This is a genomic window from Mycolicibacterium fluoranthenivorans, assembly GCF_011758805.1.
Lineage (GTDB): Bacteria > Actinomycetota > Actinomycetes > Mycobacteriales > Mycobacteriaceae > Mycobacterium > Mycobacterium fluoranthenivorans.
In genome coordinates this window covers 230,104-343,185 of sequence record NZ_JAANOW010000004.1, presented here as the reverse complement: position 1 = coordinate 343,185, position 113,082 = coordinate 230,104, and the positions used below count along the sequence as shown (strand labels likewise).

112 protein-coding genes, 2 pseudogenes and 1 riboswitch (2 of these 115 cut by a window edge) are annotated in these 113,082 nt (G+C 67.5%); of the genes and pseudogenes, 65 read left to right on the top strand and 49 right to left on the bottom strand.

All coding sequences use genetic code 11. The features are described 5' to 3' along the window. A protein-coding gene (locus tag FHU31_RS28170; RefSeq protein WP_167164227.1) for a DUF2189 domain-containing protein crosses the window boundary here: on the top strand, positions 1-319 show its final stretch. Its footprint begins 689 nt before the window's first position; the window shows 319 of its 1,008 coding nt (coding positions 690-1,008); the start codon falls outside the window, past its left edge; its stop codon occupies positions 317-319. A gap of 79 nt (positions 320-398) precedes the next feature. Next, positions 399-1,571, top strand: a complete 1,173-nt coding sequence (locus FHU31_RS28165) for a cystathionine gamma-synthase (protein ID WP_167164225.1) — start codon at positions 399-401, stop codon at positions 1,569-1,571. Here FHU31_RS28165 and FHU31_RS28160 read toward each other — a convergent pair. The 3 genes from FHU31_RS28160 to FHU31_RS28150 all read right to left on the bottom strand — a co-directional run bounded on the left by FHU31_RS28160 (position 1,568) and on the right by FHU31_RS28150 (position 3,393). Continuing rightward, a complete protein-coding gene (locus FHU31_RS28160) occupies positions 1,568-2,212 on the bottom strand; it encodes a GPP34 family phosphoprotein (protein WP_167164223.1) in 645 nt (214 codons plus the stop codon). The genes FHU31_RS28165 and FHU31_RS28160 overlap by 4 nt on opposite strands. 37 nt (positions 2,213-2,249) lie before the next feature. Continuing rightward, on the bottom strand, positions 2,250-2,744 hold the full coding sequence (gene greA, locus FHU31_RS28155) for a transcription elongation factor GreA (protein ID WP_090362636.1): 495 nt from the start codon (positions 2,742-2,744) through the stop codon (positions 2,250-2,252). Between the two features lie 223 nt (positions 2,745-2,967). Next, on the bottom strand, positions 2,968-3,393 hold the full coding sequence (locus FHU31_RS28150; RefSeq protein ID WP_090362639.1) for a DUF4307 domain-containing protein: 426 nt from the start codon (positions 3,391-3,393) through the stop codon (positions 2,968-2,970). A gap of 112 nt (positions 3,394-3,505) precedes the next feature. Between FHU31_RS28150 and mca the strand changes: the two genes are divergently transcribed. From mca to FHU31_RS28130, 4 genes are read left to right on the top strand one after another with little or no spacing between them, the layout of a single operon-like run. Then, on the top strand, positions 3,506-4,372 hold the full coding sequence (gene mca / locus FHU31_RS28145; protein WP_167164219.1) for a mycothiol conjugate amidase Mca: 867 nt from the start codon (positions 3,506-3,508) through the stop codon (positions 4,370-4,372). Beyond that, positions 4,369-4,626 (top strand): hypothetical protein, encoded by a 258-nt coding sequence (locus FHU31_RS28140; protein ID WP_090362646.1) that lies wholly within the window; start codon positions 4,369-4,371, stop codon positions 4,624-4,626. The genes mca and FHU31_RS28140 overlap by 4 nt, the downstream gene beginning before the upstream one ends. Further along, a complete protein-coding gene (locus FHU31_RS28135) occupies positions 4,610-6,604 on the top strand; it encodes a thioredoxin domain-containing protein (protein WP_167164217.1) in 1,995 nt (664 codons plus the stop codon). Before FHU31_RS28140 ends, FHU31_RS28135 begins: the two co-directional genes overlap by 17 nt. 10 nt (positions 6,605-6,614) lie before the next feature. Continuing rightward, positions 6,615-6,989: a nuclear transport factor 2 family protein gene (locus FHU31_RS28130; protein WP_090362782.1), complete on the top strand. Its 375-nt coding sequence runs from the start codon at positions 6,615-6,617 to the stop codon at positions 6,987-6,989. Here the strand turns inward: FHU31_RS28130 and trhA are convergent. Continuing rightward, positions 6,986-7,738 (bottom strand): PAQR family membrane homeostasis protein TrhA, encoded by a 753-nt coding sequence (gene trhA / locus FHU31_RS28125; RefSeq protein ID WP_167164215.1) that lies wholly within the window; start codon positions 7,736-7,738, stop codon positions 6,986-6,988. The two genes, FHU31_RS28130 and trhA, sit on opposite strands and share 4 nt — an antisense overlap. A 74-nt stretch (positions 7,739-7,812) precedes the next feature. Between trhA and FHU31_RS28120 the strand changes: the two genes are divergently transcribed. From FHU31_RS28120 to FHU31_RS28110, 3 genes are all read left to right on the top strand, one after another. Further along, positions 7,813-8,616: a (2Z,6E)-farnesyl diphosphate synthase gene (locus FHU31_RS28120; RefSeq protein ID WP_167164213.1), complete on the top strand. Its 804-nt coding sequence runs from the start codon at positions 7,813-7,815 to the stop codon at positions 8,614-8,616. Positions 8,617-8,621: 5 nt separating this feature from the next. Continuing rightward, entirely contained in the window at positions 8,622-9,995 is a 1,374-nt protein-coding gene (locus tag FHU31_RS28115) for a hypothetical protein (RefSeq protein ID WP_167164211.1), read from the top strand. A 193-nt stretch (positions 9,996-10,188) separates the two neighbouring features. After that, positions 10,189-10,590 (top strand): hypothetical protein, encoded by a 402-nt coding sequence (locus FHU31_RS28110; protein WP_167164209.1) that lies wholly within the window; start codon positions 10,189-10,191, stop codon positions 10,588-10,590. Between the two features lie 12 nt (positions 10,591-10,602). Here the strand turns inward: FHU31_RS28110 and coaA are convergent, their stop codons facing one another. Then, positions 10,603-11,535, bottom strand: a complete 933-nt coding sequence (gene coaA / locus FHU31_RS28105) for a type I pantothenate kinase (RefSeq protein ID WP_167164207.1) — start codon at positions 11,533-11,535, stop codon at positions 10,603-10,605. Between the two features lie 30 nt (positions 11,536-11,565). Here coaA and FHU31_RS28100 point away from each other — a divergent pair, with 30 nt between their 5' ends. The 7 genes from FHU31_RS28100 to FHU31_RS28070 all read left to right on the top strand — a co-directional run bounded on the left by FHU31_RS28100 (position 11,566) and on the right by FHU31_RS28070 (position 19,555). Continuing rightward, positions 11,566-12,807: a DUF885 domain-containing protein gene (locus FHU31_RS28100; protein ID WP_167164205.1), complete on the top strand. Its 1,242-nt coding sequence runs from the start codon at positions 11,566-11,568 to the stop codon at positions 12,805-12,807. A 54-nt stretch (positions 12,808-12,861) separates the two neighbouring features. After that, a complete protein-coding gene (locus FHU31_RS28095; RefSeq protein WP_167164203.1) occupies positions 12,862-14,316 on the top strand; it encodes a glycine hydroxymethyltransferase in 1,455 nt (484 codons plus the stop codon). Positions 14,317-14,381: 65 nt separating this feature from the next. After that, positions 14,382-15,215 (top strand): acyl-ACP desaturase, encoded by an 834-nt coding sequence (locus FHU31_RS28090; RefSeq protein WP_167164201.1) that lies wholly within the window; start codon positions 14,382-14,384, stop codon positions 15,213-15,215. A gap of 199 nt (positions 15,216-15,414) precedes the next feature. Next, entirely contained in the window at positions 15,415-16,728 is a 1,314-nt protein-coding gene (locus FHU31_RS28085) for an RNA 5'-3' helicase PhoH2 (protein WP_167164199.1), read from the top strand. A 77-nt stretch (positions 16,729-16,805) separates the two neighbouring features. After that, positions 16,806-17,669 (top strand): polysaccharide deacetylase family protein, encoded by an 864-nt coding sequence (locus tag FHU31_RS28080; RefSeq protein ID WP_167164197.1) that lies wholly within the window; start codon positions 16,806-16,808, stop codon positions 17,667-17,669. An 88-nt stretch (positions 17,670-17,757) separates the two neighbouring features. Then, on the top strand, positions 17,758-18,210 hold the full coding sequence (locus FHU31_RS28075; protein WP_167164195.1) for a PRC-barrel domain containing protein: 453 nt from the start codon (positions 17,758-17,760) through the stop codon (positions 18,208-18,210). A 130-nt stretch (positions 18,211-18,340) separates the two neighbouring features. Continuing rightward, complete coding sequence (locus FHU31_RS28070) at positions 18,341-19,555, top strand: cation:proton antiporter domain-containing protein (RefSeq protein ID WP_167164193.1); 1,215 nt, start codon at positions 18,341-18,343, stop codon at positions 19,553-19,555. Between the two features lie 42 nt (positions 19,556-19,597). Here FHU31_RS28070 and FHU31_RS28065 read toward each other — a convergent pair whose 3' ends face one another. Both FHU31_RS28065 and glpX read right to left on the bottom strand, forming a co-directional pair. Then, positions 19,598-21,031, bottom strand: a complete 1,434-nt coding sequence (locus FHU31_RS28065) for a class II fumarate hydratase (RefSeq protein ID WP_167164190.1) — start codon at positions 21,029-21,031, stop codon at positions 19,598-19,600. 39 nt (positions 21,032-21,070) lie between these two features. Beyond that, a complete protein-coding gene (gene glpX / locus FHU31_RS28060; protein WP_167164188.1) occupies positions 21,071-22,132 on the bottom strand; it encodes a class II fructose-bisphosphatase in 1,062 nt (353 codons plus the stop codon). A gap of 55 nt (positions 22,133-22,187) precedes the next feature. Between glpX and FHU31_RS28055 the strand changes: the two genes are divergently transcribed. Then, a complete protein-coding gene (locus FHU31_RS28055) occupies positions 22,188-22,862 on the top strand; it encodes a DUF4245 domain-containing protein (protein WP_167164186.1) in 675 nt (224 codons plus the stop codon). Here the strand turns inward: FHU31_RS28055 and FHU31_RS28050 are convergent. The 3 genes from FHU31_RS28050 to FHU31_RS28040 are packed head-to-tail and all read right to left on the bottom strand — an operon-like array spanning position 22,859 to position 25,915. Beyond that, positions 22,859-24,061, bottom strand: a complete 1,203-nt coding sequence (locus FHU31_RS28050; RefSeq protein ID WP_167164185.1) for an AI-2E family transporter — start codon at positions 24,059-24,061, stop codon at positions 22,859-22,861. The two genes, FHU31_RS28055 and FHU31_RS28050, sit on opposite strands and share 4 nt — an antisense overlap. A 22-nt stretch (positions 24,062-24,083) precedes the next feature. Next, positions 24,084-24,848 carry an SDR family NAD(P)-dependent oxidoreductase gene (locus FHU31_RS28045; protein WP_167164182.1) on the bottom strand — a complete coding sequence of 255 codons (765 nt, stop codon included), beginning with the start codon at positions 24,846-24,848 and terminating at the stop codon, positions 24,084-24,086. Then, complete coding sequence (locus FHU31_RS28040) at positions 24,845-25,915, bottom strand: NAD-dependent epimerase/dehydratase family protein (RefSeq protein ID WP_167164180.1); 1,071 nt, start codon at positions 25,913-25,915, stop codon at positions 24,845-24,847. The genes FHU31_RS28045 and FHU31_RS28040 overlap by 4 nt, the downstream gene beginning before the upstream one ends. Positions 25,916-26,045: 130 nt before the next feature. Here FHU31_RS28040 and FHU31_RS28035 point away from each other — a divergent pair, with 130 nt between their 5' ends. Further along, positions 26,046-26,198, top strand: coding sequence for a hypothetical protein (locus FHU31_RS28035; RefSeq protein WP_208411494.1), 153 nt, complete (start codon positions 26,046-26,048; stop codon positions 26,196-26,198). A 15-nt stretch (positions 26,199-26,213) separates the two neighbouring features. Here the strand turns inward: FHU31_RS28035 and FHU31_RS28030 are convergent, their stop codons facing one another. The 3 genes from FHU31_RS28030 to FHU31_RS28020 are packed head-to-tail and all read right to left on the bottom strand — an operon-like array spanning position 26,214 to position 29,504. After that, positions 26,214-27,092: a formylglycine-generating enzyme family protein gene (locus FHU31_RS28030; RefSeq protein WP_167164178.1), complete on the bottom strand. Its 879-nt coding sequence runs from the start codon at positions 27,090-27,092 to the stop codon at positions 26,214-26,216. Beyond that, the gene (locus FHU31_RS28025; RefSeq protein ID WP_167164176.1) at positions 27,085-27,963 is read right to left on the bottom strand and encodes an HAD family hydrolase; all 879 of its coding nucleotides are present in this window, start codon (positions 27,961-27,963) and stop codon (positions 27,085-27,087) included. The genes FHU31_RS28030 and FHU31_RS28025 overlap by 8 nt, the downstream gene beginning before the upstream one ends. Beyond that, on the bottom strand, positions 27,960-29,504 hold the full coding sequence (locus FHU31_RS28020) for an arylsulfatase (RefSeq protein ID WP_167164174.1): 1,545 nt from the start codon (positions 29,502-29,504) through the stop codon (positions 27,960-27,962). Before FHU31_RS28020 ends, FHU31_RS28025 begins: the two co-directional genes overlap by 4 nt. 248 nt (positions 29,505-29,752) lie before the next feature. Between FHU31_RS28020 and FHU31_RS28015 the strand changes: the two genes are divergently transcribed. After that, positions 29,753-30,196: a DUF5994 family protein gene (locus FHU31_RS28015; RefSeq protein ID WP_167164172.1), complete on the top strand. Its 444-nt coding sequence runs from the start codon at positions 29,753-29,755 to the stop codon at positions 30,194-30,196. Positions 30,197-30,327: 131 nt separating this feature from the next. On the opposite strand, the gene FHU31_RS28010 is transcribed toward FHU31_RS28015, so the two are convergent. From FHU31_RS28010 to FHU31_RS27995, 4 genes are all read right to left on the bottom strand, one after another. Further along, the gene (locus FHU31_RS28010) at positions 30,328-31,416 is read right to left on the bottom strand and encodes a 3-beta-hydroxysteroid dehydrogenase (protein ID WP_167164170.1); all 1,089 of its coding nucleotides are present in this window, start codon (positions 31,414-31,416) and stop codon (positions 30,328-30,330) included. Between the two features lie 72 nt (positions 31,417-31,488). Then, the gene (locus FHU31_RS28005; RefSeq protein WP_167164168.1) at positions 31,489-31,701 is read right to left on the bottom strand and encodes an exodeoxyribonuclease VII small subunit; all 213 of its coding nucleotides are present in this window, start codon (positions 31,699-31,701) and stop codon (positions 31,489-31,491) included. Next, a complete protein-coding gene (gene xseA / locus FHU31_RS28000; RefSeq protein WP_167164166.1) occupies positions 31,688-32,920 on the bottom strand; it encodes an exodeoxyribonuclease VII large subunit in 1,233 nt (410 codons plus the stop codon). The genes FHU31_RS28005 and xseA overlap by 14 nt, the downstream gene beginning before the upstream one ends. Beyond that, positions 32,917-33,513: a lipid droplet-associated protein gene (locus FHU31_RS27995; RefSeq protein WP_167164164.1), complete on the bottom strand. Its 597-nt coding sequence runs from the start codon at positions 33,511-33,513 to the stop codon at positions 32,917-32,919. Before FHU31_RS27995 ends, xseA begins: the two co-directional genes overlap by 4 nt. 53 nt (positions 33,514-33,566) lie before the next feature. On the opposite strand from FHU31_RS27995, the gene FHU31_RS27990 reads away from it, so the two are divergent. Further along, positions 33,567-34,568 (top strand): 4-hydroxy-3-methylbut-2-enyl diphosphate reductase, encoded by a 1,002-nt coding sequence (locus FHU31_RS27990; protein WP_167164162.1) that lies wholly within the window; start codon positions 33,567-33,569, stop codon positions 34,566-34,568. Here FHU31_RS27990 and FHU31_RS27985 read toward each other — a convergent pair. Continuing rightward, on the bottom strand, positions 34,565-35,647 hold the full coding sequence (locus FHU31_RS27985; RefSeq protein WP_167164159.1) for a DUF6542 domain-containing protein: 1,083 nt from the start codon (positions 35,645-35,647) through the stop codon (positions 34,565-34,567). The two genes, FHU31_RS27990 and FHU31_RS27985, sit on opposite strands and share 4 nt — an antisense overlap. An 83-nt stretch (positions 35,648-35,730) precedes the next feature. Here FHU31_RS27985 and ychF point away from each other — a divergent pair, with 83 nt between their 5' ends. The 8 genes from ychF (at position 35,731) to FHU31_RS27945 (ending at position 44,660) form a co-directional block, all read left to right on the top strand. Then, entirely contained in the window at positions 35,731-36,804 is a 1,074-nt protein-coding gene (gene ychF, locus FHU31_RS27980) for a redox-regulated ATPase YchF (RefSeq protein WP_167164158.1), read from the top strand. After that, positions 36,797-37,165, top strand: coding sequence for a zinc ribbon domain-containing protein YjdM (locus FHU31_RS27975; protein ID WP_167164157.1), 369 nt, complete (start codon positions 36,797-36,799; stop codon positions 37,163-37,165). Before ychF ends, FHU31_RS27975 begins: the two co-directional genes overlap by 8 nt. 294 nt (positions 37,166-37,459) lie before the next feature. Further along, a complete protein-coding gene (locus tag FHU31_RS27970; protein WP_234901727.1) occupies positions 37,460-38,722 on the top strand; it encodes a sigma-54-dependent transcriptional regulator family protein in 1,263 nt (420 codons plus the stop codon). 101 nt (positions 38,723-38,823) lie between these two features. Beyond that, the gene (gene adh / locus FHU31_RS27965; protein WP_167164415.1) at positions 38,824-40,347 is read left to right on the top strand and encodes an aldehyde dehydrogenase; all 1,524 of its coding nucleotides are present in this window, start codon (positions 38,824-38,826) and stop codon (positions 40,345-40,347) included. Positions 40,348-40,611: 264 nt separating this feature from the next. Next, positions 40,612-42,033, top strand: a complete 1,422-nt coding sequence (gene eat, locus FHU31_RS27960; protein ID WP_167164156.1) for an ethanolamine permease — start codon at positions 40,612-40,614, stop codon at positions 42,031-42,033. Continuing rightward, positions 42,030-43,445, top strand: coding sequence for an ethanolamine ammonia-lyase subunit EutB (locus FHU31_RS27955; protein ID WP_167164155.1), 1,416 nt, complete (start codon positions 42,030-42,032; stop codon positions 43,443-43,445). Before eat ends, FHU31_RS27955 begins: the two co-directional genes overlap by 4 nt. Beyond that, complete coding sequence (eutC, locus tag FHU31_RS27950; protein ID WP_167164154.1) at positions 43,442-44,215, top strand: ethanolamine ammonia-lyase subunit EutC; 774 nt, start codon at positions 43,442-43,444, stop codon at positions 44,213-44,215. The genes FHU31_RS27955 and eutC overlap by 4 nt, the downstream gene beginning before the upstream one ends. 34 nt (positions 44,216-44,249) lie before the next feature. Next, the gene (locus FHU31_RS27945; RefSeq protein WP_167164153.1) at positions 44,250-44,660 is read left to right on the top strand and encodes a VOC family protein; all 411 of its coding nucleotides are present in this window, start codon (positions 44,250-44,252) and stop codon (positions 44,658-44,660) included. On the opposite strand, the gene FHU31_RS27940 is transcribed toward FHU31_RS27945, so the two are convergent. The 5 genes from FHU31_RS27940 to FHU31_RS27920 all read right to left on the bottom strand — a co-directional run bounded on the left by FHU31_RS27940 (position 44,644) and on the right by FHU31_RS27920 (position 48,018). After that, entirely contained in the window at positions 44,644-45,219 is a 576-nt protein-coding gene (locus tag FHU31_RS27940; protein ID WP_167164152.1) for a DUF4232 domain-containing protein, read from the bottom strand. The two genes, FHU31_RS27945 and FHU31_RS27940, sit on opposite strands and share 17 nt — an antisense overlap. Positions 45,220-45,286: 67 nt before the next feature. After that, positions 45,287-45,565 carry a hypothetical protein gene (locus FHU31_RS27935; RefSeq protein ID WP_167164150.1) on the bottom strand — a complete coding sequence of 93 codons (279 nt, stop codon included), beginning with the start codon at positions 45,563-45,565 and terminating at the stop codon, positions 45,287-45,289. A gap of 205 nt (positions 45,566-45,770) precedes the next feature. Further along, positions 45,771-46,184, bottom strand: a complete 414-nt coding sequence (locus FHU31_RS27930; RefSeq protein WP_167164148.1) for a hypothetical protein — start codon at positions 46,182-46,184, stop codon at positions 45,771-45,773. A gap of 87 nt (positions 46,185-46,271) precedes the next feature. Next, positions 46,272-47,198: a Vgb family protein gene (locus FHU31_RS27925; protein ID WP_167164146.1), complete on the bottom strand. Its 927-nt coding sequence runs from the start codon at positions 47,196-47,198 to the stop codon at positions 46,272-46,274. A gap of 115 nt (positions 47,199-47,313) precedes the next feature. Continuing rightward, positions 47,314-48,018, bottom strand: coding sequence for a guanylate cyclase (locus FHU31_RS27920; protein WP_167164144.1), 705 nt, complete (start codon positions 48,016-48,018; stop codon positions 47,314-47,316). 26 nt (positions 48,019-48,044) lie between these two features. On the opposite strand from FHU31_RS27920, the gene FHU31_RS27915 reads away from it, so the two are divergent. Further along, complete coding sequence (locus FHU31_RS27915) at positions 48,045-48,200, top strand: hypothetical protein (protein ID WP_090363617.1); 156 nt, start codon at positions 48,045-48,047, stop codon at positions 48,198-48,200. Positions 48,201-48,203: 3 nt separating this feature from the next. Here the strand turns inward: FHU31_RS27915 and FHU31_RS27910 are convergent, their stop codons facing one another. Further along, positions 48,204-51,155, bottom strand: coding sequence for an aminotransferase (locus FHU31_RS27910; protein ID WP_167164142.1), 2,952 nt, complete (start codon positions 51,153-51,155; stop codon positions 48,204-48,206). Then, positions 51,106-51,963 carry an alpha/beta fold hydrolase gene (locus tag FHU31_RS27905; protein WP_208411579.1) on the bottom strand — a complete coding sequence of 286 codons (858 nt, stop codon included), beginning with the start codon at positions 51,961-51,963 and terminating at the stop codon, positions 51,106-51,108. The genes FHU31_RS27910 and FHU31_RS27905 overlap by 50 nt, the downstream gene beginning before the upstream one ends. Before the next feature lie 97 nt (positions 51,964-52,060). On the opposite strand from FHU31_RS27905, the gene FHU31_RS27900 reads away from it, so the two are divergent. The 12 genes from FHU31_RS27900 (at position 52,061) to FHU31_RS27845 (ending at position 64,896) form a co-directional block, all read left to right on the top strand. After that, on the top strand, positions 52,061-52,660 hold the full coding sequence (locus FHU31_RS27900; RefSeq protein WP_263988046.1) for a TetR/AcrR family transcriptional regulator: 600 nt from the start codon (positions 52,061-52,063) through the stop codon (positions 52,658-52,660). 274 nt (positions 52,661-52,934) lie between these two features. Continuing rightward, positions 52,935-53,645, top strand: a complete 711-nt coding sequence (locus FHU31_RS27895) for an MlaE family ABC transporter permease (protein ID WP_090363622.1) — start codon at positions 52,935-52,937, stop codon at positions 53,643-53,645. A 10-nt stretch (positions 53,646-53,655) separates the two neighbouring features. Further along, positions 53,656-54,498, top strand: coding sequence for an ABC transporter permease (locus tag FHU31_RS27890; RefSeq protein WP_167164140.1), 843 nt, complete (start codon positions 53,656-53,658; stop codon positions 54,496-54,498). 5 nt (positions 54,499-54,503) lie between these two features. Beyond that, complete coding sequence (locus tag FHU31_RS27885) at positions 54,504-55,970, top strand: MCE family protein (RefSeq protein WP_167164138.1); 1,467 nt, start codon at positions 54,504-54,506, stop codon at positions 55,968-55,970. A gap of 54 nt (positions 55,971-56,024) precedes the next feature. Then, on the top strand, positions 56,025-57,056 hold the full coding sequence (locus tag FHU31_RS27880) for an MCE family protein (protein WP_167164136.1): 1,032 nt from the start codon (positions 56,025-56,027) through the stop codon (positions 57,054-57,056). Beyond that, a complete protein-coding gene (locus FHU31_RS27875) occupies positions 57,053-58,438 on the top strand; it encodes an MCE family protein (RefSeq protein ID WP_167164134.1) in 1,386 nt (461 codons plus the stop codon). Before FHU31_RS27880 ends, FHU31_RS27875 begins: the two co-directional genes overlap by 4 nt. Beyond that, positions 58,435-59,760, top strand: coding sequence for an MCE family protein (locus FHU31_RS27870; RefSeq protein WP_167164132.1), 1,326 nt, complete (start codon positions 58,435-58,437; stop codon positions 59,758-59,760). Before FHU31_RS27875 ends, FHU31_RS27870 begins: the two co-directional genes overlap by 4 nt. Continuing rightward, positions 59,757-60,869 (top strand): MCE family protein, encoded by a 1,113-nt coding sequence (locus FHU31_RS27865; protein WP_167164130.1) that lies wholly within the window; start codon positions 59,757-59,759, stop codon positions 60,867-60,869. Before FHU31_RS27870 ends, FHU31_RS27865 begins: the two co-directional genes overlap by 4 nt. Before the next feature lie 2 nt (positions 60,870-60,871). Beyond that, on the top strand, positions 60,872-62,347 hold the full coding sequence (locus tag FHU31_RS27860) for an MCE family protein (protein WP_167164128.1): 1,476 nt from the start codon (positions 60,872-60,874) through the stop codon (positions 62,345-62,347). After that, a complete protein-coding gene (locus FHU31_RS27855; RefSeq protein WP_167164126.1) occupies positions 62,311-62,973 on the top strand; it encodes an Rv1363c family protein in 663 nt (220 codons plus the stop codon). Before FHU31_RS27860 ends, FHU31_RS27855 begins: the two co-directional genes overlap by 37 nt. Beyond that, positions 62,970-63,602: an Rv1363c family protein gene (locus FHU31_RS27850; protein WP_167164124.1), complete on the top strand. Its 633-nt coding sequence runs from the start codon at positions 62,970-62,972 to the stop codon at positions 63,600-63,602. The genes FHU31_RS27855 and FHU31_RS27850 overlap by 4 nt, the downstream gene beginning before the upstream one ends. Positions 63,603-63,618: 16 nt before the next feature. Next, positions 63,619-64,896, top strand: a complete 1,278-nt coding sequence (locus FHU31_RS27845) for a WS/DGAT domain-containing protein (protein ID WP_167164122.1) — start codon at positions 63,619-63,621, stop codon at positions 64,894-64,896. 48 nt (positions 64,897-64,944) lie between these two features. Here FHU31_RS27845 and FHU31_RS27840 read toward each other — a convergent pair whose 3' ends face one another. Genes FHU31_RS27840 through FHU31_RS27830 form a run of 3 tightly spaced genes read right to left on the bottom strand, consistent with a single transcriptional unit; the run spans position 64,945 to position 67,768 of the window. Beyond that, entirely contained in the window at positions 64,945-65,358 is a 414-nt protein-coding gene (locus FHU31_RS27840) for a RidA family protein (RefSeq protein WP_167164120.1), read from the bottom strand. Then, positions 65,355-66,860 carry an APC family permease gene (locus FHU31_RS27835; protein WP_167164118.1) on the bottom strand — a complete coding sequence of 502 codons (1,506 nt, stop codon included), beginning with the start codon at positions 66,858-66,860 and terminating at the stop codon, positions 65,355-65,357. Before FHU31_RS27835 ends, FHU31_RS27840 begins: the two co-directional genes overlap by 4 nt. Continuing rightward, complete coding sequence (locus FHU31_RS27830; RefSeq protein ID WP_167164116.1) at positions 66,857-67,768, bottom strand: phytanoyl-CoA dioxygenase family protein; 912 nt, start codon at positions 67,766-67,768, stop codon at positions 66,857-66,859. Before FHU31_RS27830 ends, FHU31_RS27835 begins: the two co-directional genes overlap by 4 nt. A 112-nt stretch (positions 67,769-67,880) precedes the next feature. Between FHU31_RS27830 and FHU31_RS27825 the strand changes: the two genes are divergently transcribed. Beyond that, complete coding sequence (locus FHU31_RS27825) at positions 67,881-68,489, top strand: TetR/AcrR family transcriptional regulator (protein WP_167164114.1); 609 nt, start codon at positions 67,881-67,883, stop codon at positions 68,487-68,489. Here FHU31_RS27825 and FHU31_RS31745 read toward each other — a convergent pair. Beyond that, positions 68,484-68,843, bottom strand: a pseudogene (locus FHU31_RS31745) (TetR/AcrR family transcriptional regulator); the annotation flags it as partial. The gene FHU31_RS27825 and the pseudogene FHU31_RS31745 overlap by 6 nt on opposite strands. Before the next feature lie 4 nt (positions 68,844-68,847). Between FHU31_RS31745 and FHU31_RS27815 the strand changes: the two are divergent. The 5 genes and pseudogenes from FHU31_RS27815 to FHU31_RS27795 form a co-directional block, all read left to right on the top strand. Continuing rightward, a pseudogene (locus FHU31_RS27815) lies at positions 68,848-69,093 on the top strand (SDR family oxidoreductase); the annotation flags it as partial. Positions 69,094-69,115: 22 nt separating this feature from the next. Further along, positions 69,116-69,640 carry a DoxX family protein gene (locus FHU31_RS27810; protein ID WP_167164110.1) on the top strand — a complete coding sequence of 175 codons (525 nt, stop codon included), beginning with the start codon at positions 69,116-69,118 and terminating at the stop codon, positions 69,638-69,640. A gap of 181 nt (positions 69,641-69,821) precedes the next feature. After that, positions 69,822-71,633 carry a fatty acyl-AMP ligase gene (locus FHU31_RS27805; protein ID WP_167164108.1) on the top strand — a complete coding sequence of 604 codons (1,812 nt, stop codon included), beginning with the start codon at positions 69,822-69,824 and terminating at the stop codon, positions 71,631-71,633. Positions 71,634-71,715: 82 nt separating this feature from the next. After that, the gene (locus FHU31_RS27800) at positions 71,716-73,449 is read left to right on the top strand and encodes a DUF3556 domain-containing protein (RefSeq protein ID WP_167164106.1); all 1,734 of its coding nucleotides are present in this window, start codon (positions 71,716-71,718) and stop codon (positions 73,447-73,449) included. Between the two features lie 10 nt (positions 73,450-73,459). Continuing rightward, complete coding sequence (locus FHU31_RS27795) at positions 73,460-74,719, top strand: amidohydrolase (protein WP_167164104.1); 1,260 nt, start codon at positions 73,460-73,462, stop codon at positions 74,717-74,719. A gap of 117 nt (positions 74,720-74,836) precedes the next feature. Here the strand turns inward: FHU31_RS27795 and FHU31_RS27790 are convergent, their stop codons facing one another. Next, positions 74,837-75,634, bottom strand: coding sequence for a FadR/GntR family transcriptional regulator (locus FHU31_RS27790; RefSeq protein ID WP_167164102.1), 798 nt, complete (start codon positions 75,632-75,634; stop codon positions 74,837-74,839). A 197-nt stretch (positions 75,635-75,831) separates the two neighbouring features. On the opposite strand from FHU31_RS27790, the gene FHU31_RS27785 reads away from it, so the two are divergent. Genes FHU31_RS27785 through FHU31_RS27775 form a run of 3 tightly spaced genes read left to right on the top strand, consistent with a single transcriptional unit; the run spans position 75,832 to position 78,922 of the window. Further along, the gene (locus FHU31_RS27785; protein ID WP_167164100.1) at positions 75,832-76,977 is read left to right on the top strand and encodes a thiolase family protein; all 1,146 of its coding nucleotides are present in this window, start codon (positions 75,832-75,834) and stop codon (positions 76,975-76,977) included. Beyond that, the gene (locus tag FHU31_RS27780) at positions 76,974-77,780 is read left to right on the top strand and encodes a crotonase/enoyl-CoA hydratase family protein (RefSeq protein ID WP_167164098.1); all 807 of its coding nucleotides are present in this window, start codon (positions 76,974-76,976) and stop codon (positions 77,778-77,780) included. Before FHU31_RS27785 ends, FHU31_RS27780 begins: the two co-directional genes overlap by 4 nt. Beyond that, entirely contained in the window at positions 77,780-78,922 is a 1,143-nt protein-coding gene (locus FHU31_RS27775; RefSeq protein ID WP_090363436.1) for an acyl-CoA dehydrogenase family protein, read from the top strand. Before FHU31_RS27780 ends, FHU31_RS27775 begins: the two co-directional genes overlap by 1 nt. A gap of 72 nt (positions 78,923-78,994) precedes the next feature. On the opposite strand, the gene FHU31_RS27770 is transcribed toward FHU31_RS27775, so the two are convergent. Further along, positions 78,995-79,750, bottom strand: coding sequence for a fasciclin domain-containing protein (locus FHU31_RS27770; protein WP_167164096.1), 756 nt, complete (start codon positions 79,748-79,750; stop codon positions 78,995-78,997). A gap of 179 nt (positions 79,751-79,929) precedes the next feature. Further along, on the bottom strand, positions 79,930-81,201 hold the full coding sequence (locus tag FHU31_RS27765; protein WP_263988047.1) for an MFS transporter: 1,272 nt from the start codon (positions 81,199-81,201) through the stop codon (positions 79,930-79,932). 81 nt (positions 81,202-81,282) lie between these two features. Between FHU31_RS27765 and FHU31_RS27760 the strand changes: the two genes are divergently transcribed. Continuing rightward, a complete protein-coding gene (locus FHU31_RS27760) occupies positions 81,283-82,239 on the top strand; it encodes a GlxA family transcriptional regulator (protein WP_167164092.1) in 957 nt (318 codons plus the stop codon). Positions 82,240-82,249: 10 nt separating this feature from the next. Here the strand turns inward: FHU31_RS27760 and FHU31_RS27755 are convergent, their stop codons facing one another. Continuing rightward, positions 82,250-83,635: an L-serine ammonia-lyase gene (locus tag FHU31_RS27755; protein WP_167164090.1), complete on the bottom strand. Its 1,386-nt coding sequence runs from the start codon at positions 83,633-83,635 to the stop codon at positions 82,250-82,252. A 201-nt stretch (positions 83,636-83,836) separates the two neighbouring features. Further along, positions 83,837-83,927, bottom strand: a riboswitch (glycine riboswitch). A gap of 111 nt (positions 83,928-84,038) precedes the next feature. Between FHU31_RS27755 and FHU31_RS27750 the strand changes: the two genes are divergently transcribed. From FHU31_RS27750 to FHU31_RS27740, 3 genes are all read left to right on the top strand, one after another. Continuing rightward, positions 84,039-84,560: a gamma carbonic anhydrase family protein gene (locus tag FHU31_RS27750; protein ID WP_167164087.1), complete on the top strand. Its 522-nt coding sequence runs from the start codon at positions 84,039-84,041 to the stop codon at positions 84,558-84,560. Between the two features lie 258 nt (positions 84,561-84,818). Beyond that, complete coding sequence (locus FHU31_RS27745) at positions 84,819-85,952, top strand: SDR family NAD(P)-dependent oxidoreductase (protein ID WP_234901695.1); 1,134 nt, start codon at positions 84,819-84,821, stop codon at positions 85,950-85,952. Next, on the top strand, positions 85,949-86,623 hold the full coding sequence (locus tag FHU31_RS27740; protein ID WP_167164083.1) for a CPBP family intramembrane glutamic endopeptidase: 675 nt from the start codon (positions 85,949-85,951) through the stop codon (positions 86,621-86,623). The genes FHU31_RS27745 and FHU31_RS27740 overlap by 4 nt, the downstream gene beginning before the upstream one ends. A gap of 14 nt (positions 86,624-86,637) precedes the next feature. Here the strand turns inward: FHU31_RS27740 and tet(V) are convergent, their stop codons facing one another. Beyond that, positions 86,638-87,900 (bottom strand): tetracycline efflux MFS transporter Tet(V), encoded by a 1,263-nt coding sequence (tet(V), locus tag FHU31_RS27735; RefSeq protein ID WP_263988048.1) that lies wholly within the window; start codon positions 87,898-87,900, stop codon positions 86,638-86,640. Between the two features lie 57 nt (positions 87,901-87,957). Beyond that, positions 87,958-88,752 carry an enoyl-CoA hydratase gene (locus FHU31_RS27730; protein ID WP_167164081.1) on the bottom strand — a complete coding sequence of 265 codons (795 nt, stop codon included), beginning with the start codon at positions 88,750-88,752 and terminating at the stop codon, positions 87,958-87,960. A 122-nt stretch (positions 88,753-88,874) separates the two neighbouring features. On the opposite strand from FHU31_RS27730, the gene FHU31_RS27725 reads away from it, so the two are divergent. The 3 genes from FHU31_RS27725 to FHU31_RS27715 are packed head-to-tail and all read left to right on the top strand — an operon-like array spanning position 88,875 to position 91,766. After that, on the top strand, positions 88,875-89,957 hold the full coding sequence (locus tag FHU31_RS27725; protein WP_167164079.1) for a CaiB/BaiF CoA transferase family protein: 1,083 nt from the start codon (positions 88,875-88,877) through the stop codon (positions 89,955-89,957). Between the two features lie 38 nt (positions 89,958-89,995). Continuing rightward, positions 89,996-90,751, top strand: coding sequence for a 3-hydroxyacyl-CoA dehydrogenase (locus tag FHU31_RS27720; RefSeq protein WP_167164077.1), 756 nt, complete (start codon positions 89,996-89,998; stop codon positions 90,749-90,751). A 13-nt stretch (positions 90,752-90,764) separates the two neighbouring features. Then, positions 90,765-91,766 carry an NAD(P)H-dependent flavin oxidoreductase gene (locus tag FHU31_RS27715; RefSeq protein ID WP_167164075.1) on the top strand — a complete coding sequence of 334 codons (1,002 nt, stop codon included), beginning with the start codon at positions 90,765-90,767 and terminating at the stop codon, positions 91,764-91,766. 139 nt (positions 91,767-91,905) lie between these two features. Here FHU31_RS27715 and FHU31_RS31925 read toward each other — a convergent pair whose 3' ends face one another. Beyond that, positions 91,906-92,028 (bottom strand): hypothetical protein, encoded by a 123-nt coding sequence (locus tag FHU31_RS31925; RefSeq protein WP_090363461.1) that lies wholly within the window; start codon positions 92,026-92,028, stop codon positions 91,906-91,908. Positions 92,029-92,408: 380 nt separating this feature from the next. On the opposite strand from FHU31_RS31925, the gene FHU31_RS27710 reads away from it, so the two are divergent. From FHU31_RS27710 to FHU31_RS27700, 3 genes are read left to right on the top strand one after another with little or no spacing between them, the layout of a single operon-like run. Then, the gene (locus tag FHU31_RS27710) at positions 92,409-94,694 is read left to right on the top strand and encodes an MMPL family transporter (protein ID WP_167164073.1); all 2,286 of its coding nucleotides are present in this window, start codon (positions 92,409-92,411) and stop codon (positions 94,692-94,694) included. After that, positions 94,687-95,361 (top strand): TetR/AcrR family transcriptional regulator, encoded by a 675-nt coding sequence (locus FHU31_RS27705; protein WP_263988049.1) that lies wholly within the window; start codon positions 94,687-94,689, stop codon positions 95,359-95,361. Before FHU31_RS27710 ends, FHU31_RS27705 begins: the two co-directional genes overlap by 8 nt. After that, on the top strand, positions 95,358-96,017 hold the full coding sequence (locus FHU31_RS27700) for a class I SAM-dependent methyltransferase (protein WP_167164071.1): 660 nt from the start codon (positions 95,358-95,360) through the stop codon (positions 96,015-96,017). The genes FHU31_RS27705 and FHU31_RS27700 overlap by 4 nt, the downstream gene beginning before the upstream one ends. Here FHU31_RS27700 and FHU31_RS27695 read toward each other — a convergent pair. Next, positions 96,014-96,727 (bottom strand): NAD-dependent deacylase, encoded by a 714-nt coding sequence (locus tag FHU31_RS27695; protein WP_167164405.1) that lies wholly within the window; start codon positions 96,725-96,727, stop codon positions 96,014-96,016. The genes FHU31_RS27700 and FHU31_RS27695 overlap by 4 nt on opposite strands. A gap of 36 nt (positions 96,728-96,763) precedes the next feature. Between FHU31_RS27695 and FHU31_RS27690 the strand changes: the two genes are divergently transcribed. Then, a complete protein-coding gene (locus tag FHU31_RS27690; protein ID WP_167164069.1) occupies positions 96,764-97,129 on the top strand; it encodes an Rv1152 family transcriptional regulator in 366 nt (121 codons plus the stop codon). Here the strand turns inward: FHU31_RS27690 and FHU31_RS27685 are convergent. Beyond that, the gene (locus FHU31_RS27685) at positions 97,105-98,331 is read right to left on the bottom strand and encodes an Rv1453 family transcriptional regulator (protein ID WP_263988050.1); all 1,227 of its coding nucleotides are present in this window, start codon (positions 98,329-98,331) and stop codon (positions 97,105-97,107) included. The two genes, FHU31_RS27690 and FHU31_RS27685, sit on opposite strands and share 25 nt — an antisense overlap. Before the next feature lie 99 nt (positions 98,332-98,430). On the opposite strand from FHU31_RS27685, the gene FHU31_RS27680 reads away from it, so the two are divergent. Further along, positions 98,431-99,915: a flavin-containing monooxygenase gene (locus tag FHU31_RS27680; RefSeq protein WP_167164067.1), complete on the top strand. Its 1,485-nt coding sequence runs from the start codon at positions 98,431-98,433 to the stop codon at positions 99,913-99,915. Further along, a complete protein-coding gene (locus FHU31_RS27675) occupies positions 99,912-100,880 on the top strand; it encodes an alpha/beta fold hydrolase (protein ID WP_167164065.1) in 969 nt (322 codons plus the stop codon). The genes FHU31_RS27680 and FHU31_RS27675 overlap by 4 nt, the downstream gene beginning before the upstream one ends. Here the strand turns inward: FHU31_RS27675 and FHU31_RS27670 are convergent. Both FHU31_RS27670 and FHU31_RS27665 read right to left on the bottom strand, forming a co-directional pair. Next, positions 100,833-101,666 (bottom strand): class I SAM-dependent methyltransferase, encoded by an 834-nt coding sequence (locus FHU31_RS27670; RefSeq protein WP_167164063.1) that lies wholly within the window; start codon positions 101,664-101,666, stop codon positions 100,833-100,835. The genes FHU31_RS27675 and FHU31_RS27670 overlap by 48 nt on opposite strands. A 23-nt stretch (positions 101,667-101,689) precedes the next feature. Then, positions 101,690-102,205, bottom strand: coding sequence for a DUF1697 domain-containing protein (locus tag FHU31_RS27665; protein ID WP_167164062.1), 516 nt, complete (start codon positions 102,203-102,205; stop codon positions 101,690-101,692). Between the two features lie 99 nt (positions 102,206-102,304). Here FHU31_RS27665 and FHU31_RS27660 point away from each other — a divergent pair, with 99 nt between their 5' ends. Further along, entirely contained in the window at positions 102,305-102,748 is a 444-nt protein-coding gene (locus FHU31_RS27660) for a PPOX class F420-dependent oxidoreductase (protein ID WP_090363475.1), read from the top strand. 29 nt (positions 102,749-102,777) lie between these two features. Further along, the gene (locus FHU31_RS27655) at positions 102,778-102,948 is read left to right on the top strand and encodes a DUF5302 domain-containing protein (protein WP_090363476.1); all 171 of its coding nucleotides are present in this window, start codon (positions 102,778-102,780) and stop codon (positions 102,946-102,948) included. Here FHU31_RS27655 and FHU31_RS27650 read toward each other — a convergent pair. The 9 genes from FHU31_RS27650 to FHU31_RS27610 all read right to left on the bottom strand — a co-directional run. Then, the gene (locus FHU31_RS27650) at positions 102,945-104,234 is read right to left on the bottom strand and encodes an acyltransferase family protein (RefSeq protein WP_167164060.1); all 1,290 of its coding nucleotides are present in this window, start codon (positions 104,232-104,234) and stop codon (positions 102,945-102,947) included. The two genes, FHU31_RS27655 and FHU31_RS27650, sit on opposite strands and share 4 nt — an antisense overlap. Before the next feature lie 52 nt (positions 104,235-104,286). Beyond that, positions 104,287-105,498: an MFS transporter gene (locus tag FHU31_RS27645; RefSeq protein ID WP_167164058.1), complete on the bottom strand. Its 1,212-nt coding sequence runs from the start codon at positions 105,496-105,498 to the stop codon at positions 104,287-104,289. 29 nt (positions 105,499-105,527) lie between these two features. Continuing rightward, entirely contained in the window at positions 105,528-107,159 is a 1,632-nt protein-coding gene (locus FHU31_RS27640; RefSeq protein WP_090363481.1) for a monocarboxylic acid transporter, read from the bottom strand. After that, positions 107,156-107,497, bottom strand: coding sequence for a DUF485 domain-containing protein (locus FHU31_RS27635; RefSeq protein WP_090363483.1), 342 nt, complete (start codon positions 107,495-107,497; stop codon positions 107,156-107,158). The genes FHU31_RS27640 and FHU31_RS27635 overlap by 4 nt, the downstream gene beginning before the upstream one ends. A gap of 135 nt (positions 107,498-107,632) precedes the next feature. Next, a complete protein-coding gene (locus FHU31_RS27630) occupies positions 107,633-109,009 on the bottom strand; it encodes an FAD-dependent oxidoreductase (protein WP_167164056.1) in 1,377 nt (458 codons plus the stop codon). A 68-nt stretch (positions 109,010-109,077) separates the two neighbouring features. Continuing rightward, complete coding sequence (locus FHU31_RS27625; protein WP_167164054.1) at positions 109,078-110,808, bottom strand: sodium/solute symporter; 1,731 nt, start codon at positions 110,806-110,808, stop codon at positions 109,078-109,080. Then, positions 110,805-111,191, bottom strand: coding sequence for a hypothetical protein (locus FHU31_RS27620; protein WP_090363487.1), 387 nt, complete (start codon positions 111,189-111,191; stop codon positions 110,805-110,807). The genes FHU31_RS27625 and FHU31_RS27620 overlap by 4 nt, the downstream gene beginning before the upstream one ends. Beyond that, positions 111,184-111,951 (bottom strand): LytR/AlgR family response regulator transcription factor, encoded by a 768-nt coding sequence (locus FHU31_RS27615; protein ID WP_167164052.1) that lies wholly within the window; start codon positions 111,949-111,951, stop codon positions 111,184-111,186. The genes FHU31_RS27620 and FHU31_RS27615 overlap by 8 nt, the downstream gene beginning before the upstream one ends. Further along, positions 111,948-113,082: the 3' portion of a sensor histidine kinase gene (locus FHU31_RS27610; RefSeq protein WP_167164051.1), read on the bottom strand. Its footprint extends 41 nt past the window's final position; only the last 1,135 of its 1,176 coding nucleotides appear in the window; its start codon lies beyond the right edge, outside the window — the gene reads right to left on this strand; its stop codon occupies positions 111,948-111,950. The genes FHU31_RS27615 and FHU31_RS27610 overlap by 4 nt, the downstream gene beginning before the upstream one ends.

The window sequence follows — 113,082 nt, the reverse complement described above, 5'->3', positions numbered from 1 at the left end:
GTCCGGCATCATCGTCGCCATCGGGATCGTGCTGTGCATCGTGCCCGGCATCATCGCGACCATCATGTTGATGTTCACCACGGTGATCGTGCTGGACCGCAACGTGTCCGGTATCGACGCCATCACGACCAGCTTCAACATCGCCAAGGCCAATTTCGGTCCGGTGGCGCTGACGTGGCTGACGACGATCGGCATCTTCATCGTCGGCACGCTGGCGTGCCTGGTCGGCCTCATCGTCGCCTACCCGGTGGTGTCGCTGATCACCGTCTACGCCTACCGGAAGCTCTCCGGTGGTCCGGTCGCTGCGCTGACGCCGTAAACCGTTCGAGCCGAAACGGGGTGGACCGCATCCGGTCCACCCCGTTTCGCGTTTGGCGCGCACCACTAGCCTGAGGGGTATGAGCGAGCAGAAGAGTTCCTCGGACGCACACCGGTGGCAGGGTCTGGCGACCCGGGCGATCCACGCGGGCTACCGGCCGGATCCGGCCACCGGCGCCGTCAACGCCCCCATCTACGCCAGTTCGACCTTCGCCCAGGACGGTGTGGGCGGCCTGCGGGGCGGGTTCGAGTACGCCCGCACCGGTAACCCGACCCGGGCCGCGCTGGAGGCGTCGCTGGCCGCCGTCGAGCAGGCCGACTACGGGCGTGCGTTCAGCTCCGGGATGGCCGCCACCGACTGCGCACTACGCGCGGTGCTGCGCCCCGGCGATCACGTCGTCATCCCCGATGACGCCTACGGCGGCACCTTCCGCCTGATCGACAAGGTCTTCACCCAGTGGGGTATCACCCACACGCCCGTGCCGCTGTCGGATATCGATGCCGTCGCCGCGGCCATCACGGCGCAGACGAAGCTGATCTGGGTCGAGACACCGACCAACCCGCTGCTCAACATCGCCGATATCGCCGCGCTGGCCACCGTGGCTCGTGCGCGTGGCGCGAAACTTCTGGTGGACAACACCTTTGCCTCACCCGCGCTGCAGCAGCCACTGACCCTGGGGGCGGATATCGTGCTGCACTCGACCACCAAGTACATCGGCGGGCACTCCGATGTGGTGGGTGGTGTCCTGTTGACCAGCGACGAGGAACTGGACGCGGCGTTCGGATTTCTGCAGAACGGGGCGGGCGCGGTTCCCGGCCCGTTCGACGCCTACTTGACCATGCGGGGCCTCAAGACCCTGGTGCTGCGGATGCAGCGGCACAGCGAGAATGCGGCCAAGGTCGCCGAATTCCTGGCCGAACATCCAGCCGTGGCGGCGGTGTTGTATCCGGGGCTGGACAGCCATCCCGGGCATGCCGTCGCGGCCAAGCAGATGACCGGATTCGGTGGCATGGTGTCGGTGCGGCTCAAGGGCGGACGCGCTGCGGCCCACGAATTATGCGCGCGCACAGAGATTTTCATTCTTGCTGAATCTTTGGGCGGAGTGGAGTCGCTGATCGAGCATCCCGGCGCCATGACGCATGCCTCCACTGCGGGATCGCAGCTGGAGGTGCCCGACGATCTCGTCCGGTTGTCGGTCGGTATCGAGGAATCCGCCGATCTGCTCGGCGACCTCGAGCACGCGCTCGGTTAGCCGGCCAGCGCCTGCCGCAACGCCGACGCGGTCACCGCGAGGTTGACCTCCGCGAGCCCCGTCGGTTGTTCGTCGACCCAGCTGCCCAGCGCGATCTCACCGGCGCGGGCATGTACCCAGCGCCAGCCGCGGTCGTTGAGGCTCAGCAGCGCACCGAGGCCGTCCACCGCGTGCAGCAGCGAGATGATGGCCGCGGTCGGCGGTGGGGGAGGGTGCCGGTCGAACAGCGCCGCCAGCAAGGCCGCGCGGGCCGCGTCGACGCGATCTCGGCGGACGAGAGGCAAGGTGTCGGGCTGTGGCATCCGGCGGATCTGCCCGATGTGCTCCAGCCAGCCCACCAGATGGTCCTCGCTGTGCTTGTGCAGCTTGGTCAGCGCGGTCGCGGGCCGCAGGGGACGGCGCTGCAGGAGCTCGAAAGCGGGGCCGGTCACCGGGTCCAGGGGGCCGGTCCCGGTCAGCGCGACCAGGTGCCCCGGCGCAACCCGTTCACCGTCGACCGCCGGCCGAACCCGGCAGGCAAGGGCGAGGTCCAGGAGTACGGCCGCGCCGACGACGCGCTGACGCCGTCGTCGTTCAAGGCCGGGGAGGGCCGACGAATTGTCGAGCAGGAGCAGAAGCAGGTCCTCGGCGATCTGGGCCATCGGGGATCAACCCTAGCGGTCGCCGAGGACGGCAGCCTCAGGCGTGATACGGCTCCGCGCTGAGCAGGGTCACCGTGACGGTGTTGCCGTTGGGAATCGTGTAGCTGCGGGTATCGCCGACCTTGGCGTCGAGCAGCGCCTCACCCAGCGGTGACTTCGGCGAGTAGACCTCCAGCTTGCCGTCGCTGACGCCCTCCTGACGGGTGGCGATCAGGAAGGTCTCGGTGTCGCTCTTGTCGTCGCCGTACTGCACCTTCACCACGGAACCGGGCAGCGCGACGCCGGACTGCTTGGGAGCTTCGCCGACCTTGGCGCTGTTCAGGAGTTCCTGCAGCTGCCGGATGCGCGCTTCTTCCTGGCCCTGCTGCTCGCGGGCGGCGTGGTAGCCGCCGTTCTCGCGCAGGTCGCCCTCTTCGCGACGGTCGTTGATCTCGGCGGCGATGACCGGCCGGTTGGCGATCAACTGGTCCAGCTCCACCTTCAGCCGGTCATGTGCTTCTTGGGTCAGCCAGGTGACCTGGGTATCGGTCATATCCTCGCGCTCCTGTCGTTGTTTGTTCTTGCGCTGCGCCGCGTGGGTGCTGTGGCGTGATGCCACATTCGCAGCCGCAGATCGCGTACTAAAGCAGCAATACACGGCTCCAGCCGGAACCGTGTATCGGGCCAGTCTACCACCGCCGGGTCAGCGGATTTTCATGATTTGGCTGTTCGGCGTTGGTTGTGCCGACGCCCGCAGCGGTCCCGCGGGAGCACGGCTAGGGGGTTCGCAGATATGCGGGCACATCGGTGCCGCAGCCGTAGATATCGCCGACAGCGGGCGGCTTGGTCGTCTTCACCTCGGTGGTGACCTGCACCGATGTCTCGGTCGAGGGCGGGACCAGGATTTCACGCCGGCCCACCTCGCCGCCGTCCTTGGACCGCGCCCGCACGATGCACACCACCGGCCGCCCCGGATCGGCACGGGTCACCGTGATGGTCACCGACACCGTCTGGTTGTCGATCAGCTTGTACCCGCCGAGTTCGCCCTTGACGTCCCCGGCGCCCAGCCGGTTGAACGCGACGAGCGCGAGGGCCACCCCTGCCGTCACAATCAGTGCGGTCAACCCGATGGCCACCCGGCGGCGGGTACTGCGGGACAATCGCTCACGCCCATACCGGGCGGCGGGACGGTCGATGGTCAAGGTTTTGGCTGCCCGTCGGTCGGTTGCTTCTACTAGGACTGGAACTATAGGACTGTGGGCATGAAGAGGCGGCGGCCGCGGTTGTGGAAAGAAAACCGTTAGATGAGACGAGATGACTGAACTGCGATTGATGGCGGTGCACGCCCACCCGGACGATGAATCCAGCAAGGGTGCGGCGACCACCGCACGGTATGCGGCTGAAGGTGTCCGCGTCATGGTGGTGACGCTGACCGGCGGAGAACGCGGGGACATCCTCAATCCGGCCATGGACCTGCCCGAGGTGCACGGCCGGATCGCCGAGGTGCGCCGCGACGAGATGGCCAAGGCCGCCGAGATCCTCGGCGTCGAGCACCACTGGCTGGGCTTCGTCGACTCCGGGTTGCCCGAGGGCGATCCCCTGCCGCCGCTGCCGGACGGCTGCTTCGCCGCGGTGCCGCTGGTCGAACCCGTCGAACGGCTGGTGCGCGTGATCCGGGAGTTCCGGCCCCACGTGCTGACCACCTACGACGAGAACGGTGGCTATCCGCACCCCGATCACATTCGCTGCCACGAGGTCAGCGTCGCCGCCTACGAGGCCGCCGCCGACCATCTGCGCTACCCGGACGCGGGTGAGCCGTGGAGCGTGTCCAAGCTCTACTACAACCACGGCTTCCTGCGCCGCCGCATGCAGATGCTGCAGGACGAGTTCGTCAAGCACGGCCGCACCGGACCCTTCGACAAGTGGCTGGAGCACTGGGATCCCGAGTTCGACGTCTTCGAGGGGCGGGTCACCACCCGGGTGCACTGCTCGGAGTACTTCGCCCAGCGTGATGACGCGCTGCGAGCCCACGCCACCCAGATCGACCCGACCGGCGATTTCTTCCACGCGCCCATCGAGTGGCAGCAGCGGCTGTGGCCGACCGAGGAGTTCGAACTCGCGCGCTCGCGGGTACGGGTGCAATTGCCCGAGACAGACTTGTTCACGGGAATCGAGACATGACCGATACGTTTATCCTGATCGCCGGCCTCCTCGCCGAGGAGGGGCCCCGCGATACCGGGCCCGATTTCGGTAAGGCCAGTCCGCTGGGCCTTGTCGTGGTCGTCATCCTGTTGATCGGCACCTTCGCCCTGGTGTGGTCGATGAATCGGCACCTCAAGAAGCTGCCCGAGTCGTTCGACCCGGAGCACCCGGAGCCGGATCAGGCCATCGACGAGGGCACGACGGGTGAGTTCAAGGATGACGCCAAGGGGTAACACGCTCGGCGGGGCCACCAGCCCGTACCTGCGCCAGCACGCCGACAACCCGGTGCACTGGCAGCAGTGGAGCGCCGAGGCGCTGGCCGAGGCCGCCGCGCGGGATGTCCCCATCCTGCTCTCCATCGGATACGCGGCCTGTCACTGGTGCCACGTGATGGCGCACGAGTCGTTCGAGGATATCGAGGTCGCCGCGGCGGCGAACGCCGCGTTCGTCTGCATCAAGGTCGACCGCGAGGAACGCCCCGATCTGGACGCGGTCTACATGAATGCCACCATCGCACTGACCGGGCAGGGTGGCTGGCCGATGACGTGCTTCTTGACCCCGGACGGCCGGCCCTTTTTCGCCGGCACCTATTACCCCAAAGATGGTTTCTTGCACTTACTCTCGGCGGTCGAGGAGACCTGGCGGGAGCGACGGGCCGAGGTGGAGCAGGCGTCCGAGGCCATCGCGGGCGAACTGCGTGCGATGGCCACTGCCCTGTCCGGCGGTTCCGCATTGGAGCCTGCGCTGTGCGACCACGCGGTGGCCGCCGTGCTCCGCGACGAGGACCCCGCATACGGCGGTTTCGGGCGGGCGCCCAAGTTCCCGCCGTCGGCGCTGCTGGAAGCGCTGCTGCGACACGACGAGCGGACCGGAACCGGCCTCGAGGTGGTGGAGCGGACCTGCCAGGCCATGGCCCGCGGGGGTATCTACGACCAGCTGGCCGGCGGCTTCGCCCGCTACAGCATCGACAATGCCTGGGTGGTACCGCATTTCGAGAAGATGCTGTACGACAACGCGTTGCTGCTGCGGGTATACGCACACTGGGCGCGGCGCACCGGAAACCCGTTCGCGCGCAGAATCGCCGGCGAGACCGCCCGGTTTCTGATCGAGGAGCTCGGCGACGGCGGCATGTTCATCTCGTCCCTGGACGCGGATTCCGGCGGGGTGGAAGGCCTGACCTACGTGTGGTCGCCGGAGCAGTTGCGGGAGGTCCTCGGTGCCGACGACGCCTCCTGGGCCGCTTCGCTTTTCGGCGTGACGGAGGCGGGGTCGTTCGAACACGGGACGTCGGTGTTGCAGCTGCCGGTGGATCCCGACGACGCGGCCCGATTCGCGCGGGTCCGGGACATGCTGCTGGCCGCACGCGCGCAGCGGGTCCAGCCCGGGCGGGACGCCAAGATCGTCACCGCCTGGAACGGGCTGGCCGTCACCGCGCTCGCCGAGGCCTCGGTGGCGCTGGGGGAGCCCGAATATCTCGATGCCGCAACGCATTGCGCCCGTACGCTGCTGAACCTGCATCTCGTCGACGGTCGGCTGCGCCGGGTCAGCATGGGTGGGGTGGTCGGTGGCAGCGCGGGAATTCTGGAGGACTACGCGGCGCTGGCCATCGCGCTGCTGACGCTGTATCAGCTCACCGGCACGTGGTTGCCCGAGGCGACCGGACTGCTCGACACCGCGCTCGCGCACTTCGCCGACGCCGACGCCGACGCCGACGCCGACGCCGATGGACGCTGGTTCGACACCGCCGATGACGCCGAGACCCTGGTGCTGCGCCCGGCCGATCCATTCGACGGGGCGACCCCGTCGGGGGCGTCGTTGATCGCCGAGGCGCTGCAACTGGCCGCGCACCTGACCGGCGCGGAGCGTTACGCGACGGCGGCGGGCGCCGCCCTGGCCGCGGCGACCCCGATCCTGGGCAAGGCGGCGCGCTCCGGTGGGCACTGGCTGGCGGTGGCCGAAGCGGCGGTCCGCGGCCCCCTCCAGATCGCCGTCGCCTGCGATCCGGACCACTCCGAACTGCTCACCGCGGCAAGGAGGTTGGCACCGGGTGGGGCGATCGTCGTCGGCGGCCCGGCGGACAGTACCGAACTGCTGACGGGCAGGGACCGCATCGCCGGGCGCGACGCCGCGTATGTGTGCCGCGGCCGGACCTGCGATCTACCGGTGACGACGGCGGAGGATCTCGCCGCGGCGCTGAGTCGCGCCGTGTAGCGTGCGGCGCATGCCCACTCCCGAGCAGATCACCGCCACCGTTCACCGTTACCTCGAGCTGGTCGCCAAGGGCGCACCCGACGAGGTCGTCGAGCTGTATGCCTCCGATGCCACGTTGGAGGACCCGGTCGGCGGCGAGGTGCACATCGGTCGGCAGGCCATCCGCGGCTTCTACGCCAATATCGAGAACGTCAAGGGCACGACCGAGATCCACACCCTGCGCGCACTCGGTCACGAGGCGGCTTTCTACTGGCAGCTATCGCTGGACTTCGGCAACGGCGTCGGGATGAGCATCGAGATCATCAGCGTCATGACGTTCGACGCGGACGCCAAGATCACGTCGATGAAGGCCTACTGGGGGCCGGACAACGTCACCAACCACTAGAAAACTGCGAACCACATCGCGATGTAGTGGCAGATCGCCGCTACCGCGGTGCAGGCGTGGAAGAACTCGTGGTGACCGAAGGTCGTCGGCCACGGATTGGGCCACTTCAGTCCGTAGAGCACACCGCCGATGCTGTACAGCGCGCCGCCGACGATCAGCAGCACCACCGCCGCGACACCCGCGCCGTCCATGATCGGGCCGATGAACCATGCCGCCACCCAGCCCAACAACAGGTACAGCGGGACGCCGACCCAGGCCGGCGCGGACGGCCAGAACATCTTGAGCAGCACCCCGGCGGCGGCACCGCTCCACACGATCCAGAACAGCACCATGCCCTTGGAATCGGGCAGGGCCAGCAGGGCGAACGGCGTGTAACTGCCCGCGATGAACACGAAGATCGTCGAGTGGTCCAGACGCTTCATCCACTTGCGGGCGTTCGGCGATGTCCAGTTGACCCGATGGTAGGTGCCGCTGACGGTGAACATCGCGACGATGGTGAAGGTGTAGATCAGGGTCGACACGCCGGCGCGGGTGCCCTGCAGCGACCACGACACCGACACCAACGCCGCACCCGCGATGAACGCGACGATCGCCGAGTAGACGTGGATCCAGCCGCGGGCGCGCGGCTTGCCCAGGAACTGGGCCACTCCGTCGACGACGGCGGCAGGCAGGTCGCCGGGATCGTCGGAGGATTGGGTGGTGGCTGCCGCCGACCGGTACGGCCGGCCGGCGTCGATCGGAGTTGTCATCGTCACCTCCACTGACTGGGTCACCTCCACTGACTGGCATGGGAGAGCCTGGTTGCCACAGTAGTCTGATTTTCGTGGAGATCATTCCCCCGCGTCTCAAGGAGCCGGCGTACCGGCTGTACGAGATGCGGTTGCGCAACGAGCTGATCCGCTCGAAATCCGAACTCCCTCGCCATATCGCCGTGTTGTGCGACGGCAACCGGCGCTGGGCACGTGACGCCGGCTACGACGATGTCAGCTACGGCTACCGCAAGGGTGCGGCCAAGATCGCCGAGATGCTGCGCTGGTGCCAGGCCGCGGGCATCGAACTGACCACCGTCTACCTGCTGTCCACCGAGAACCTCGGGCGCGACCCGGACGAGTTGTCGGCCCTCATCGAGATCATCACCGATGTCGTCGAGGAGATCTGCGCCCCGGACAATCACTGGAGCGTGCGGACCGTCGGTGACCTGGAACTGCTCGGAGAGGAACCCGCCCGCCGGCTCCGGGAGGCGGTGGACGGCACGGCGAGAACGGCCACCAGCGGTCCCGGTTCCTTTCACGTCAACGTGGCCGTCGGCTACGGCGGTCGGCAGGAGATCGTCGACGCCGTGCGGGCCCTGTTGAGCAAAGAACTCGCCAACGGGGCCACCGCTGAACAACTCGTCGAGGCGGTCACCGTCGATGCGATCTCGGAGAACCTCTACACCTCCGGGCAGCCCGATCCCGACCTTGTCATCCGCACCTCGGGTGAGCAACGTCTCTCCGGATTCCTGTTGTGGCAGAGCGCATATTCGGAGATGTGGTTCACCGAGGCGCACTGGCCGGCCTTCCGTCGCGTCGACTTCCTGCGCGCGCTGCGCGATTACACCCGGCGCCACCGGCGCCACGGCCTGTAACCACCATGACCTGGCTGTCGGCGGTCGTCTTCGCACTCAGCTGGTGGCTCGGCCTGTATCTGCTCGCCCGGAATCCGCGTAAGCCCGTGCTGGCGCTGGCCGCGGCCGGGCTGACGAGTTTTGCCGCGGTGGTCGCACTGGACGCGGTGCGGGTGGCGGCCGGCGGGCCGGAGCGCAGTACGCATCTGCTGAGTCAGGTCGAGGTCTACCTCGTCGTGCTGCCCGGCATCTTCTGGTTCGCGGTGTTGCTGGAACTGTCCCGCCCCCAGGACAACCCGCCCGGGCGGGCGCGTGAGTTCGTGGCGGTCGCGGTGGTGGCTGCGGTGGCGTTCACCGGCGCCGCCATGGCGGGCAACGTCGACGGTCCGCTGCGCGCCGGCCACTGGGTGATGTTCGCCGCGGTGTCGGTGTCCTCGCTGGGGGCGATGGCCTCCACGACGCTGCGGCCCGTCCAGCCGGTCCCGGTGGTGCGCTTCGTCGTCGTGGCCACCCTGTTCTTCGCGCTCGGCAACGCCATCCTGGTCATCCCGCTCGGCCTGGTGCCCAGTTGGCTTGCGTTGGCGTCCACCGGGTTCGACGTGGCCCTACTCGGGGTGGCCGTCGCCCTGTCCGACGCCTTCGACGAGGGGCAGGCCCTGCGCGCCGACATGCTGCGGTCGTTCACGGCGACGGCGGTGGTGGCCCTGGTGTTCGGGGCGCAGGCCCTGGTCGGCCTCGCCGTGGCGGGGCCGTCGGCGCGGACGGCGCTGACGGTACTGCTGTTCACCAGCATTGCGATCGCCGTCACGATCAACGTGCTGGCCGATCCGCTGGCCGGACTGCTGGACCGGGTCACGTTCTCGCGCTCCCCGCAACTGCGGGCCGACCGTGCCGCGTTGCGCCGCACCGAGTCCGCCCTGCCGCTGCGCTCGGCGCACCCACTGGACCAGGTCGACGACGAGGCGTTCGCACGCCTGACCCGGCGCGCACTGGGCCACTACGGTGACCTGTCCAAACTGGTGGCCAGTCCGCTCACCGCGCTGCCCATCATCGATGTCCGGCTCGCTTCTCGGGGCGCACCCGACCAGCCGCTGGAGCGGGCCAACGAACTCCGGGCGCTGTTGGCCGACCGAATCGCCGCGCTCAAACCACGCGACGGCGGCGACTTCGGCACCAGCGAGCAATGGCGGCACTACAACTCGCTGTACTTCCCGTACGTCGCCGGCGTGCGCGCCTACGCCCAGAACGCCACCGCATCCGGACTCGACCCGGTGGCCCGACAGGCCTGGCAGTGGCTGGTCACCGAGGTGCCGCAGCGATCCCTGCACAACTGGCAGAACGCCGCGGCCCGCGTCATCGCGGCCGACCTGCGCGGCGGGCAGGTGGCGCACACGGGCTGACCTGGGCTTGGCAGTGTCTGGCAGCGACCGGGGCAGACCTGGCAGTGGATTTCTCGCAACGTTGGTGGTGTTCAGCACCCTCGACGAAGAGGAGCCGAACCTCCGACCCGGTGCGGGGTCGTCCCGCTAGAGGTTGGCGTGATGCCCCCGCACCGGTCTCTCCTCACCCCCCCCAACAGGGAAGGAATGTTCGATGACCACTTTCACCGCCCCCACCACCCGGGCCAGGGATGGGTTGGTCCGCTTCGCGATGCGCCTGGACGCGGTGCTCGTCGGGATCGCCGGGATCCCGTTCGTCGCTGCCGCAGACTGGCTGTCCTCGCTGACCGGGGTCCCGGTCGCCGTCGAGTACGGCCTCGGGGTGTTCTTCCTCGGCTACGGCGTGGTCGTGTACTGGCTCGCGGGCCGGGATCGGGTGCGCCCCGGTGCGATCGCCACCATCACCGCCAACGCGCTGTTCACGGTCGGCTTCGTGGGACTGGCCGAGGCCGGCATCTGGCCGCTGACCACCTGGGGTTACGCCCTGCTGTTCGGGGGTGCGCTGTACACCGCGGTGATCGGCAGCGTGCAGTACGCCGGCCTTCGCCGGATCTGAACGCCCGCCGTTTCAGAGCTTGCGCAGCCGCAGCCGGTTGATCGAGTGATCGGAGTCCTTGCGCAGCACCAGGGTTGCCCGGGGCCGGGTCGGCAGGATGTTGTCGATCAGGTTGGGCCGGTTGATCGAATGCCAGATATCGCGGGCCGCGAACACCGCCTGCTCGTCGGTCAGCGTCGAGTAGTGGTGGAAATGTGAGGCCGGGTCGGCGAAGGCGCCGGCCCGCATCGACAGGAACCGGGAGACATACCACTGCTCGATATCCTCGATGCGGGCGTCGACGTACAGCGAGAAGTCGAACAGGTCCGAGACCATCAGTGCCGGCCCGGTCTGCAGCACATTGAGGCCCTCCAGGATGAGGATGTCGGGCTGGCGGATCAGCTGCTTTTCACCGGGCACGATGTCGTACAGCAGGTGTGAATACACCGGGGCGCAGGCCACCTCCGCCCCGGATTTGACCGCGGTGACGAAGCGCATCAGCGCTCTGCGGTCGTAGCTCTCCGGAAAGCCCTTGCGATGCATCATGTTCCGGCGTGCGAGCTCTGCATTCGGGTACAGGAAGCCGTCGGTGGTCACCAGGTCGACCCGAGGATGGTTCTCCCACCGGGCCAGTAGTGCCTTGAGCACGCGGGCGGTGGTGGATTTCCCGACGGCGACGCTGCCCGCCACTCCGATGACGAACGGCACCGGGTTCTCCGGTGTCTGCTCGCCGAGGAATTCGGCGGTGGCGGCGAAGAGCAACTGATGCGCGGCGACCTGCAGGTGGATCAACCGCGCCAGCGGCAGGTAGACCTCTTCCACCTCAAGCAGGTCGATCTGCTCACCCAGGCCGCGCAGGCTGCGCAGTTCCGCTTCGGACAACGCAAGGGGGGTGGCCATACGCAACGCGCGCCACTGGGCTCTGTCGAACTCCACATATGGGCTCGGCTCACTCGGCCGCGGCATGCGGTCAGTCTTGCATCTACGGTTGACGTCATGGACGCCGGCACGGATTCAGAGGCCCTGATTCGCGAGTATCTCCTTCTCGGTCTGCGCTTCGACCGGGTCGAGGAGGGCTATGTGGACTCCTTCACCGGCGATCCGCAGCTGCGCCGCCAGGTGGCCGATGAGGCCACTCCCGATCCGGCCGACCTGGCCCGACAGGCCCAGCGACTGCTCGCCCAGGTGCCCGGAAGCGGCCTGGACGGTCCCCGCGCGGACTATCTGTCGGCACATCTGAAGGCGCTGGCCTGCGCGGGACGCAAGTTCGCCGGCGAGCAGGTGGGCTTCGTCGAGGAGGTGCGCGAGTACTTCGACGTCGACATCGTCAAGGGCGATCCGCAGCGGTACCGCGATGCGCACCGCCGGCTCGACGAGGTGGTCGGCGGCACCGGCTCGCTGGCCGAACGGATGCACGCCTACCGCAGCGGCGAGGAGATCCCGCCGGCACGCCTGGAGGAGGCCATCCACGCGTTCTCCTCGGCGCTACGGGACAAGGTGCGCGCCACCTATCCGCTGCCCGAGGCCGAGACCATCACCTACGAGGTGGTCACCGACAAGCCCTGGTCGGGATTCAACTACTACCTCGGTGACTACAAGTCGACCGTCGCCGTCAACGCCGACCTCAAACAGCAGATGTCGAATCTGCCGCGGCTGGTGGCCCACGAGTCCTATCCCGGCCACCACACCGAGCACTGCCGCAAGGAGGCCGGCCTGGTGGCCCGCGACGGTCAGGCCGAGCAGACCATCTTCCTGGTCAACACCCCGCAGTGCCTGATGGCCGAGGGCCTGGCCGACCTGGCGCTGTACGCGGTCGTCGGCGACGAGGCGAGCGGAGCGACGGGAAATGGGCGGGGCTGGGGTCCATGGGCGGCGGAGATCTATGCCGACCTCGGGTTGCGCTTCGACGGGGACCGAGCCGCCGCCATCGCCGAAGCCTCCGCGGCGCTGGCCGATGTGCGCCAGGACGCGGCGCTGATGCTGCACGACGAACACCGCGACGTCGACGAGGTGGTGGCCTACCTGTCCACCTGGCTGCTGACCACCGAGACCCGGGCCCGCCAAATGCTGAAGTTCCTGTCCTCCCCGCTGTGGCGCGCCTACACCAGCACCTACGTCGAGGGATACCGACTGCTGCGCGGCTGGCTTGACGCCCGCCCGGCCGAGGTGTCGCTCACCGAGCGGTTCGGCCGGCTGCTGGACGAACCGCTGATCCCGTCCGCTCTGCGGGCCGCCTAGCGGCAGGTTCGGCGCGGTGAAACCGCGTCGTGGTGGGGCGATAGGCTGGTGCTCATGACTGCAGATTCGACCGTCAGCGCACTGGGCGCCGACTACGCCGCCACCGCCAGCGAGGCTTACCGGGCCGCCTTGCAGGTCATCGAGCAGGTCGAGCCCCGGGTCGCCGCCGCCACCCGCAAAGAACTCGCCGATCAACGGGATTCGCTGAAGCTGATCGCCAGCGAGAACTACGCCTCCCCGGCCGTGCTGCTGACCATGGGTACCTGGTTCTCCGACAAGTACGCCGAGGGCACCGTCGGGCACCGCTTCTACGCCGCCTGCCAGAACGTCGACACCGTCGAGGCGCTGGCCGCCGAACACGCCCGTGAACTGTTCGGCGCCCCCTACGCCTACGCACAGCCGCACTCCGGTATCGACGCCAACCTGGTGGCCTTCTGGGCCATCCTGGCCACCCGGATCGAGGCCCCCGCCCTGGCCGAGCTGGGCGCCAAGCACGTCAACGACCTGTCCGAGGCGGACTGGGAGACGCTGCGCAACAAGCTGGGCAACCAGCGCCTGCTGGGCATGTCGCTGGACACCGGTGGGCACCTGACCCATGGCTTCCGGCCCAACATCTCGGGCAAGATGTTCCACCAGCGCAGCTACGGCACCGATCCCGAGACCGGTCTGATCGACTACGCCGCCGTCGCCGCCGCGGCCCGCGAGTTCAAGCCGCTGATCCTGGTGGCCGGCTATTCGGCGTACCCGCGCCGGGTGAACTTCGCCAAGATGCGTGAGATCGCCGACGAGGTGGGCGCCACCCTCATGGTCGACATGGCCCATTTCGCCGGCCTGGTCGCGGGCAAGGTGTTCACCGGTGACGAGGATCCGGTGCCGCACGCGCACATCACCACCACCACCACGCACAAGTCGCTGCGCGGCCCGCGTGGCGGCCTGGTGCTGGCCACCGAGGAATACGCCCCCGCTGTCGACAAGGGCTGCCCGATGGTGCTCGGCGGTCCGCTGAGCCACGTGATGGCGGCCAAGGCCGTGGCGCTGGCCGAGGCCCGTCAGCCGGCGTTCCGCGAGTACGCGCAGCGCATCGCCGACAACGCCAAATCCCTGGCCGACGGTTTCCTCACCCGCGGCGCACGGCTGGTGACGGGCGGCACCGACAACCATCTGGTGCTGCTCGACGTCACCTCGTTCGGGCTGACCGGCCGCCAGGCCGAGTCCGCACTGCTGGACGCCGGCATCGTCACCAACCGCAACTCCATCCCGAACGATCCGAACGGCGCCTGGTACTCCAGCGGCATCCGGTTCGGCACTCCGGCACTGACCACCCGCGGCTTCGGCGGCGAGGACTTCGATCGGGTCGCCGAGCTGGTGGTCGAGGTGTTGAAGAACACCGCCGTCGAAGGCACCTCCAAAGCCAAGTACAAGCTCGCCGAGGGCACCGCCGACCGGGTGAAGGCCGCCTCAGCCGAGCTGCTGGCCGCCAACCCGCTCTACCCGGGCCTGACGCTCTGAGCCTCGGAGAGCGACACGCAGCGGACAATTTCGAGAAACATGTGTATGAGGGTTACAGTTATCTCATGGCACAGAAAACGCCTCCGGTTGCTAATACGCTGACCCTCGAGCTGGAGCCTGTCGTCGCGGAGAACCTCACTCGCCATCTGGCGACCGAGGAGCCCTGGTACGGACACGACTACGTGCCGTTCGACCAGGGCGAGAACTTCGCCTTCCTCGGCGGCAAGGACTGGGACCCGTCCGACGTGACGCTGCCCAAGCCGGTCACGGATGCCCTTGAGATCCTGCTCATCACCAAGGACAACCTCGCCGCGCACCACCGCGAAATCGTCGAGCACTTCATCCTGGACCAGAAGTGGGGCCGCTGGATCGGTCGCTGGACGGCCGAGGAGCACCTGCACGCGATCGCGCTGCGCAACTACCTCGTCGTCACCCGTGAGGTCGACCCGGCGGCCAATGAGGACGTCCGCGTCGAACACGTGATGAAGGGTTACCGCGCCGACAAGCTGACCCAGATCGAGACGCTGGTGAATATCGCGTTCTTCGAGCAGTCGAACGCGGTGTTCTGCCGCAACCTGGAAGCTCAGATCACCGATCCCACGCTCAAGGGCCTGGTCGGCAAGATCGCGACCGACGAAGAGCGGCACGCGGTGTTCTTCTCCAACCTGGTCGCCCATGTGGCGACCACCGCACGCGCGGAGACCGTGGCGGCCGTCGTGTCCCGAGCGGCCGAACTCGGTCTGGTCGGTAGCGATATCGACGCCTATGCCGACAAGGTGGCCTCGGTGGCGTCGGCGGGCATCTTCGACCAGGCCGCGCTGGCGGCCGTCGTCGCTGATCGGATCGCCGCGTGGGGACTGGCCGAAGAACCAGAGTTACGAGAGTTCACGCACGCGTAACCTGTTGTGCCGGTTGACCCGGCGCGCCTGCCGCGCGCACCGTGCGGACCGGGAGTAGCGTCGCAAGGGATGGCTAGCAACTTGCTTTGCTGTCCGGGCGGTACCGATCGTTTCGACAAGAACGGGACCGGCCCCGGTCCAGGTACCGCAGCGCCCGCCGAACTGCCTTCGCGGGGCCGCGCGGGCTTAGGAGCGCCTCGTGACTGATTCTCAGATCCGGACCTACGTGCTCGACACTTCCGTGTTGCTGTCCGATCCTTGGGCGTGCACACGGTTCGCCGAGCACGAAGTAGTGGTCCCGCTCGTGGTCATCAGTGAATTGGAAGGCAAACGGCACCACCATGAACTCGGTTGGTTCGCCCGACAAGCCTTGCGCTTGTTCGACGACCTACGCCTGGAACATGGCCGGCTGGATCAGCCGATCCCGGTGGGTACCCACGGTGGGCGTCTGCACATCGAGCTCAATCACAGCGATCCGACGGTGCTTCCGGTCGGTTTCCGCACCGACACCAACGACGCGCGCATCCTGACCTGTGCGGCCAACCTGGCCGCCGAGGGCAAGAACGTCACCCTGGTGAGCAAGGACATCCCGCTGCGGGTCAAGGCCGGCGCGGTGGGCCTGACCGCAGACGAGTACCACGCCCAGGATGTCATCACCTCCGGCTGGACCGGTATGTCCGAGCTGGACGTGGCCGCCGAGGAGATCGACACGCTGTTCGCCGAGGGTGAGCTGGATCTGGCAGCGGCACGGGATCTGCCGTGCCACACCGGCATTCGGCTGCTGGGTGGCAGTTCGTCGGCGCTGGGACGGGTGAACGCCGACAAGCGCGTGCAGCTGGTGCGCGGTGACCGCGAAGTGTTCGGCCTCCGGGGAAGGTCAGCCGAACAACGCGTCGCCCTCGATCTGCTGCTGGATGAGTCGGTGGGAATCGTGTCCCTGGGCGGCAAGGCGGGTACCGGTAAGTCGGCGCTGGCGCTGTGCGCGGGCCTGGAAGCGGTGCTCGAGCGCCGCACCCAGCGCAAGGTCGTGGTCTTCCGTCCGCTCTACGCCGTCGGCGGCCAGGACCTGGGCTATCTCCCGGGCAGCGAGAGCGAGAAGATGGGGCCATGGGCCCAGGCCGTCTTCGACACCCTGGAAGGATTGGCCAGCCCCGCGGTGCTCGAAGAGGTGCTCAGCCGCGGAATGCTGGAAGTGTTGCCGCTCACCCACATTCGTGGCCGCTCGCTGCACGATTCGTTCGTCATCGTCGACGAGGCGCAGTCGCTGGAGCGCAACGTGCTGCTCACGGTGCTGTCCCGGTTGGGGGCGGGTTCGCGGGTGGTGCTCACCCACGACGTCGCCCAGCGCGACAACCTGCGGGTCGGCCGGCATGACGGTGTGGCCGCGGTGATCGAGAAGCTCAAGGGTCACCCGCTGTTCGCGCACATCACCCTGATGCGCAGCGAGCGGTCCCCGATTGCTGCGTTGGTCACCGAGATGCTGGAGGAGATCAGCCCCGAGGCGCTGCCCTGACCTGAGTGATTTCGGCGCGCTCGCGTGCGCTCAGCGAGCGTGAGCGCGCCGAAATCGCCAGCCGGTAGGCTGCTTGGGTGTCACGACATGCCTGGCTGTGGACCGTCCTCGGGGTCGTGGCGGCCGTCGCGATCCTGATCGTCGGCAGCCTGTCCGGTCACATCCGCCGCGACGATCCCGACGCGGTGAACTGTGCAGAGGTCAAGTGCGTCGCGCTGACGTTCGACGACGGGCCCGGTCCCTACACCGACAGGTTGCTCAAGATCCTGCAGGACACCGATTCCAAGGCGACATTCTTCCTGATCGGCAACAAGGTCGCGGCCAACCCCGCCGGCGCCAAGCGCATCGCCGAGGCGGGTATGGAGATCGGCAGTCACACGTGGGAACACCCCAATATGACGGCCATCCCGCCGCAGGCGATTCCCACCCAGCTCAGCAAGGCCAGCGCCGCCATCGAGGCGGCGACGGGGCAGCGGCCCAAACTGCTGCGCACCGCCGGCGGCCTGATCAACGACGCGGTGCTGGCCGAGGCGGCCAAACAAGGGCTGGCCGACATCAATTGGGATGTCATCCCGTTCGACTGGTTCAACGACGCCAACACCGCGGCCACCCGCTACATGCTGATGACGCAGATCAAACCCAATTCGGTGGTCCTGTTCCACGACACCTATTCCTCCACAGTCGATCTGGTGTACCAGTTCATCCCGGTGCTCAAGGCCAACGGCTATCACCTGGTCACGGTCACTCACATGCTCGGGGAACGGCAGCCGGGAACCAGCTACGGCAGTCGAGAAAACGGGGCCCCTGCAAACGATCTCACCGATATCCCGCCGGCCGAGATACCCGCGTTGCCCCCGACGCCGTCACCGCCGCCGATGCCGAACTTCCCGATCACCGATATCCCCGGGGCGAACTCCGGCGGTCCCAACAACGGAGCCTGACGGCCTGAGCCGGTGATGTTTAGCCACCTGGGCAAGGCGGCTACCCGAGTCGTGGAGAGCGTGAATCCCCACACCGGAGGAGAACAACATGGCCAGCCCCGTGCAGCGTTTCGTCGGCGCGACCGCGTACGACGTGACCGGCCACCGGATCGGCAAGATCGGCCAGATATTCGTCGACGCGTACACCCACCAACCGAAGTGGGTGACGGTCAATCGCGGACTGTTCGGGCTTTCGTCGTCCTTCGTCCCGCTCGCCGGCGCGCATTGTGACCGCAACGCCGTGACGGTGGCCGTCGACAAGGACAGCGTCAAGCAGGCGCCCAATCCGCGCGCGCGTGAGGGCATCACCTCCGAAGAGGAACACGAGCTGGCTCGGCACTACCGTTTGCCCGCGGCACCGCCGCCCGCGCCGGCGCCGCCGGAACGGTCGACGGGCCGGCACAGTGCGGGTATCGACATCGCGACGGCCGCGGCCGGGATCGGCGGCACCGCCATCAACACCGCCGCCCACGGCGTCCACGACACACCGCCGAAGGAGTAGCGCGCCCAGGGGGGTCTTTGGCGTCCCCGTCGCTTCGCTCGCCCGGGTTTTGATTCCCCGTCGCTTCGCTCGCCCCGGGTTTTGATTCCCCGTCGCTTCGCTCGCCCTGGTACCCCTAGTATTCCGCGGTATGCACACCGGCACCGCGCTCGCCCTCACCGTGCTGGTGTTGATCTACGCCGTCATCTCCGGTCTGGTCAACAAGTGGTACCTGGCGCCGGCGCTGGTGTTCGTGATCATGGGAATGGTGCTCGGGCCGTTCGGACTCGACGTGGTCGCCGCGGATGACAGCCACACCTTCACGACGCTGGCTCAGCTGGCCCTGACCGTCATCCTGTTCAACCAGGCGGCGTCGCTCGATCTGGTGCGGGCGGTGCGCCGCGGCCATGCCACCTTCCGGCTGCTGGTGGTCGGCATCCCCCTGGCACTGCTACTGGGCACGGCGACCGCGCTCGTGCTGCTGCCCGTGCTGCCGCTGTGGGAGGCGGTGTGTCTGGCGGCCGTCGTGGCGCCGACGGAGGTCGCGCTGATCGACGCCCTCCTGGAGGACCATCGCATTCCCGAGCGGGTACGGCACGCACTGTCGGTGGAGAGCGGCTGCTATGACGGGTTCGCGCTCGCGGCGGCACTGGCCGCGCTGGCGCTGGCATCGGAGCACTCCGACGGCGATATCGGACGCTGGGGCTGGATCCTGGTGCACACCGAGTTGTTCGCGGTGTTGGTGGGTGCGGTCATCGGACTGGTCGGCGGCGTGGTGGTCGCCGCGTCATGGCGCCGGGGCTGGATGAACGACACCTGGGCGCAATTGGCCACGCTGGCGTTGGCGCTGGTGTGCTTCGGATTGGCGGAACGAATCCACGCCAGTGGATTCGTCGCGGCCTTCGTGGGCGGGCTGGGCTTCGCCGCAATCGCTCGCCATGCGGACACCTCGGTGCCCACCCAGGTATCCAATGCCGCCGGTCAAGTGCTCGAGCTCGTCGTGTTCGCCATCTTCGGCGGCTACGCGATATTCACCGGCTGGCGCGAGATCGATTGGCGCACCGTGCTGTTCTGTGTGGCCGTGCTGGTGCTGGTGCGGCCGGTCGCGGTCCAGCTGGCCCTGCTCGGCACCGATGTGCCGATGCGCAGCCGTTGGTTCATCGGCTGGTTCGGTCCGCGCGGGATCGGCACGCTGGTACTCGGCCTGCTGGTGCTGGGCCACGGCACCATCCAGAACACCTCGGTCATCACCGAAGCGGTGGTGATCACCGTGACGCTGAGCCTGCTGCTGCACAGCCTGACGGCCTGGCCGGGTATCCGATTCGTCGCGCCCGACCGGCTGGCGGCGGGTGCCGCTCAGCCGTGAGCCCGGGGCCCTGGCGGTGACGCCGGCCGGGGCGACGATCCGTCACTCGCCTGGCTTGACCTTCGCCATGGCCAACACGTCGAGGCGCCTGTCCAGTTCGGCCTCGGAGAGCTTGTCGCCGATCAGGCCGCGGTCGATCACCGTCTGGCGAATCGTCTTGCGTTCTTTCAGGGCTTCCTTGGCGACCTTGGCCGCTTCTTCGTAACCGATCGCGGAGTTCAGCGGCGTCACGATGGACGGCGACGACTCCGCGAGCTCGCGCAGGTGCGCCTCGTTGGCCACCAGGCCGTCAATGCACTTGGTGGCGAACAGCTTCGACACGTTGGACAGCAGGGTGAACGACTCCAGCACGTTGCGCGCCATCATCGGGATGTAGACGTTCAGCTCGAAGGCGCCGGACAGGCCGCCCACCGTGACGGCCGCATCGTTACCGATGACCTGCGCGGCCACCTGGGTAACCGCCTCGGGCAGAACCGGATTCACCTTGCCCGGCATGATGGAGCTGCCCGGCTGCAGATCCGGCAGCTGGATCTCGCCCAGCCCGGTCAGCGGGCCAGAGCCCATCCAGCGCACATCGTTGGCGATCTTGGTCAGCGACGCCGCGATGGTCTTGAGCGCGCCGGACGCCTCGACCAGTCCGTCGCGCGCGGCCTGGGCTTCGAAAGAGTCCTTGGCGGTGCGCAGTTCGGCGATACCGGTCTGGGCCACCAGCACCTCGACGACCTTGGCGCCGAAACCGTCGGGGGCGTTGAGGCCCGTGCCGACGGCGGTACCACCGATGGCCAGCTCACCCAGGCGGGGCAGTGTCGCCTTGACCCGCTCGATGCCGGCCTCGATCTGGCGGGCGTAGCCGCCGAACTCCTGGCCCAGGGTGACCGGCACCGCATCCATCAGGTGGGTGCGGCCGGACTTCACCACGGTGCGCCACTGCTTGGCCTTCACCGCGAGCGACTCGTGCAGGATCTCCAGCGCCGGGATCAGGTGGCGCACAGCAGCTTCGGTGGCCGCGATATGCGTGGCGGTGGGGAAGGTGTCGTTGGAGCTCTGCGACATGTTCACGTCGTCGTTGGGGTGCACCGTCACCGGGGGGTTGAAGCCGGCCGCGATGGATGCGATGACCTCGTTGGCGTTCATGTTGGAACTGGTGCCCGAACCGGTCTGGAACACGTCGATGGGGAACTGGTCGTCGTGCAGGCCGTCGGCGATCTCACCGGCTGCGGCGATGATCGCGTCGGCCTTCTCCGGCGCCAGCAGGCCCAGGTCCTTGTTCACCTGCGCGCAGGCGCCTTTCAGCAGACCCAGGGCGCGGATCTGCGTGCGCTCCAGACCACGGAAGGAGATCGGGAAGTTCTCCACTGCTCGCTGGGTCTGGGCCCGCCACAGGGCATTGATCGGCACGCGGACCTCGCCCATGGTGTCGTGCTCGATGCGGTACTCGGGCTCGCCGGCTTTCTTATCGACAACGCTGTCGGTCATCTGTGTCCTTTTCTCGATGAAGGAGGGGTCAGGGGAGCGTCAAGGAAGGGGATGTGCTGCGGACAGGTCCCCGGTGAAGTCCACCGCGGAGTATTCGTTGAGCTTGGACAGGCGGTGGTACGCCTCGATCATCCGGACCGTGCCGGACTTCGACCGCATCACGATGGACTGTGTGGTCGCGCCGCCGCCGGAGTACTGAACGCCCTTGAGCAGGTCACCGTCGGTGACGCCGGTGGCCGAGAAGAACACGTTCTCGCCGGAGACCAGATCCTCGGTGTGCAGCACCCGGTCCAGGTCGTAGCCCCGGTCGATCGCCTTCTGGCGCTCGTCGTCGTCGGTGGGGGCCAGCCGGGCCTGGATCGCGCCGCCCATACAGCGGATGGCCGCGGCGGCGATGATGCCCTCGGGGGTGCCGCCGATGCCGACCAGCAGATCGGTACCCGACCCGGGGCGGCAGGCGGCGATGGCGCCGGCGACGTCACCGTCGGAGATCAGCCGGATCCGGGCGCCCGCCGCACGTACGTCGGCCATCAGCTGTGTGTGCCGCGGCCGGTCCAGGATGCAGACGGTCAGGTCGGCGACGCTGGACTTCTTCACCTTGGCGACGCGTTTGATGTTCTCCGCGATGGGGGCGGTGATGTCGATGACGTCGGCGGCGTCCGGGCCGACGGCGATCTTGTGCATGTAGAACACCGCGGACGGGTCGAACATGGCGCCCCGCTCGGCCACCGCGAGCACCGAGATGGCATTCGGCATGCCCTTGCTCATCAGCGTGGTGCCATCCACCGGGTCGACGGCGAAATCGCACTCCGGACCGTCGCCGTTGCCGACCTCTTCGCCGTTGTAGAGCATCGGGGCGTTGTCCTTCTCGCCCTCGCCGATCACCACCACACCCCGCATCGAGACGGAGTTCACCAGTTCGCGCATCGCGTCGACGGCGGCGCCGTCGCCACCTTCTTTGTCGCCACGCCCGACCCAGCGGCCGGCGGCCATCGCCCCGGCTTCGGTGACACGGACCAGTTCCAGTGCGAGGTTACGGTCGGGGGCTTCCCGGCGTGATCGGGATGAGCCGCTTACGCGAAGACCGTCGTCGGATGTCATGGGGCAGATTGTCCCATTAGCGGCTCCCAGTTTGGGAACTGGGATACTGGCAGCCATGAGCGACGCGCGGGAACCGGAAGCCGACACGCCGATCGTCGTGCCGGTGCCTGCGCCCGCCAAGAACCGGCTGCTCCAGGACGGCCGCGATATGTTCTGGTCGATGGCCCCCTTGGTGCTGGCCTGCGTGGTGTTGGCGGGGGTCCTGGGCATGTGCTCGTTCCAGCCGAGCGGCCCCGGCGCGGGGCCCGCACCCAACTATGACGCACCCGCGGCATTGGCGGCCGACGCGGCAGCGCTGAAGATCCCCATCCGGCTACCCGCCCTCCCCGCGGGCTGGACTGCGAACTCCGGAGGGCGCGGCGGGATCGATGGCGGCCGCGTCGATCCCGCGACGGGTCAGAAGGCCCGCGCGGTCAGCTCGCGGGTGGGTTACCTGACGCCCGCCGGGATGTACCTGTCGCTGACCCAGAGCAATGCCGACGAAGACGCCCTCATCTCCTCGCTCGACACCGACCTGGTACCCACCGGAATCCAGGAGGTGGACGGCGTGAAATGGGTGGTCTACGAGGCCGGCGAGGGTGAGCCCGCGTGGACGACGCGGCTGCCCGGGGTGACACGCGCGGGCCGCGAGACCGGGGACACGCAACTGGCGATCACCGGGTCGGCCGATAACGACGAGTTCCGGGTGCTGGCCAAGGCGGTACAGAGCGCTGCACCGCTGCCGGTCTAGTCGTCCGAGGTCGGCGGTGAACTCGCCGGGACGGCAGGTTCGGTCCGGCGACGCGTGGCCGCCCGGGCGTGCCCGATCAGCCGGGTGAGAAGTCCGGGTCGCTTGGGCTCGTCATCATCCTCGGTGCCGACGTCCATCGGCACACCTTGATAGACCCACAGGTAGACGCTGATCGTGGTGACGATGACGATCATCAGCACGGGCCCGATGACGATGCCGAGGAAGCCGAACATGGTGATGCCGGCGAAGACCGACAGCAGCATCAGTGCGGAGTCCAGCCGGGCTTCCTTGGGTACCAGGATCGGGCGCAGCACATTGTCGATATTGGTCACCACCAACAGGTGGAAGGCGACGACGAAGATGCCACCTCCGATATTGCCGAACAACGCCATGCCGATCCCGAACGGGATGGTCACGATCCCGCCGCCGAGAGGGATCACCGACAGCGCGGACAACAGGATCGCGAAGATGAAGAACCCGTCGTGGAACCCGGCGATGTAGACCGAGATGGCACCGGCCACCCCCTGGGCCACGGCAATGACGAACTGGCCTTGGACCGTGCCACGGACCATGGCCGCCATCTTGGCCAGGTACAGGTCGGTGACCTCCTCGCCGAGCGGGTTGAGCCGGCCGATGAGCACGCGCAGCTCATGGCCTTTGACCAGTATCGAAATGAAGACGTACAGAAAGATGACGGCGGCGGTCAGACCCCCGAACAGGCCGCCCGCGGCGCCCTGCAGAAACTCCAGACCCCACTGGCCGGCCCGCTGCGCGAAGCTGACCACCCATTTCTGCAGGGACTCCGCGGTGATGTTCGTGCTCTGCAGGAACGGCAGCCGGTCCAGCAGTTCGTTGACCGCCCGCAGTGATCGGTCACCGAGCGAGCTCAGATCGGTCTTGCCCACCCAGTCGGCGACGCTGCGGACCATGATGCTGATCTGCACCACCCCGATGGCGACCGCCCCGGCGATCGGCACGATCACGATGGCCAGCGCGGCGAGCAAGGTGAAGGTCGCGGACAGGCCGGTGCCGAACCTCTTGTGCAGACGCTGGTAGATCGGATCGAACAGGTAGGCCACCACCGCGGCCACCACGATCAGGATGAAATAGCCGCGCAGGAAGTACGCGCCGAAGGCGATCGCGGCGACCGTCGCGATCGCCAGCGCTCGCCTCTGGTTGAGGGTGAACTCGGTTTCCACGCCGGCTATTTCACAGGACTGATCACTGGACCGCGAGTTTCATGATGTGACCGAGCAGATCCGGGTAGCGCTTCATGTGGGACCCGCCGTTGAGATCGAGCACCTCGCCGGTGAGCCAGGAGGCCTTGGTGAGGAATACGACGGCCTCGGCGATGTCCTCGGGGGTGCCTGCCCGGCCCAGCGGGGTGTTCTCCACGTACTCCTCCACGACGCCTGGCACCAGCGCCGCGCCTTCGGTGAGCGGGGTGTGCACGAAGCCGGGAGCGACGGCATTCACCCGGATGCCGCGCGGCGCCAATTCCAGCGCGGCGACTTGGGTCAGCATCGAGAGTCCGGCCTTGGCCGCGCAGTAGGCGCTCATCCCGGCCGCCGGCTGGCGGCCGTTGAGCGACGAGATCGACACCAGTGAGCCACCGTCGGCCAGGTGCCGGCCGGCGTGCTTGGCGACGAGGAACGACCCGGTGAGGCAACAGTCGATGACTGCCCGGAAATCTTCGGCCGGCATGTCCACGATGAGTCCGATATTGGAGAATCCGGCGCAGTTCACCACCGCGTGCACACCTTCGGTCTGCTCGAAAAGTGTGGCGATGGAGGCTTCGTCGGTGACATCGGCACCCGTACCGGTGTGCGGCGCCCCGAGTTCGGCGGCGCGGGACCGTGCGCCCTCGGCGTTGCGGTCGGCGATGACGACGCGATACCCCTCGTCGGCCAGCGCCCGGGCCGACGCCCAGCCGATCCCCGAAGCGCCGCCGACGACGATCGCTACCTTTCCCGTCGCTTCGCTCACGCCTGACTCCCGTCCGGGCGAGGATCGCCCCATTTGGCTTTGATCGCCTGCCACGGGTCGGCATAGCGCTGACCGGTGCCGTAGTACGCCGTTCGGCGTTGCAGGACCTGCTTGGCCAGTGGTGCGACCAACCGCAGCAGTGGACGTTTGATACCGGCGTTCGCGGCCGTCTCGATCAGCATCTGCGGCCACGAATGACGTTGGAAATCAAGAACTTCCTGGGATCGGGTGGTGTCCATCCAGTCGGTGTTGAACCAGCCGGCGTCATCGTGGGGATCACCTTTGAGGCCGGTGGGCAGTCCGCCGACCAATCCCAGTGCGGCGGCCATGGCGGGTGCCACGTCGCCCTGCAGGAGCCGGTGGGTGTGGTCGTCACCGCCGATCAACAGGGTCTCGCCGACGGCATCGGCGGTGGTGGCGGCGGCGAACGCCCGTGCCACATCCCGGACGTCGACGGTCTGCAGGCGCCCGTCGGTGGGCAGCGTGCCCTCGAAGTAGAAGTTGTCCATCTTCATGTAGGAGCCCGGATTGACGGTGAGCACCCCGCCGAGCCGCAGGATCACCCAGTCCAGCGCCGAGGACCGTACCAGGGCTTCGGCCCTGACCTTGTGGTCGCCGTAGATGTCGGCAGGGTGGACGGGAGTATCGGCGGTGAGTACGCCCGAGACGGTGTGCGGATTGCGTGACCCGTACACCGCGATGCTGGACGCGAGAACGAAACGTGGTGGGGTAGGCAACTTTTCGGCTGCGGCCACCAGGCTTGCGGTGGCGCCGACGTTGACCTTCTCGGCCAGTCCGCGGCGCTGGTAGATGAACGGCGGGATGACGGCGGCCAGGTGGATGATGGCCGATGGCGTGATATCGGCGACCAGGGCGCCGACGGCGGACGGATCGGTCAGATCGGCCCAGCGCACGGTGACACCGACCGGCAGGGCCGCGGCCGCCTTCTGGTTGCCGGGCGTATCGAGATCGGTCGCGACCACCCGACGGCCGTCCGCGGCGAGGCGGTGCACGGTGGCGGACCCGACAAGTCCGAAAGCGCCGGTTACCAGCACGGTATCGGTCATAGGCCCTCCATCGGGGGAATGAGAACGTGTTCCAACCCTAGCGAATGGACGCTGTTGGGCTCACTGCATCCGTAGATCCAACCGGCCCAGGAGTTGCCCGAGCACGGCGGGCGCGGCCGAGCCGGAACTCGTGGGGACTCAGCTGGTCGCCCATCGCGAAGGGTGTCACGGTGCCGCGGGCTGGATAGTCCGGGTGGTGCTGGCGTTGTTGTTCTGGCCGGCCGACGACCAGGCTGCCGAGCAGCGTCTGCTTGAGCGGTTCATCGCACCGGGGTTCGATTGAGCGCGCCCACATTCCTCAGCCCTTGATGCAGCGAAAGCCGATATGACTCATGCCGGTATCGATCTGCTGGGGTCGTCGCGCGGCGGGCCGGTATCGCATGCAGTAGCTGTCGGCGCACAGGAAGGATCCGCCTTTGATCACCCGGCGCGCGATCTGGAACTGTGGTTCGCGGGGGTCGTAGCTGTCGGCCGCGCAGCATGGGGTGCCGGCGCGATCAGGGCCGTAGAAGTCGGCGGTCCATTCCCAGACATTGCCGGCCATATCGAACAGTCCGTAGTCGTTGGGCGGGAAGCTCCCCACCGGCTGGGTGGTGCCGTAGCCGGTTTCGGGGAGGTAGGGGAACTCGCCGTGCCAGTAGTTGGCCAGCCGCTGCCCGGGCCGTTCGGGTTCGTCACCCCAGGTGTACGTCGCGCCCGGGAGACCACCGCGCGCGGCGGTCTCCCATTGCGCTTCGGTGGGCAGCGTCAGCCCGGCCCAGTCGGCGTAGGTCTGTGCGTCCTCGAAGGCGATGTGCACCACCGGGTGCCGGTCCCGGCCCGCCAATGTGGACCGCGGCCCGCGCGGATGGTTCCAGCAGGCGCCGGGCGTCCACACCCACCACTGGCTGAGGTGGCGGAGGTCGACGGGCCCGGCAGTGCGCCTGAACACCAGGGAACCCGGCACCAGATTCTCCGCTGGGGCGCCGGGGAAGTCCGTCGGGTCCACCGGGCGTTCGGCGACGGTGACATAGCCGGTGTCGGCCACGAATTCTGCGTACTGCGCATTGGTCACCTGATGGGGCTGGATCCAGAACCCGTCCGTGCTGACCTCGTGTGCGGGTCCTTCTTCGGGCTCGTGCTCGTTCGAGCCGAGCATCGCCGTCTGCGGCGGAATCCACACCAGGTCGTCAGGCAAAGACGTGCGCCCAGTCGTTCTGGATGCTGGCCACCGTCCAGCTCTCGGTCTCGGCCAGATCCAGCGCCTTCTCCGCACCAGCGGTGTAGTCGAATTCACGCTCGGCATCGTCGTGCCGGACGAGCAGCCGGAAACCATTGGTGTACTGCAGCATTTCGATGTCACCGTTGGAGTTGCCCGCGGCAAAGATGGGCCGCCGCCCGATCCGGTCCCAGATCCGCACCGGCTTGACCGGGCCGTCGTTGAGGAATTCCGGCTGCCCGGTTGTCACCAGGCTGCCGCCGGTGAACGTGACGCCCACCGAGCTGCCCACCACACGCTCGGGTGGGATCCCGTACAGGGCGGTGGTCACCGGCCGCATGAAATCGCGTCCGCCACCGGAGACGATGTAGCAGGTGAACCCGTTCGCCTCCAGATACCGCAACAACTCGACCATCGGGGCGTACCCGCACGCGGTGTACGGCCGCCCCAGCGTGGGGTGCGAGGCCTCGGCGAAGAATGCCGAGACGCGCGCCGCGTGCTCCTCGACCGTCAGCCCTTGATAGGCCGAAAGAAGACCCCCGGCAAGAACTTTGAGATCGGAATCATCGCCGTTGTAGTGCTTGGTGACGGCCTCGCCGAACCAACCGAGATCGCCGGCGGCTGCTGCCGCATACGGCTGCCTCGTCGCCAGCGTCGGATCGGCGGCCGCTTGCACGGCCAGCCGACGGACCAGGAAGTCCAGCTGGATGTACGCGGGCTTCTCCACCCAGAGGGTGCCGTCGTTGTCGAACACCGCGACGCGGTCCTCGGGCGGCAGGTTCACGGCGTGGCCCACGAAGTCGACGATCGCCGACTTCGTGGGGCCGTCGTTCCAGGACGGCAGGCTCATCCGCCGCGGTTGGCCAGGAACTTCTCCAGCTCCTCGACCGCGTTGTTGATCGTGAACGACGCCGGCTCCTGCCGCGGCGGGAACTCCTTGAACGTCTCAAGGAACCGATTGACCAGCGCCGAGCCGTAGAACATCAGATACAGCCGGTCTATCACCCAGTCCCAGTAGGTATTCGAGGTGACATCGGCGTGTTCGAACGGATCGGTGCGCAGGTTGAACAACTTGGGTGCGCGCAGCTTGGTGAACGGTTCGAACCACAGCTGGAGCGTGCCCTGGCAGCGCTGCTCCATGAAGACGATCTTCCAGTTGTCGAACCGGATGCCGAGCACATCGCCGTCGTCGGAGAAGTAGATCAGACCGCGCCGTGGGCTCTCGTCGACCTCACCGGTCAGATACGGCAGCAGGTTGTAACCGTCGATATGCACCTTGAAGGTCTCGTCCCCGGCGGTGTGCCCCGCCTTGAGCTTGTCGACGATGTCCGGGTCACCCGCGGCCGCCAGGAAGGTGGGCAGCCAGTCATGATGCTGCACAATCTCATTCGAGACCGACCCGGCCTTGATCTTTCCGGGCCAGCGGATCAGTTCCGGGATCCGGAAGGCGCCCTCCCAGTTGGTGGCCTTCTCGCTGCGGAATGGGGTGGTGGCGCCGTCCGGCCAGCTGTTGGCGTGCGGACCGTTGTCCGTGGAGTAGATGACGATGGTGTCCTCGGCGAGGCCCAACTCGTCGAGCAGGTCCAGCAGCGTGCCCACGTTGCGGTCGTGATCGATCATCGTGTCGTGATACGGAGACTGCCAGCGCCCGGCCTGACCGCGGCTCTCCGGTTTGGTGTGCGTCCGGAAGTGCATGTGGGTCATGTTCATCCAGACGAAGAACGGGGTGTCCGCGGCGTGCTGGCGTGTGATGAAGTCGGCGCATGCCTCGGTGGTCTCGTCGTCGATGGTCTCCATCCGGAGTGCGCTCAGCGGACCGGTGTCCTCGATGCGCTGTTTGCCCACCGGGCCGTACCGTTCGTCGACCTCGCCGCTGTCCTCGTCGGTGGCCCAGGAGTGGATGACACCGCGCGGCAGCAGCGCCTTGCGCAGCATCGGGGCCTCCTCGGCGGTGGGGTAGTCCTCGTGCTCGGGCTCCTCCTCCGCGTTGAGGTGGTAGAGGTTGCCGAAGAACTCGTCGAAGCCGTGTGCGGTGGGCAGGAACTTGTTGAGATCACCCAAATGGTTCTTGCCGAACTGGCCGGTGGCGTAGCCGAGCGGTTTGAGCAGTTCGGCAATCGTCGGGTCCTCTTTCTGCAGGCCGATGTCCACGCCGGGCATACCGACCTTGCTCATCCCGGTGCGGTAGACGCTCTGGCCGGTGATGAACGACGAGCGTCCGGCGGTGCAGCTCTGTTCCCCGTAGGAGTCGGTGAACAGCATGCCCTCGTCGGCGATCCGGTCGATATTGGGCGTGAAGTAACCCATCATTCCCCGGCTGTAGCAGCTGAGATTGGAGATCCCGATATCGTCGCCCCAGATCACGAGGATGTTCGGCTTTCCGTCGGGCATGAGGCAACTCCTTCGATTGGCGACCTGCAGTCGATGCTAGGGGATTTCGCCGCCTGATCGAGGGTTTCGGCAGCTTTGGCGCTCCGTCGGGCAGCCTCCCCAGCGTCGGTGAATCATGTTGCGCAGCAACGTATTGCGCGTATCCTCACGGTAGTCTGCGGGGTTTGCTAGGGTGGAGTCATCGTAGGTTCCTCGCGCGCCGCCTTCTCGGCTCCCGTCTGCGGTCTCCAGAGACGGGAGCATCGCCGATGGCTGATGACGATGCGCATGCCGCGCTCATAGCGCGCCTGGCACTGTCCAACCACCCGGGACTGCAAGGTACCGTCGCCGGCGCGTGGTGGCCGAGCGACCGTCAACTCGGTACGGGATTGGCCGATCTGGTGGCGGTGCTCGGACTTCGCATCGGGCCGGTGCGCCGGGTGCTCTACGACCCGATCTGGTGGGACACGGCGCCGGCCCGGCTCATTCGCGGCTCGACGTCAGTGCCCGTCGACGCGTATTCGCTGATCGCCCGGGACACGCTCTATTTGATGGGCACCCACAACCGGCACTCGTTGCTCTTCGTGGTGCCACCGGCTGCCACGGAGCTCGACGCGCGCCTGGTGCTGGCCGCTGTCGCCACCGCGGCCAGTCCTCCCAGCGTGCAGACGTTGCGGGCCATTCTCGGCGGTGGGCGAGCGCGCCAAAAGTAGGCCGGGTTTTTGCCGAATCGGTGGGCCGTACCGTAACCTGGCAGACAAGTTTCCCCGGTTCTGTAGATGCCGAGCGAGAAACCAGAGGCCGGGACGCTACAGCGTCGCCGGCCTCGTCCAGTTTCTGGCGGTCACACCGCGGCGGGCTCGCCGGCCTTGCTCTGCATCTGGTGGAACAAGTCGGTGTAGTACGGCAGGCACTCGGCCATGGCCTGCTCGGTGGTGAACAGCGGCCGGTAGCCGAGGTCGCGCTCGGCCTTGGCCACCGAGAAGTAGTTGTTGAGGTAAAGCCGTTCCACTGCAAGGGGTTCGATCAGCGGTTGGGGAATGCCGAACTTGAAGTGCAACCACTGCCAGGCCATCATCGCCTTGTGCACCAGCTTGCCGGACACCCGGAACGTGGGCAGGGGGCGTTCGCAGGCCGCGAGCACCGGGCGGGCGAACTCGAACATGTTGAGCGGCTCGGCATCGTTGATGAAGTATGCCTGGCCCGGTGCGCTGCCACCGGGCACCAGGTGCTGTCCGGCCAAGATGAAGCCGTGAATCAGGTTGTGTACGTACGAGTTGTCCAGCTTGATGTTCTTGTTGCCGACGAGCACCTTGACGTGTCCGGCGAGCACGTTCTCGAACACTTTGCGGAACATGGTCTGGTCGCCGCGGCCCCAGATCCCGCTCGGTCGGATGGAGCAGGTCAGCATGCCGCCGTTCGCCCCGTTCTCCGAGAGCACGAACTTCTCGGCCACCACTTTGGTTTCGGTGTACAGGTCGTTGAACCTGTTGGTGTAGGGCAGGGTTTCGTCGCCGTGGACGATGTCCTGACCGCCCATCACCACACTGTTGGACGCCGTGTAGACGAACCGCTGCACACCCGCGGCTTGTCCGGCGCGCACCAGGTTCTTGGTGCCTTCGACGTTCACCGAGAAACTGCGCTGCCGGTACTCCTCGGTGACCGACGCGCCGCCCATCAGATCGATGATCGCCGCGGTGTGCATGACGGTGTCGATGCCGGCCACGGCCTTGGCGACGTCATCGGTGTTGGTGATGTCGCCGACGACGGTCTGCAGGTTCGGATGATCCGGCAGGGGAGAGGGCGCCCGGTCGAACGAGCGCACCTCGTGTCCCCGCTCCAGCAGGGTGGTCACCAGGTTGGCGCCGACGAAGCCGGAGCCTCCCGTCACCAGAACGCGGCCGAGGTCAGTCGTCAGTGATGCGTCACCCATGCCCAGAGCATAAATGAAACGTGTTCCAATTCTAAACCCCGCCGCGAAAGCCGGGGCCGACCGATGGCGCGATCACTCCTCGTCAGGCGCGTTCGCGCCGAGCGCGTCCGCCACTCGTTTGCGGGCTCCGGCCAGGTGTTCCTCACATCGTTTGGCCAGCTCCTCGCCCCTTTCCCAGAGCTTGAGCGAAGCGTCGAGGTCGAGTCCACCCTGCTCGAGGGTGCGTACCACCTCGACCAGTTCGTCGCGTGCCTCTTCGTATCCCAACTGACTAATGGGCTTCATCTGATCCCTCGCTGATGGTGATGACTGCGCCGTCGGCGACACGGACCCGGAGCCGGGTACCCGCCGGGGCGTCGGTGATGGACCGCAGAACGTGCGTCTGCCCGGTCAGGACTTGAACCACCGCGTACCCGCGGGCCAGGGTGGCCGCCGGGCCCAGGGTCGACAGCCGCGCGGCCAGGTGCTCCAAACGATCGCTCTCGCCGGCGATCATCCGGTTGATATCGCGGCGCGCGGCGGAACGGGCCCGCTGCACCTCCTCGGTCCGCGCATCCAGGGCCAGCCAGGGCTGCGCCAGCACCGGCCGGGTGCGGAGCTGGTCGATGAGGTGCTGTTCGCGGTGCACCCAGTGCCGCAGCGAGTGGGCGCCGCGGCGGCGCAGCTCGTTCACCAGCGCCTGTTCGGCGACGGCGTCGGGTACCACCCGTTTGGCGGCGTCGGTCGGGGTCGCGGCGCGCAGGTCGGCCACCAGATCGCACAGCGGGTTGTCCGGTTCGTGGCCCACCGCGCTGATCACCGCGGTGGTGCACGCCGAGATGGCGCGGCACAGGGTTTCGTCGGAGAACGGCAGGAGGTCCTCGACGCTGCCGCCGCCGCGGGCCAGCACGATGACGTCCACCTCGGGGTCGGCATCCAGCGCCTTGAGTTCCTCGACGATCTGCGCCACCGCATTGGGTCCCTGCACGGCGGTGTTGCGTACCGCGAACCGCACGGCGGGCCAGCGGGCCGATGCCACCGCGATGACATCGTGCTCGGCGGCCGAGGCGCGGCCGGTGATGAGACCAATGGTGCTGGGCAGGAACGGAATCGGGCGTTTCAGGCGTGGGTCGAACAGACCCTCGGCCTCCAGCAGCCGGCGCAGCCGGTCGATGCGGGCCAGCAGCTCACCGATGCCGACCGCGCGGATATCGGTCACCCGAAGGGAGAACGTGCCGCGCCCGGTGTAGAACGCCGGCTTGCCGTAGACGATCACCTGGGTGCCCTCGGCGAGTTTCACCGGCGCGTTCGCCACCAGGTCCCGCGGGCACGTGATCGTCAGTGACATGTCGGCGGCCGGGTCCCGCAGCACGATGAAGGCGGTGCCAGAGCCGGGACGCATGGTCAGCTGGGCGATCTGGCCCTCGACCCACACCATGCCGAGGCGGTCGATCCACTTGGCCACCCGGGTGGCCACGGCGCGAACCGGCCAGGGATTCTCCGGTGACTGGCCCGGATCGCTCACTTGGCCGTCGCGCGGGTGATCCTGTTGGCGAGCAGCGTCTGGAACGGGGCGCGGGCCTTGGTGGTTTCCTCGTAGGCCAGCAGGGTCTCCAGATCGTCGACCTTCAGGGAGGTCAGCCGCGCGCGCAGCTGGGCCAGCGTCAGCGCGTCGTAGCCGAGTTCGGTGACGACGGACGGGGCCGAGCCGTTGGTGCCCGGGGCCGGTGTGTGCGGGGCAGGGGTGTCGGCGGCACGTTCGGGCTCGCCTTCGCTGTACAGCGCGAACCGGCCTTCGGATCGGCTGGCGACCGGTGACCCCGTGGCGCGGTTGACGGGAACCTCGTAGACGGGCTCATCGGGGTCGTCGGGCAGGTCCTCGTCGAAGGTGGCCCACTCGGGCTGCTCGTCCTTCGGCGGGAACAGCTCCTCCAGCGTTTCGTCACCGCGGATCACCAGATCGGCGACGTCCTGCTGCACTTTCATCACCAGATGTGCGAGCTGACTGGCCACCGTCATCGGGTACGCGAGGATGGTCTGCGGGAGCTTGCGGGTCTCATCCAGGGCGGTCACCGCTACACCCACCAGCAGTCGGACTCCATACGGTGCTGTCGACATGGGTGCCAGCCTACGGCTGGCCCTGCGCCGCGGCAGGTAAGTACCCTTGAAGGATGCCGCCAACTGTCAACATGGGTATCCCGGGCGCCACGAGCTCGGTGAGTTCGGGTGTGGCCGGCAAACGCGTCCTGCTGGCCGAACCGCGTGGCTACTGCGCGGGTGTCGACCGCGCCGTCGAAACCGTCGAGCGCGCGCTGGAGAAGCATGGCGCGCCGATCTACGTGCGACACGAGATCGTGCACAACCGCTACGTCGTGGACACGCTGGCCAAGGCCGGCGCGATCTTCGTCGAGCAAACCGATGAGGTGCCCGAAGGTGCCATCGTCGTGTTCTCCGCGCACGGCGTCGCGCCGACCGTGCACATCGAGGCCGCCGAGCGCAATCTGAGGACCATCGACGCGACGTGCCCGCTGGTGACGAAGGTGCACAACGAGGCCAAGCGGTTCGCCCGCGACGACTACGACATCCTGTTGGTCGGCCACGAAGGCCACGAGGAGGTGGTCGGCACCGCCGGTGAGGCCCCCGACCACGTGCAGGTGGTCGACAACCCGGATGCCGTCGACAAGGTCACGGTGCGCGATCCGAACAAGGTCATCTGGCTGTCCCAGACCACGCTGAGTGTCGACGAGACCATGGAGACGGTGCGCCGGCTGCGGGAGAAGTTCCCGACGCTGCAGGATCCGCCCAGCGACGACATCTGCTACGCCACCCAGAACCGCCAGGTCGCGGTGAAGGCGATGGCGCCGGAATGCGAACTGGTGATCGTGGTCGGGTCGAAGAACTCATCGAACTCGGTACGCCTGGTCGAGGTGGCGCTGAACGCCGGCTCGCAGACTGCCTACCTGGTGGACTACGCCGACGATATCGACCCGGCCTGGTTCTCCGGTGTCACGACCATCGGTGTGACCTCTGGAGCGTCGGTACCCGAGATCCTGGTGCGGGGCGTGCTGGACCGGCTGGCCGAGTACGGCTACGGCACCGTGCAGCCGGTCACCACCGCGAACGAGACGCTGGTGTTCGCGCTGCCGCGCGAGATCCGTCCGCCGCGTTCCTAGCGGTCTTCCCAGGGTTCGTCGTCACGCCGGTGCGAGTTTCGCGGGCGGGGATCCTCGTCGCTGCTGCGATACCGCACTCGTGACACCGGGTGATGGCTGGTGCCCGCGGGCGGGCGCTGGCGCTCGTCGTAACGCGCCTCCCGCGGCTCGCGTCCGTACCGCTCGTAGGCGTCCTGAGGTTCCGGGCGTCTCGGCCGTTCGTAGTACTCGGCCGGTTCGTAGGGACTCGGCGCGCTGCGGCGCGGATCCCGACCGGACGGGCGAGGACGGCGCGGCTGGCGGGCCGGATCGATGGGCTGCTCGGCCTCCCGACGGCTCCGGGCCGGACGTTCGCTGGCCGCCATCCGCTCGCGGCGGTCCGCGGCTGCCGCCGACGCGGCGATGTCGTTCTCGGGCGGCCGGGTGTGGCGGGACCGCGACGGTGCACTGGGCCGGCCGCTGCGGCGCGCGGTGGACGCGGTGGACGGCGGGGCCTCCCGGCTGAGCCGGCGCGCCGAACTGCGCCGCGGCGGGACCTCGTCGGCCGGCTCGGCGTCGTCGGTGACCGATGTCTGCGCGAAGCGGCGGGCGACCCGCCGTGCGGGAGTGGCCGCCGCCGCGGCGGCGGTGACGTGCGCCGCCGGCTTATCCGGCCACAGCCGCTTGTTCGACGCGCTGAGGTACCAGCGCACCATCCCGATGATCAGCACGGCTGCCGAGGTGAAGAACATCAGCGGGAACCGCTCGATCAGCGGGTAACCGCAGTTGATCAGGATGTCCTTGATACCGCTGATCTCCGCGCTGTGGAACAGGAAGTAGGCGGTGGGAACGGCGACGAACAGGAGGAGCGGGGGCTGGATGACGGCGGTGAATACCGCGGACTGGCGCACCGCGAGCACCGCCAGCAGACAACCGAGCACGTAGCACGTCGCGAAGACGGCGCCGAGCTCTTTGGTGCCTGTACCGGCGTCGAAGGCGATACCGATGGCGGTGAAGATCACCGCGATCACCACGGCACTCCACCACGGCAACCCCGGAATGCGGGGGAGCGCGGAGCGGTCGACCACCGCATCCGTCGGCTCTGCGGGCTGACCTGACACATGTTGACCGTACCGGCTGTTACTGCCCACGCGCTGCCAGCACGCGCTGGCGTGCCCGTCACAACCTCTAGACTCTGGAGTCCGTGAGCTTGAACCTGGGAATCGTCGGACTACCGAACGTGGGCAAGTCGACGCTCTTCAATGCGTTGACCCGGAATGACGTGCTGGCCGCCAACTATCCGTTCGCGACGATCGAACCGAACGAAGGGGTCGTGGCGCTGCCCGATCCGCGCCTCGGCGAGCTGGCCGAGATCTTCGGATCGGAGAAGCTGGTCCCGGCGCCGGTGACGTTCGTCGATATCGCCGGCATCGTCAAAGGCGCCTCTGAGGGCGCCGGGCTGGGTAACAAGTTCCTGGCCAACATCCGCGAGTGCGATGCCATCTGTCAGGTGGTGCGGGTCTTCGCCGACGACGACGTCGTGCATGTCGACGGCAGGGTCGACCCGCGTTCGGATATCGAGGTCATCGAGACCGAACTGATCCTGGCGGATATGCAGACGCTGGAGAAGGCGATCCCGCGGCTGGAGAAGGAAGCGCGCACCAACAAGGACCGCAAGGCCGTGTTGGACGCGGCCGTGGCTGCGCAGGCCGTGCTGGATTCCGGCAAGACGCTGTTCGCGGCGGGGTCGGATGTCTCGTTGCTGCGCGAGCTGAACCTGATGACCACCAAGCCGTTCCTCTACGTCTTCAACGCCGATGAGACGGTGCTCACCGATCCGGCCAAGCAGGCGGAATTGCGGGCGTTGGTGGCCCCGGCCGATGCGGTGTTCCTGGACGCCAAGATCGAGTCGGAGCTCATCGAGCTCGACGACGAGTCCGCCGCCGAGCTGCTGGAGTCCATCGGGCAGACCGAGCGTGGCCTGGATGCGTTGGCGCGGGCCGGTTTTCACACGCTGAATCTGCAGACCTACCTGACGGTCGGGCCGAAAGAGGCGCGGGCGTGGACGATCCACCGCGGCGACACCGCCCCGAAGGCGGCCGGCGTGATCCACACCGACTTCGAGAAGGGCTTCATCAAGGCCGAGATCGTGTCGTTCGACGACCTGATCGCGGCCGGCTCGATGGCGGCGGCCAAGGCAGCGGGCAAGGTCCGCATGGAGGGCAAGGACTACGTGATGGCCGACGGGGACGTGGTGGAGTTCCGGTTCAATGTCTGACGTTCTGCCGCCGTGTCCGGCGTGTGCGAGTGAGTTCGCCTACGAGTCCGGTGCACTCCTGGTCTGCTCGATGTGTGCCTACGAGTGGGCACCAGGGGCGGACGATGCCAGCGTGTCGGGTGATGCGTCGGGCGGTGTGGTCCTCGACTCGGTGGGCAACCCGCTCGCCGATGGCGACACCGTGACCATCGTCAAGAGTCTGAAGGTGAAGGGTGCCGGTGGTGGGGTCGTCAAGATCGGCACCAAGGTGCGCGGCATCCGCCTCATCACGGACGGCGTCGGCGACCACGACATCGATGCGAAGGTGCCCGGTTTCGGGCAGATGCAATTGAAGTCGAGCGTGGTGAAGAAGGTTCTCTGAGCGGTGCACGGCCACGGGTGGTCGCCGAGCCGGAATCGTGCGGACCGCCCGCCGGGATCGCCTCGTGGTGCGCGCTGCCTCCGCGCATCGGCACGGCTCCTTTCACGCGCTCGACCGATGTGCCGAGTGTGGGGGATGTGCACGCGATCCGGGCGAATTCGGTGCCCACGGCCCACACTGCCACGCACGATTCTCCGTCGGCGGCCCTGACGTGCAGGTATTGTGGCCCGAAGGCCCGATGGTCAGCGAGTAGTTGGCACTGGCGTCAGGAGCGTGAACGTCGTGGCAGACAAGATGAGGTCGGTGAAGCCGTCGCCCGAGGCGCCGGCCGATTCCGCGCGTCCCGTCCACGAACTTATCGTCGCTGGTCAGAAGCCCCTTCGGCGGTTCGTTGCGGAGAGTTGGCAGCGCAGCCTGGCGATCGGCGTCGACCCCGACCGCGGCGCCAGGGAAGCGGCGGCGGCCGTGCGGCTGTCGGAACTGCGAAACGGTCACCCGTTGGCGGTGGCTCTCCCGGTGATCCGCAAGCTACTGGTGGACTACGCCGTCGACTCCGGGGTCGTCGTGGCCGTCACCGCCGCCGACGGCACCATGCTGTGGGTCGAGGGGGACGCCGAGGCCTGCCGCAAGGTGGCCGCGATGAACTTCGTTCCCGGCGCCGACTGGAGCGAACAGGGCGCAGGGACCAATGCTCCGGGCACCGCGCTGGCCCTCGATCGTGAGGTGCAGATCGACGGGCACGAGCACTTTTCCCGGCTGGTCCGGCCGTGGACGTGCACGGCGGTGCCGGTGCACGATCCGGTGACCGGCCTGCCGATCGGCAGCATCGACCTCACCGGCGGTTCCTCGATCGGGTCGGCGCAGACCTTGGCGCTGGTGCGTGCCACCGCCGTCGCCGTGGAACACCGACTTGCCTTGTCCTACAGCCAGACACCCGCCGTCCCGGCCGACTCGGTCGGCCGTCTCACGGTCTTGGGGGCGGACCGGCCGTCCTGGCACACCGTCGACGAACGGGGGCGGACGCGGTCTCAGCAGCTGTCCGGCCGGCACGCCGAGATCCTGGTGTTGTTGCTCCAGCATTCGGAGGGGCTCAGCAGCGATCACCTCGCGGTGCTGCTCGACGAGCGCGAGCTCGACGCCGTCACCATCCGCGCCGAGCTGTCGCGCCTGCGCCGCATCGTCGGCACCGACACGATCGGATCGCGGCCGTACCGGCTGCTCGCTCCGATGGACAGCGATATGGGCGAGGTGTTCGCCGCCTTGCGCCGTGGCGACATCGACGCCGCCCTGGACAACTACACCGGATTGCTGCTGCCGCGATCCGGCTCACCGGCCGTGGCACGCCTGCGCACGGAGCTGAGCACCAGCGTGCGAGGGGCGGTGCTGGCAGCCAGTTCAGCCGGGGATTCGCGCGCCCTGCGACGCTGGTTGGACCTTCCCGAGGCCCGCGATGACCGGCACGGCTGGCAGACATTGCATGATCACCACGGCGCCGACGAACTCACGCGCGCCCATATCCGCGGGCATCTCACCGCGCTGGACTCCGCGCTGTCCTGACGTTGCACCAACGTTGCGAAATTCCCCAACCGTGTTGCAACGGGTTGCAAACTAGCTTGAGTGACGACCGACACAGTCATTCATCGAGCAGGAGGTCAACTGTGACCGTTTACGCGCGCCCGGGTACTGAAGGCGCTTTGATGTCGTTTAAGTCCCGTTATGGCAATTTCATCGGTGGGCAGTGGGTGGCCCCGGTGGCCGGCCGGTATTTCGAGAACCCGACGCCGGTGACGGGGCAGGTTTTCTGTGAGATTCCGCGTTCGGATGAGGCTGATGTGGAGGCGGCGTTGGATGCCGCGCATGCGGCGGCCCCGGGGTGGGGTAAGACCAGTCCGGCGGAGCGGGCGGTGATCTTGAATAGGGTCGCGGATCGGATTGAGGAGAATCTGGAGTCGATCGCGGTGGCGGAGTCCTGGGATAACGGTAAGCCGGTCCGGGAGACGCTGAATGCTGATATTCCGTTGGCGGTGGATCATTTCCGGTATTTCGCCGGTGTGCTGCGCGCGCAGGAGGGGTCGTTGTCGCAGATCGATGAGGACACCGTGGCGTATCACTTTCATGAGCCGTTGGGTGTGGTGGGCCAGATCATCCCGTGGAATTTCCCGATTTTGATGGCGGTGTGGAAGTTGGCGCCGGCGTTGGCGGCGGGTAATGCGGTGGTGCTCAAGCCGGCTGAGCAGACTCCGGCGTCGATTCTGTATCTGTTCGAGGTCATCGGGGATTTGTTGCCTGCCGGTGTGGTGAACATTGTGAATGGTTTCGGGGTGGAGGCGGGTAAGCCGTTGGCGTCGTCGAATCGGATCGCGAAGATCGCGTTCACCGGGGAGACGACGACGGGCCGGTTGATCATGCAGTACGCCAGCCAGAACCTGATCCCGGTGACCCTGGAGCTCGGTGGGAAGTCGCCGAACATTTTCTTCAGTGATGTGTTGGCGAGCGATGACGCGTATCAGGATAAGGCGTTGGAGGGGTTCACGATGTTCGCCCTGAATCAGGGTGAGGTGTGTACGTGTCCGTCGCGGTCGTTGATTCAGGCTGATATTTATGACGAGTTTTTGGCGTTGGCGGCGATCCGGACGAAGGCGGTGCGTCAGGGGGATCCTCTTGATACTGAGACGATGATCGGTGCGCAGGCCTCCAATGATCAGTTGGAGAAGATTCTGTCGTATATCGAGATCGGTAAGGGTGAGGGTGCTCAGGTGCTCACTGGTGGTGAGCGTGCGGAGCTTGGTGGGGATCTGGGTGGTGGTTTTTATGTGGCGCCGACGATTTTCACCGGGCATAACAAGATGCGGATTTTCCAGGAGGAGATTTTCGGGCCGGTGGTGGCGGTGACGTCGTTCACTGATTATGCGGATGCGATCGCGCAGGCCAATGACACGTTGTATGGGTTGGGTGCGGGGGTGTGGAGTCGTAGCGGTAATACCGCGTATCGGGCGGGTCGTGATATCAAGGCTGGTCGGGTGTGGACGAATTGTTATCACCAGTATCCGGCGCATGCGGCGTTCGGTGGGTACAAGCAGTCCGGTATCGGCCGGGAGAACCACAAGATGATGCTCGATCATTACCAGCAGACCAAGAACCTGCTGGTCAGCTACAGCGAAAACGCCGCCGGCTTCTTCTGACGAGCGCTCGCGCGAGGAGACGACGATCCTGACGAGCGCTTGCGCGAGGAAACGACGATCCTGACGAGTCACTGAAGGTTCGCACCCCGAGTCCCCGGCTCGGGGTGTGAACCGCGGTTGCGCTAGACAAGAACCGGGGCATACGTCACACTATTTTAAAGGTTGGAAAAACTACCTTTTGGGCGCGAAGTGTCGCCCGTCGGCCCCATCGCCGGTGTATCGGCTGAGGTGCGGCCCCGAGAGAGAAAACCAAGGGAGTGGGAAGTGACGACAAGTCACGGCGCAGTGGAGGAGCACCTCGAGAGCGCCAGTTATCTGCAGCAGCGGCAGCTCAAATCGGGTAGCGCCGGCTGGGTTCTGCTGGCCGGTCTGGGCGTCAGCTATGTCGTCTCGGGCGACTACTCGGGCTGGAATTTCGGTCTGGCCCAAGGGGGATTCGGCGGATTGGCTATCGCCGCAGTGGTGATCGCCGCGATGTACCTGGCGCTGGTGCTCGGCATGGCCGAGCTGTCCTCGGCGTTGCCGGCCGCCGGCGGCGGCTACACCTTCGCCCGCCGCGCACTCGGTCCATGGGGCGGATTCGCCACCGGCACAGCCATTCTCATCGAATACGCGATCGCACCCGCGGCCATCGCGACGTTCATCGGCGCCTATGTCGAATCGCTCGGGCTGTTCGGCATCACCGACGGCTGGTGGGTCTATCTGGCCGCCTATGTGCTTTTCATCGGTATCCACCTGTCCGGTGTCGGTGAGGCGCTGAAGGTGATGTTCGTCATCACCGCCATCGCGCTGGTCGGACTGGTCGTCTTCGCCGTCTTCGCCGCCGGGCAGTTCGACGCCGCCAACCTGACCGATATCGCACCCTCGGATGCGGTGGGATCCTCGGCGTTCCTGCCACACGGTTACATGGGCATCTGGGCCGCGATCCCCTTCGCCATCTGGTTTTTCCTTGCCGTGGAAGGTGTGCCGCTGGCCGCCGAGGAGACCGCCGATCCCGAGCGCAACGTCCCGCGCGGCATCATCGCCGCGATCACGGTGCTGCTGGTCAGCTGCGCGGTGGTGCTGGTCCTGGCCACCGGTGCCGGCGGCGCCGAGCAGATGTCGTCCTCGGGCAACCCGCTGGTGGAGGCCCTCGGCGACGGTGCGGCCGCGAAGGTGGTCAACTACATCGGCCTGGCCGGGTTGATCGCCAGCTTCTTCTCCATCATCTACGCCTACTCCCGGCAGCTGTTCGCCCTGTCTCGTGCCGGCTACCTGCCAACCCGATTGTCTGTCACCAACTCTCGCAAGGCGCCGACGCTGGCGCTGATCGTTCCCGGTGTCATCGGCTTCGCGCTGTCGCTGACGGGTGAGGGTGCGCTGCTGCTCAACATGGCGGTCTTCGGGGCCGCGCTGAGCTACGTGCTGATGATGGTCAGCCACATCGTGCTGCGCTGGCGTGAACCGCAGATGCGCCGGCCGTACCGCACGCCCGGTGGAGCTGTCACCACCGGGTTCGCGCTCGTCGTCGCGGTACTCGCGGTCATCGCGACCTTCCTGGTCGACAGTATCGCCGCGCTCTCTTGCCTCGGCGTCTTCGCCGCGTTCATGGGATACTTCGCGGTGTACAGCCGGCATCGACTGGTGGCGAACTCACCCGACGAAGAGTTCGCGATGCTGGCCAAAGCGGAGAGTGAACTCAAATGATCTACCGGCAGCAAGTCTCCGGGACCAGCTATACCTTCGACGGCCTCGTCGAGGTCATGGCGAAGGCGACGCCGTTGCGCTCCGGGGACCAGCTTGCCGGGTGCGCGGCCGAGTCCGATGCTGAGAGGGCCGCTGCCGCATGGACTTTGGCTGACCTCCCGTTGCAGACTTTCCTCGACGAGGAGGTGGTGGCCTACGACACCGACGAGGTGACCCGGCTGATCATCGACACCCACGACCGCGAGGCCTTCTCGGCCATTTCGCATCTGACCGTGGGTGGATTCCGGGACTGGCTGCTGGACAACGCCTCTCGTGACGACGGTCCGCAGCGGATCGCTTCCGTCACAGCCGGGGTCACGCCCGAGATGGCCGCAGCGGTCAGCAAGATCATGCGCAATCAGGATCTGATCGCGGTCGCCGCCGCCACGGAGGTCACCGCGGCGTTCCGGACGACCGTCGGCGCGCCGGGCACCCTGGCCACCCGGCTGCAGCCGAACCATCCGACCGACGACCCGCGCGGAATCGCCGCGGCGGTGCTCGACGGGCTGCTGCTGGGGTGTGGTGACGCCGTCATCGGCATCAACCCCGCAACCGATTCACCGCATGCCACAGCGGATCTGCTGTACCTGCTGGACTCGATCCGGGCCCGCTACGACATTCCGGCGCAGTCGTGCGTGCTGTCGCACATCACCACGACCATCGGGCTGATCGAAGAGGGCGTCCCCGTCGATCTGGTGTTCCAGTCGATCGCCGGCACCGAGGGCGCCAACTCGGCATTCGGGGTGGACATCAAGCTGCTGCGGGAGGGCAATGAGGCGGCACGCTCGCTGCATCGCGGCACCGTGGGCGACAACGTGATGTACCTGGAGACCGGGCAGGGCTCGGCGTTGAGTTCGCACACGCATCTCGGGGTGGGCGGCAAGCCCGTCGACCAGCAGACGCTGGAGGTCCGGGCCTACGCCGTCGCGCGTGACCTGCAGCCGCTGTTGGTCAATACGGTGGTCGGGTTCATCGGCCCGGAGTACCTGTACGACGGCAGGCAGATCATCCGCGCCGGTTTGGAAGATCACTTCTGCGGCAAGCTGCTCGGCCTGCCGATGGGCGTCGATGTCTGCTACACCAACCACGCCGAGGCCGACCAGAACGATATGGACAACCTGCTGACGCTGCTGGCCGCGGCCGGGTGCGCGTTCGTCATCACCGTTCCCGGAGCCGATGACGTCATGCTGGGCTACCAGAGCCTGTCATTCCACGATGTGCTGTCCACCCGGCGCACGCTCGGGCTGCGACCGGCCCGCGAATTCGAGGACTGGCTGCGCCGCATCGGCATGATCGACACCGCGGGCCGGTTGACGCCGTTCGACGTCACCCGGTCACCCCTGCGGTCGTTGACCTCGGCGGGCGCGTCATGAGTTCCGAGGAACTGGCCCGCCAGCGATTCTGGGACGAACTGCGCACCACCACCCAGGCGCGGATCGGCCTCGGCCGGGCCGGCAATGGCCTGCCGACGCGGGAAGTGTTGGAACTGAACGCGGCTCATGCCGCGGCCCGAGATGCCGTGCATCTGCCGCTCGATGTGGAGCGACTGGCTGCCGATGTCACCGAGATCGGCATCGGGACGCCCGCCGTGGTGACCAGCCAGGCGACGTCGCGGGGCGAGTACCTGCGTCGGCCCGACCTCGGCCGCAACCCCGCGGATCTCGCGGCCGTGCCGGCCCAGCCGGCCGATATCGGCTTCGTCCTGGCGGACGGGCTGTCGCCGACGGCCCTGATGCACCACGGCGCCCCGCTGCTCAAGGAGCTGGTGGCTCAACTGGGACAGCGATATTCGCTGGCGCCGCCGGTGATCGCGACGCAGGCGCGGGTGGCTCTGGGCGACCATATCGCCGCCCGCGGTGGATACGGGACGCTGCTGGTCATCATCGGCGAGCGGCCCGGGCTCAGCGTCGCGGACAGTCTGGGCATCTATTTGACGCACCGGCCGCGTCCCGGCTGCACCGACGCGGATCGAAACTGCATTTCCAACATTCACCCGCCGGACGGCCTGGGCTACCAGGAAGCGGCCCGCGTGGCTGCCGGACTGGTCGCCGGAGCGCGCCAGTTGGGCCGGTCCGGGGTGGCGCTCAAGGACACGTCGCGGGGTGTGGCGGTGGGCTCGGGAGCCGGCGGGGAACTGCTCTGACCGACTTGTCGGTGCCGCCGCATACCCTCGCGGCATGAGGTTTGTATCGACGCGCATCATCACCGCGGACGTGGCCCGGCTGGTGGCCTTCTACGAGGAGGTCACCGGGATCGCCGCGGTATGGGGCAACGAGTTGTTCGCCGAGATCCCGACCCCGGCCGGAACACTTGCCCTCGGCAGCGACAAGACCGTGCCCCTGTTCGGCGTGGGATCCGCCGAGCCGGCAGCCAACCGGAGCGCGATCATCGAGTTCATCGTCGATGACGTCGACGCCGAGTACGCGCGGCTGCGGCCGTATGTCGGTGAGGTCGTCACCGAGCCGACCACGATGCCGTGGGGCAATCGGGCGCTGCTGTTCCGCGACCCGGACGGAAACCTGGTGAACCTGTTCACCCCGGTCACGGAGCAGGCGCGCGCCAAATTCGGGCTCAGCCCAACGCGCTGACGCTCGCGCCGCAGATCGGCAGATCGACCGGCAACGTGTGCGCGACGACGTCATTCGGCGGGGTGACCACCAGTTGGCCCCAGCGGGCGCACGAGTTACCGGTCTCCGTATCGATCGCATAGGTCAGCACATCAGCGGTGCCGAGCTCACCGGGCTGCAAGGTGAGCCGCGGCGCCGCATTGGCGGGGCGCCGCGGGACGTTGACGAGCACCCCGCCGGCCGGTGTCACCAGATCGGCGCCCGGGTAGCCGACCATCGTGCAGGGGTGCGCCGAGGAGTTCCGGAACGAGACGAGGACCCGGCGCTGAGTGTCGGCGGACTCCATCGCCCCGTTGGTGACCACCAGGTCGTCGTCGGAGCACGGCCCGACCTCGACCGGTGTGGCGGGTACCGCACTCGGCGGCGCTGTCACCGTGACCGTCGCCGTCGCCGGCGACGCCGTGGGGGCGGGTGCCGCGGTGACCGTCACCGTCGGGGCGGGAGCAGCCGAATGTTGCGCCGTGCACCCGGCGAGCAGGGCGAGGGCCAGCACAGGTAGCGACCGTGCGATGACGTTCATGCTCAGTCCTTTCAGGGGTGGCCCGCCGCCGGCGTGACCGGTGGCGGGCCACACCGTGGTGCGGTGCTCAGTGACCGGCGCTGGGGACGGCGACGCGAACGGAACCGTCACCGATCTTGGCCACGCCTGCGCCCGGGTTGACCCGGACCGAGCCGTCGCCGGGTTTGGCGACCTGGCAGGCGTTGCAGGTGACCAGCGGGCCCACGTCGGAGTAGTCGATGCCGACGCCCGGGCCTTGCGGTTGCGCGGCAGCGGTACCGGCGGTCAGGCCCAGACCGGCGGCGGCGACGCTGCCCGAGAGCAGGGCGCCGAGGACGATCTTCTTGAGGTGGTGGGTGGTGTTCATGGTGTGCTCCTTCGGTGGGGCGGTCCGGGTGGGCCGCTGATGTGGTGGTGACATCAACGTAAGACCGTGAACTTGACGGATTCTTGGAGCCGAAGGCGTCCCCTTTCTGGCCCAAAAGTGCTGAGCAGAAATATGATTCATGGAGCGCAAAACGCCACGGCGAAGAGTGTCGACACTCTTCGCCGTGGCGTGACCACAGGTGGATCTACAGTCCGCCGCACCTCGAGGGGGCCAGGAACGGCGACCAGGGCGGGCAATCCGCGGGTAGCGGCTGTGGCGGAACGGGTGCCGCCGGCGGCGGTGCGGGCGGCACCGGCGCCGCCTGGTGCGGAGTCCCGCGCCACGGGTAGACGGTGTTGGTGGCGACGTCCACCGTGCCCTCGGAATTCCAGTACCAGTCGTGGCAGATGTTCCAGTCCCAGCTGATGACGCCGAACTCGGCGCCGGGGATCAGCGGATCACCTGGACACCAGTGCGTGCAGGTCAGCCCGCCCGGACAGTTGCCGCCCTGGTAACTGGGTCCGTCGGCGTAGGCGGTACCGGTGGACAGGGCGAATCCCGCCAGCCCCAGCCCGCCGGACACGGCCACCGTGGCCGCCACCCGTGCGATTCGGTTCATCTCGGTCCTTCCGTCAGGCGCCGGCCTCCGGACGCGCTCTCGCGTCCAGTACGCGCCCCGGGAGCCGCTACCGATCTCAAGAACGCGTCATGCACCGTCTATCGGCGGGCGGGTGGGCAGCGTTATCCGGCCCAGCGTGTTGCCCGCCTTGTTGGTGAACCACAGTGCGCCGTCGGCGGCTTCTTTGATGTCGAACGGTCCATCCACCTGCGGTGGCGCGCCGGTGAACGACCATTGGTCCGACGCGGGCAGGTAGCGGCCGATCGCGTTGGCCCCGGTATCGGCGAACCACACCGCGCCGTCGCGGCCCACCCAGACGCCGTCGGGTTCCACCACGCGGGAATCAGTGCGATGTATCGCGCTGTTGAACGGGTCGGCGGGATCGAAGGACAACAGGCCGGCGGGCTCACGGGTGGTCAGCCACAACCGGCCATCAGTGCTCTGGGCCCAGGCTCGCGGGCTGCCGATGACCGTGATGGCGGTGACCTCGCCGGTCGACGGATCGAGTACGCCCACGGTGTCCGACGACGAGTTCCCCCACCACACCCGGCCGTCGCGCGTGACGAACAACGCAGCGGGGCCGGCGATGGTGGGGGAGTCGAAAACCTGCAGGGAATCATCGGGTGAAGACGGCTCCAGCGAGCCGATGGCGTCGATCCCGCGCAGCGAAAACCAAAGGCGGCCATCGGGACCGGACTTCAGCGCCACCGGTCGGCTTCCGGAGGGCAGTGCCACCGTAGTGATGGTCGCGGCGGGATCCGGTGCGTCGGGGTCGATGGCACCCAGTGCATCCGACCCCAGGGCGGTGAACCAGACCCTGCCGTCAGTACCGGGAAAGATGTTGGCGGGCAACCGGATGGCGCCCGGAGGTCCGGCGAAGGTCTGCACCACGCCGTCGCGAACACGGCCGACAAGGTGGTTGCCGATACTGGTGAACCAGATATCGCCGAACGCCTCGATGACTCCGGAGGGGGCGTCCAGATCGGGGCTGCTGAACACGGTGATTGACGTCACCCCGACAGCCTAGTCAAAAACACTGCCATGCAATCAGTCTCAGAGACCGAACCGTCGACCTCGGGGGTAGTATCGACGGTTCGGTCTGCCGGGTATAACGCATCGATGGCCGCGATTATGCCTGGGGTGCACCGACATCGACGGCGATCTCGTCACCCAGGGCATATCCCGCGGTCAGGGACAAGGTGTCGCCGCTCCAGAACTTGCCCGGATCGAAGTAGTTCTCCCGCTTCTCGGTCTGCAGTAGGCCCATCTCCTCATAGGTGATGGCCACGGTCTCGGCGCAGTACGCGGTCTCCAGGCCGGCGCGACGTTGTGCCTTGCTCCGCTCGGCCGATTCGCGCACCCGCTTGTGCACCACCGGCAACCCACGCGTGAAATCGCTGACGACGGGCAGCCGGCCACGCAACCACCGTCCGGTCAGGCGGGCCGTCGTCGGGAACGCCGTGCCGTTCATCCTGGCGATCACCTGCAGCAGGCGATCCTCTTGCTCCCGGGTCGCGTACGGCGACAGCTGGCGCAACCAGCAGCGCTGTCCGTAGCCGTGCGCCCATTGCTCGACGACCTCACGCGCATCGTTGAGCTGCACCCCGCGGTGGTGGGTGCCGGTCCAGAGGTCCAGCAGCTTCTGTCCGAGTTCGGCATGCCAGATCAGCGGCGGGAGATCGTCGATCGCTACCGTCATCCCGACGTGGTTGACCGGTGCGTTGGTCAGCGCCTGGATGGCCCGATCGGGTCCGGAGCCGCCCCGGAACAGCCAGATATCGCCGGTGCGGGTTTCCTGCAGTGCCTGGTTCAGTGACACCGTGTGTGCGTTCACTCGGGCAGCTTATGCACAATCGCTTCATGCGAAGCATCTGGAAGTGGGTCGGGTTGGCCGGTGTCGCCGGGGTGGTGGCCGGTGGCGTGCTGGTTGCCCGGGATCAGCGCAAGCGCGCCGCCTACACGCCCGACGACATCCGGGCCCGGCTGCACCAGCGGCTGGCGGAGGCGCAGAAGTAGCGCTCAACGCCCGCCGGTGGGGAACAGTTCGGTGAGCGCCCGGTCGAGGGTGTCGACGTAGAAGTCGGCCCCGTCGATATCGATGCACAACGGCGGCTTGGTCTTGAGGATGTTCTGATGGTCGCCCGTCGGCTGGATGACCACGCCGAGATCGAGCATCCGCTCGCAGATCGCCGTCGTCTCGGCTGTCGCCGGCTCCAGCGTCTCAAGGTCGCGGATCATCTCCACCCCGAGGTACAGGCCCATCCCGTGCACCGTGCCGATGAGCGGGTGCTTGTCCCGCAATCCGAGCAACCTGGTCTTGAGGTGCGTGCCCACCCGCAGCGCGTTGTCCTGCAGGCCTTCGTCGCGCAGCACGTCGAGCACGGTGATGCCGATGGTGCTCGACAGCGGGCTGCCGCCGGTCGAGGAGAAGAAATACCCCTGGGACCGGAACGCGTCGGCGACGGCGCGGCTGGTGATCACCACACCCAGCGGGTATCCGTTCCCGGTGGCCTTGGCCACCGACACGATGTCGGGCACCACCTGCTGTTCGTGGAAACCCCAGAACCACCGGCCCAGCCGGCCGTAGCCGACCTGCACCTCATCGGCGATGGCCAACCCGCCCGCGGCACGCACCGCGGCGTACACCTGGCGCAGATAGCCCTCGGGCAGGGCCATACCGCCGGCGTTACCGTACACCGGTTCGCAGATGAAGCCGGCGGGCGGGCGGCCCGCCGCGGTCATCTGCTCGATCTGTGCGACGGCGTCGGTGGCATACCGGGACGCCTCGGCGCCGCGGTACTTTCCGCGGAAACTGTTGGGGGACTCCACGGTGTGCACCCAGTCCGGCCGGGTGGACAGCGCGTTCGGGTTGTCGGCCGTCGATGTCGACACCGCGTCGGTGGCGTAGGTCCAGCCGTGGTACGCCTCGCGGACGGCCACCATATCTCGGCGCCCCGTCGCGGCCATGGCCAGCCGGATGGCCAAATCACTTGCCTCCGAACCGGAATTGACCATGAACACGGTGTCCAACGGGTCCGGTAGCGTGGCGGCGATCCGCTCGCTGAACTCGACGACCGCCGCGTAGTTGAACCGCGAGTTGGTGTTGAGCCGGCTCAGCTGGCGGGCCGCGGCCTCGGCCACCCGCGGATGCGCATGTCCCAGCACGGTGACGTTGTTCACCATGTCCAGATACACCCGGCCGGCCGTCGACATCAGGTAATGCCGTTGTCCGCGTTCGATATGCGGCGGGCGGCGGTAATAGTGCTCCTGGACCTTGGCGAAGCTGTCATCGCGACGAGCCAGCAGCTCCTGTGCGGACTCCGCGGCCGGCAGCGGATCCAGGCCCAACACCGCCCGCGGATCGCGGGTCAGGGCCAGCCAGCCCGGCGCCAATTCGGCGCGGACGAATCGGGGCGCCACCGGCGCACCGGTGGGCCGGACCGACACCGTGGCCCACTGCTGGGCCCCCAGCACACCGAGATGCTCGCCGGCGCGCACATGGCCCGGAGCCGCGCCCGCTTCGACACCGGTGAGGGTGAGTTCGAAATCCAAGCCGCGCACCGTGATGCGGTCGTCGGAGCGATCGGTGACCTCGGCGTCCCAGGGGGCGAGCACGCGGGTGGCCGCTGCCGGCCACAGGCTGATCCCCGTCTCGACGACGTCGGGGCTGTCGTGGCTGAGCAGGGGAGCGCGGTTCAGCTGCGGCTGCCCGAAGCGGGTGAGCACCAGGGCTGCGCCCTCGCGCACGGCTTCCTCGGCGAGCGTGTCCGAGGAGTCGCGGGTATCCGAGAGGTCCAGGGCCACCACCGAATCCGGGTCCAGCCCGGAGATCAGCCGATTCTCGACCTGCACCTCGGGCCGATCGGTCGCCGACCCCAGCTCCGCTGCGATCAGCGCCGTCATCACCTCCGGTGGGACCGAGGCGGCCTGCTCGAACATCCGCCACTCCGCCTCGGACTGTTCGGTGACGTAGGCGTTCTCGGGATCGAGCGCCGCCTGCTGCGCCCCGCTGACCAGCAGCACCGCCGTACGCAGCACCAGCAGTGGCCACAGCGCCTGCGCCTCGGCAGTCGAGAGCGGTCGAATCGCGTGAAAGGCCTTGATGCCGGGCAGGATCGAGGTCGGATCGGTGCCCGGATGGCCCAGGACCGACGACAGCGCGATCGCCAGTTCGGACACCGCCCAGGTGTTCGAGAGATCGCCGAAATCGATGACACCGTCGGGCAGACCGGATTCGCCGGCGACCACGTTGGCGTCGGTGAGGTCCAGGTGCACGGCCTGGTGGGGTAGATCGGCGGCGAGGGGTTCGATGCGCGCCCACGCATCGTCGGCGGCGGCCGAGATCCGGTCGGCGTGCTCCGAGACGTGGCAGATGAGCTCTCCGACCACGGCGTGGCCGAAGCGCAGATCCCACTGCAAGGCGCGATCCAGCCCGGGATGATCGAATCCGGCCAGCGCCAGGCTCACTTGCGCGGCCAGCTCACCCATGGCGGCCACCACCGGTGGCGACAGGTAACCGGCGTCGGTCAGTGCGCCGCCGGCCAGGAACGGCAACAGGCGCACGTAGGTCGGCGAATCGCCGAGTTCTGTTGTGGTGGCATACTTCTGGCCGGACGATGTGGCCATGGGGGTGGCGACTCGCAGCGTCGGGCACGTCGCTGCGATGCGGTCGGCCGCGGCGTCCTGGGCTTCCAATTCGATGGCCGAGAACGCCGGATTGGCGATCTTGAGCACCGCAACGGGTTCCCCCGCCTCGTGGACCAGGAAGTTGCAGTCCTGTTGACTGCCGAGAAGTGTCAGCGCACCGCGCATGCCGTAATGGGCGTGCAGCAGCGCTTCGGCTTGGGTCGCGGAAACCTGCGGCCCGGGCAGCGCCGGTTGTTCAAGGAAATTGAAGCCCACGGATTCAGTCACTTTCGGTTCACCGGCTGACGAAGTCGACGACCACTTCGGTGAAGGCGTCGTTGTCATCGCCGGCGGCGGTGTGCCCGGCGTCGGACAACTCGGCGAACTCGGCCGCCGGCACCTTCTCCAGGAAATCCCGGACGCCCGCTTCGGATACCACGTCGGAAAGGCGCCCGCGGATCAGCAGGATCGGCACCGTCAGGTTCATGGCCGCCTGCTCCAACTTGTCCACCCGGGTGAAGGGGTCATCGCCGGGCTTGGTCAGGAACGCCGGATCCCAATGCCAGTACCAGCGTCCGTTGCGTAGTCGCAGATTCTTCTTCAACCCTTCCGGGCTCCGCGGTTTCGGGCGGTGCGGCAGGTATTCGGCCACCGCCTCGGCCGCTTGCTCCAGCGAGTCGAACCCGTGCACGTGGTTGAACATGAAATCGCGGATGCGGGCGCTGCCGTCCTTCTCGAACCGCGGCACGACGTCGACGAGGACTAGCTTGGAGACCAGGTCCGGTCCGGCCTCGTGGGCGGCCAGGATGCCGGTGAGCCCGCCCATGCTGGCACCGATCAGTGCCACGGGTCGGCCGATCTGATAGAGCACCTGCAGGGTGTCCGCGCACAGCGTCTCGACGGCGTAGTTGGCGGTGAGGGACCGGTCGCTGTCCCCGTGCCCCCGGCTGTCGAGTGCGATGACGTGCATTCCCCGGTCGGCCAGGATCTGCCCGGTGTTCTTCCACGAGTGGCGGTTCTGCCCGCCGCCGTGCAGCAGCAGCACGCTGGGCAGATCGGTCTCGATGCCGCGATTCCACTCGTCGGCGACGAGGGCCAGGTCATCGACGCCGCGGAAAGTCACCGTCTGTGGTGCGTTGTCTGCAGTGCTCACGCGCGTCCTCTCGCCGACCCCGTCGATCACGTTACCCAGCGCCCGGATTCCGCCATTCGGCGGTCCAGTGGTGTCGCGGTCCCTAGAATCTGGCGTTGTGCCGCGTGATCGTCCCGATGTCGACGAACGCGGCCGCATCATCGATGCCACCTACCACTGCCTCCTGGAGCCGCACGAGGGCCCCGTTCCGGTGGCGGCGATCCTGGCCCGTGCCGGGGTTTCCAGCCGTGCTTTCTACCGGCATTTCGAGTCCAAGGACGACTTGTTCCTGGCGATGTTGCAGAACCTGACCGCAACGCTGTCCGGCTGGCTCGACGAGATCGCCCGCGGGCCCGGCGCGCCGGCGGAGCAGGTGCGCGCGTGGATCGAGCAAATGTTTGCGCTGGCGACCGAGCCGCTGGTGTCCAGCTACCTCGCTGTCATGGAGTCGGACGAGATGCGGGCCGCGAAAGGCTACCCGCACGCCCGTGAGCTCGCGCGCGCCAACCGGGAGCGTTCGCTGGTCGATATCCTGCGCCGCGGTGTCGAGGACGGCTCATTTCCGCTGGCCGAGCCCGAGAGTGACGCGGTAGCGATCAGCGCGCTGGTGAGCCGTGAGCTGAGCGTGCCGTCCATCATCGACCCGGTTCTCATCGAGGTCGCCAAGCAGCGGGTGGTCAGCTTTGCCATGAGGGCCCTCGGCGCCGGCAAATATTGAAACCTACCGGTCAGTAATTTATTCGCAGGGCGGTGATCCGGCCGTCCGCCGGCAGATGTTGCTGACGGGAAAATCGTTATGTACGTTCTCCCCCGTCCATGGTGGTGCCTGTGGTCAGATTCGTGTGACAGCGGCATCGTCGGGGCGTGGTGGAAGGGAACAAGCAGGTAATGCGAAAGAGGTGCATGTCGGGGCGGTGTCATTAGTGGCATCGACCGACGCAGTTCCCGCCGTCATTGCCAAGCCGGTCCGCGCCTTCGGCGGCTTCTTCTCGATGACACTGGACGTCTTCATCCTGATGTGGCGGCCCCCGTTCGCGTGGCGCGAGTTCATCCTGCAGTCCTGGTTCGTCGCACGGGTGTCGATCCTGCCGACGCTGATGCTCACCGTGCCCTACACGGTGTTGCTGACCTTCACGTTCAACATCCTGCTCACCGAATTCGGCGCGGCCGACTTCTCCGGCACCGGTGCTGCGCTGGGCACGGTGAGCCAGATCGGGCCGATCGTGACGGTCCTGGTGATCGCCGGCGCCGGCGCCACCGCGATGTGCGCCGACCTCGGTGCGCGGACCATCCGCGACGAACTCGACGCTTTGCGCGTCATGGGTATCAATCCCATTCAGGCCCTGGTCATTCCGCGTGTGCTGGCCGCCACCACGGTGTCGCTTGCGCTCTCGGCCACCGTGGTCCTGGTGGGTCTGACGGGCGCGTACCTGTTCTGCGTGTACGTCCAGCATGTTTCACCCGGCGCATTCGTCGCCGGGCTGACGCTGATCACCGGGCCCGCCGATGTGGTGGTCGCGCTGGCCAAGGCCGCACTCTTCGGGCTCGCGGCCGGCCTGATCGCTTGCTATAAGGGCATTTCCGTCGGTGGTGGACCGGCGGGCGTCGGCAACGCCGTGAACGAGACGGTGGTGTTCACGTTCATGACGCTGTTCGCCATCAACGTCGTCGCCACCGCCGTCGGCGTGAAGGCCACGATGTGATGGGCGCCCGATGAGTGGGGCCCTGGGCCACCGAGTCCGCCGGTCTGTGGGCGGTCTGGTCGACGGCTGGAACCAGGTCGGCGTGCAGACCAAGTTCTTCGGCCGCACGCTGCGCTCGATTCCCGATGTCTTCCTCAACTACCCCAAGGAGCTGATCCGGCTCATCGCCCAAATGGGCCTGGGCACGGGCGCGTTGGCGATCATCGGCGGCACCGTGGCCATCGTCGGCTTCCTGACGGTCAGTACCGGCGCGTTGGTCGCGGTGCAGGGCTACAACCAGTTCGCCGAAATCGGTGTCGAGGCACTCACCGGCTTCGCCTCCGCCTTCTTCAACGTCCGGCTCATCGCACCCGCGACCACCGCGGTGGCATTGTCGGCCACCATCGGCGCCGGCGCCACCGCACAGCTGGGCGCCATGCGCATCAACGAGGAGATCGACGCGCTGGAGGTCATCGGCATTCGCAGCGTCGCGTATCTGGCGTCCACCCGCGTGATCGCCGGTGTGGTGGTGGTGATCCCGCTGTACTGCATCGGCGTGCTGATGTCGTTCTGGGCGGCCAAACTGGGCACCACCACCATCTACGGTCAATCCGTCGGTGTGTACGACCACTACTTCAACACGTTCCTCAATCCGATCGACCTGATCTGGTCGTTCGTGCAGTCGATCGTGATGGCCGTCGTGATCATGCTGGTGCACACCTACTACGGTTTCACCGCCAGCGGTGGCCCGGCCGGGGTCGGGGAGGCCGTCGGTCGCGCGGTGCGCACCTCGCTGGTCATCTCGGCATTCGTCGTGGTGCTGATCTCGCTCGCCGTGTACGGGCAATCGGGCAACTTCAATCTGGCCGGTTGACGCATATGGATCATTTCTCTCGCGACAAGGGTCTGGCGCCCGGCTGGTGGACGCTGATCCTGGCGGCGTTCGTGGTCGCCTCGGTGTGGCTGTCGTATGCGTTGTTCACCGGCGACCTGAAGTCCTCCGTACCGGTGACGCTCACCTCGGACCGCTCCGGTCTGGTGATGGAAACCAACGCCAAGGTGAAGATGCGCGGCGTGCAAGTGGGCAAGGTGACCGCCATCTCCGGTGGCAACACCGAGAGTTCGGCACCGGTGTCGCTGCGCCTGGACATCGATCCCGACCAGATCCGGTACATCCCGGCCAATGTGGAGGCCCGGATTCGGGCCACCACCATCTTCGGCGCCAAGTTCGTCGACCTGGTGTACCCCGATCAACCCAGCCCCCAGCGGCTGAAGTCCGGGCAGGTGATCAAGTCGCTCAACGTCACCACCGAGGTGAACACCGTCTTCGGCAACCTGGTCGGCGTGCTGGACAAGATCGATACCGCCAAGCTCAACGCGGTGCTCTCGGCGCTGGCCGAAGGTGTCCGCGGGCAGGGCGAGCGCATCGGTCAGGCCACGACCGATGCCAATCAGGTACTCCTGGCGATCAACCCGCGCAGTGCGGCCATCCGCGCGGATTGGCAGTCACTGCAGGGCTTCAGCGACGCGTACAGCGGTGCGGCACAGGACATCCTGTCCACGCTCGACGCCGCCAGCACCACCGCGGTGACCGTCACCAGCCAGGCCAAACAGCTCGATGCGCTGCTGCTGGCCACCACCGGGTTCTCCAACAAGGGCATCGAGCTGCTCGCCCCCAACCAGGCCAACCTGATCAAGGCGATCAACACACTGCAGCCGACCACCGATCTGCTCTACAAGTACAACCCCGAGTACACCTGCATGCTGATCGGCGCCCAATACCTGCTGGAACACGGTGGCTACGAAGCCACCGGCGGCAACGGCAAGTCGTTCATCCTCGACACCGGCATCCGCCTGGGCAACGACCCGTACAAGTTCCCGGAGAACCTGCCGATAGTGGGCGCCAAGGGCGGACCCGGAGGTAAGCCGGGGTGTGGTTCGCTGCCGGTGGTCGACAAGAATTGGCCGGTACGCCAGCTCATCACCAACACCGGCTTCGGTACCGGCGTGGACTGGCGGCCCAATCCGGGCATCGCGTTCCCGATGTACGGCAACTACCTGCCGGTCACCCGCGCGGTCCCCGAACCCCCGAGCATTCGCAACACCTTCGGCGGTCCGGCGCCTGGTCCGATTCCGGGCCCGGGTGCCCCGGCGTACGGTGCACCGCTGTACGCACCCGATGGCACGCCGCTGTGGCCGGGCCTGCCGCCCGCACCGCCGCCGGGCGCTCCGCGGGACCCGGGCGCGACCCCGGGCTCGGAACCGTTCGTGGTCGCCGCCCCGGGCGTGCAGCCGACACCGCTGCCCCCTGTACCGCTGCCGGAGGAGGCCGCCCCCGCACCGTAGGAACCCGAGCACGCAGTGCAATCCGCACCATCAGGCATCTAGAAGGAACGAGCCATGAAAGACAATCTGGTAGGCGCGATCTGGCGCCTCGCCATATTCCTGGCCGTATGCATCCTGGGCGTCTTCGGGTTGTTCGCGATCTTCGCGCAGCTGCGGTTCGGTGAGTCCTCGCACGCCTACAAGGCATTGTTCGCCAATGCCTCGGGCATGCAGGAGGGCGATTTCGTGCGGATCGCCGGTGTCGAGGTCGGCAAGGTCGGCGCCATGCGCATCCAGGATGACGGCACGGTGCTGGCCGAGTTCACCGCCGACGATTCGGTGGTGCTGACCGAGGGCAGCCGCGCGGTGATCCGGTACGACGACCTGATCGGTGGGCGCTACCTGGCGCTGCAGGAGGGCGCAGGGGATACCAAGAAGCTCAAGCCCGGTGACACGATTCCGCTGGCCCGCACCGCACCCGCGCTCGACCTGGATGCGTTGATCGGTGGTTTCCGGCCGCTGTTCCGTGCGCTGGATCCCACTCAGGTCAATGCGCTGTCGGGTCAGTTGATCAGCGCGCTGCAGGGGCAGGGCGCGACCATCGGATCGTTCCTGACTCAGACGGCCGCGCTGACCAATACGCTGGCCGACCGCGACCAGTTGATCGGTGAGGTGATCGTCAACCTGAATACCGTAATGGGCTCCCTCGGTGATCAGAACAAGCAGTTCGCCAAGGGCATCGACGGACTGGCGCAGCTGCTGGACACGCTGTCGGCGAGGCGCACCGATATCGCCAACGGCGTCGCCTACGCGAGCGCCGCCGCCGGCAGTGTGGCCGACCTGCTGTCACAGGCGCGGCCGCCACTGGTCAAGACGGTGCACGAAACCGACCGTGCCGCAGGCATCGTCGTCGCCGATCACGACTACTTCGACAACCTGCTCAACACGCTGCCGGACTCGTATCAGATCCTGGCCCGCCAGGGCATCTACGGTGATTTCTTCAGCTTCTACCTGTGCGACATCATCTTGAAGCTCAACGGCAAGGGCGGGCAGCCGGTGTATGTGAAGGCGGCCGGGCAGGACAGCGGGCGGTGTACGCCGCGATGAAGTCCTTCTCCGAACGTAACCAGTTCGTCGTCGGGGCCATCGGCCTGGCGGTGTTCGCCGCGATCGTGCTGGGCGCACTCAACTACGACAAGCTGCCGCTGCTCGACCGCGGCAAGAACTACTCGGCCTATTTCGCCGAGGCCGGCGGTCTGCGAAACGGTGCCGCCGTTCAGGTTTCGGGTATGCGCGTGGGGCATGTGACGGCGGTGGAACTGGACGGCCAGCAGGTGCTGGTCAAATTCAAGATCGACGACGGGGTGCGCATCGGCGACCGCAGCGAGGCCGCGGTCAAGACGAAAAGCCTGCTCGGTACCAAGATCCTGGAGGTCTCGCCGCGCGGTGACGGATCGTTGACGTCCGCCATCCCGCTGGACCGCACCACGCCCGCTTACCAATTGCCGGATGCGCTGGGTGATCTGGCCGCGACCGTCAGTGGCCTGAACACCGACCAGCTCTCGGACTCGTTGCGGGTGCTGTCGGAGACCTTCGCCGATACGCCGCCGGAGCTCAAGGTGGCCGTCGAGGGGGTGGCCCGGTTCTCCCAGACCCTCAACGAGCGCGACGCCCAGTTGCGCGGGTTGCTGACGAACGCCAACACGGCCACCACGGTGCTGGCCCAGCGCAGCGACCAGATCGTCGGCCTGGTCCGCAACACCAACGCGCTGCTGGCCGAGCTGCAGGGGCAAAGCGCTGCGCTGGACAGTCTTTCGGGCAACATTTCGGCATTGAGTCAGCAGGTGCAGGGGCTGATCGCGGAGAACAAGACCACGCTGAGGCCGGCACTGGACAAGCTCAACGGCGTGCTGACCATCCTGGACAACCGCAAGGACCGGCTGAAGAAGGCGTTGCCGCTGCTCAACTCCTATGCGATGTCCCTCGGTGAGTCGGTCAGCTCGGGCCCGTTCTTCAAGACCTATATCGTCAACCTGCTTCCGGGGCAGTTCGTCCAGCCCTTCGTCGACGCGGCCTTCTCCGATCTGGGTCTGGACCCCCATGTACTGCTGCCTTCGCAGCGCACCGACCCGCAGCTCGGCCAGCCCGGCACCCCAGCCATGCCGTTGCCGTTCCCGCGGACCGGCCAGGGCGGCGAGCCGCGGATGAACCTGCCCGACGCCATCACCGGTAACCCCGGCGACCAGGGTTGCGGGCCGCCCGGGCTGCCGTTGCCGGGACCCACCGGCTGCTATCCCTACCGGGAACCCATCCCGCCGGGACCGCCGGGCGGACCGCCGCCGGGACCGCCGGCGATCGCCCCGCCGGGGATCGCCTCCACGCCAACGCCGTTCCCCAGCCCGGTGCTGGTCCCCGCGCCGGGTGAACCCGCCCCCGCGCAGTCGAACGGGGCGAGTGCAGTGACAGGACAATCGGGGGCCGGCCAATGAACGCAGTGGTCAACCCGCGCAATGCGCGGATCGGGCTGGCGGTGGCGCTGGTGATCCTGCTCGCGGCCGGGGTGTACCTGGTGACCCGGGCCAGCGACACGCTGAACCGGACGAACATCGTCGCGTATTTCGAAAACAGCAACGGCATCTATGTCGGCGACGATGTCGTCATCCTCGGCGTACCGGTGGGCCGGATCGACAAGATCGAACCGGAACCGCAGCGCGTGAAGATCTCGATGCACTACGACAACCGCTACAAGGTGCCGGCCAAGGTCAACGCCGCCATCCTGTCCCCGATGCTGGTGACCTCCCGCGCGGTGCAGCTCACGCCGACGTATTCGGGAGGACCGGTGCTCGCCGACGGTGCGGTGATCCCGCGGGAACGCACGGTGGTGCCGGTCGAGTACGACGATTTCCGTAAACAGTTGCAGCGGTTGACCGAAACCCTGCAGCCGACCGAGCCTGGCGGGGTCAGCACCCTGGGTGCGTTCATCAACACCACCGCGGACAACCTGCGCGGCCAGGGCGCGAGCATCCGGGACGCGCTGACTAAGCTGTCCCAAGCCTTTTCGGCGCTCGGGGATCACAGCACCGATATCTTCAGCACGGTCAAGAACCTGTCGATCCTGGTCTCGGCGCTGCAGGACAGCACCACGGTGATGCGTCAGCTCAATCAGAACCTTGCTTCGGTGACGGGTCTGCTCTCGGACAGCCCGAACGAGGTCGGCAATGCCGTGAAGGATCTGGCCGACACCGTCGGGCAGGTGCAGACATTCGTGGCGGACAACCGCGAAGCGCTCGGTACCACCTCGGACAAGCTGGCCGGGGTGACGCAGACGCTCAACGACAGCCTCGCCGACGTCAAGCAGTTCCTGCATGTGGCACCCTCGGCATTCCAGAACTACGTGAACATCTACCAGCCGGCCCTGGGCGCGGTCGCGGCCGTGCCGGCGCTGAACAATTTCGCCGACCCGATCTCGTTCCTGTGCGGTGGAATTCAGGCGGCCTCCCGGATGGGTGCCGAGGAGTCGGCCAAGCTGTGCGTGCAGTACCTGGCGCCGATCGTGAAGAACCGTCAGTACAACTTCCTGCCCCTCGGGCTGAACCAGTTCGTCGGTGCGCAGGCCCGCCCCAACGAGCTCACCTACTCCGAGGACTGGATGCGGCCGGACTACATCCCGCCCCCGGGTCCCGCGCCCGCGATCCTGCCGCCACCGGTGGTTGATCCCGCTGCGCCCCCGCTGCCTGCCGAGGCAGCGATGGTGACCGACCCGAACGCCGGCCTGCCGGGTCTGATGGTGCACAGCGGCGGTGGCTCATGACTCGGCTGATCCTTGTGCTCGCTTGCCTGGCGTTGAGCGGATGCTCGTGGCAGGGCTTGAATTCGATACCGCTGCCCGGTGTGCAGGGGCAGGGGGCGGGTGCCTACACGATCAAGGCCGAGATGCCCGACGTCGACAACCTGGACCGCAATTCGCGGGTTCGGGTCGACGATGTCACCGTCGGCAACGTCACCGACATCCAGCGGCAAGGCTGGCATGCGCTGGTCACCATGAAGCTCAACGCCGATGTGGTGTTGCCGGCCAACGCCACCGCCAAGATCGGCCAGACCAGTCTGCTGGGGTCCCAGCACATCGAACTGTCGCCGCCGAAGGACGCCCCGCCGCAGGGCCGGCTGCACGACGGCTCGCTGATCCCGCTGGCCAACAGCGGTGCCTTCCCGACCACCGAGCAGACGCTGGCCGCAATCTCGTTGCTGCTCAACGGCGGTGGCCTGGGCAACGTGCAGGACATCACCGCGGCGTTCAGTCAGGCGTTCACCGGCCGCGAGGCCGACCTGCGCAGCCTCATCGATCAGCTGAACATCTTCATCGCGAACACCAACGACCAGAAGACCGACATCATCAACGCGGCGTCCAGCCTCAACGATCTGGTGGGTCAGGTCGCCGCGCAGAAACCGGTGGTGGACAAGGCCCTCAAGACGGTGCCGGACGCGCTGGCGGTGCTCAAGGACCAGCGCGACCAGCTGGCCGAGGCGGTGACGCAGCTGGGCAAATTCAGTGCGCTGGCCGCGGACTCGGCCAACCAGACCAAGGATTCCCTTGTCGCCGAACTGAAGACGCTCGGACCGACCTTGGAGCAGTTGGCCAATGCGGGCCCGGCGCTGACCAGGTCGCTGAGCTTCTTCACCACGTATCCCTTCCCGAAGGAGACGCTGGCCAACTGGATGCGCGGCGACTACGCCAACCTCACCCTCGTGGTGGACCTGACGTTGAGCCGGCTCGACCAGGGCGTGTTCACCGGCACCCGGTGGGAGGGTGACCTCACCGAGCTGGAGATGCAGTGGGGCCGTACCATCGGCCAGCTGCCCAGCCCCTACACCGCGGTGAATCCGCTCGTGGTGCCGTATCGCTGGGATCAGGGGCCGTAACCATGGTGTTGACGAGACGCATTCTGCTGCAGTTCGCGGTGTTCACGTTCATCGCGGCCGTGGCGATCGGCATCATGGTGTTCGGCTATATGAAGCTGCCGAATCTGCTGTGGGGTGCCGGGCACTACAAGGTGACGCTGCAGCTGCCCGAGACCGGTGGGCTGTACCCGCGCAGCAACGTCACCTATCGCGGTACCCAGGTGGGCCGGGTGGAGAGCATCCATCTCGACGAGCGCGGCGGGGTGAGCGCCATCTTGTCGCTCACCGACGAAGTGAAGATCCCGTCGGACCTCGAAGCCCAGGTGCACAGCCAGACCGCGATCGGCGAACTGTTCGTCGAACTGTTGCCGCGCGCCGACGGGGGACCGTACCTGCGCAACGGTGACGTCATCGCATCCGACCGGACCACCGTGCCGCCGGATGTGAACAGCCTGCTCGACGCGACCAATCGAGGTCTGGACGCCATCCCGCGGGAGAATCTGCAGACCGCCGTCGACGAGGCGTACCAGGCCGTCGGTGGTCTCGGGCCGGATCTGTCCCGTCTGGTCAAGGGCTCCACCGCGCTGGCCATCGACGCGCGCGCGAACCTGGACCCGATCACCACGCTGATCGACCAGTCGAAGCCGGTGCTGGACACGCAGACCGACACCTCCGGCTCCATCCGGGCGTGGGCGTCGCACCTGGCGACCATCACCGGCCAGCTGCAATCCCAGGACCAGGCCGTGCGGGGCGTGCTGGCCCAGGGGCCCGGTGCCGCCGAGGAGCTGCGGGCCCTGTTCGACCGCTTGCAGCCCACCCTTCCGGTGGTGCTGGCCAACCTGGTCAACATCAATCAGGTGGCCATCACCTACCAGCCGGCGCTGGAGCAGCTGCTGGTGCTGCTGCCGCAGGGCACGGCCACCTCACAGGCCGTCGGCACCGCGAACCGCAACACCAAGCAGAGCTTCAAGGGTGCCTATCTGGACCTGAACCTGAACCTGAATCTGCCGCCGCCATGCACCACCGGATTCCTTCCCGCGCGACAGCAGCGGGTCGCCGCCGATGTCGACTATCCCGATCGACCGACCGGCGATCTGTACTGCCGCATCCCGCAGGACGCGGCGGGTAACGTGCGCGGCGCCCGTAACCTGCCGTGTGAAACGGTGCCCGGGAAACGCGCGCCGACGGTGAAGATGTGCGAGAGCACGGAGAACTACATTCCGCTCAACGACGGCTACAACTGGAAGGGCGACCCCAACGCGACATTGTCGGGGCAGGCCATCCCGCAATTGCCGCCGGGAACGCCGCCCGCACAGGCTGCGCCGCCCGTGCCTTCCGGAGCCCCGCCACCACCGCCGATCGCGGCCTCCGAATACGATCCGAGCACCGGCACGTACGTTGGACCCGACGGGCAGGTGTATACCCAGTCGAATCTGGCCCAGAGCGCGACCGAGGAGCAAACATGGCAGACGATGCTGCTACCCCCGAAGGGGCGGTAAGCGAGTCCGCGACGAAGGCAGAAGACACGACGGCGGCTGAGGCCGAGCCCATCGACACCGCTGAAGACATCGACGCGGCTGAAGACATCGACGCGGCTGAGGCCGAAGCCGGCGAGAGCCCTGCGGCGCCGGTCGGGTCGGAGCGTTCGCACGTGACGCTGGCACTCATCGCGGGTCTGGTCCTGGTGCTGGCGCTCGGCGGGCTCACCGGCTGGCTGGGTTTCCGTGCCTATCAGTCCAAGCAGGTGGATGAGCAGCGCAAGGTCTTCTTGCAGGTGGGCCGCCAGGGCGCGCTGAACCTCACGACGATCGACTTCGAACATGCCGACGCCGATGTGCAACGCATCCTCGACTCGGCCACCGGAACCTTCTACGACGACTTCCAGAAGCGCGCCGGCCCCTTCGTCGAGGTGGTCAAGCAGGCCAAGTCCAAATCGGTCGGCACCGTGACCGAGGCCGGCCTGGAGTCCGATACCGGTACCGAGGCCGAGGTGCTGGTGGCGGTGGCGGTGAAGACCTCCAATGCGGGAGCAGCCGAGCAGCAACCACGGTTGTGGCGGATGCGGATCACCGTGCAGAAGATGGGTGACGACGTGAAGGTGTCCAACGTGGAGTTTGTGCCGTGACCGAACCGAAGCAGGACGGCCCCGAGAAGGCCGAGCTGACCGAATCGTCGGCGGTCGAGGAGACCGGAGCCGATACGGCTTCGGAGGTCGACGACACCGTCGATGACGCCCCCGAGGCGCCGGTACCGCCGCAGCCGGCACGATCCGTGGACTGGAAGCGCGTGGTGGCCTTCGGTGTGCTGCCGGGGCTGGCCCTGGTACTGGCCTTGACTGCGGGCTTTTTCAAGTGGCAGGACAACTCGGTGCGCGACGCCGACAAGGCCCGCGCCGAATCGGTCCAGGTGGCCAAGGACAGCACGGTCGCACTGTTGTCGTACAAGCCCGACACCGTCGAGCAGCAGCTGGGTGCCGCGCGCGATCTGCTCACCGGCGAATTCCAGGAGTCCTACAGCTCGCTGACCCATGACGTCGTCATCCCGGGTGCCAAGCAGAAGCAGATCTCTGCGGTGGCCACGGTCCCCGCGGCGGCATCGGTGTCGGCCGATCCCAACCACGCCGTGGTGCTGGTGTTCGTCAACCAGACCGTGGTGGTCGGGGCCGACGCGCCCACCGACACGGCCTCCAGTGTCCGGGTGACGCTGGAGAAGCACGGCGACCGCTGGCTGATCGCCAAGTTCGACCCGGTGTAGTGATGTCCTCGGGGCGATGAGCGCGTGCGCGAAGAGCGTCGCGCAGCGGCTGGCCCCCGCCGACGCTCAGATGTTCTGGATGTCGGCGAAGATCCCCAACGACACCTTCCTGGTGTTCGGGTTCGACGGTGTGCCGGCCGATCTGGACCGGGCACTCGATGATCTGGTCGCGCGGGCCCGCACCAGCCCCGACCTGTCACAGCGTATCGAGGACTCCTCGCGGTGGCGCTACCCGAGTTGGGTGCCGTGCCCGGCCGACCGCGCCCGGTTCACGGTGCATGCGCCCGGCGAGCGCACGTGGGCCGGCTGCCTGGCGGCGGTGAGCGCGGTGGTCCACGATCAGCTCGATCCCCGGGTGACGCCGTGGCGGTTGCACCTGTTCACCGAGATCGACGGGATCCCCGGTACCGCAGGCCCGGGCACGGTCGTGGCGCTGCAGATCACCCACGCCCTCGGCGGCGGGGGACGTACCTGCGCGCCGGCGGCGCTGATGTTCGGCCGGGTGGGCGATGTACCACCGGTGACCCCGCCGCGCATCGCCCCGCTGTCTTTGCCCTGGCGCAGCGTGCTGGCCGCCCGAGCGTACCGAGAGTTGGTGCAGGACACCGAGTCCGGGTTGATGCCGGCGGCTGCCCCGCCGCGGCCGCCGCTTCGCACGAACGCGCCGCCGGCGGGTGCGCGTGCCATGCGGACCCTGGTGCGGCCGCGGTCGTCATTCTCCGGTGGGACGGTCACCGTGGTGGCGCTGGCCGGGATCGCCGAGGCGCTGGCCGCACAGTTGGGCGAGCTGGGGGAGGACGTATCCACTCTGGGTGCGGAGGTGACGATGGCCAAAGCCGGTGCGCGCCAGGCCTACAACCACTTCGGCACAGTCGGTGTGGGTCTGTTTCCGGAGTTGGCGACTCCGGAGCGCCGCGCGGCCATCGCGGGTGAGCTGAAGGCGCGCCGCGCCCGGGCCGCGCACCCGGCGATGCGCGCCGCCGACCGCGCCTTCGCTGCCACGCCGGCGCCGTTGCTACGTTGGGGGATAGGGAAATTCGACCCGGCCGTCCGGTCGGCGACGGTCACCGGGAACACGGTGATGTCCAGCGTGAACTGTGGTACCGCGGATTTCGGGTTCGGTGGATCGCCCGTGCGGGTGGCTGCGGCGTTTCCGGGTCTGTCGCCGATGGTGGGCCTGACCCATTGCGTGACCGGGGTCGGTGACACCCTCGCGATCAGTGTGTTCGCCGCCGAGTCGGCGATCGGCGATATCGACACCTACATGCACCGCTTGGAGTCCATTTTCGCGTGATTTGTGCACGTTTACCGGCGGCGAGCACCGGTAAACGTGCACAAATCGCTAGGAGACGACGGCGGTGGCGGTGAGTTCCAGCAGTTGCTGGGGGTGGATGAAACCCGAGCAGCCGATCCAGGTGCTCGTCGGCGGGTGCGCACCGACCCAGTCCTTGAGGATGGGCGTACATTCGGCCAGCGCGGGGACGTCGGTGGTGTAGATGGTCCACGCCACCAAGCCTTCTCGGCCCACCCCGACGGCGGCCAGCGACCGCTCCAGTACGCCGAGCACGTACACCAGTTGTTCGGTGAGGGTCGTACCCGCCACGTCGAGCTCGCCGGAGGCATCGGTCAGCGGCGCGATACCCGATACGTACACGGTGTCGTTGGCGACGATGGTCTGCACGATGCCCAGATCGTCGAAGAGTTTCGGGCTGAGGTAATCGATATCGGGGACGGAGCGGGTGATCAGATCGGTCATGCTGGCACTGCCTCTCGGGTCTGCGAATCGGGATCTGTCTCGGGGGCCGGTTCGGGGCCGGGGTCGCTGATGATCAGGTTGGGGTCCAGGCGTTCGGGGAAGCGAATGGCGAGGTAGCCGAGGATGGCCAGTCCCACCGCCCACCAGGCTGCCACGCAGTACCCCGCCATGCTCATGGGATAGGACAGCGCGGCAACGAAACTGAACGCGGTGATCCCCGCACCCGCACAGAACGTCGGGAACAGGAACAGCAGGCCCAGCACCGGGATCACCAGGTGGGTCAGCACCCGGAACTCCGAACGATGGAAGCGAAGGTAGTACACCGGACAGGCGATGCAGACGGCCATATAGATCGGGAGGACGCCGACCGTCAGGACCGTTCCGGTGAACATGAAGCCCGAGACCGGGCCGAACACCAACCCGATACCGAGGGTGACCACGACGGCGAAGGTGAACACCACGGCGATGGCGGCGATCGGTGACTTGAACCGGCGATGGGTCTTCTTGAGGAAGTGGGGCAGGCTGCCGGCTCGTCCGAGGGCCCAGGCGGTGCGGGTCGCCGCCATGGCGGCACCATTGGCGGAGGCCAGACCGGAACTGAGCAGTGTGATCAGCAGAATCACCCAGCCCGCTCCCCAGAAGGTGCGAGTGATCTCCATCCACGGGTCGCCATCGCCGTAGGCGAGGAATCCCGCGTAGCGGTCGGGCCCGAAGTACACGGCGGAGGCGTACGTGGTGATCACGAAGAAGACGCCGACCAGGACCACCGAACCGATGACCGCCCATTTGATCGTGCGGCGCGGATCGCGGGCTTCCTCGCCCAGGGGAGCGGCGGCATCAAATCCGATGAACGCCAGGAAGGCATAGACGGCGCCGGCGATGATGCCGCTGATTCCGCCGAAGCCGTCCACGTCGGCGTGGGCGGTCCAGAACACCGACAGCGTGTTGCGGTCGCCGGCGGCGACGATCATCCACACCGAGATCACCAGCATGACAATGATCTCGGCGGCGCCGAGCATCATTCCCACCCGGGTGCCGAACTGGGCGCCGAGATAGTTCATCACCAAGGCCAGACCGATACACGTCAGCGCGCCGATGATCCACCAGGCGGTGTAGCCCAGACCCATCGCACCGGCGAACGAGGTGCCCACCATGTTGCCGACCAGCAGGGCGAGGTAGGGCAATGCCGCGGCGTAGACGAGCAAGGTGCCCCAGCCCGTGAGGAATCCGGCACCGCCGTGGAACGCCGCGGCCAGGTAGGAGGACATCCCGGCGGCCGAGGTCACCCGTTTGGCCAGCTGGCCGATGGCGATGGCGACGAAAAGGCAACCCAGCAAGGCGAATACGACCGAGGCAGGCAGCGCCCCGCCGGCGAACCCGGCACCGGCGATGACGGCGAACGCCGCACCCACGCCGGGCGCCATGGTCGCGATGGAGACGAATGTCGCTTCACCCAGGGTGACGCTGTTGCGGGCGAGTCCGTCGGTGTCGTCGGTGGTCATACCCGTGCGCCCGAGGTGTCGGAGATGGCATTCATCAACGTGTTCGCCGAGTCCTGACGGTCGGCGGCGGATCGCATATCGTCGACCGACAGGTAGCCGGTGACGTTGTCGCGCAGGACGGACAGCGGATCGGCGACGTCGCCGACGTAACCGATGGCGAAGCAGCCCAACTGGTATCCCATGAGCTTGAGAAGATCGTCGTCGAGGGTCTGGGCGATTTCCGGCGGTGTGGACAGGTACTGGTTCTCCTCCTGGCGCACCCAGCCGACGGCGTAGGTGATGTTGAGCGCCTGCCGCACCTTGTCGGCGGTGGTGTTGGCCCCGCCGCCGTGGTAGATCTTCCCGTTGTAGAGCAGCACCGAGCCGCGCTCCATCTCAGCCGGGAGTGAATCCTCCTGGGAGAACTTCTCATTCGGTCCGAGGAGATGGCTGCCCGGGACCACCCGGGTAGCTCCCATCTCGGCGGTGTAGTCGCTCATCGCCCACAAGGTGTTGCACTGGACCTGGTAGTCGGCGGGAAAGGGGAAGAAATCCCACGCCAGTTCGTCGCGATGCAAGGCTTGCGCGGGTGATCCCGGGCCGATGGAGATGACCTGGGTCAGGTGCAGCTGGAACTTCGACGCATGACTGAGGTAGTCGCCGGCCACCGACAGGATGGTGGGGTGGGCGACCAGTTCGCGTGCGGCGGTCGAACGTGCGATGAGTGAACCGGTGCGCCGGGTCTTGACGCCGAGGAAGTCGTCCGCGCCGTAGTCCGTGCCCTCGATGTAGGGGGTGAGTTGTTCGGCGATCAGGTCCATGTGGGACCCGGGGACCAGGTTGTCGATGATCACATAGCCGTCTTCCCGTAGGGCTCGGGTGATCTGTTCGGGGCTGGCGGTGGCGGGAAGGTGGTTGAGCTCTGGCACGTGGTGACTCCCAAGGACGAGGTGGCTATTTCAGACTCCAGTCTGAACTTGAGTCTGTTTCAGGAGTGCTTCGCGGCGTAACGAGACGGTAAATCCGACTAGAGTCACATTCATGGCCGAAACGATGCGCAGGTTGCCCGCTCAGCGGCGCAGTCGGGAGACGGTGCAGCGCATCCTCGATGCTGCCGAAAGCCTGCTCGTCACAGTCGGATACGAGCGCGCCGTGGAATCGCCGGCGCTGCTGGTCGAGAAGTCCGGTGTCAGCAAGGGCGCGTTCTACGCCTACTTCACCAGTCCCGACATGGCGATGGAGACTCTGGCGCTCGACTATATGGAGCGGTCCACGGCGATGGCGGACGACTTCGCCGCGGAGGACTACGGCAGCTGGGAAGAAGTGACGGCCCGGGCGATCTCGACCTACAGCGGCTACTACCGCAATCCTGCGGTGCGCGAACTCTGGCTCAACGGGCACCTGTCGCCCGTGGCCGTCGCCGCGGACGAGCGGGCCAACCTGTACATCGCCACCAGACTCTGGGAGACGCTGCGGCGTATCGAACCCGAACGCACCACGCGCCTGGAGGTGGTGCACTGCGCGGTGGCCATCGAGATCCTGGACTACCTGCTGCGGTTCGCATTCCGGCACGAGCCCGACGGCAACGCGCAGTTGATCGCCGAATCGATCGTGGCGATGACCGAATATCTGCGTACTCGCATCGGATAGGTCGCGCCCGCTGGTGGCCAGCAGGATGCCGACTCCGCCCTGGACGCCGGCCGGTAGTGCCGCGGAACTCGTGACCGCGTCGACCCGCGCGGAGATCTTGGCCTGCGCCTGCATGTTCCGGATGCCGTCGGCGATCTCGTCATGCCACTGCCGCATCAGTGTGGTCGTGACGGCCTGGGCTCCCGGGGTGGTCCGGCCGATCTCGGACATCAGCATGCTCAGCGGGCAGCTCTGCCCCTGCCGGCGGTAGCGGTCGACCACCGCATCTTGCCAGCGTTGCCATGCCGCCCACGAGTGGAGTGCACCCAGGTGCGGTTGTTGGTCGGCGAGCACCTGCTGGGCTTCGTGTTGGGCCGCCAAATCCTGGGCCGCCGAGTACGGGCCGGCTGGGGTGCGGATCAACGCCGTCGCCCCCGGCCCGATCGCCACCGACCGCGCGTTGGAGGCTGCCGACCATGTCGGTCCGGTGCTGGCGCGTATTCCGTCCCGACGGATGAGCACCCCGCAGGAAGTCGCCGCGGCGGTGCCCTTCCTGGCCGGTGACGACGCTGCGAACATCCACGGCGCGGTGCTCAGCGTGGACGGGGGCTGGGCGGCCGTGTAACAGATGGCCTAGATTCTGTTACGTGGCTTCTTCCGCTTTCGACACTGCGATCCTGGTCCTGCGTGTGGTGCTCGGTCTGACGATGGCCGCCCACGGCTACAACAAGTTCTTCGGCGGCGGGCGCATCCCGGGCACCGCGGGTTGGTTCGACAGCATCGGCATGAAGCCCGGCATGTTCCACGCCCGGGTGGCAGCGACCACCGAGATCGCCGCGGGCGTCGGGCTGGCCCTCGGGCTGCTCACGCCCGTGCCGGCCGCCGGTTTCGTCGCCCTGATGCTCGTGGCCGCATGGACGGTGCACCGGCACAACGGCTTCTTCATCGTCAAGGAGGGCTGGGAGTACAACCTCATCCTGGCGGTGTCGGCCGTCGCCATCGCGGGTACCGGTGCGGGCCGCTACAGCCTGGACCACCTGCTGTTCTCCCGCACGGACCTCTACGGCTATCTGCACGGCTGGTGCGGCCTGGCCATCGCGGTGGTGCTCGGCCTGGCCGGCGGCATCGGCCAGCTGGTCATTTTCTTCCGTCCGCCCGCCAAGACCGGATGAGTGTGAGGGGTTAGCTCCGCGCTTTTGTGGTATTCGCTACGGTGTGCACGGGGGTGACTGAGAGCACACCCAGCGCGGATCGAGGGAACTGCCCGGGGGCAGTGTCGCAACCTCGGATCCGGGCCGGCGCTCTCTAGACTCCCGAAGGTATCGGCGGAAATGATACGAAGAGCGGGCTGACGTGGCACTGAAGGTTGAGGACTACCTCAGCGAGAGTGGCCAGATCGAGCTGCCGAAGGATACGACGATATGTACGTATCTCGACCGCAACTTCGAGGCTGCCTCGCCCGCGGTCGCGTATCGGTACCTGGACTACGGTCCAGACCGAAGCGTCCGGCGGATCGACCTGTCGTGGCAGCAGATGCGGTCACGCGTGTCGGCTGTTGGTGCGCGGTTACAGCAGATCACCGAGCCCGGCGACCGGGTGGCCATCCTGGCGCCCCAGGGTGTGGATTACGTGGTGGCCTTCTTCGCCGCGATCAAGGCCGGCTGTATCGCCGTGCCGCTCTTCGCGCCCGAGATGGCCGGGCAGGCCGAGCGCCTGGACAACGTCATCGGTGACGCGCAACCCACCGTCGTGCTGACCACCTCCAGCGCCGCCGAGACCGTCCGGGATTGTCTTCGCCGCCGGGCCGTCCGGTTGCGGCCTCGGATGATGGCTGTCGACGAGGTCCCCGAAACTCTGGCCGCCGAGATCCGGCCGGTGCCGATCGGGATGGACGACATCGCCTACCTGCAGTACACCTCGGGGTCCACCCGCAAGCCGGCGGGCGTCGAGATCACCCATCGGTCGGTGTGCACGAATGTGCTGCAGATGGTGCTGTCGGTCGGACTGGACTTCGATATCCGCAGTGTCAGCTGGCTGCCGCTGTTCCACGATATGGGCCTGCTCATGATCATGTTCCCGGCGCTGTGCGGCGGGCACATCACGTTGATGTCGCCGGCCGCCTTCGTCCGCAGGCCCTACCGGTGGATCAAAGAGCTCGGCTCCGATACCGAACCCGGACGCACCTTCGCCGCGGCCCCGAATTTCGCGTTCGATCTCGCGGCCACCCGCGGTCTGCCCCCGGAAGGCGAGTCGCTCGACCTCAGCAATGTCGCCGGACTGATCAACGGCTCCGAACCGGTGAGCGCCGACTCCATCGCGCGGTTCAACGAGGCGTTCGCCCCCTACGGTCTTTCCCCGACTGCCGTCAAACCGTCGTACGGCCTGGCCGAGGCCACCCTGTTCGTGTCCACCACCGACCCGGACGCCGCACCGCGGGTGATCTACCTCGATCGCTACGAACTCGGGTTCGGCCACGCGGTGAAGACGACGCCCACCGCGCCGACGGCCACCACGCATGTCTCCTGTGGGCACGTCGCCCCGAGTCAGTGGGCCGCGATCGTCGATGCGGCGACCGGTACCGAACTGCCCGACGGCGAGGTCGGCGAGGTCTGGCTGCACGGCGACAACATGGGTGCCGCCTACTGGCGCAGGCCCCAGGAAACCGAAGCGACGTTCCGCAACAAGCTGGTATCCACGCTGCCGGAAGGCAGCCATGCCGCGGGCGCTGAGCCCGATGCACTCTGGCTGCGCACCGGCGATCTCGGCGTCTATCTCGACGGCGAACTGTTCATCACCGGACGCGTCAAGGACGTGCTCATCGTCGACGGCCGCAACCACTACCCGCAGGACATCGAACACACCGTGGCCGAGGCGACGCCCGCCGTGCGCGCCGGATTCGTGGTGGCGTTCGCCATTCCCCGCGGCGCGAGCGAAGGCCTCGTCATCGTGGCCGAACGTGCTCCCGGTCACGGACGTGCCGACCCCGAAACGGTGACCGCGGACATCCGTGCGGCGGTGTCCCGCGGTCACGGCCTGGCGGTCGCCGACATCCGGTTGGTCAGCGCAGGTGCGGTGCCGCGGACCACCAGCGGGAAGCTGGCCCGACAAGCCGCCCGCGCCGAATATCTGGCCGGTGCCTTCGGGAAGCTCGAGTCCCAGGGATAGCCGGTTTGCGCGCCTGACCTGTGCTTCGCCGTTCTGGGCGAAGTGATTCCCTCGATTTAGAACACGTTCTAGTCTGTCTGGCATGGGCTTCTTGAAACAGGAAACGCCGCAGATCGACTTCGAGACCTGGAGTAAGGGCACCCGCTCGGAGAAGATCATCCCGATGGCCCGGCACTGGGCCGAAGTCGGTTTCGGCACCCCGGTGGCCCTGCATCTGTTCTACGTCGTCAAGATCCTGCTCTACATCCTGGGCGGCTGGCTGGTGGTCCTGACCACCACCGGGATCAGCGGATTCACCGATGTCGCGCACTGGTACACCGAGCCCATCGTGTACCAGAAGGTCGTCTTCTACACGATGCTGTTCGAGGTGGTCGGTCTGGGCTGTGGCTTCGGGCCGCTGAACAACCGCTTCTTCCCGCCCATGGGTTCGGTGCTGTACTGGCTGCGGCCCAAGACGATTCGCCTGCCGCCGTGGCCAGGACGGGTCCCGCTGACCGCCGGTGACACCCGCACGCCGATCGACGTCGTTCTCTACGGGGCACTGTTGGTGGTGTTGCTCATCGCGATCTTCAGCGACGGCACCGGGCCGATCCCCGCGCTCGGCTCGACCGTCGGGGTGCTCCCGGTCTGGCAGACCGCGACCGTCGTCGGCCTGCTCGCGCTGGCCGGCCTGCGCGACAAGGTGATCTTCCTGGCCGCCCGCGGCGAGGTGTACGGCTCGCTGGCGGTGTGCTTCCTGTTCGTGGGCGCCGATATCGTCATCGCCGCCAAACTGGTGTGCCTGGTCATCTGGCTGGGTGCGGCGACCTCAAAACTCAACAAGCACTTCCCGTTCGTCATCTCCACGATGATGAGCAACAACCCGGTGTTTCGGCCGCGCTGGATCAAACGGATGTTCTTCGAACGCTTCCCCGACGACCTACGCCCGGGGCGGCCGTCCCGGTTCCTTGCGCATTTCTCCACTGCCATCGAAGGCCTGGTGCCGCTGGTGCTGTTCTTCTCGCACGGCGGTTGGCCCACCTACATCGCCGCATTCGTCATGCTGTGCTTCCACTTCGGCATCCTGAGCTCGATCCCGATGGGTGTGCCGCTGGAGTGGAACGTCTTCATGATGTTCTCGGTGCTCACGCTGTTCGTCGGGCACGCCGGCGTCGGGCTCGGTGACCTGCAAAGTCCATGGCCCATCGTGCTTTTCGTGGTGGTGGCCGGCACCGTGGCCGTGGGCAACATGTTTCCCCGCAAGGTGTCGTTCCTGCCCGGTATGCGCTACTACGCCGGCAACTGGGACACCTCGCTGTGGTGCATCACACCGTCGGCCGACGAGAAGATCGCCAAGGGCGTCGTCGCCATCGCCAGCATGCCCGCCGCCCAGCTGGAGAAGTTCTACGGCAGCAAGGAGGCCGCCCAGATCCCGCTCTACATGGGATACGCGTTCCGCTCGTTCAACACCCACGGCCGTGCGTTGTTCACCCTGGCGCACCGCGCGATGGCCGGTCACAACGAGGACGACTACACCCTGACCGATGGCGAGCGCATCGTGAGCACCGCCATCGGCTGGAACTTCGGCGACGGCCACATGAGCAACGAACAACTGGTGGCCGCGCTACAGGCACGCTGTCACTTCGAGCCCGGCGAGGTGCGCATCGTCATGCTCGACGCACAGCCCATCCACCACCAGACGCAGCGCTACCGCCTCGTCGACGCCGCCACCGGGGAATTCGAGTCCGGCTACGTGAAGGTCGCCGACATGGTGGTCCGCCAACCGTGGGACGACGACGTGCCCGTCTACGGCGTGGCGCCCCCGGCGAACAGATAGAACTGTCGGTATGGCGATCGACACCCCACTGCTCGACGAGCTGGCCGACCTGTACCGCGCGTTGCACCGCGACCCCGAACTGTCGGGTCAGGAACATGCCACCGCGCAGCGGGTGGTCACCGCGCTCACCGGTGTCGGCGCGGAGATCACCGCGGGCGTCGGGGGTACCGGCGTGGTGGCGGTGCTGCGCAACGGCGACGGACCGGTGGTCATGCTGCGCGCCGATATGGACGCGCTTCCGGTCCGGGAGAACACCGGATTGCCTTATGCCAGTAGCAAAACCGTGCCGGACGGCAGTGGTGGCCAGGTACCGGTGGCCCACGCCTGCGGACACGATATGCACACCGCGGCCCTGGTCGGTGCGGTACAGACGCTGGCGGGCACCCGCAAGCAGTGGTCCGGAACCGTGCTCGCCGTGTTCCAGCCGGCCGAGGAGCTGGTCAGCGGTGCGCGCGCCATGCTCGACGACGGGCTGTTCGAGCGATTTCCCAAGCCTTCGGTCGTGCTCGGTCAGCACGTCGGCCCGCTGCCCGCGGGCGTCATCGGTTTCGGGACCGGAGCGATCATGGCGGGTAACGATGCGGCGGAGGTGACGCTCTACGGCCGTGGCGGACACGGGTCGACGCCGGAGCACACGGTCGACCCCGTGGTGATGGCCGCCGCGGTGGTGCTGCGGCTGCAGACCATCGTGGCCCGGGAAGTGCCGTCGCACGAGCAGGCGGTGGTGACGGTGGGACGCCTGCACGCCGGAACCAAAGAGAACATCATCCCCGACACCGCCGAACTCGGGATCAGCATCCGGACGTACTCACCGGAGCGCCGGGCGGCGGTCCAGGCGGCGATCGAGCGGATCGTGCGGGCCGAGACGGCGGCCGCCGCCGCCCCGCGCGAGCCGGACGTGCACTGGACGGTCAGCGCGCCGGTGCTGATCAGCGATCCCGCCGCGACCGAGAAGACGGTGGACGTCCTGCGCACGCATTTCGGGCCGGACAAGGTGTGGCCGCTGCCGCCGTTGTCGGCCAGTGAGGACGTCGGGGTGTTCGGCAACGCCCTCGGGGTGCCGACGGTGTTCTGGTTCTGGGGCGGTGTGGCCATGCAGACCTTCACCGACGCTTTCGCCAAGGGAGAGCTGCCGCCGACGAACCACTCGCCGGAGTTCGCACCGGTGCTGGAGCCGACGCTGGCGACCGGGGTCGAGGCCCTGACCGTCGCGGCGCGCGCGTGGCTGGCTGACCGCCCTGGAACGCCTAACCCATCTGGTCGGGGGTGATCCGCAGGCTCCTCACCCCATGACGTCGGGGGTGATCCGCAGGCTCCTCACCCCATGACGTCGGGGGTGATCCGCAGGCTCCTCACCCCATGACGTCGGGGGTGATCCGCAGGCTCCTCACCCCATGACGTCGCGGACCTTGACGGTCTCCATCCCCTTCAGCAGCAGATCGCGTGCGGTGTCCAGGTGCTTGCGCCAGTGCGCCTCGGCGGCCGCACCGTCACCGGAACGCATCAGCGTCATGAGTCGTCGGTAGGACCGCATCAACAGCTCGTAGTCCGATTTGGACAGTGGACGGTTTTCCTTCATCGCGAACGCGGTGTGACGCACCGTGATCTCGTGCAGCATGCCGGCGATGATGGTCAGCGTCGCATTACCGGACAGCTCCACGACGCGGCGGTGGAAGTCGCCGGTGGTTTCGGCCATCCGGCCGGTCTCGCGCCCGGACGGCACGTGGTCGGTGAGCATCGTCTCCAGCTCGTCGAAAGCCGCGGTATCGGCGGCCTCGGTGAGCAGCCGCACCGCCATCGGCTCGACGGCCGCACGGGCGGTCATCACATCGGCGATGGTCGCGCCGGACAACTCCAGCAGCAGCCCGGCAGGGCGGGCCACGATCTCCGGCCCGGGCACCCGCACCCGGGCGCCGGTGCGCGACCCGCGGCGCACCTCGACGAGTCGTTCGGACTCCAGTACTCGCACCGCTTCGCGCAGGGTGGGGCGACTCACCCCGAAATGGGCCATCAACTCGGCCTCGTTCGGCAGGAAGTCACCCTCTTTGAGCTGCCCGTCCACCACCATGCGACGTAGCGTGCCGGCGACGAGTTCGGCGGTCTTCGGGCTGCGGATGGGGCCGCCGCTCGACGATGGAACGGCATTGGGGCCGATCATCGGCGATAACGGGGTGGACTGCGCCACCGGAGCCTCCTACGCATACGTGAACCGGCCTGCCGCCAGCTAGTGAACTCAGTAAACCATGTCTGCGACAGCAGGTGGGCGATCTCAGGTCTACCAACCAGTAGGTTGACCTAGTAAACCTTCTGATCTAGGTTGCATTTTAAGTCCACCCCCATGCGACTTTTGCAAACGCCAACACACCTTCGAAGGAGAAGTTCATGGCTGAAGCCGTCATCGTCGAGGCAGTTCGAGCACCGGTCGGCAGGCGCAACGGAGCGCTGTCCGGTGTGCACCCGTCCGAACTGTCGGCCCAGGTTCTCAACGGCCTGGTACAGCGCGCCGGCATCGACCCCGCGCTGGTCGACGATGTCATCTGGGGTTGCGTCATGCAGGCCGGGGAGCAGGCGCTCGATATCGCCCGCACCGCCGTCTTGACCGCCGGTTGGCCCGAAACCGTTCCCGGTGTCACGGTGGACCGCCAGTGCGGCTCCAGCCAGCAGTCGCTGCACTTCGCCGTCGCCGGCGTGGTGGCCGGCCACTACGATGTCGTCGTCGCCGGCGGTGTCGAGGCGATGTCGCGCACCCCGATGGGCTCCTCGCTGGCCAACGGCGGGCACCCCTACCCGGAGGCGTTCCGCGCGCGCTACGAGCAGACCCCGAACCAGGGCGTCGGCGCGGAGATGGTCGCCGCGCAGTGGGGATTCTCCCGTGCCCAGCTCGACGAGTTCTCCCTGCGCTCGCATGAGAAGGCTGCCGCCGCACAGGATTCCGGTGCTTTCAAGGATCAGATTGTGGGTATCAAGGACCAAGACGGCAACGTGGTGCTGGAAGACGGTGGCATCCGCCGTGGCGGCACCATGGAGTCCATGGCCGCCATCAAGCCCGCCTTCAAGGAGGACGGTGTGATCCACGCCGGTAACTCCAGCCAGATCTCCGACGGTTCGGCCGCCCTGTTGGTCACCTCGGCTGAGAAGGCAAAAGAGCTGGGCCTCAAGCCGATTGCCAAGGTGCACACCGCGGTGCTCGCCGGCGCGGACCCGGTCATCATGCTGACCGCGCCCATCCCGGCCACCCAGAAGGCGCTGGCCAAGTCCGGCCTGAGCGTGGACCAGATCGGCGCGTTCGAGGTCAACGAGGCGTTCGCGCCCGTGCCGATGGCATGGCTGAAGGAAATCGGCGCCGACGAGAACAAGCTCAACCCCAACGGCGGCGCCATCGCGCTCGGCCACCCGCTCGGCGGATCCGGTGCGCGCATCCTGACGACGCTGCTTTACCACATGCGGGACAACAACATTCAGTACGGACTGCAGACCATGTGCGAAGGCGGCGGCCAGGCCAACGCGACCATCCTGGAACTGCTGTGAGCGACGAGCAGCCGGGCAGCGCTTCGGGGGCGCTCACAGAACGTCGGGGCAACGTCCTGATCATCACGATCAACCGGCCCGAGGCGCGCAACGCGATTAACGCCTCGGTGTCCGTCGGCGTCGGCGACGCGCTGCAGGCCGCGCAGGACGATCCCGAGGTGCGGGTGGTCATCCTCACCGGTGCGGGCGACAAGTCGTTCTGTGCCGGCGCGGACCTCAAGGCCATCTCGCGCGGGGAGAACCTGTTCCACCCCGATCACCCGGAGTGGGGTTTCGCCGGCTACGTGCGGCATTTCATCGACAAGCCGACCATCGCCGCGGTCAACGGCACCGCCCTGGGCGGGGGCACCGAACTGGCCCTGGCCAGCGATCTGGTGGTCGCCGAGGAACGCGCGAAATTCGGTCTGCCCGAGGTGAAACGCGGCCTGATCGCCGGCGCCGGCGGCGTGTTCCGCATCGTGGCGCAGCTGCCGCAGAAGCTGGCGTTGGAGCTGGTGTACACCGGCGAGCCGCTGTCCTCGGCGGATGCGCTGAAGTGGGGCCTGATCAACAAGGTGGTGCCGGACGGCACCGTCGTGGAGGCCGCTCTCGAACTGGCCGAACGCATTGCGGTCAACGCGCCGTTGGCCGTTCGGGCCAGCAAGCGGGTGTCCTACGGCGCCGTCGACGGTGTGGTAGCCGCCGATGAGCCGTTCTGGAAGCAGACCTTCGGCGAGTTCGCCACCCTGCTCAAGACCGAGGACGCACAAGAGGGTCCACTCGCCTTCGCGCAGAAGCGCGAACCCGTCTGGAAAGCGAAGTAATGAAGAGGCTGGTTTTCGAAACCGAACACGAGCAGTTCCGGGAGACCGCCAAGCAGTTCCTGGAAAAGGAGTGCCTGCCCAACGTCGAGAAGTGGGAGGCCAACCGCCTGGTCGACCGCGAAGCTTATGTGGCCGCAGGCAATTACGGACTGATCGGGTTCAACATGCCCGAGGAGTACGGCGGCGGTGGTGTCGACGACTTCCGGTTCAACGCTGTCATCGTCGAAGAGTTCTCCAAGTTCGGTCTGGCCTGCCCGAGCCTGACCCTGCAGAACGACATCGTCGGTCCGTACTTCACCAACCTGGCCACCGAAGAGCAACTGAAGCGCTGGATGCCCGGCTTCGCCAGCGGCGAGCTGATCGGTGCCATCGCCATGAGTGAGCCAGGCGCGGGCAGCGACCTGGCGGGCATTCGCACCACGGCCGTCCGCGACGGTGACGACTGGATCATCAACGGCTCCAAGACGTTCATCTCCGCGGGTATCAATTCCGACCTGGTCATCGTGGTGGCCCGGACCGACCCGGAGGCCGGGCACAAGGGCTTCTCACTGCTGGTGGTCGAACGGGACATGCCGGGCTTCACCCGGGGCCGCAAGCTCGACAAGATCGGTCAGCATGCCGCCGACACCGCCGAGCTGAACTTCGAGGACGTCCGTGTCCCGGCCACCAACTTGCTGGGTGTCGAAGGTAAGGGCTTCTATCACCTGATGGAAAACCTTCCCTCGGAACGGCTTTCGATCGCCATCGCCGGTGTTGCCGGCGCGCGGGCCACCTTCAACGAGACGCTGCAGTACATCAAGGATCGCAAGGCTTTCGGTCAGCCCATCGGCAGCTTCCAGAACAGCCGCTTCGTGATGGCCGAGCTGGACACCGAACTCGATATCGCCGAGCAGTACGTCGACCGGTGCCTGCGGGCCGTCGTCGACAAGGAACTCACCGCGGTCCAGGCGTCCAAGGCCAAGTGGTGGTGTACCGAGCTCGGTAAGAAGGTCGTCGATCAGTGCCTGCAGCTGCACGGCGGCTACGGCTATATGAACGAGTACCGGGTGGCCAAGGATTACGTCGATGTCCGCATCCAGACGATCTACGGCGGCACCACCGAGATCATGAAAGAGATCATCGGCCGGGACCTGGGCTTGTAAGCCTGTCCGGACAACGAGAAGCGGCGCCCACCGTCACCGGTGGGCGCCGCTGTTCGTCGCTGCGACGACGGGTTACCGCGGCGGTGCCACGGTGGTGGTCGTCGTGGTCGTGACCGGGGTCTCGGCCGCCGGCGCGGACGTCGCGGTGGTCGTCGTGCTGGTCTCGGTGGCGGACGTGGTCTCCGTCGACGAGGTCGACGTCGGGGTGGCGGTCACGACCTCGGGGGCCTGAGCCGGGTCCAGCACAGTGTCGAGGATGTAGACCCGCATGTTCTCGGCCTTGATGCCACCGCAGGTGACCTTGGCGTCGTTGACGGTGATATCGCCGCCCTTGCCCTTGACCACGACGGGCTTGCCCTGCTGGGTGTACATGGTGCCGTGGATGTCGTCGGGGCCCAGGATGCCCAGGACCATGTGGTAATACACCAGCGCCGTCAGCTTCGCGGGATCGGCCTTGATCGCCTCCAGCTCGGCCGGATCCAGCTTGGCGAACGCGTCGTTGCTCGGTGCGAACACCACGTACGGACCGTTGTCCAGCACGCTGGCGACGTTCACGGCGGGATTCAGCTGTCCGGAGACGGCCTGACTGAAGGTGGAGATCTCCGGGATCGCCGCCAGCGCAGCGGACGACCCCTCCTTGGCCAGGCTTTCCAGCGAGCCGGGGCCTGAGGTGACGGACTTGATGCCCGCGTCGCAGGCGGGTCCCTGCGGAGTGGGAATCGGAGCCGTCGGGGTGGTCGTGTCGGCATGCGCCGTCACCGCGGCGGACAGGGCGATCGCCGCGGATGCGACGACACCACCGATGAGTTTGCCTGTGCGTGCTTGCACGTGAGTTCCTCCATCTCGTGCCTGGTTCGGATGCGTGAAGCTGGGCGGCGAGGATGGGCGGGGACGTGGTACGCACGGGGCGTGCGTCATCAGCTAACCGATCCATCCAAGCCTCGGCGTCCCCGCGGCGCCGTTTGCATGCTATTCGTCCCGGCTGGAGGAACAAAAACGAAGACAGCTCAGTGCTGGTCGATTCGGGTGCGGCGGACCGCCCCGCAAAGTCCTGCGGCGATGAGGCACAACCCGGCTGCGAGATAAAACGCCAGGTCATAGGTGCCCTGCAGGTCCCGGATCCACCCGGCGCCGGCCGCCGCGACGGCCGCGCCCAATTGATGGGACGCGAACACCCAGCCGAACACCACGGGGGTGCGGGCACCGAAGTACTCCCGGCAGAGCACGATCGTCGGCGGCACGGTGGCCACCCAGTCCAGCCCGTAGAAGATGACGAACACCCAGGTGCTCGGTTCGGCGTGGGGGGACAGCAGCGACGGCAGCAGTACCAGCGACAACCCGCGCCCGGTGTAGTAGACGACCAGTAGCAGCCGGGGGTCGACCCGGTCGGTGAGCCAGCCGGAGAACACGGTGCCCAACACGTCGAGCACGCCGATGGTCGCCAGCAGGCCCGCGGCCACCGTCGTGGGCATGCCGTGATCGTTGGCGGCCGGGATGAAATGGGTGCCGATCAGGCCGTTGGTGGTCATCCCGCAGATCGCGAAGCTGGCGGCGAGCAGCCAGAACGCCCGGGAGCGCAGCCCGATCCGCAGCCCCTCGAACGCCGCGGCGAACGTGCCGGTGGGGAGCACCTCGGGTTTGCGTGCACCGGAATCAAAGGGGTCGGCGCCATAGGCCGTCAGCCCCAGGTCCTGGGGGTAGTTACGCATGAACACCGCGACCAGCGGTACCACCGCGATCGCGGCCGCGGCGACGATGAGCGACGCCCAGCGCCAGCCGTGGTGGGTGGTCACCGCGGCCACCACCGGCAGGAATACGAGCTGACCGGTGGCGCTGGCCGCTGTCAGCACACCGGTGACCAGTCCGCGCCGAGCCTCGAACCAGCGCGTGGCGATGGTCGCGACGAAACCCATCGAGATGGCGCCGGTGCCCAACCCGACGAGCACGCCCCACAACAGCACCAACTGCCAGCTGGCCGTCATGAGCACGCTGAGCGCCGAGCCGGCCGCGATCAAGGTGAGGGCCCCGGTGAGCACCGGGCGCACGCCGAAGCGGTCCATCAGGGCCGCGGCGAACGGGGCGGTGAGACCGTAGAGCGTCATGTTGACCGCCATCGCCGCACCGACCGTGCCGTGACTCCAGCCGAATTCGTGATGCAGCGGGTTCATCATCACCCCGGGCACCGACCGGAAGGCCGCCGCGCCGAGGATCGCGACGAAACTGACCGCGGCGACCACCCAGGCCCAATGCAGGCGTGTTCGCGTACCGAGAAGTGTCACCGGCTCACTGTCGCGGAATTCGGGCCGCCCGCCTAGTGGCACAAACGACATGATCCATCAAAAACATGCCAGACTGGCGTGATGCATCGTGTCGCCGTCCTGCTGTTGGCGCCCGTGGTGGGTTTCGACGCCACCATCGCGCCGACCCTGTTCGGGACGGCGGCGGGCGGCGACGGTGAGCCCCTGTACGAGGTGACGACGTGTGCCGTCGAACCGGGGCCCGTCGCGTCGACCAACGGCTTCGCGATCGTGCCCACCGCCGGCCCGGAGGCGCTGGACACCGCCGACACCGTCGTCATCCCCGGCACGCGTTACCCGCCGGCGCGAACCGGCCGCGGCGTCGAGGACGCCGTGGCCGCCGCGTTCGCTCGGATCCGGCCCGGCGCCCGCGTGGTGTCGATCTGCACCGGCGCGTTCGTGCTGGCCGCGGTGGGCCGGCTGGACGGCCGGACCGTGACGACCCACTGGAAGTACGCCGACACCCTGCGTGAGCTCTACCCGGCAGTCCGGGTGGACGAGAACGTGCTGTTCGTCGATGACGGTGACGTGCTCACCTCGGCCGGGCTGGCCGCGGGAATCGACTTGTGCCTGCACATCATTCGGTGTGATCACGGTGTGCAGGTGGCCACCGCGGTCGCCCGCCACTGCGTGGTGCCACCGTGGCGGGAAGGCGGCCAAGCGCAGTTCATCGACAGGCAGGTGCCGGCGGGGGACCACGCCGCCACGGCGGCCACCCGGGCCTGGGCGCTGGCGCACCTCACCGAAGAACTCACCGTGCACACCCTGGCCGAGCATGCCCATATGAGCCTGCGGACGTTCAACCGCCGGTTCCGTGCGGAGACCGGCGAGGCGCCGGGCAGCTGGATCCGGCAGCGCCGTATCGATCGGGCCCGGGAACTGCTGGAGTCCAGGGATATTCCGGTCGACGAGGTGGCCCGGCTGTCGGGGCTGGGCACCGGCGGCAACCTGCGTCACCATCTGCGCCGCGGGATGGGGATGTCCCCGTCGAGCTACCGCAAGGTGTACCAGGGCGCCTGAATGCGGTGCCTCAGCATTCGACGACGTTGACCCCCACGTTGATGGCCAGCCCGCCGGTCGAGGTCTCCTTGTACTTGGCGTGCATATCCGCGCCGGTGGTGCGCATGGTCTCGATGACCTGATCGAGGCTGACCCGGTGGCTGCCGTCGCCGCGCAACGCCATCCGGGCGGCGTTGATCGCCTTGCCCGCCGAGATGGCATTGCGTTCGATGCAGGGGATCTGAACCAGCCCGGCGATCGGATCGCAGGTCAGTCCGAGGCTGTGTTCCATGGCGATCTCGGCCGCGTTCTCCACCTGGTGCGTGGTGCCGCCGAGGATCTCGGCCAGTCCCGCAGCGGCCATGGCTGCCGCCGACCCGACCTCGCCCTGGCACCCGACCTCGGCGCCGGAGATCGACGCGCGCTCCTTGAACAGCGATCCGATGGCAGCCGCGGTGAGCAGGAACCGTACCGCGGTGTCGTCCGGGTCAGCCGTCCCGGCGCGGGTGTAATGGGTGGCGTAGTGCAGCACGGCGGGGATGATGCCGGCAGCTCCGTTGGTCGGAGCCGTGACGATGCGGCCGCCGGAAGCGTTCTCCTCGTTGACCGCCAGCGCGATCAGATTCACCCAGTCTTCGGCGAATTCGGCTGTGCGCTCTGGATCTTCGGCGCTGAGACTGTGGTACCAGGCCTTGGCCCGCCGCCGCACCTCTAGAACTCCGGGCAGTACGCCGTCGCGGGCGATGCCGTTGCGTGCACTCTCGACCATGACATCGCGCAGGTGCAGCAGGCTCGTCCGGACCTCCCCCGCGGAGCGGCAACACTGTTCGTTGCTCATGGCGACCTCGCTGATGGTGAGTCCCTTGTGTGCACAGAGTTCGAGCAGTTCGCGACCCGAGGCGTACGGCAACGGGGTGGCGCAGTGGTGGTCCGTGCCGGCATCGGGGCAGTCCTCGGTGACGACGAACCCGCCTCCGATGGAGTAATAGGTCTGGGTGGACAGCACCTCGCCGCGGGAATTGAAGGCACTCAACGTCATTGCGTTGGGATGGCGCGGCAGGACCGTCGAGGCGCGCAGAATCATCGCGCCCTCGGTCAGGGGCACCGGCGTGTCCCCGCCGATCCGCGTGGTGCCGGTGGCGGCGATCTCGGCGAGACGGCGTTCCTTATCCTCGGTGGTGACGTCTTCGGGCCGGCAGCCTTCGAGCCCGAGCAGAATCGCCGATTGGGTGCCGTGGCCGGCGCCGGTGGCCGCCAGGGAGCCGTACAACTCCACGCTGATCCGGGTGAGGTCGCGCAACCGGTCGCCGGCGCGCAGGGTTTCGACGAACCGGGCGGCGGCACGCATCGGGCCGACGGTGTGCGAACTCGACGGGCCGATACCAACGGAGAACAATTCGAATGCGCTGACCACCATGGCAATTACCGGCTGCGGTCGGTGGGTGTAACGGACAACGGGCGACTCCATCTCGGCTGAGCCCGGAGCCAAACCGGGCCGGTGGCGCCCTCCCCACTCTGTCCTGAAACCTGAGAGTCTGCGGTTCCGCGTCGTCCCGCGGATCCTCTACACCTTCGGTAAGGCCGTTCCCATGAGGTGACGCCTTGTCTCCAGAGTTGCCTCGACGCTGCGGTACTGGTGCCTGAGAGATTCCCGGGGAGGATATTGCTCCTACGGCGCCTCGTGAACGAGGTTCTCCCACAACGTGTCGACGGCTATTCGATTGTGGTGAGCAGAGAATCTACCCACTCACGCGTCGGATGTCACGCCGAGATCGGACTCCTGCCGCGCTCGTGCGGGAACTCTGATTACGATGACGCCCATGCCTGAAGCGCTGATCATTCCTATTCGCGGGCGTGCCCCGCAGCTGCACGCCGAGTCCTGGGTGGCGCCCAACGCCACCTTGATCGGCCCGGTGACGCTGGCCGCCCGCGTGAGTGTCTGGTACAACGCCACCTTGCGCGCCGAGTTCGAGCCCATCGAGATCGGCGAGGGCAGCAACATCCAAGACGGTGTGACCGTCCACGTCGATCCGGGTTTCCCGGTGCACGTCGGCGCGGGTGTCACGGTCGGCCACAATGCGGTGCTGCACGGCTGCACCGTCGAGGACGACGTGCTCGTCGGGATGGGCGCCATCGTGCTGAACGGGGCGGTCGTGGGTGCGGGGTCGCTGGTGGCGGCCGGCGCGGTGGTGCCCCAGGGGGCGGTGATTCCGCCACGGTCGCTGGTCGCGGGCGTGCCGGGGAAGGTGCGCCGCAGCCTCGGCGATGAGGAGGTCGCCGGCAATCGGTTCAACGCCGAGTCTTATCAGGGGCTCATCGACCTGCACCGCGGGCAGGGTTGACCCGAAGGCGAACGCCGACAACGCTTCCCACTGAGGTTTCCCTCGAAGGCGGTACGTTCCCGCGACGGTGGGGTGTGAAGGGCGGCCCACACGGGCGTCCGGATCAGCGGGCACGCCCTGTCGTCCGCCTGGTGTGACGAGCAACTCCCTGGCGTGTAGCACCCTGTCGATCAGGGTATGGACCACCGCGTGCAGTGATAGGACTAGCGGTGGTCAGGAGGCTTCGGTGATGATGTCGAACGCATGCGTGGGATGCGGATGACCGCGCGCGTCCTCGTCACCGGGGCTACGGGATATATCGGATCACGACTGGTCGCCGAACTGCTCTCGGCGGGCCACGACGTGGTGGTGACCAGCCGGACGCCGGAGCGTCTGACCGCTTTCGGGTGGTATCGCGATGTCACGGCGGTATCCCTGGATGCGAACGACCCCGATTCGGTGGCAACGCTTTTCGCGCGGTGCGGACATGTGGATGCCGTCTACTACCTGGTGCACGGGATCGGTGAGACGGACTTCAGGACCACCGACAACGAGGGCGCCCGCCGGTTTGCGCTGGCCGCTGCCGAGGCGGGCGTCGGCCGCATCATCTACCTCGGCGGTTTCGTGCCCGCCGACGACGTGTTGTCCGAACATCTGGCCGGCCGAGCCGAAGTGGCTCAGGCGCTCGCGGTTGCCGGCGGTGCCGAACTGGTGTGGCTCGGTGCGGCGCTGATCATCGGTGCGGGGTCGACGTCGTTCGAGATCCTGCGCTATGTCGCCGAACGCTTCCCGGTGCTGCCGCAACCGTCCTGGCTGTCCAACCCCATCGACCCCATTTCCATCCGCGATGTGCTGCACTACCTCATGGCCGCCGTGGACAGCGAGTTGGTGCCCGCCGGGGCGTACGACATCAGTGGACCGCAGACGACCAGCTACCGGGATCTGCTGGCGGCCTACGCCCGGCTGTCCGGAATACGGCAGTGGACCGTGCCCGCGCCGGGCGTGCCGACCGTGGTGGCGTCGAAGGTGTCCGCTGTGGCGCTTCCGGTTCCCGGTGCGCTCACCGCCGATTTGACTGCGTCACTGGATCACCCGATGACCGCGGCGGGGGAGGGGTTACGTAATCTGGTGCCCGCCCCGGCCGGCGGTCTGCTGACGGTGAACACGGCGATCACCCGCTCGCTGCATACGCCCGAGCGGGTCCCGGTCACCGATCTGGCCGATCCGCACCACCTCGCCGATACCGACCCGTCCTGGGCCGGCGGCGACATGTCGCGCATCCGTCAGCTCACCCCTTCGATCGCCCGGCCCGCGCTCGCGCTGCTCGCGCTGTTACCCGGTCCGGCCACCGCCACGCTGCGTACCGGGATCGATATTCTGGCCGAGCTGATCCCGCGGGGGCATCGCCGATGATCCCGCCACCGTGGCGCGCCGCTGCGCCTGCCGTCGAGGAAGCCCGAAAAGTGGTGTTGCGCAGACGGATCACCGTCGTCGCGGTGTTGGTGATGGGGGCGGCGCTGCAGGCGTACTCGCTGAGCAGGCACCCGGGGGACAGCTCCTTCTATGTCTTCACCCTCATCATGGCCGTGGTCTGGTCGGCGGGGGCCGTCCTGTCCGGGCCATTGCACCTGGGCCGGCTGCCCGGCAGTGCGCGCCGGCCCGTCCTGCTCGGAATCGGGGTGGGAATCGGGCTGGGCGCGGTGTTCGTCATCGGCGGCCTGATCGCGCGGCTCATCCCACCGGTGCGCGAATATGTCACCGCCGTCCTGCAATTCGCCGATCAGGGTGCACTTGCGCTGGTCGTTTTCATCACCGTGGTCAACGGCTTGGCCGAGGAGCTGTTCTTCCGTGGCGCGCTGTACAGCGCGCTCGGCGGCCGCCGGCCCGTCCCGGTGTCGACGGCGATCTATTTCGGCGTGGTGATGGCGGCGGGCAACCCGATGCTCGGGTTCGCCGCGATCCTGCTCGGCACCGTCTGTGCGCTGTTGCGCCGCGCGACCGGCGGGGTGCTGGCGCCCATGCTCACCCATTTCTTCTGGGGTCTGGTGATGGTGCTGGCCCTGCCGCCGATCTTCGGTCTCTGACCGGCGCGGTCACATCAGGAATTCAGCGGATGCGCCACCTCGTCGCGCGGCATCCGGGCTGCCAGCCAGGCGATCAGACCCAGCACCGCCGGAATGGTGCCGGCCGCCAGGAAGATGGTCTGCACCGCGAACACTTTGGACAGCGGCCCGGCCACGGCCATCGACACCGGCATGAAGACCAGCGAGACGAAGAAGTCCAGGCTGGAAACCCGGCCCAGCATCGCCGGGGGAACCCTGCGCTGGAGCAGCGTCCCCCAGATGACGGTGGCCGCGGTGCTGGTCATGCCCACCACGAAGGCGGCCGCCGCCATCACCGCGAACGACGCCGTGTAGCCGATCGCGACCAGCGGCAGATTGCCCAGTCCCCAGCACATCACCATGACCGTGAGATAGCGCCGCGGCAGGCGCACCGACGAGATCGCGATCGCACCGACCGCCCCGCCGAGGCCGAACGCTGCCAGCACGAAACCGAAGATCCGCTCACCGTGTGCGAAGCGCGCATTCGTGATGAACGGCAGCAGCACTTCCAGTGGACCGATGATGAGCAGGACGAAACCGCTCGCGAACAGCAAGGTCGCGAGCAGCCACGGGGTGCGCACCATGAACCGGAAGCCGTCCCGGAGATCGGCCAGCGGATGCGTGCTCGGACGTTCGGCCGGAACTGCTTGGGCCACCGGCCTGGTCGCGATGAGCAGGATCAAGCCGGTGCCGTAGAGAATGGCGACGGCCACGGCACCCAGCGACGGGAAGGTGGCGCCGATCAGCATGCCGGCCACCGCCGGACCGACGGCCTGCTGCATGGTGGGCCGGAGCATGCCCTCGATTCCGTTGGCGGCCAGCAGTTGTTCTGGCGGGAGCAGCCGCGGCAGGTAGGCGCTGTATGCCGGGAAGAAGAATGCGGCGCCCACGCCGAGGGCGGTGGCGCCCACGGCCATGTGCCACAACCGCAGCTGGCCGGTGAGGCCGAGTACCGCCACCGCCGTGGCCACGGCGGTGTTGACCGATTCGACGGCGATGATGATGGCGCGCTGCGGCAGACGGTCCGCGGCGATGCCGCCGACCAGGACGAACGCGATCAAGCCTGCGCTCAAGCAGGTTGCCACCAGGGACAGCGCGGTGGGGTCGTTGTCCAGCGCGATGACCTGCAGCGCCATCACCACCGTCCACATGCCGGAGGCGAAGATGGACAGCGCGACGGCGCCGATCAACAGGCGGTACTCCCGGTGTCGCAACGGTGCGAGTACCCGCCAGCGCGGTCGCTCCAATTGCGTGGTCACATCACCGATGGTGACCGATCGGGGTTGGTCGAAGCCACCGAATTATTCGGCGCAGGATCACGTATCGGTGAAGGTGGCCTTGCGGTGCTCCTGGAAGGCTCTGGTGCCCTCCCGGAAATCGTCGGAGGTCAGCAGGACCAGCTGACCCTCGCGTTCGCGCTCGAGTGCGGCCTCGAGTTCGGTGAGGGTGGCATCGTTGATGGCCTGCTTGGTCTTACGTAGCGACACGGCCGGGCCGGTGGCCAAGGTGTCGATCACCTTGGCCACGGCGGCGTCCAAGTCCTCGGCGGCGTGCACCGTGGTGACCAGACCCCAGTCGTAGGCCTCGGCCGCGGTGATGCGCTCGGCCAGCAGTGCCATCCGCTGCGCGCGGATGCGCCCGACGGCCGCCGCGATCAAGGCGGAGGCGCCGCCGTCGGGCATCAGTCCGATCTTGGTGAAGGCCAGCATGAAAAAGGCCTTCTCCGAAGCCAATACGATATCGGCGGCGAGCGCCAGCGAGACGCCGACGCCGGCGGCCGGGCCCTGCACCACGGCGACGACGGGTTTGGGCAGCGCGACGATGGACCGCACCGCGCGGTTGGCGGCGTCGAGCACCTCCTCCGGTCCGTTGACGGACTTGGCCGAGACATCCTCGGCGCTGATACCGGCGCCGGAGCTGAAACCGCGGCCCGCGCCGGCCAACTTCACGACGCGGACCGCGGGGTCTGTGGCGGCCCGCTCGAGGGCTTCGGCGACACCGGTCAGCATGGCTTCGGACAGCGAGTTCAGCGTGTCGGGACGATTGAGGGTCACCGACAGCACCCCGTCGTCGAGCTCGACGAGCAGGGAATCGATGCTGGCATATGTCATGAGATGCGCCCTCACGGTTGGCTGGGTGGCCCACGGCCGGTCGACTTGGTTATACAAGTAAGCTATGTCGGCGGTCAACTAACTCGTACTCGACGAGAAACTCAACGACGAAGGACGGCGGTATGACGGGACCACTGCACGGATTGCGGGTTGTCGAATTGGCCGGTATCGGCCCCGGCCCGCACGCGGCGATGATTCTGGGCGATCTGGGCGCAGACGTGGTGCGGGTGGACCGCCCGACGGCGTCGAACAGCCCCGCCAAAGATGCCATGCTGCGCAACCGGCGCAGCGTCACCGCCGATCTGAAATCCGCTGAGGGCAAACAGTTCGTGCTCGATTTGGTGGCCAAGGCCGATGTGTTGATCGAGGGTTTCCGGCCCGGTGTCACCGAACGGCTCGGCCTCGGGCCCGAGGATTGCGCGAAGGTCAACGAGAAGCTGGTCTACGCCCGGATGACGGGGTGGGGGCAGGACGGCCCGCGGGCACTGCAGGCCGGTCACGACATCAACTACATCTCCCTCAACGGTGTGCTGCACGCGATCGGGCGCAAGGGCGAGAAGCCGGTGCCGCCGCTGAACCTGGCCGGTGATTTCGGTGGCGGGTCGATGTTCCTGCTGCTGGGTATCCTCTCGGCGCTCTTCGAACGTCAGACCTCGGGCAAGGGGCAGGTGGTCGATGCGGCCATGATCGACGGCTCCAGCGTGCTGATCCAGATGATGTGGTCGTTCCGGTCGCAGGGCCTGTGGTCGGACGAGCGTGGCACCAACATGCTCGACACCGGCGCTCCCTATTACGACACCTATGAGACCGCCGACGGCAAGCATTTCGCGATCGGTGCCATCGAACCGCAGTTCTACGCCGAGCTGCTGGCCAAGCTGGGGCTGGACCAAGCGGAGCTGCCCGGCCAGAACGACATGGCCCGCTGGGAAGAGCTGCGGACCACCTTCACCGAGGTGTTCAAGACCAAGACGCGCGACGAGTGGGCGCAGATCTTCGCGGGTTCGGATGCCTGCGCCACACCGGTGCTGGCGTTCGGCGAGGTGCTCACCGAACCGCATGTGGCCGAGCGCGACACCTTCTACGAGACGGGTAGCGGCCTGCAGCCGATGCCCGCCCCGAGGTTCTCCCGCAGCCGGCCGGGGCAGCCCACGCGGCCCCCGGTGGTCGGCGCCGACAACGACACGATTCTCACCGACTGGGCCTAGAGCCCGGCAACGACCCCGATAGGAAGGAAGCACGGCACGTGGAAATCAAGGATTCGGTAGCAGTTGTCACCGGCGGGGCCTCGGGCCTCGGCCTGGCGACCACCAAGCGACTGCTCGACGCCGGCGCGTCGGTCGTCGTCATCGACCTCAAGGGCGAGGAAGCGGTCGCCGAGCTGGGTGAGCGCGCCAAGTTCGTCGCCGCCAACGTCACCGACGAGGACGCGGTCAGCAAGGCCCTGGATGTGGCCGAGTCGCTCGGCCCGGTGCGCATCAACGTCAACTGCGCCGGTATCGGCAACGCCATCAAGACCCTCGGTAAGGAAGGCCCGTTCCCGCTGGACGGCTTCCGCAAGGTGGTGGAGGTCAACCTGATCGGCACCTTCAACGTGCTGCGGCTGGCCGCCGAGCGCATCGCCAAGACGGAGCCGCTCAAGAACGAGGAACGTGGCGTCATCATCAACACCGCCTCGGTCGCGGCGTTCGACGGCCAGATCGGCCAGGCGGCCTACTCGGCGTCCAAGGGCGGCGTCGTCGGGATGACCCTGCCGATCGCGCGCGATCTGTCGCGCAGCCTGATCCGGGTCTGCACCATCGCCCCGGGTCTGTTCAAGACGCCGCTGCTGGGCTCACTGCCGGAGGAGGCGCAGCGCTCCCTCGGCCAGCAGGTGCCGCACCCGGCGCGGCTGGGCGATCCGGACGAGTACGGCGCGCTGGCGGTGCACATCGTCGAGAACCCGATGCTCAACGGCGAGGTCATCCGCCTCGACGGTGCGATCCGTATGGCCCCGCGGTAGACGAGGAGAAGTAATGACTCTGGTTACGAAGTTCACCGAGGCCTTCGGGGTCGAACACCCCATCGCCCAGGGCGGTATGCAGTGGGTGGGTCGCGCCGAACTGGTGGCGGCCGTCGCGAATGCGGGTGGGTTGGGTTTCCTCACCGCACTGACCCAGCCGACGCCGGCGGACCTGGCCAATGAGATCGCCAAGACCCGCGATCTCACCGACAAGCCGTTCGGGGTGAACCTGACGATCCTGCCGTCGATCACCCCGCCCCCGTATGACGAGTACCGCCAGGTGATCGTCGACGCCGGTATCAAGATCGTGGAGACCGCGGGTTCCAACCCCGGGCCGCATCTGCCGATGTTCCACGACAACGGGATCAAGGTGCTGCACAAGTGCACCTCGGTGCGCCACGCGGTCAAGGCGCAGACCCTCGGTGTGGACGGCATCAGCATCGACGGCTTCGAGTGCGCCGGGCACCCCGGTGAGGATGATGTGCCGGGCTTGGTGCTGATTCCGGCTGCGGCCAAGGAGATCGAGATCCCGATGATCGCCTCGGGTGGTTTCGGTGATGCACGTGGTCTGGTGGCGGCGCTGGCCTTGGGCGCCGACGGGATCAACATGGGTACCCGGTTCATGTGCACCGTGGAGTCCTGTATCCACCAGAACGTCAAGGAGGCCATCGTCGCGGGTGACGAGCGTGGCACCGAGCTGATCTTCCGCAGCCTGCACAACACCGCGCGTGTCGCGTCCAACGCGGTCTCACGTGAGGTGGTGCAGATCCTCGCCGGCGGTGGCCAGTTCGAGGACGTCAAGGACCTGGTGGCCGGTGTGCGTGGCCGCAAGGTGTTCGAGGACGGTGATATCGATGCCGGCATCTGGACCGCGGGTACGGTCATGGGCCTGATCCACGACATCCCGACCGTCGCCGATCTCATCACCCGCATCGTCGACGAAGCCGAAGACATCATCATCGGCCGGCTGGCCGACATGGTCGTCCTCGACGAGGAAGAAAAAGCCAGCGCCTGAGCTGCGCTACGAACTGACCGCGCGGTCGAACAATGACGTTCGGCCGCGCGGTTCTCGTTGTCGGGACGTCCCCGAGACGCCACAACGCCGCCGAGGCATGGCTCAGCGGCGTTGTGGTGCTAGGAGGGAACTGCTGCGGTCAGACCGCTGCAGCGAGGTCAGGGAACTGCTCGGAGGTGTCACCCTCGACGAGGACATCCCCGTGGTACAGGGCGTCAAAGTCGACTTTGATGACATCGGCACTGGTGTCGTCGATCCACATGACACTGAGCGTATGGGTCACATTTAAGGAATCTTTGAGTCACGATTCTGAATATCGTGGCAATTCTTACCGCCGGGTAGGTTCGGGATGTTTGCGGGCGTTGCGCCCGATCGCCTTACTCAACAGTCAGGATGACCCTGACCTGCGCCTGAGCTTCAAGATCAACGATTTCAGAACCCCGCGATGTGTGTGCCGACACACGGGGGCGCCGATGTGACTCCAGCAAATGTTACTTCCGAGTTCTACTCCGGAGTAGGGCCCGGCCCGGCGGTGAACCGTCCTTAACGCTGCGTCGTGATCGGGGAAGACGGATTGACGGTACAAGTTATCGCTGTTAACTTAACGGCGATATTAAAGCCGTTCTGGTGAGGGGAAGCTGCATGCTGAATCGAATCGCGCTCCTCGCGATGGCCGCGCCCCGACGTGTGCTGGCGCTCTCGGCCCTGGTCATGGTGGCGGCCGCGATCTTCGGCATCCCGGTCGCCAAGAGCCTGTCCGCCGGGGGTTTCCAGGACCCGACATCGGAATCGGCCCACGCGACGCAGCTGCTGACTGACAAGTTCCACCAGGGCGATATGCAGCTGATCATCACCGTCAGCTCGCCCGACGGTGTCAACGGTGCCGCGGCGACCACCGTCGGGAAGGAGATCGCCGCCGCCCTCGGGGAGTCACCCCATGTGGCGCAGGTGACCTCGGCGTGGACGGTGCCGCCCGCGGCAGCAGCGGATCTGGTGAGCAAGGACAAGAGGTCCGGTCTCGTCGTCGCCGGCATCACCGGCGGGGAGAACGACGCCCAGAAGTACGCCAAGGAACTGTCCGACTCGCTGACGCACGTGGCCGACGGTCACCCCGGGGTGACGATCAAGAGCGGTGGCGTCTCCATGGTCTACGCCCAGATCAATGCCCAGACCGAGCGGGACCTGTTGCTCATGGAGTCCATCGCGATCCCGCTGAGCTTCCTGGTGCTGGTCTGGGTGTTCGGCGGGCTGGTCGCGGCCGCCCTGCCGATGCTGGTCGGCGGGATGGCGATCCTGGGCACGATGTCGGTGCTGCGGCTCATCACCTTCTCCACCGATGTGTCGATCTTCGCGCTCAACCTGTCCACCGCGATGGGACTGGCGCTGGCCATCGACTACACCCTGCTGATCATCAGCCGTTACCGCGATGAACTCGCCGAGGGGCAGCCGCGGGACCGCGCGCTGATCCGCACCATGGCGACGGCCGGGCGCACGGTGCTGTTCTCGGCGACGACGCTGGCGCTGTCGATGGCCGCCATGCTGCTGTTCCCGATGTACTTCCTCAAGTCCTTCGCCTACGCCGGCGTCGCGACCGTGGGCTTCGCCGCAATGGCGGCCGTCATCGTCACGCCGGCCGCGATCTGGTTTCTCGGTGACCGGCTCGACGCCCTCAACGTGCGCCGGCTGTTCCGGCGCGGGCCCGCTCCCGCCGCCAAACCGGTCGAGCAGCTGTTCTGGTACCGGTGGGCCGGTGCCGTGATGCGCCGGGCCATTCCGATCGGCCTCGCCGTCACGGCGCTGCTGGTGCTGCTCGGTGCACCGTTCCTCGGCGTCAAATGGGGCTTCCCCGACGACCGGGTGCTGCCCACCTCCGCATCGGCGCACGAGGTCGGCGACCAGTTGCGCAATGACTTCACCGACAACTCCGCCACGGCGGTGACCGCCGTCATCCCCGACGCCGACGGCCTGACGCCGGCCGAACTCGACCGCTACGCAGCGCAGCTGTCGAAAGTCGCCGCGGTGACCTCGGTCTCCAGCCCGACCGGCACCTTCGTCGGGGGTGGCAAGGTGGGCCGCGCGGGGCCGACTGCCGGTCTCGCCGAGGGCAGTGCGTTCCTCACCGTGGCCAGCACCGCGCCACTGTTCTCCGATGTCTCCGAGCAGCAGCTCGACGCGCTGCACGCCGTCAGCGGACCGGATGGCCGTGCCGTCGAGTTCGGCGGGATCGCGCAGATCAACCGCGACAGCGTCACCGCCATCACCACCCGGCTGCCCTGGGTGCTCGGCGTGATCGCGGTGATCACCTTCGGTCTGCTCTTCCTGCTCACCGGCAGTGTGGTGCTTCCCCTGAAAGCCCTTGTGCTCAACGTGCTTTCGCTCACCGCAGCGTTCGGGGCCCTGGTGTGGATCTTCCAGGACGGACATCTGTCGGCGCTCGGAACGACGGCCACCGGCACGCTGGTGGCCAATATGCCGGTCTTGTTGTTCTGCATCGCGTTCGGGTTGTCGATGGACTACGAGGTGTTCCTGGCGGCGCGCATCCGGGAGTACTGGTTGTCCCTGGACGGGCCGACCCGGCAGCGAAACGACAGGGCGGTGGCGCTCGGTCTGGCCCGCACCGGCCGGGTCATCACCGCCGCCGCGCTGGTCATGTCGATCTCGTTCGCCGCGCTGATCGCCGCACAGGTGTCGTTCATGCGGATGTTCGGCGTCGGGCTGACACTGGCGGTGCTGGTCGATGCCACCCTGGTGCGGATGGTGCTGGTGCCGGCGTTCATGCACGTGGCGGGTGGCTGGAACTGGTGGGCGCCGAAGCCGCTGGCGTGGCTGCACGAGCGGATCGGTATCAGTGAGAACGGTCGGGAGCACGACACGGAGGGGCGCGAGCCCGTGGCCGCCGGTGTGACGGACACTGGTCAGCGTGGTTGAAGCTCTCAAACGCCGGCGGGCTGCCCGCGGCTCCGGTGAACAGTTGCGCGAGGAGATCCTCGACGCGACCACCGAACTACTCCTGGAGACGGGTCACGCGAAAGCGGTGTCGATCCGGGCGGTAGCGCAGCGCGTCGGTGTCACCTCCCCGTCGATCTACCTGCATTTCGCCGATAAGGACGCACTGCTGGACGCCGTGTGCGCCCGGTACTTCGAGAGACTCGACGAGGAGATGCAGCGGGTCGCGGTGGGCAAGAGCTCCACCATCGAGGTGCTGCGCGCCCAGGGGCTGGCCTACGTGCGGTTCGCCCGCGAGACCCCGCAGCTGTACCGGATCGCGACGATGGGCGAAGGCAGTCCCGGCAGTGACGTCGATATGACCCTGGCCAGTTCGGCGTTCGTGCACATGCGTGACTCGATCGAAACGCTGATGGCCGAGGGGATATACCCGCAAGGGGATTCGACGGCCGCTGCGCTGGAACTGTGGACCGCCGTGCACGGTGTGGCGGCCCTGTTGATCGCCAAGCCGTACCTGCCGTGGGGTGATGCCGAGCAGTTCGCCGACCGCGTGTTGAGCGCCGTGTGCTGTGGCCGCATCGTTCACGGCATCGTGGGTCCGGACGCCACCCCGGAAGAGACCATTGCGAAATTGCAGGAGCTCAGATGACGACTATCGAGAATCCGTTCTTCGCCCGGCTGTGGACCGTGATGTCCGGCCACGAACCCGAGTCGCTGCGGCGGCTGCGGGTGGAGAACCTCGCGGGACTGACCGGCCGGGTGCTGGAGGTCGGTGCGGGCACCGGCACCAATTTCGCCCATTATCCGACCGGTGTCACCGAGGTCGTCGCGGTCGAACCCGAACCCCGGCTTGCCGAAGTGGCAGTCCGTGCGGCTCAATCGGCGCCCGTGCCGGTGACCGTCAGCACCGACACCGTCGAGACCTACGCCGCGCAGCAGCCCTCCTGGGGCGAGCGAAGCGACGGGAAAATGTTCGACGCTGTGGTGTGCTCGCTGGTGCTGTGCTCGTTAGATGAACCCGATGCCGTTCTGCGGCAACTATTTTCGATGATCTCACCGGGTGGCCAGTTGCGCTATCTGGAACACGCCGCCAGCTCGGGCCCGCGCGCCTCGCTACAGCGGCTGGCCGACGCGACGGTGTGGCCGCGACTGCTCGGCAATTGCCACACCCACCGCGATACCGAAGCCTCGATCGTGGCCGCCGGATTCGAGGTGAGCAGGTCGCGGCGCCAGCTGACGTTCCCGGCGTGGGTGCCGGTGCCGGTCGCCGAGTTCGCGATCGGCCAGGCGGTGCGGCCCGGTTAACCCAGCAGGGCGGGCAGGCGCTGCAGCAGCCCGGGCAGTGCCCTGGCCGCGGTCTCCCGCACCACCACCGTCGCGGCCGCCGACAAGGGCGTGGCCTGCGGGTTCACCTCGATGACGGGGATACCGTTGGCCAGCGCGGCCTCCGGCAGGCCCGCGGCCGGATAGACGATCGACGACGTACCCACCACGATCACCACATCGGCCCCGGTCACCGCAGTCACCGCGCCGTTCCAGGCGGCGTCGGGCAGGCCTTCGCCGAACCACACCACATCGGGCCGGATCAGGCCGCCGCACGCGCACCGGGGCGGGTCGATGGCCTCGACCGGCGCCGGCATCGCCGGCAGTGCTCCGGTGAACGGTAAATGGCAACGATCGCAACGGAATTCGAACAGGCTGCCATGCAGGTGGTGGACCTGGCTGCTGCCGGCGCGTTCATGCAGATTGTCGACGTTCTGGGTGGCGATGTGGACATCGGCGTAGTCTTCCCACGCCGCGACGGCGCGGTGGCCGTTGTTCGGTTGGACGGCGTCCATCATGTAGTGACGCCACAGGTACCACGCCCAGACCTTCTCCGGGTGCCGCTGCCACCCCTCGCTGCTGGAGATCTCGTAGGGGTCGACGTTCGCCCATAAACCCGTCTCCACGTCGCGAAACGTCGGCACACCGCTCTCGGCGGACATGCCGGCCCCGCTGAGCACCGTCACCTGCACACCACCAAAGTAGCGGGTGTGGGCGATACTGGGCACATGGCCGGGTTGGGGGAGTGGGTCCGGCTGGACGCGCAGTCGGCAAGCCCTTTGTTCGACCAGTTACGGACCCAGATCATTGATGTGGTGCGGGATGGCCGGCTGGAGCCGGGCACTCGCTTGCCGACGGTGCGCGATCTGGCCGGGCAAGTGGGACTGGCGGTCAACACCGTCGCCCGTGCGTATCGGGAGTTGGAAGCAGCGGGCATTCTCGAAACCCGTGGGCGGTTCGGCACATTCGTGGCGCGGGTGGATCCGGCCGATACGGTGATGGCGGCCGCCGCGCATGCCTTCGCCGAGACGGCACGCCAACTCGGGATCGGAAAAGCCGAAGCGCTGCGCTATCTGGACGCGGTCCTGGACTGAGCGCTCCAGCGCACGACGTCCAGTGCGACGGCGACGTCCACGCTGCGCTCGGCCAGCGGGCGGGGCAGCAGCTCGTCGGCGCGTGCCAGCCGCCGCAGCAGGGTGTTGCGATGGGTGTACAGCCGTGCGGCCGTCCGCGAGGCGTTGCACTGTTCGCCGACGAATGTTCGTACCGTGTGCTGTAGTTCGGGACTCGCGTTCTCGAAGTCGCCGAGCGTCCGGTGCACGAACTCGGCGGCCCGGGCGGCATCGGCGGTGATCAGGGCGACCAGCTGGATGTCGGTGAACAAGGCGAGCCGTTGCGGTGAATGCAGCCTCGCCATCATCTGCTGCGTGGTGATCGCGTCGAAATGGCTGCGCCGGAAGCCGTCGATTCCCTCGGCTGTCGAGCCGATCGCCACCCGGATATCGGGCGACTGGGCGACGAGTGCTTCCAGCGCGCAGGTCTCGATGTGGCCGGGTGCCCACACCCAGCGGGTCGCCACACTGGGCAGCACGCTCAGCGGGCGCCGTCCACCGGCCGCCAGCCCGATTGCCTCGGCGGCCCGCTCGAGTTGGGCCAGGTCCCCGTCGGGGTGCTCGCACCAGATCACCACGGCGGTGTGGGTGCCGGTCAATGCGTAGCCGAGGCGGCTTTCGGCGCGCTGCCGGGGGATGGGTGCGCCGTCGAGGATGAGCGCGACGGTCTCGCGCCGTTCGGCGTGGGTGCCGTGGGTGAGTTCGTCGCGTTCGAGTTCGATCTGGGTGGCGATGCCGGTCAGGGTCGCGTCGATGAACGTGCTGATCGACCGCGAGCAGATCTGCAGCATCTCGTGCAGCTCGGCGGGATCGGAGGACAGGTCGAAGGCGATGTCCATGAGTCGCCGCCACGCCACCCCTTCGCCGACCCGATAGGCATCCAGGGGAAAGGCGTCGATGCCGCGGCGCACCAGCTCGCGTGCGATGGACAGGGGCTCGGGTCCGGTGTTGGGCGGGACGGGTGCGCCGGGGTCCCGTACATTGGCGGTGCCCCAGAAGAACAGGTTGGCCCGGTTGCTGCGACTGACGGCGGCGGCGAGTTCGGGATCGGAGCCGATCGCGGGATTGGCGTTGAGCACCGCGTCATCGAGCTCCTGGAGCCACTCGGGGCGGGCATTGACGACGATCTGCGCGCACCGCCGGATCAGCTCCCGCACCGGCGGTGATGGCTTCGCCCACTCCACCCGGTCAGCCTAGGAGAATGGTGCAAAGTGCACATCATGATGGACAGAATGGGTTGTTTCGACCTTGGGTCCGGGTAGTCGGGCGGCGACCATGGAGACATGACTCACACCGAACACGTCGACGTGCTGATCGTCGGCGCAGGTATCTCCGGCATCGGCGCCGCCTACTACCTGCAGCAGGAGCATCCGGGGCGCAGCTACGCGATCCTGGAGGCCCGCGGCGCGACCGGCGGGACCTGGGACCTGTTCCGCTATCCCGGTATCCGGTCGGACTCCGATCTGCACACCTTCGGCTACGAGTTCAAGCCGTGGCGCGACGAGTACGCCATCGCGACCGCCGACAAGATCCTGGCCTACCTGCGTGAGACCGTCGCCGAGAACGGTATCGAGCGCCGGATCCGGTTCCACCACAAGGTGCTCGGCGCGGCATGGAGCACCGCCGAATCCCGTTGGACGGTCGATGTCGAGCGCGACGGGGAGATGATCCAGATCAGCGCGGACTGGCTGTTCTGTGCCGGTGGCTACTACCGCTACGACCAGGGTTACACCCCGGAATTCCCAGGGCGTGAACGGTTCACCGGGCAGATCGTGCATCCCCAGCACTGGCCCGAGGACCTCGACTACACCGGTAAGAAGGTCGTCGTCATCGGCAGCGGCGCCACCGCGGTGACCCTGATCCCGGCGATGGCCCCCACCGCCGGACACGTCACGATGCTGCAGCGCTCACCGACCTACGTCATGCCGGTGCCCGCCAAGGACGGCTTCGCCAACGCCGCCAAGAAGCTGCTGGGCGACAAGCGCGGTTACGCCGTGACCCGGCGCAAGAACATCCTCAAGCAGCGGTCGGTGTACGTGTTGTGCCAGAAGTACCCGGCGGCCGCCCGCAGGCTGATCCGCTCTATCAACGCCAAGCAGCTTCCGGCCGGATATCCGGTCGACGAGCATTTCAACCCGACCTACAACCCGTGGGATCAGCGGCTGTGCGCGGTACCGGACGCCGACCTGTTCAAGTCGCTCAGCGACGGCAGCGCATCGGTGGTCACCGATCGGATCGCCACCTTCACCGAGAACGGCATCCTGCTGGAGTCCGGCCGCGAGCTGGAAGCCGACATCATCGTCACCGCGACGGGATTGCAGATCCAGTTGTTCGGCGGGATGGGGCTGACGGTGGACGGCCGGCCGGTGAACCCGGCGGAAACCGTTGCCTACAAAGGCATCATGTTGTCCGGTGTGCCCAACTTCGCCTTCGCGTTCGGCTACACCAACTCGTCGTGGACGCTCAAGGTGGGGCTGTTGTGCGAGCACTTCTGCCGGCTGTTGTCCTATATGGATACCCACGGTTTCGACGCGGTCCGGCCGGAGGTCCTCGACACGGCCATGCCGACGCTGCCGCTGCTCGATTTCGGTGCCGGGTACGTCAGCCGCAGCGCAGCGGAACTGCCCCGCCAGGGCGTCGACGGCCCGTGGCAGATGACGATGAACTACACCGCCGACGTCGAGACACTGCGGCACGGACCCGTGACCGATTCGCATCTGCGGTTCAGCACAAGGGTCGCCGCCGCGGAACCGGTGGCCGCTCGATGACCGACCGGTACTGCCTGCTGCCTGACGGCAACCGGGTGTGCTACCGCACCGACGGTGATCCCGCGGGACAGCCGCTGGTACTGATCGCGGGCCTCACCCTGGACCTCACCAGCTGGCCGAGGGAGATGGTCGACGGGTTGACCGAGCGCGGATTCCACGTGATCCGGCTGGACAACCGCGACGTCGGGCGCTCCACCTGGGCCACCACCACACCGCCCGGGCGGCTGCGCCAGCTCACCCACCGGCCCCGGCGCGACGGCTACGACCTCGCGGATATGGCCGCCGACGTCGTCGGACTGCTCGACCACCTCGGTATCGAGCGGGCCCACCTGGTGGGGATGTCGATGGGCGGCATGATCGCCCAGACGGTGGCCGCGCGGTACCCGGACCGGGCGCTGTCGTTGACGTCCATCTTCTCGACCACCGGCGCGCCCCGGGTCGGACAGCCCGCCGTCGCCACCTTGATGCTGATGGCCGCGCGGCCCCCGCGGACCAGACGGGCGTTCATCGACCGCCATGTCAAGATGATGAAACATCTTGCCGGCAAAGGCTTTCCGATGGACGTCGTCGGCGCGGTGGAATACGCTGCCGGCGCCTGGGAACGCGGACCGGGACCCTGCGCTGCTGCCGGCGTGGCACGGCAGATCAACGCGATCTACAAATCCGGGGACCGCACGGCGGAGTTGGCCCGCGTCACCGCCCCGACCCAGGTCGTGCACGGGGACCGGGACCTCATCGTGCATCCCAGCGGCGGTATGGCCACCGCGGCGGCCATACCCGCTGCTCGGCACCTGACCATCCCCGGGATGGGCCACGACCTTGCCCCCGGTGTGACGGGCCGGCTGGTGACGGTCATCAGCGAGAACGCGGCCCGCGCAACCGAGTCGCGTGAGCGCAGCGACGGGGAGCTCGTCGGTTCAGCCGAACTCCAGCAAGGTGGTCACCCCGCGCAGCGAATCCAGTAGCGGAATCCGGTAGGCCGCCCAGATCAGGGTGTTGACCACCCGGCCGCGGCCCGGCGGCAGCGGGACGTCGTGGACGGCACGGACACCGGGCACGGTGTTGATCAGGTCGGCGGCACCGGCCACTGAGAGGCTGAACGGCATCGGCGGTACCCGGTAGCGCAGCGAGGGACGCAGCAGACCGTTGCGCGCCCACCACGCGAACCAGTGCGGCGGCAGGTCGAACATCATCTGCCCGCCGGGGAACCGCTTCGCGCATTCGGCGATCAGGCTCATCGCCTCCGCGGGCTGCAGATACATCAGCAGACCCTCGGCCGTGATGAACACCCCGTTGGCGTCCTCAACTTTGTCCATCCAGCTGTAGTCCAGCGCGGACTGTGCGCAGGTGTGGATCCGATCCGACGGCGGCAGCAGCTTCTCGCGAAGCGCCACGATCGGGGGGAGATCGACGGTGAGCCAGGTGAATTCGTTGCTCACGCCGGAGGCGTCGATGCGGTAGAAGCTGGTCTGCAGGCCCTCGGCGAGAGCGACGACGGTGGCGGCCGGATGATCGCGCAGATAGGCGCGGGTGGCCGTATCGAAGGTCAGCGCCCGCAGCGCCATGTCCTGGCGATTCGCGGACCCGAACTTCGCGAAGTCGAACTCGATGGAGTCGGCCAGGCTGACGGCGACCGGATCATCGAGGATGGCATCCGGTCGGCGGGCTTCGTTGGCCCGGACCTGCAGGGTCAGCAGTGCGGTCTCGGAGACACCGGTCAGCGCCGAGGCGTCGATCTTCTGGGAGCTCACCGCGCCGAATGTACCCGTTCGGGTCAGCGCAGCACTTTGTCCAGGGTGCGCAGATTGCGGGTGGTGGTCGACGACTTGTAGCGCTTCTTGCCCATCGTCTTGCCGATCGCCGAGTCCAGCGTCGCCGCGCGGGCGACCTGCCAGTACAGGACACCGTCGCCCTGGGCCGCGGTGTCTCCGGCCTCGGTCGCCAGCGCGGCCAACTCCTGGAGTAGGTCGTCGTCGCTGACGAAGGTGACATAGGAGTGGTGCTCGGGAACGTCGCGCTCGAACGGGTACCGCTGAACGATCTCGCGGAGCTCGTCCAATCCGTAGACCAGTACCCAGGCGTCGTAACCGAACGCCTCCCGCAACGCCGCCTCCGCGGTGCGTCGCACCGACGTGGCGCCGGAAGCGCTGTCCAGCAACACATTTCCACTGGCCAGCACGGTCTTGACGTCGTCGAAGCCGGCCTCGGCGAACACCTTGGCGACGTCGGCCATCTTCAGGTTCACACCGCCGACGTTGACACCGCGCAGAAACGCGGCGTAGCGCGTCACGCGAACCTCGACGTCGTCACCGGCACGCCGGCCAAAGTCGTGCCACCAATCCTGGGCAGAGCGGTCATCGTTGCGATCCTATCGACGTACGCTCGCTACATGGGTCGCCTGGTTTTCGATGACAAGTTGCTGGCATTGATCAGCGGGAATTCGCTGGGGGTGCTGGCGACGATCAAATCCGACGGCCGGCCCCAGCTGTCCAACGTGTCGTACTACTTCGATCCACGCGAGGTGGCGGTGCAGGTGTCGATCACCGAGCCGCGGGCCAAGACGCGCAATCTGCGGCGGGACCCGCGGGCGTCGCTGCTCGTCAGCTCGGACGACGGTTGGTCCTATGCGGTGGCCGAGGGCGATGCGATCCTCACCCCGCCGGCGGCAGAACCACACGATGACACCGTCGAGGGGCTGATTGCCTTGTACCGCAACATTGCCGGTGAGCACCCGGACTGGGATGACTATCGCCGGGCGATGGTCGAGGATCGGCGGGTGCTGCTCACCATCCCGATCGCCCATCTGTACGGGATGCCGCCCGGTCTGCGCTGATCGGGCCGGCTCTCGGATAGGCTCATGTAATGGCCGAGAAACCGGAAGAAGACGACACCAAGCGCAAGTTCCGGGAGGCGCTGGAACGGAAGAAGGCGCAGTCGTCCGGCGCCAACTCACACGCAGACGGCCGGGCGAATAAATCGAAGGCCCACGGCGTGGTGGAGAACCGCAGGGAGTTCCGCCGCAAGAGCGGTTAGTCCGGTGTGCGGGCCAGGCTCCGGGCGGTTGCCAGCGCGGTGAGCAGCACCGCGACGCACAGCAGTCCCGGGCCTTTGAGTCCCCAGCTCACCGAGGCGAGGGTGGCGGCGCCGGCGAGGCAGAGCAGCGTTCCGACCGCGGTCCCGCGGGCGGCGGTGACGGTGCCGCCGTCCCAGTAGGGCAGTGGATTGTTCTCCAGTGGTCGCAGCGCTATGAACAGCGCGGCGACCAGCGCCACCATGAGCGCCAGCTGCACGATGCTCAGCGCGAGCAGATGGGGCTGCCCGGGGTAACGGGGCAGACCCAGATAGTCGAACGCCAGGTGCAGCCCCAGCAGCGCCGGCATATGCCACAGGTACAGCGTCATCGCGCCGCTGTTGCCGATGACCGTCAGCCACCACACCCGCGGCCGGGTGGCCCAGCGACTGATGGCCGGCGCGGCGGCAATGGCGAAGGCGCACATCATGATTGCGTGCCCGGCCAGCAGCAGCGATGGTGGCGTCATATTCTTCAGACGCTGGCTTTCGATGCCGACGAGGCTCAGTTCGTACGGGCCGAAGCGCAGTAGCGCCAGGTTGACGGCCAGCATCATGACACCTAGCGCGGCCGCTGTGGACGGGCGCAGCAGACCGCGGCGGTAGGCCACGCCGAACATGCCGGGCAACAGCCAGACCGACAGGTTCGCATAGCCCAGCCAACTCAGGCTCGGGTCGTTGACGCGAGCCGCGTCCACCACGGCGATGAGCCCGTAGCCGACGGCCACGGCCCCGGCCAGCCGTGCCGTGGTGGTGATCCGGGCCAGCAACGGAACCGACGCCAGCACAAGGACATACGCGCCGAGGAACCAGAGCAGCTGTGTCGAGATCCCGGCGATCGGCTCGTAGACGTGCACCGGTGCCACCCGGTGTAGCACCATCAGCGCCACCGCCCAGAACGCCAGGTAGGAGAACACCGGCCGGTAGAGGCGGGTGCAGCGTTTGAGGAGCCAGGCGCCCCAGTCGCCGGCCGAATTGTTGTGGTAGGAGGTGACCGAACTCGCCACGCCGGCGAAGAAGAACAGCGGCATGATCTGGAAGATCCAGGTCAGTGCCTGCAGGACGGCCGAGGTGGTGAGCAGGTTGTCCCAGTGGAACACCTGGTCGGTGATGATGCTGGTGGCCATCAGGGTATGGCCGGTGACCACGCCGAGCAGGGACACAATGCGGATGACGTCGAGGGCGCGGTCCCGGTCGGCCGGGGTGGCCCGGGCCACCTCTGCGACGCTGGGAAACGTGGTCGCGGGCATGGCTCGACGCTAAATCAGCGACGCGCGATGCACCTGAGTAGAACCACTCAACTCACACCGAGGCGGGGGTGCCGCGGCGCTCCTGGACCAGGATCGCGGCCAGACAGACCATGGCCAGCGCCGCGACCACCACCGCGAACACCTCGCCGGCGGTGCGCAATCCCCATGCGTGCGCGGCCAGTCCGGCGCCCACCACCGGCAGCGAGATGGCCACATAGGCGACCACGAAGTACGTCGAGCTGACCTCGGCGCGGCGTTCGGTGGGCACCTGTTCGACGACGGCGGCCAGGCCGCGGCTGAAGCTGATGCCCTGACCCGTACCGGCCACCAGAGCCGCGACCAGGATGCCCGTCAGTGAGGAGAAGTGCAGCGCGGCAGCCAGTATCACCATGCCGATCACGAGGACGGCGCTGCCCGCCGCGACCGCGCGGGCCGGTGCGATCCGTCGTCCCGCCAGTTGGGCCGCGGCCGAGGCCAGGAAGATCGACGAGGCCACGGCACCGCCGACGGCGTGGTTGTCGTTGCCGACCACATTTGCGACGAACGCCGGGGCCACCGAGGTGAACAAGCCCATCACGGCGAAGCCGGCGAAAGCCGCAGTGGCGGCGGTGATGAAAACGGCGCGCGCCTCGACGGGTACCGACAGCCGCTGCATGCCGATCCGGCCGGTGCGGTCGGAGGTCTCCGGGGCGATCAGGACCGCTGCGATCGCCAGTACCACGAGCACGATGTGCACCACGAACGGCAGCGTCAGCGCATGCGGTTCGTACTGCACCAGCAGGCCGGCCAGAATGGGCCCGCTCCCCAGGCCGCCGATATTGGCGACCGTCGCGACCACGGCGCCGCGCTCACGCTGCGCGGCGGGCAGGGCCTCCACCACGGCGGCCGTCGCCGTTCCGGTGAAGATACCCGCCGACAGGCCGGACAGCAGTCGTCCCACCAGGAGCACGGCCACACTGTCGGCGAAGAGGAAGACCACCGCGCTGGCCAGCGCGAACACCAGACCGCCGAGCAGCACCGGGCGCCGCCCGATCGCATCAGACCAGCCGCCGACGACGAGGAGGGCGCCGAGCACGCCGATGGCGTAGGCGGCGAAGACGATCGTGGTGGTGAGCACCGCGAAATGCATCTGCGCCGCATAGAGCGCGTACATCGGTGTCGGCAGGGTGGTGCCGAGCATCACGGCGGCGAACGCGAAGGCCAGGAGTGGGAATGCCAGGCGGCGGCGGGTGTTCACTCCGCTGAACAACGCCGCCGCCGCCATGGGTAATCCATACCCCGCTGTGATGCTCGCTAATGCACGATCGCCTTCTCGGCACCGACGCCGGTCAGCGACCGCACCTCCATCTCGGCATTGAGTTCCGCGTCGCCCTCGTCCGAGGACGTCAGCGTCCCGATGATGCCCAGCAGGAAGGCCAGCGGGATCGACACGATGCCCGGGTTGGCCAGCGGGAACCACGCGAAATCCGCACCCGGGATCATCGCGGTCTTCGACCCGGAAACGGCGGGGGAGAAGACGATGAGCACGATGGTCGAGATCAGCCCGCCGTACATGCTCCACAGCGCGCCGCGGGTGTTGAACCGGCGCCAGTACAGCGAGTAGACGATGGTGGGCAGATTCGCCGCCGCGGCCACCGCGAACGCCAGCGCGACCAGGAAGGCGATGTTCTGACCGTTGGCCAGGATCCCCAGCCCGATGGCCACCAGCCCGAGTACGACCGCGGTGATCCGGGAGACCCTGACCTGCTCCTCCTCGGTGACCTTGTGTCCCTTGAGAACACTGGCATAGACGTCATGCGCGAACGACGCCGACGCGGTGATGGTCAGGCCGGCGACCACCGCGAGGATGGTGGCGAACGCGACGGCGGAGATGATGCCGAGCAGCACCACGCCACCCAGTTCCAGGGCCAGCAACGGAGCCGCCGAGTTCTGGCCGCCCGCGGCGGACAGGATGCGGTCCGGCCCCACGATGGCGGCGGCGCCGTAACCGAGCACCAGGGTGAACAGGTAGAAGGCCCCGATCAGGGCGATGGCCCACACCACCGATCGGCGGGCCTCCTTGGCGGTGGGCACGGTGTAGAAGCGCATCAACACATGCGGCAGACCCGCGGTGCCCAGGACCAGCGCCAGCCCCAGTGACAGGAAGTTGATCTTCGAGGTGGTCGATCCGCCGTACTGCGCACCCGGGGCGAGCACATCGCGACTGGCCACCCCCTTGGTGGTGGCATCGGAGACGGCCGACTGGGCGGCCCCGAGGATCTCGGAGAAGTTCAGCCCGAACTTGGCCAGCACCATGACCGTCATCAGCGCGGCACCGGTGATCAGCAGGACGGCCTTGATGATCTGCACCCACGTGGTGCCCTTCATGCCACCGACCAGCACATAGACGATCATCAGGATGCCGACGACGGCGATCACCAGCGACTGGCCGGTCTTGCTGTGGACGTTGAGCAGCAGGGCCACCAGACCGCCGGCCCCGGCCATCTGTGCCAGGAGGTAGAACAGCGACACCGTCAACGTCGTGGTGGCCGCGGCCAGCCGGACCGGGCGTTGCTTGAGCCGGAAGCTCAACACGTCGGCCATCGTGAATCGGCCGGTGTTGCGCAGCAATTCGGCCACCAGCAGCAGTGCCACCAGCCAGGCGACCAGGAAGCCGATGGAGTAGAGGAAGCCGTCATAGCCGTAGACGGCGATGGCGCCGGCGATGCCGAGGAAGCTGGCCGCCGACAGGTAGTCACCGGCGATGGCGATGCCGTTCTGGGGGCCGGAGAAGGCGCGGCCGCCGGTGAAGAATTCGTCGGCGGATTTGTTGTTGCCGCTCGCCCGGATCACCACGTACATGGTGACGGCCACGAAGACGCCGAAGATCGCGATATTGGCGACCGGGTTGCCCACCGAATCCGATGCTGCGAGAAGGGTGGTCACTTCGCGGGACCTTCCAGCTCGGCGCGGATGGCGGCCGCGCGTGGGTCCAGCTCGCGGTTGGCGAACCGGACGTAGATGCCGGTGATGAGGAAGGTGGTGACGAACTGCCCCAGCCCGAGCAGCAGGCCGGCGTTCACGTTGCCGAACACCTTGGTGGCCATGAAATCGTGGGCGAAGGCGCCCAGCAGGACGTACAGCCCGTACCAGATGAGGAAGAACGCCGTCATCGGGAAGACGAAACGGCGCAGTCTGCTGCGCAACTCCTGGAACTCGGGGCTGTTCTGAACTTCGACGAACTCGGCGCCGGTGGGCGCGGAGCGACTGTCGGTGGTGGGCACGTGGGACTCCTTGACGTCGACTGTGAACCAGCTGGTAACCGAACCTAAGTGAGATGCGGGTCACACGGGTGGAGTTGACGCCGAAGCCGGGCAGCGATGCGCTGAACGGTCGATGAGTGGCGGTGAGCGGCGGGCCTATCGCACGGTGAGACCGCCCAGCAGCTGGTTGAACGCCTCGGTCATGGACGGGTGGGTGTAGATCGAATCCCGCAGGGCGGTCGCGGTGATGTCGTGGCGCATCGCCAGCGCGACGGTGTTGATCACCTCATGGGCGTCGTAACAGAGCAGGGCCGCCCCGAGGATCAGGTCGGTGTCGGCGTCGACGACGACCTTCATCAGGCCGTCCGGCTCGCCAACGATACGGGCGCGCGGCACCGTGGCCATGTCGGCGACCCGCATGGTGGCGACCTTGATGTGCAGACCGGCGGCCACGGCCTCGCGCTCGGTCAGGCCCACCCGACCCAGCGGCGGCGTCATGAACAGGTTGTAGGGCACGGCGTTGCGGTCGGTGGTGCTGCGGGCACCTGTTCCGACGAGTTGATCGAGCACGATGCGGTAGTCGTCGAGCGAGACGTAGGTGAATTGCGGACCGCCGTTGACATCGCCCATGGCGAAGATATGAGGTTGGCTGCTGCGCAGGTATTCGTCGACCGACACCGCGCCCGACGCCGTGGTGCGCACCTGAGCGGCTGCCAGGTTCAGGTCGGCGGTGACGGGTTCGCGGCCCAGCGCCACCAGGACCGTATCCGCCTCGACGGTGTGCGCACCGCCGCCGGTGTCGTAGCTGACCGTGGTCGCCTCCGTGCTGTCACTGACGCCGGTGACCCGGGCATCGGTTATGATACGAACACCCTTGTCCTGCAGGATGGTCCGGGCGCTCTCGGCGATGTCGTCGTCTTCGCGCCCCAAGACCTGCGCGTGGCGCTCCAGGACGGTGACCTCGGATCCGTACGCCGCGTACATCGCGGCGAACTCGATACCGACGTACCCGCCGCCGAGCACCACGAGTCGTCGAGGCAGGTGTTCCTCGGTGAGCAGGTCCGTGCTGGTGTGGACCCGAGTCGACGCGGCAAGGCCGGGGATATCGGGAAGTGTTGGCCGCGAACCGGTTCCGATGACGATCCACTTCGCGAACACCGTCACCTCGCCGTCGGCGGTCGAGACCGAGAGGGTGTGCGCGTCGACGAAGCGGGCCGCGCCGGTGAGTACCTCGGCGGTGTCGATGCTGTCGATCATCGTGTAGTTCACCGCGCGCAGGCCGGCGGTCAACTCACCGGTGGCGGTGACGGCGCGACGGTACTCGTCGGGGTGGGCCGTCCCGGCGCTCAGGTGCTCGGACCGGTACACCAGTGACTTCGTCGGGACGCAACCGATGTTGATGCACGTGCCGCCGTACATCTGCGGGGATTGTTCGACCAGCGTCACCCGCCAGCCCTTGCGCCCGAGTGCTGCGGCCAACGTCTTGCCGCCCTTGCCGAATCCGATGACCGCGAGGTCGACCTGCTCACTCACCTGTGCACCACCACTTTCCCGATCATCCGGCCCGACTCCACCAGCCGGTCAACCTAGCCGAGTCTCCCTCATCCCCGCGGGACGCGCTCCACACCCATACCCAACCGTTCCGGTAGATGCATGCGGGCGAAGATCTGCGCGACATCTGGTGTGGCGCGGGTGAATCGGCTGACCACGATCATCGTCGTGAACGCCAGTGGGACACTGACGGCGGCGGGGTAGCCCACCATCACCGCGGGCCAGCCGCCGAGCACATCGTCGTCGATGCCACCGGCGATGGCCACCGCGACCGCGCTGCCGCACACGCCGCCGCCGATGATGAGTCCGCACGCGGCGCCCGCGGCGGTGAGACCCCGCCACCAGATGCCAAGGACCAGAAGCGGACACAACGTCGACGCCGCGACCGCGAAGGCCAGTCCGACACTGCGGGACAGTTCCAGGCCCGACACCACCAGTGACAGCGGAATCGGGATGAGCCCGCCGATCACCGCGGCGACCCGGAAATCGCGCACGCGCCCGCGCAGCACATCGGTGGCCAATGCGCCGGCGATGCTGACCAGCAGCCCCGAGGAGGTGGCCAGGAACGCGGCGATCGCGCCTGCGGCCACCAGCGCCCCCAGTAGTTGTCCCGCTACGCCGCCGACGGTCGATCCCGGGGCCAGAAGCACAGCGGCGTCGGCGGTTCCGGTGATGAGCAACTGCGGAACGTACAGCCGGGAGAACACGCCGAGGAGTACGGGGAACAGATAGAACACCGAGACCATGGCGATGACGGCAAGCGCGGTGCGCCGGGCCGCGCGGCCGTCGGGATTGGTGTAGAAGCGGACCAACACATGCGGCAGGCCCATGGTGCCGAGGAAGGTCGCCACGATGATGGACAGCACCTGATAGAGCGGATGACCGCCACCCAGCCCGCCGCCGGAGGTGATCCATTCGCCGCCGGTGCTCGGGGTGCCGGCCACCACCGGGGTGGCCGCGCCGGCGGCCAGGGTCAGTGTGCTACCCGCGCCCAGGGTGTGGTCACCGGGAACGCCGAGGGTGGCGGCGTCGACATGCCGGCCATCCAGGGTTCCGGTGAGGGTGATGCCCGCGGGATCGACCACCTGCACCACCACGTCGGTATCGATCGCGACGGTGGTCTGATGCTGCACGCTCGGCGGCAACGGTCCGCCCAATTCGGCACGGTCGCTGAGGAACAACCCGAGCAGCGCCAGTGCGGGAATCGCGATGGCGGTCAGTTTCAACCAGTACTGGAAGGCCTGCACGAAGGTGATCGACCGCATCCCGCCGCCGACCACATTGCTGATCACGATCGCGCCGACAAGCAGAGGCCCGGTCCATACCGGCATTCCCAGAAGGGTTTTCAGTGTCAACCCGGCCCCCTGGTATTGCGGAGCCAGGTAGAACACGCAGATCACCACCACGACGAGCATCGCCACCTTGCGCAGCCGTGCCGAGCCGAGCCGGAATTCGGCGAAGTCGGGAACGGTGTAGGCGCCCGAGCGGCGCAGGGGAGCGGCGACGAACAGCAGCAGCCCCAGATAGCCCGCGGTGAACCCCACCGGGTACCACAGTGCGTCGGCGCCGTACTTGGCGATGAGGCCCGCCACGCCGAGAAATGATGCCGCTGAAAGGTATTCACCTGAGATCGCGGCCGCGTTCCAGCGCGGACCGACACTGCGAGACGCCACCAGGAAGTCGGACGTGGTACGTGACAACCGGACCCCGTAGGCGCCGATGGCGACGGTGGCCACCGCCGCGGCCAGGAGGGCGACCGCCGTGAGTGGCGCGCCGGTCATGGTTCGCTGTCGACGACTCGCACGAAATCGCGCTCGGCCTGTTCGGCGAGGCGGACGTACAGTCGGCCTATCCCGTAGAGCAGTGGGTAGCACAGCACAGCGAGGACCAACCAGTTCAGCCGCATGCCGAGCACCGTCAGTGCGCTCAGATGCGGTGCCAGTATCACGGTCGCGACCACTCCGGCGATGACGACCAGCGTCAGCCGCAGCGCCAGACCCAGTTGGGCGCGCATCAGACCACGTACCAGTGCGTCGCCGACCTGGGTCTGCTCCTGTACCTCCACCCGGGTGCGCACCATCCGGGCGCCGCGCCGGTGCGCCAGCACGACCCGTTGCCGCCCCGCGGCGGGCCGCGGCGTGGACCCCTGCGGCGGCTCACTCATCGGCGGGTTTCAGATTGCGCATCGGATCCCGGACCAACCGGTCCCGCAGTTCGCGGGCCTGACGTCGGCTCACCGGCAGCTCGACGGCAGGTGAGGTGCCGTTGGCGCGCAGCCGCACCAGTACCGCGCCGTCGTGCGTGCGCAGCCCGGTGACCAGACGCAGGGACACCAGATAGGACCGGTGGATACGCTGGAATCCGTGGTCGGCCCAGCGAGTTTCCAACACACTCAACGGGATTCGCACCAGGTGAGCTCCGGTGGCCGAGTGCAGGCGGGCGTAGTCGCCCTCGGCCTCCACCCAGCCGATGCTGTCCCTGGGCACCAGTTGGGTGATGCCACCGAGTTCGGCCGGCACTACGTCGGAGTCCTGCTCTCCGAGTGCGGCACCGGTCTGGGTGGTCGCGGCCCGGCGCACCGCCTCGTCGAGCCGGTCCTGCCGGATCGGTTTGAGCAGATAATCGGTGGCGCCGACATCGAAGGCCGCCACCGCCTTGTCGTCATGCGCGGTCACGAACACCACGGCAGGCCGGTGCGCGAAATTGGTGAGGACGCCGGCGAGCTCGATGCCGGACAGGCCCGGCATGTTGATGTCGAGGAACACCGCATCGATGGTGTGCTGGTTGAGTTCTCGCAACGCCGAGGTGGCGTCACCGGCGGTGAACACCTCGGCGACACCGGGGTGGCGGCCCAGCAGATACGCGAGTTCGTCGAGTGCGGGTGCCTCGTCGTCGACGGCGAGCACCGTCAGCTTGGAACTCACGTGTACGCACCTCCGCTGGCCCGCACCCCGGAACGGAACTTCGGTACCCGCATGATGACCTTGGTGCCCGCTCCGAGAGCCGTCTCGACCACCAGACCGTAGTCGTTGCCGAAGGCCGCCCGCAGCCGATGGTCCACATTCGTCAGGCCCACGTGCGCGGACTGGTCGGCGCCGGCGCGCAGCATGTCGGGGTCCATTCCGGCGCCGTCGTCCTCGACGGTGATGACGCAATCGGTGCCGGCGTCGCGGGCGATGAGCTCCACCGATCCGCCGCCCTGGGCGGCCAAGCCGTGTCGGACGGCGTTCTCCACCAACGGTTGCAGCGCCAGGAACGGCACGACGACGTTGAGCACCTCGGGGGCCACCTGCAGGCGCACCGTGAGCGCCGTGCCGAAGCGGGCGCGCTCCAGGGTCAGGTAGCGGTCGATGTTGCGCAGTTCCTCGGCGAGGGTGGTGTACTGCCCGGCCGCCCGGAACGAGTAGCGGGTGAAATCGGCGAATTCCAGGATCAGTTCGCGGGCGCGGTCCGGGTCGGTGCGCACAAAGGACGCCACGGTGTTGAGGGCGTTGTAGATGAAGTGCGGGCTGATCTGGGCGCGCAGTGCCAGCACCTCGGCCCGGTCCAGCCGGGCCCGTGACGCGTCGAGCTCGGCCAGTTCGAGCTGGCTGGCCGCGTAGCGGGCCACCTCGCCGATGGCGCCCAGCATGCCCGGCCCGGGATTGCCGGTCGCCACCGACACCAGCGCGCCGAGCACGTCACCGCCCTCGGCGAGCAGGGGCTGGGCCACCACGGCGGTGGTCCCGTTGTTGGTGAGCACCCGGCGTGCCGCGGATACGGAGTCGCGGGCGGTCGATGCGCAGGCCTCGACGATCTCGGGTGTCCAGATCGCGTCGTCGGCGGAGTCGCGGGCCAGCAGGTCACCGTCGCCGTCGAAGAGGGCGACGCCCTCGGTGCCGGTCAGTCCGCGCAGGAACGGCGCCGCGGTCTGCGCGGATTCGGTGTCCAGGCCGCGGCGCAGGGCGCGCGCCGCGAGCGATGCGGTGTGCAGCGCGGTGTGTACGGCTCGTTCGGTGGGGGTGGCGACGACGCGCCGGGTGCGCACGATCAGCACTGCGGCCACCGCCGCCAAT

Coding starts and splice junctions, on each gene's coding strand:
- FHU31_RS27890 (WP_167164140.1), top strand. CDS start 53,656: ATGAGTGGGGCCCTGGGCCACCGAGTCCGCCGGTCTGTGGGCGGTCTG.
- FHU31_RS27970 (WP_234901727.1), top strand. CDS start 37,460: ATGAGGTCGGTGAAGCCGTCGCCCGAGGCGCCGGCCGATTCCGCGCGT.
- FHU31_RS27745 (WP_234901695.1), top strand. CDS start 84,819: ATGACCGCGCGCGTCCTCGTCACCGGGGCTACGGGATATATCGGATCA.
- FHU31_RS28040 (WP_167164180.1), bottom strand. CDS start 25,915: ATGACCGATACCGTGCTGGTAACCGGCGCTTTCGGACTTGTCGGGTCC.
- FHU31_RS27870 (WP_167164132.1), top strand. CDS start 58,435: ATGAACGCAGTGGTCAACCCGCGCAATGCGCGGATCGGGCTGGCGGTG.
- FHU31_RS28065 (WP_167164190.1), bottom strand. CDS start 21,031: ATGACCGACAGCGTTGTCGATAAGAAAGCCGGCGAGCCCGAGTACCGC.
- FHU31_RS27860 (WP_167164128.1), top strand. CDS start 60,872: ATGGTGTTGACGAGACGCATTCTGCTGCAGTTCGCGGTGTTCACGTTC.
- FHU31_RS28110 (WP_167164209.1), top strand. CDS start 10,189: ATGACCACTTTCACCGCCCCCACCACCCGGGCCAGGGATGGGTTGGTC.
- FHU31_RS27910 (WP_167164142.1), bottom strand. CDS start 51,155: ATGACAACGACGCCTTCACCGAAGTGGTCGTCGACTTCGTCAGCCGGT.
- FHU31_RS28055 (WP_167164186.1), top strand. CDS start 22,188: ATGAGCGACGCGCGGGAACCGGAAGCCGACACGCCGATCGTCGTGCCG.
- FHU31_RS27700 (WP_167164071.1), top strand. CDS start 95,358: ATGACGACTATCGAGAATCCGTTCTTCGCCCGGCTGTGGACCGTGATG.
- greA (WP_090362636.1), bottom strand. CDS start 2,744: ATGACCGATACCCAGGTCACCTGGCTGACCCAAGAAGCACATGACCGG.
- FHU31_RS27710 (WP_167164073.1), top strand. CDS start 92,409: ATGCTGAATCGAATCGCGCTCCTCGCGATGGCCGCGCCCCGACGTGTG.
- FHU31_RS27725 (WP_167164079.1), top strand. CDS start 88,875: ATGACGGGACCACTGCACGGATTGCGGGTTGTCGAATTGGCCGGTATC.
- FHU31_RS27835 (WP_167164118.1), bottom strand. CDS start 66,860: ATGACCACCGACGACACCGACGGACTCGCCCGCAACAGCGTCACCCTG.
- FHU31_RS27645 (WP_167164058.1), bottom strand. CDS start 105,498: ATGGCGGCGGCGGCGTTGTTCAGCGGAGTGAACACCCGCCGCCGCCTG.
- FHU31_RS27840 (WP_167164120.1), bottom strand. CDS start 65,358: ATGACCGATCTGATCACCCGCTCCGTCCCCGATATCGATTACCTCAGC.
- FHU31_RS27650 (WP_167164060.1), bottom strand. CDS start 104,234: ATGCCCGCGACCACGTTTCCCAGCGTCGCAGAGGTGGCCCGGGCCACC.
- trhA (WP_167164215.1), bottom strand. CDS start 7,738: ATGACAACTCCGATCGACGCCGGCCGGCCGTACCGGTCGGCGGCAGCC.
- FHU31_RS27625 (WP_167164054.1), bottom strand. CDS start 110,808: ATGACCGGCGCGCCACTCACGGCGGTCGCCCTCCTGGCCGCGGCGGTG.
- FHU31_RS28020 (WP_167164174.1), bottom strand. CDS start 29,504: ATGCCCGACGGAAAGCCGAACATCCTCGTGATCTGGGGCGACGATATC.
- FHU31_RS27660 (WP_090363475.1), top strand. CDS start 102,305: ATGGGTCGCCTGGTTTTCGATGACAAGTTGCTGGCATTGATCAGCGGG.
- FHU31_RS27885 (WP_167164138.1), top strand. CDS start 54,504: ATGGATCATTTCTCTCGCGACAAGGGTCTGGCGCCCGGCTGGTGGACG.
- FHU31_RS27880 (WP_167164136.1), top strand. CDS start 56,025: ATGAAAGACAATCTGGTAGGCGCGATCTGGCGCCTCGCCATATTCCTG.
- FHU31_RS27750 (WP_167164087.1), top strand. CDS start 84,039: ATGCCTGAAGCGCTGATCATTCCTATTCGCGGGCGTGCCCCGCAGCTG.
- FHU31_RS27935 (WP_167164150.1), bottom strand. CDS start 45,565: ATGAACACCACCCACCACCTCAAGAAGATCGTCCTCGGCGCCCTGCTC.
- FHU31_RS28160 (WP_167164223.1), bottom strand. CDS start 2,212: ATGGCCCAGATCGCCGAGGACCTGCTTCTGCTCCTGCTCGACAATTCG.
- FHU31_RS27945 (WP_167164153.1), top strand. CDS start 44,250: ATGAGGTTTGTATCGACGCGCATCATCACCGCGGACGTGGCCCGGCTG.
- FHU31_RS28115 (WP_167164211.1), top strand. CDS start 8,622: ATGACCTGGCTGTCGGCGGTCGTCTTCGCACTCAGCTGGTGGCTCGGC.
- FHU31_RS27620 (WP_090363487.1), bottom strand. CDS start 111,191: ATGAGTGAGCCGCCGCAGGGGTCCACGCCGCGGCCCGCCGCGGGGCGG.
- FHU31_RS28135 (WP_167164217.1), top strand. CDS start 4,610: ATGACGCCAAGGGGTAACACGCTCGGCGGGGCCACCAGCCCGTACCTG.
- FHU31_RS28095 (WP_167164203.1), top strand. CDS start 12,862: ATGACTGCAGATTCGACCGTCAGCGCACTGGGCGCCGACTACGCCGCC.
- FHU31_RS27800 (WP_167164106.1), top strand. CDS start 71,716: ATGGGCTTCTTGAAACAGGAAACGCCGCAGATCGACTTCGAGACCTGG.
- FHU31_RS27990 (WP_167164162.1), top strand. CDS start 33,567: ATGCCGCCAACTGTCAACATGGGTATCCCGGGCGCCACGAGCTCGGTG.
- FHU31_RS27785 (WP_167164100.1), top strand. CDS start 75,832: ATGGCTGAAGCCGTCATCGTCGAGGCAGTTCGAGCACCGGTCGGCAGG.
- FHU31_RS27855 (WP_167164126.1), top strand. CDS start 62,311: ATGGCAGACGATGCTGCTACCCCCGAAGGGGCGGTAAGCGAGTCCGCG.
- FHU31_RS27940 (WP_167164152.1), bottom strand. CDS start 45,219: ATGAACGTCATCGCACGGTCGCTACCTGTGCTGGCCCTCGCCCTGCTC.
- FHU31_RS27915 (WP_090363617.1), top strand. CDS start 48,045: ATGCGAAGCATCTGGAAGTGGGTCGGGTTGGCCGGTGTCGCCGGGGTG.
- FHU31_RS27955 (WP_167164155.1), top strand. CDS start 42,030: ATGATCTACCGGCAGCAAGTCTCCGGGACCAGCTATACCTTCGACGGC.
- FHU31_RS27930 (WP_167164148.1), bottom strand. CDS start 46,184: ATGAACCGAATCGCACGGGTGGCGGCCACGGTGGCCGTGTCCGGCGGG.
- FHU31_RS27825 (WP_167164114.1), top strand. CDS start 67,881: ATGGCCGAAACGATGCGCAGGTTGCCCGCTCAGCGGCGCAGTCGGGAG.
- FHU31_RS27975 (WP_167164157.1), top strand. CDS start 36,797: ATGTCTGACGTTCTGCCGCCGTGTCCGGCGTGTGCGAGTGAGTTCGCC.
- FHU31_RS31925 (WP_090363461.1), bottom strand. CDS start 92,028: ATGTGGATCGACGACACCAGTGCCGATGTCATCAAAGTCGACTTTGAC.
- FHU31_RS27675 (WP_167164065.1), top strand. CDS start 99,912: ATGACCGACCGGTACTGCCTGCTGCCTGACGGCAACCGGGTGTGCTAC.
- FHU31_RS28070 (WP_167164193.1), top strand. CDS start 18,341: ATGCACACCGGCACCGCGCTCGCCCTCACCGTGCTGGTGTTGATCTAC.
- FHU31_RS28100 (WP_167164205.1), top strand. CDS start 11,566: ATGGACGCCGGCACGGATTCAGAGGCCCTGATTCGCGAGTATCTCCTT.
- FHU31_RS27795 (WP_167164104.1), top strand. CDS start 73,460: ATGGCGATCGACACCCCACTGCTCGACGAGCTGGCCGACCTGTACCGC.
- FHU31_RS28015 (WP_167164172.1), top strand. CDS start 29,753: ATGGCTGATGACGATGCGCATGCCGCGCTCATAGCGCGCCTGGCACTG.
- FHU31_RS27775 (WP_090363436.1), top strand. CDS start 77,780: ATGAAGAGGCTGGTTTTCGAAACCGAACACGAGCAGTTCCGGGAGACC.
- FHU31_RS27845 (WP_167164122.1), top strand. CDS start 63,619: ATGAGCGCGTGCGCGAAGAGCGTCGCGCAGCGGCTGGCCCCCGCCGAC.
- FHU31_RS27680 (WP_167164067.1), top strand. CDS start 98,431: ATGACTCACACCGAACACGTCGACGTGCTGATCGTCGGCGCAGGTATC.
- FHU31_RS27755 (WP_167164090.1), bottom strand. CDS start 83,635: ATGGTGGTCAGCGCATTCGAATTGTTCTCCGTTGGTATCGGCCCGTCG.
- FHU31_RS27715 (WP_167164075.1), top strand. CDS start 90,765: ATGACTCTGGTTACGAAGTTCACCGAGGCCTTCGGGGTCGAACACCCC.
- FHU31_RS28130 (WP_090362782.1), top strand. CDS start 6,615: ATGCCCACTCCCGAGCAGATCACCGCCACCGTTCACCGTTACCTCGAG.
- FHU31_RS28010 (WP_167164170.1), bottom strand. CDS start 31,416: ATGGGTGACGCATCACTGACGACTGACCTCGGCCGCGTTCTGGTGACG.
- FHU31_RS28005 (WP_167164168.1), bottom strand. CDS start 31,701: ATGAAGCCCATTAGTCAGTTGGGATACGAAGAGGCACGCGACGAACTG.
- coaA (WP_167164207.1), bottom strand. CDS start 11,535: ATGCCGCGGCCGAGTGAGCCGAGCCCATATGTGGAGTTCGACAGAGCC.
- FHU31_RS27690 (WP_167164069.1), top strand. CDS start 96,764: ATGGCCGGGTTGGGGGAGTGGGTCCGGCTGGACGCGCAGTCGGCAAGC.
- FHU31_RS28140 (WP_090362646.1), top strand. CDS start 4,369: ATGACCGATACGTTTATCCTGATCGCCGGCCTCCTCGCCGAGGAGGGG.
- FHU31_RS27740 (WP_167164083.1), top strand. CDS start 85,949: ATGATCCCGCCACCGTGGCGCGCCGCTGCGCCTGCCGTCGAGGAAGCC.
- FHU31_RS27760 (WP_167164092.1), top strand. CDS start 81,283: ATGCATCGTGTCGCCGTCCTGCTGTTGGCGCCCGTGGTGGGTTTCGAC.
- FHU31_RS28075 (WP_167164195.1), top strand. CDS start 17,758: ATGGCCAGCCCCGTGCAGCGTTTCGTCGGCGCGACCGCGTACGACGTG.
- glpX (WP_167164188.1), bottom strand. CDS start 22,132: ATGACATCCGACGACGGTCTTCGCGTAAGCGGCTCATCCCGATCACGC.
- FHU31_RS28090 (WP_167164201.1), top strand. CDS start 14,382: ATGGCACAGAAAACGCCTCCGGTTGCTAATACGCTGACCCTCGAGCTG.
- mca (WP_167164219.1), top strand. CDS start 3,506: ATGACTGAACTGCGATTGATGGCGGTGCACGCCCACCCGGACGATGAA.
- FHU31_RS27655 (WP_090363476.1), top strand. CDS start 102,778: ATGGCCGAGAAACCGGAAGAAGACGACACCAAGCGCAAGTTCCGGGAG.
- FHU31_RS27865 (WP_167164130.1), top strand. CDS start 59,757: ATGACTCGGCTGATCCTTGTGCTCGCTTGCCTGGCGTTGAGCGGATGC.
- FHU31_RS27730 (WP_167164081.1), bottom strand. CDS start 88,752: ATGACATATGCCAGCATCGATTCCCTGCTCGTCGAGCTCGACGACGGG.
- FHU31_RS27995 (WP_167164164.1), bottom strand. CDS start 33,513: ATGTCGACAGCACCGTATGGAGTCCGACTGCTGGTGGGTGTAGCGGTG.
- FHU31_RS28165 (WP_167164225.1), top strand. CDS start 399: ATGAGCGAGCAGAAGAGTTCCTCGGACGCACACCGGTGGCAGGGTCTG.
- FHU31_RS27875 (WP_167164134.1), top strand. CDS start 57,053: ATGAAGTCCTTCTCCGAACGTAACCAGTTCGTCGTCGGGGCCATCGGC.
- FHU31_RS27895 (WP_090363622.1), top strand. CDS start 52,935: ATGACACTGGACGTCTTCATCCTGATGTGGCGGCCCCCGTTCGCGTGG.
- FHU31_RS28025 (WP_167164176.1), bottom strand. CDS start 27,963: ATGAGCCTGCCGTCCTGGAACGACGGCCCCACGAAGTCGGCGATCGTC.
- eutC (WP_167164154.1), top strand. CDS start 43,442: ATGAGTTCCGAGGAACTGGCCCGCCAGCGATTCTGGGACGAACTGCGC.